Annotated in this window: 91 protein-coding genes and 1 riboswitch (1 of these 92 only partly in view); of the genes, 42 read left to right on the top strand and 49 right to left on the bottom strand. The window is 57.4% G+C overall.

Annotated features, from left to right (window positions below):
* Positions 1-985 carry the 3' portion of a glycoside-pentoside-hexuronide (GPH):cation symporter gene (locus tag CWM57_RS21185; protein WP_100676338.1) on the top strand. It extends 422 nt beyond the left edge of the window, so only the last 985 of its 1407 coding nucleotides appear in the window; its start codon lies off the left edge, out of view; the stop codon is at positions 983-985.
* Entirely contained in the window at positions 985-1935 is a 951-nt protein-coding gene (locus CWM57_RS21190) for a family 43 glycosylhydrolase (protein ID WP_022066122.1), read from the top strand. Before CWM57_RS21185 ends, CWM57_RS21190 begins: the two co-directional genes overlap by 1 nt.
* A 120-nt stretch (positions 1936-2055) precedes the next feature.
* On the opposite strand, the gene ampE is transcribed toward CWM57_RS21190, so the two are convergent.
* Both ampE and ampD read right to left on the bottom strand, forming a co-directional pair.
* A complete protein-coding gene (gene ampE / locus CWM57_RS21195) occupies positions 2056-2910 on the bottom strand; it encodes a beta-lactamase regulator AmpE (protein ID WP_061155750.1) in 855 nt (284 codons plus the stop codon).
* Entirely contained in the window at positions 2907-3470 is a 564-nt protein-coding gene (gene ampD / locus CWM57_RS21200) for a 1,6-anhydro-N-acetylmuramyl-L-alanine amidase AmpD (RefSeq protein ID WP_008807417.1), read from the bottom strand. The genes ampE and ampD overlap by 4 nt, the downstream gene beginning before the upstream one ends.
* A gap of 133 nt (positions 3471-3603) precedes the next feature.
* Here ampD and nadC point away from each other — a divergent pair, with 133 nt between their 5' ends.
* From nadC to hofC, 4 genes are all read left to right on the top strand, one after another.
* Positions 3604-4497: a carboxylating nicotinate-nucleotide diphosphorylase gene (nadC, locus tag CWM57_RS21205; RefSeq protein ID WP_100676339.1), complete on the top strand. Its 894-nt coding sequence runs from the start codon at positions 3604-3606 to the stop codon at positions 4495-4497.
* 181 nt (positions 4498-4678) lie between these two features.
* Positions 4679-5110: a prepilin peptidase-dependent pilin gene (gene ppdD, locus CWM57_RS21210; protein WP_008807418.1), complete on the top strand. Its 432-nt coding sequence runs from the start codon at positions 4679-4681 to the stop codon at positions 5108-5110.
* 10 nt (positions 5111-5120) lie between these two features.
* Positions 5121-6506: a type II secretion system protein GspE gene (gspE, locus tag CWM57_RS21215; RefSeq protein WP_100676340.1), complete on the top strand. Its 1386-nt coding sequence runs from the start codon at positions 5121-5123 to the stop codon at positions 6504-6506.
* Entirely contained in the window at positions 6496-7701 is a 1206-nt protein-coding gene (hofC, locus tag CWM57_RS21220) for a protein transport protein HofC (protein ID WP_100676341.1), read from the top strand. Before gspE ends, hofC begins: the two co-directional genes overlap by 11 nt.
* A 36-nt stretch (positions 7702-7737) precedes the next feature.
* On the opposite strand, the gene CWM57_RS21225 is transcribed toward hofC, so the two are convergent.
* Entirely contained in the window at positions 7738-8781 is a 1044-nt protein-coding gene (locus CWM57_RS21225; RefSeq protein ID WP_008807421.1) for a GMP reductase, read from the bottom strand.
* Positions 8782-9124: 343 nt separating this feature from the next.
* On the opposite strand from CWM57_RS21225, the gene coaE reads away from it, so the two are divergent.
* Genes coaE through yacG form a run of 3 tightly spaced genes read left to right on the top strand, consistent with a single transcriptional unit; the run spans position 9125 to position 10692 of the window.
* Complete coding sequence (gene coaE / locus CWM57_RS21230; protein WP_061155756.1) at positions 9125-9745, top strand: dephospho-CoA kinase; 621 nt, start codon at positions 9125-9127, stop codon at positions 9743-9745.
* Positions 9745-10488, top strand: a complete 744-nt coding sequence (zapD, locus tag CWM57_RS21235) for a cell division protein ZapD (protein WP_061155757.1) — start codon at positions 9745-9747, stop codon at positions 10486-10488. The genes coaE and zapD overlap by 1 nt, the downstream gene beginning before the upstream one ends.
* A 9-nt stretch (positions 10489-10497) precedes the next feature.
* Entirely contained in the window at positions 10498-10692 is a 195-nt protein-coding gene (gene yacG / locus CWM57_RS21240; RefSeq protein ID WP_061155758.1) for a DNA gyrase inhibitor YacG, read from the top strand.
* Between the two features lie 52 nt (positions 10693-10744).
* Here the strand turns inward: yacG and mutT are convergent, their stop codons facing one another.
* The 23 genes from mutT to leuO all read right to left on the bottom strand — a co-directional run bounded on the left by mutT (position 10745) and on the right by leuO (position 38063).
* Positions 10745-11137: an 8-oxo-dGTP diphosphatase MutT gene (mutT, locus tag CWM57_RS21245; protein WP_061155759.1), complete on the bottom strand. Its 393-nt coding sequence runs from the start codon at positions 11135-11137 to the stop codon at positions 10745-10747.
* Between the two features lie 57 nt (positions 11138-11194).
* Positions 11195-13900 carry a preprotein translocase subunit SecA gene (gene secA, locus CWM57_RS21250; RefSeq protein WP_074386864.1) on the bottom strand — a complete coding sequence of 902 codons (2706 nt, stop codon included), beginning with the start codon at positions 13898-13900 and terminating at the stop codon, positions 11195-11197.
* Positions 13901-13962: 62 nt separating this feature from the next.
* Positions 13963-14460: a secA translation cis-regulator SecM gene (gene secM / locus CWM57_RS21255; RefSeq protein WP_061155761.1), complete on the bottom strand. Its 498-nt coding sequence runs from the start codon at positions 14458-14460 to the stop codon at positions 13963-13965.
* A 323-nt stretch (positions 14461-14783) separates the two neighbouring features.
* Positions 14784-15701 carry a UDP-3-O-acyl-N-acetylglucosamine deacetylase gene (gene lpxC / locus CWM57_RS21260; protein WP_002888632.1) on the bottom strand — a complete coding sequence of 306 codons (918 nt, stop codon included), beginning with the start codon at positions 15699-15701 and terminating at the stop codon, positions 14784-14786.
* Positions 15702-15801: 100 nt separating this feature from the next.
* On the bottom strand, positions 15802-16953 hold the full coding sequence (gene ftsZ, locus CWM57_RS21265) for a cell division protein FtsZ (RefSeq protein WP_002888628.1): 1152 nt from the start codon (positions 16951-16953) through the stop codon (positions 15802-15804).
* Between the two features lie 62 nt (positions 16954-17015).
* Positions 17016-18278: a cell division protein FtsA gene (gene ftsA / locus CWM57_RS21270; RefSeq protein WP_004204343.1), complete on the bottom strand. Its 1263-nt coding sequence runs from the start codon at positions 18276-18278 to the stop codon at positions 17016-17018.
* Positions 18275-19105, bottom strand: coding sequence for a cell division protein FtsQ (gene ftsQ, locus CWM57_RS21275; protein ID WP_004204342.1), 831 nt, complete (start codon positions 19103-19105; stop codon positions 18275-18277). The genes ftsA and ftsQ overlap by 4 nt, the downstream gene beginning before the upstream one ends.
* Position 19106: 1 nt before the next feature.
* Positions 19107-20027, bottom strand: coding sequence for a D-alanine--D-alanine ligase (locus tag CWM57_RS21280; protein ID WP_100676342.1), 921 nt, complete (start codon positions 20025-20027; stop codon positions 19107-19109).
* Positions 20020-21495: a UDP-N-acetylmuramate--L-alanine ligase gene (gene murC, locus CWM57_RS21285; protein WP_008807431.1), complete on the bottom strand. Its 1476-nt coding sequence runs from the start codon at positions 21493-21495 to the stop codon at positions 20020-20022. The genes CWM57_RS21280 and murC overlap by 8 nt, the downstream gene beginning before the upstream one ends.
* Positions 21496-21543: 48 nt before the next feature.
* On the bottom strand, positions 21544-22614 hold the full coding sequence (gene murG, locus CWM57_RS21290) for an undecaprenyldiphospho-muramoylpentapeptide beta-N-acetylglucosaminyltransferase (RefSeq protein WP_008807432.1): 1071 nt from the start codon (positions 22612-22614) through the stop codon (positions 21544-21546).
* The gene (gene ftsW / locus CWM57_RS21295; RefSeq protein ID WP_061155763.1) at positions 22611-23885 is read right to left on the bottom strand and encodes a cell division protein FtsW; all 1275 of its coding nucleotides are present in this window, start codon (positions 23883-23885) and stop codon (positions 22611-22613) included. The genes murG and ftsW overlap by 4 nt, the downstream gene beginning before the upstream one ends.
* A complete protein-coding gene (murD, locus tag CWM57_RS21300) occupies positions 23885-25201 on the bottom strand; it encodes a UDP-N-acetylmuramoyl-L-alanine--D-glutamate ligase (RefSeq protein WP_061155764.1) in 1317 nt (438 codons plus the stop codon). Before murD ends, ftsW begins: the two co-directional genes overlap by 1 nt.
* A 2-nt stretch (positions 25202-25203) precedes the next feature.
* Positions 25204-26286: a phospho-N-acetylmuramoyl-pentapeptide-transferase gene (mraY, locus tag CWM57_RS21305; RefSeq protein ID WP_008807434.1), complete on the bottom strand. Its 1083-nt coding sequence runs from the start codon at positions 26284-26286 to the stop codon at positions 25204-25206.
* Positions 26280-27638, bottom strand: a complete 1359-nt coding sequence (gene murF / locus CWM57_RS21310) for a UDP-N-acetylmuramoyl-tripeptide--D-alanyl-D-alanine ligase (protein WP_100676343.1) — start codon at positions 27636-27638, stop codon at positions 26280-26282. Before murF ends, mraY begins: the two co-directional genes overlap by 7 nt.
* Positions 27635-29122 carry a UDP-N-acetylmuramoyl-L-alanyl-D-glutamate--2,6-diaminopimelate ligase gene (murE, locus tag CWM57_RS21315; protein ID WP_074386867.1) on the bottom strand — a complete coding sequence of 496 codons (1488 nt, stop codon included), beginning with the start codon at positions 29120-29122 and terminating at the stop codon, positions 27635-27637. The genes murF and murE overlap by 4 nt, the downstream gene beginning before the upstream one ends.
* Positions 29109-30875 carry a peptidoglycan glycosyltransferase FtsI gene (locus tag CWM57_RS21320; protein WP_061155767.1) on the bottom strand — a complete coding sequence of 589 codons (1767 nt, stop codon included), beginning with the start codon at positions 30873-30875 and terminating at the stop codon, positions 29109-29111. The genes murE and CWM57_RS21320 overlap by 14 nt, the downstream gene beginning before the upstream one ends.
* A gap of 15 nt (positions 30876-30890) precedes the next feature.
* Positions 30891-31256: a cell division protein FtsL gene (gene ftsL / locus CWM57_RS21325; protein WP_002888550.1), complete on the bottom strand. Its 366-nt coding sequence runs from the start codon at positions 31254-31256 to the stop codon at positions 30891-30893.
* Positions 31253-32194, bottom strand: a complete 942-nt coding sequence (gene rsmH, locus CWM57_RS21330) for a 16S rRNA (cytosine(1402)-N(4))-methyltransferase RsmH (protein ID WP_061155768.1) — start codon at positions 32192-32194, stop codon at positions 31253-31255. The genes ftsL and rsmH overlap by 4 nt, the downstream gene beginning before the upstream one ends.
* Before the next feature lie 2 nt (positions 32195-32196).
* Positions 32197-32655, bottom strand: a complete 459-nt coding sequence (mraZ, locus tag CWM57_RS21335) for a division/cell wall cluster transcriptional repressor MraZ (RefSeq protein WP_012542858.1) — start codon at positions 32653-32655, stop codon at positions 32197-32199.
* A 641-nt stretch (positions 32656-33296) separates the two neighbouring features.
* Positions 33297-34301: a catabolite repressor/activator gene (cra, locus tag CWM57_RS21345; protein ID WP_004145952.1), complete on the bottom strand. Its 1005-nt coding sequence runs from the start codon at positions 34299-34301 to the stop codon at positions 33297-33299.
* 180 nt (positions 34302-34481) lie between these two features.
* A complete protein-coding gene (gene ilvN, locus CWM57_RS21350) occupies positions 34482-34973 on the bottom strand; it encodes an acetolactate synthase small subunit (protein ID WP_002888536.1) in 492 nt (163 codons plus the stop codon).
* A gap of 2 nt (positions 34974-34975) precedes the next feature.
* Positions 34976-36700 carry an acetolactate synthase 3 large subunit gene (gene ilvI, locus CWM57_RS21355; protein WP_061155769.1) on the bottom strand — a complete coding sequence of 575 codons (1725 nt, stop codon included), beginning with the start codon at positions 36698-36700 and terminating at the stop codon, positions 34976-34978.
* 394 nt (positions 36701-37094) lie between these two features.
* Positions 37095-38063, bottom strand: coding sequence for a transcriptional regulator LeuO (leuO, locus tag CWM57_RS21365; RefSeq protein ID WP_074386869.1), 969 nt, complete (start codon positions 38061-38063; stop codon positions 37095-37097).
* A gap of 613 nt (positions 38064-38676) precedes the next feature.
* Here leuO and leuL point away from each other — a divergent pair.
* From leuL to aroD, 9 genes are all read left to right on the top strand, one after another.
* Entirely contained in the window at positions 38677-38763 is an 87-nt protein-coding gene (gene leuL / locus CWM57_RS21375) for a leu operon leader peptide (protein ID WP_004222662.1), read from the top strand.
* Positions 38764-38858: 95 nt separating this feature from the next.
* Positions 38859-40430 (top strand): 2-isopropylmalate synthase, encoded by a 1572-nt coding sequence (gene leuA, locus CWM57_RS21380; protein ID WP_100676344.1) that lies wholly within the window; start codon positions 38859-38861, stop codon positions 40428-40430.
* Positions 40430-41521 (top strand): 3-isopropylmalate dehydrogenase, encoded by a 1092-nt coding sequence (leuB, locus tag CWM57_RS21385; protein ID WP_100676345.1) that lies wholly within the window; start codon positions 40430-40432, stop codon positions 41519-41521. The genes leuA and leuB overlap by 1 nt, the downstream gene beginning before the upstream one ends.
* A gap of 2 nt (positions 41522-41523) precedes the next feature.
* Entirely contained in the window at positions 41524-42924 is a 1401-nt protein-coding gene (gene leuC / locus CWM57_RS21390; protein ID WP_061155772.1) for a 3-isopropylmalate dehydratase large subunit, read from the top strand.
* Positions 42925-42934: 10 nt separating this feature from the next.
* Positions 42935-43540: a 3-isopropylmalate dehydratase small subunit gene (gene leuD, locus CWM57_RS21395; RefSeq protein ID WP_008807446.1), complete on the top strand. Its 606-nt coding sequence runs from the start codon at positions 42935-42937 to the stop codon at positions 43538-43540.
* 397 nt (positions 43541-43937) lie between these two features.
* Complete coding sequence (locus CWM57_RS21400; protein ID WP_074386870.1) at positions 43938-45971, top strand: FAD-dependent oxidoreductase; 2034 nt, start codon at positions 43938-43940, stop codon at positions 45969-45971.
* A gap of 11 nt (positions 45972-45982) precedes the next feature.
* Positions 45983-46846, top strand: a complete 864-nt coding sequence (locus CWM57_RS21405; protein ID WP_008807448.1) for a shikimate dehydrogenase — start codon at positions 45983-45985, stop codon at positions 46844-46846.
* 10 nt (positions 46847-46856) lie between these two features.
* Positions 46857-48071, top strand: a complete 1215-nt coding sequence (locus CWM57_RS21410; RefSeq protein WP_074386871.1) for an MFS transporter — start codon at positions 46857-46859, stop codon at positions 48069-48071.
* Between the two features lie 30 nt (positions 48072-48101).
* Complete coding sequence (gene aroD, locus CWM57_RS21415; protein ID WP_100676346.1) at positions 48102-48857, top strand: type I 3-dehydroquinate dehydratase; 756 nt, start codon at positions 48102-48104, stop codon at positions 48855-48857.
* Between the two features lie 37 nt (positions 48858-48894).
* Here the strand turns inward: aroD and CWM57_RS21420 are convergent, their stop codons facing one another.
* The gene (locus CWM57_RS21420; protein WP_100631626.1) at positions 48895-49791 is read right to left on the bottom strand and encodes a LysR family transcriptional regulator; all 897 of its coding nucleotides are present in this window, start codon (positions 49789-49791) and stop codon (positions 48895-48897) included.
* Between the two features lie 231 nt (positions 49792-50022).
* Between CWM57_RS21420 and CWM57_RS21425 the strand changes: the two genes are divergently transcribed.
* Complete coding sequence (locus CWM57_RS21425) at positions 50023-51333, top strand: MFS transporter (protein ID WP_100676347.1); 1311 nt, start codon at positions 50023-50025, stop codon at positions 51331-51333.
* A 44-nt stretch (positions 51334-51377) separates the two neighbouring features.
* Here the strand turns inward: CWM57_RS21425 and CWM57_RS21430 are convergent, their stop codons facing one another.
* Both CWM57_RS21430 and sgrT read right to left on the bottom strand, forming a co-directional pair.
* Positions 51378-52562 carry a sugar efflux transporter gene (locus tag CWM57_RS21430; protein WP_100631628.1) on the bottom strand — a complete coding sequence of 395 codons (1185 nt, stop codon included), beginning with the start codon at positions 52560-52562 and terminating at the stop codon, positions 51378-51380.
* 271 nt (positions 52563-52833) lie between these two features.
* Positions 52834-52986 (bottom strand): glucose uptake inhibitor SgrT, encoded by a 153-nt coding sequence (sgrT, locus tag CWM57_RS21440; RefSeq protein ID WP_012542866.1) that lies wholly within the window; start codon positions 52984-52986, stop codon positions 52834-52836.
* Between the two features lie 87 nt (positions 52987-53073).
* Here sgrT and sgrR point away from each other — a divergent pair, with 87 nt between their 5' ends.
* The 4 genes from sgrR to thiQ all read left to right on the top strand — a co-directional run bounded on the left by sgrR (position 53074) and on the right by thiQ (position 58273).
* Complete coding sequence (gene sgrR, locus CWM57_RS21445; RefSeq protein WP_100631629.1) at positions 53074-54729, top strand: HTH-type transcriptional regulator SgrR; 1656 nt, start codon at positions 53074-53076, stop codon at positions 54727-54729.
* A gap of 37 nt (positions 54730-54766) precedes the next feature.
* Positions 54767-54986: riboswitch (TPP riboswitch) on the top strand.
* 32 nt (positions 54987-55018) lie between these two features.
* A complete protein-coding gene (gene thiB, locus CWM57_RS21450; protein ID WP_100676348.1) occupies positions 55019-56002 on the top strand; it encodes a thiamine ABC transporter substrate binding subunit in 984 nt (327 codons plus the stop codon).
* Complete coding sequence (thiP, locus tag CWM57_RS21455) at positions 55978-57588, top strand: thiamine/thiamine pyrophosphate ABC transporter permease ThiP (protein ID WP_100676349.1); 1611 nt, start codon at positions 55978-55980, stop codon at positions 57586-57588. The genes thiB and thiP overlap by 25 nt, the downstream gene beginning before the upstream one ends.
* A complete protein-coding gene (gene thiQ, locus CWM57_RS21460) occupies positions 57572-58273 on the top strand; it encodes a thiamine ABC transporter ATP-binding protein ThiQ (RefSeq protein WP_074386878.1) in 702 nt (233 codons plus the stop codon). The genes thiP and thiQ overlap by 17 nt, the downstream gene beginning before the upstream one ends.
* Here thiQ and CWM57_RS21465 read toward each other — a convergent pair.
* Both CWM57_RS21465 and araC read right to left on the bottom strand, forming a co-directional pair.
* Positions 58260-59027 carry a DedA family protein gene (locus tag CWM57_RS21465; RefSeq protein WP_008807458.1) on the bottom strand — a complete coding sequence of 256 codons (768 nt, stop codon included), beginning with the start codon at positions 59025-59027 and terminating at the stop codon, positions 58260-58262. The two genes, thiQ and CWM57_RS21465, sit on opposite strands and share 14 nt — an antisense overlap.
* A 128-nt stretch (positions 59028-59155) precedes the next feature.
* A complete protein-coding gene (gene araC, locus CWM57_RS21470) occupies positions 59156-60001 on the bottom strand; it encodes an arabinose operon transcriptional regulator AraC (RefSeq protein ID WP_004204301.1) in 846 nt (281 codons plus the stop codon).
* 337 nt (positions 60002-60338) lie between these two features.
* On the opposite strand from araC, the gene araB reads away from it, so the two are divergent.
* The 6 genes from araB to rluA all read left to right on the top strand — a co-directional run bounded on the left by araB (position 60339) and on the right by rluA (position 70664).
* Positions 60339-62048 (top strand): ribulokinase, encoded by a 1710-nt coding sequence (gene araB, locus CWM57_RS21475; protein WP_074386879.1) that lies wholly within the window; start codon positions 60339-60341, stop codon positions 62046-62048.
* Between the two features lie 10 nt (positions 62049-62058).
* The gene (gene araA, locus CWM57_RS21480; protein ID WP_074386880.1) at positions 62059-63561 is read left to right on the top strand and encodes an L-arabinose isomerase; all 1503 of its coding nucleotides are present in this window, start codon (positions 62059-62061) and stop codon (positions 63559-63561) included.
* Positions 63562-63698: 137 nt separating this feature from the next.
* On the top strand, positions 63699-64394 hold the full coding sequence (gene araD, locus CWM57_RS21485) for an L-ribulose-5-phosphate 4-epimerase (RefSeq protein ID WP_012968949.1): 696 nt from the start codon (positions 63699-63701) through the stop codon (positions 64392-64394).
* Between the two features lie 148 nt (positions 64395-64542).
* Complete coding sequence (gene polB, locus CWM57_RS21490) at positions 64543-66900, top strand: DNA polymerase II (RefSeq protein ID WP_100676350.1); 2358 nt, start codon at positions 64543-64545, stop codon at positions 66898-66900.
* A gap of 186 nt (positions 66901-67086) precedes the next feature.
* The gene (gene rapA / locus CWM57_RS21500; protein ID WP_061155787.1) at positions 67087-69993 is read left to right on the top strand and encodes an RNA polymerase-associated protein RapA; all 2907 of its coding nucleotides are present in this window, start codon (positions 67087-67089) and stop codon (positions 69991-69993) included.
* Positions 69994-70004: 11 nt separating this feature from the next.
* Positions 70005-70664 carry a bifunctional tRNA pseudouridine(32) synthase/23S rRNA pseudouridine(746) synthase RluA gene (gene rluA, locus CWM57_RS21505; RefSeq protein WP_074386882.1) on the top strand — a complete coding sequence of 220 codons (660 nt, stop codon included), beginning with the start codon at positions 70005-70007 and terminating at the stop codon, positions 70662-70664.
* Between the two features lie 42 nt (positions 70665-70706).
* Here the strand turns inward: rluA and citX are convergent, their stop codons facing one another.
* Complete coding sequence (gene citX, locus CWM57_RS21510; protein ID WP_008807466.1) at positions 70707-71246, bottom strand: citrate lyase holo-[acyl-carrier protein] synthase; 540 nt, start codon at positions 71244-71246, stop codon at positions 70707-70709.
* A gap of 179 nt (positions 71247-71425) precedes the next feature.
* Entirely contained in the window at positions 71426-72790 is a 1365-nt protein-coding gene (locus tag CWM57_RS21520) for a 2-hydroxycarboxylate transporter family protein (RefSeq protein ID WP_008807467.1), read from the bottom strand.
* 323 nt (positions 72791-73113) lie between these two features.
* Between CWM57_RS21520 and CWM57_RS21525 the strand changes: the two genes are divergently transcribed.
* Positions 73114-74739 (top strand): sensor histidine kinase, encoded by a 1626-nt coding sequence (locus tag CWM57_RS21525; RefSeq protein ID WP_061155789.1) that lies wholly within the window; start codon positions 73114-73116, stop codon positions 74737-74739.
* Entirely contained in the window at positions 74729-75427 is a 699-nt protein-coding gene (locus CWM57_RS21530; protein ID WP_074386884.1) for a response regulator, read from the top strand. The genes CWM57_RS21525 and CWM57_RS21530 overlap by 11 nt, the downstream gene beginning before the upstream one ends.
* Positions 75428-75459: 32 nt before the next feature.
* Here CWM57_RS21530 and djlA read toward each other — a convergent pair whose 3' ends face one another.
* Complete coding sequence (gene djlA / locus CWM57_RS21535) at positions 75460-76287, bottom strand: co-chaperone DjlA (protein WP_074386885.1); 828 nt, start codon at positions 76285-76287, stop codon at positions 75460-75462.
* 243 nt (positions 76288-76530) lie between these two features.
* Between djlA and lptD the strand changes: the two genes are divergently transcribed.
* From lptD to apaH, 6 genes are read left to right on the top strand one after another with little or no spacing between them, the layout of a single operon-like run.
* Positions 76531-78879, top strand: coding sequence for an LPS assembly protein LptD (lptD, locus tag CWM57_RS21540; protein WP_061155792.1), 2349 nt, complete (start codon positions 76531-76533; stop codon positions 78877-78879).
* 54 nt (positions 78880-78933) lie between these two features.
* Entirely contained in the window at positions 78934-80220 is a 1287-nt protein-coding gene (gene surA / locus CWM57_RS21545) for a peptidylprolyl isomerase SurA (RefSeq protein WP_061155793.1), read from the top strand.
* Between the two features lie 5 nt (positions 80221-80225).
* Complete coding sequence (gene pdxA, locus CWM57_RS21550; RefSeq protein WP_100676351.1) at positions 80226-81215, top strand: 4-hydroxythreonine-4-phosphate dehydrogenase PdxA; 990 nt, start codon at positions 80226-80228, stop codon at positions 81213-81215.
* Positions 81212-82033 (top strand): 16S rRNA (adenine(1518)-N(6)/adenine(1519)-N(6))-dimethyltransferase RsmA, encoded by an 822-nt coding sequence (rsmA, locus tag CWM57_RS21555; protein ID WP_061155795.1) that lies wholly within the window; start codon positions 81212-81214, stop codon positions 82031-82033. Before pdxA ends, rsmA begins: the two co-directional genes overlap by 4 nt.
* Positions 82034-82035: 2 nt before the next feature.
* On the top strand, positions 82036-82413 hold the full coding sequence (apaG, locus tag CWM57_RS21560) for a Co2+/Mg2+ efflux protein ApaG (protein ID WP_004204274.1): 378 nt from the start codon (positions 82036-82038) through the stop codon (positions 82411-82413).
* A 4-nt stretch (positions 82414-82417) separates the two neighbouring features.
* Complete coding sequence (gene apaH / locus CWM57_RS21565) at positions 82418-83266, top strand: bis(5'-nucleosyl)-tetraphosphatase (symmetrical) ApaH (protein WP_061155796.1); 849 nt, start codon at positions 82418-82420, stop codon at positions 83264-83266.
* Between the two features lie 203 nt (positions 83267-83469).
* Here apaH and folA read toward each other — a convergent pair whose 3' ends face one another.
* The 6 genes from folA to CWM57_RS21600 form a co-directional block, all read right to left on the bottom strand.
* Positions 83470-83949, bottom strand: a complete 480-nt coding sequence (gene folA, locus CWM57_RS21570; RefSeq protein ID WP_008807476.1) for a type 3 dihydrofolate reductase — start codon at positions 83947-83949, stop codon at positions 83470-83472.
* 174 nt (positions 83950-84123) lie between these two features.
* Entirely contained in the window at positions 84124-85989 is a 1866-nt protein-coding gene (kefC, locus tag CWM57_RS21580) for a glutathione-regulated potassium-efflux system protein KefC (RefSeq protein ID WP_074386893.1), read from the bottom strand.
* Positions 85982-86515: a glutathione-regulated potassium-efflux system oxidoreductase KefF gene (kefF, locus tag CWM57_RS21585; protein WP_008807478.1), complete on the bottom strand. Its 534-nt coding sequence runs from the start codon at positions 86513-86515 to the stop codon at positions 85982-85984. Before kefF ends, kefC begins: the two co-directional genes overlap by 8 nt.
* Positions 86516-86610: 95 nt before the next feature.
* A complete protein-coding gene (locus tag CWM57_RS21590; RefSeq protein ID WP_032756190.1) occupies positions 86611-87915 on the bottom strand; it encodes an MFS transporter in 1305 nt (434 codons plus the stop codon).
* Positions 87916-87985: 70 nt separating this feature from the next.
* Positions 87986-88936 carry a 2-hydroxyacid dehydrogenase gene (locus tag CWM57_RS21595; RefSeq protein ID WP_074386894.1) on the bottom strand — a complete coding sequence of 317 codons (951 nt, stop codon included), beginning with the start codon at positions 88934-88936 and terminating at the stop codon, positions 87986-87988.
* A 210-nt stretch (positions 88937-89146) separates the two neighbouring features.
* Positions 89147-90139, bottom strand: coding sequence for a LacI family DNA-binding transcriptional regulator (locus CWM57_RS21600; protein WP_008807481.1), 993 nt, complete (start codon positions 90137-90139; stop codon positions 89147-89149).
* Between the two features lie 236 nt (positions 90140-90375).
* Between CWM57_RS21600 and idnO the strand changes: the two genes are divergently transcribed.
* The 3 genes from idnO to CWM57_RS21615 are packed head-to-tail and all read left to right on the top strand — an operon-like array spanning position 90376 to position 92150.
* Entirely contained in the window at positions 90376-91140 is a 765-nt protein-coding gene (idnO, locus tag CWM57_RS21605; protein WP_025713774.1) for a gluconate 5-dehydrogenase, read from the top strand.
* Between the two features lie 15 nt (positions 91141-91155).
* The gene (locus CWM57_RS21610; RefSeq protein WP_008807483.1) at positions 91156-91686 is read left to right on the top strand and encodes a gluconokinase; all 531 of its coding nucleotides are present in this window, start codon (positions 91156-91158) and stop codon (positions 91684-91686) included.
* On the top strand, positions 91683-92150 hold the full coding sequence (locus tag CWM57_RS21615; RefSeq protein ID WP_074386895.1) for a YhcH/YjgK/YiaL family protein: 468 nt from the start codon (positions 91683-91685) through the stop codon (positions 92148-92150). The genes CWM57_RS21610 and CWM57_RS21615 overlap by 4 nt, the downstream gene beginning before the upstream one ends.
* A 48-nt stretch (positions 92151-92198) precedes the next feature.
* On the opposite strand, the gene CWM57_RS21620 is transcribed toward CWM57_RS21615, so the two are convergent.
* From CWM57_RS21620 to citC, 9 genes are all read right to left on the bottom strand, one after another.
* On the bottom strand, positions 92199-92432 hold the full coding sequence (locus CWM57_RS21620) for a YgdI/YgdR family lipoprotein (protein ID WP_002888059.1): 234 nt from the start codon (positions 92430-92432) through the stop codon (positions 92199-92201).
* Positions 92433-92600: 168 nt separating this feature from the next.
* Positions 92601-95825: a carbamoyl-phosphate synthase large subunit gene (gene carB, locus CWM57_RS21625; RefSeq protein WP_061155801.1), complete on the bottom strand. Its 3225-nt coding sequence runs from the start codon at positions 95823-95825 to the stop codon at positions 92601-92603.
* A gap of 17 nt (positions 95826-95842) precedes the next feature.
* A complete protein-coding gene (gene carA, locus CWM57_RS21630) occupies positions 95843-96991 on the bottom strand; it encodes a glutamine-hydrolyzing carbamoyl-phosphate synthase small subunit (protein ID WP_061155802.1) in 1149 nt (382 codons plus the stop codon).
* A 457-nt stretch (positions 96992-97448) separates the two neighbouring features.
* Positions 97449-98270 carry a 4-hydroxy-tetrahydrodipicolinate reductase gene (dapB, locus tag CWM57_RS21640; protein ID WP_061155803.1) on the bottom strand — a complete coding sequence of 274 codons (822 nt, stop codon included), beginning with the start codon at positions 98268-98270 and terminating at the stop codon, positions 97449-97451.
* A 238-nt stretch (positions 98271-98508) separates the two neighbouring features.
* Positions 98509-99417, bottom strand: a complete 909-nt coding sequence (citG, locus tag CWM57_RS21645) for a triphosphoribosyl-dephospho-CoA synthase CitG (protein WP_100631635.1) — start codon at positions 99415-99417, stop codon at positions 98509-98511.
* An 18-nt stretch (positions 99418-99435) separates the two neighbouring features.
* Positions 99436-100962 (bottom strand): citrate lyase subunit alpha, encoded by a 1527-nt coding sequence (gene citF / locus CWM57_RS21650; RefSeq protein WP_061155805.1) that lies wholly within the window; start codon positions 100960-100962, stop codon positions 99436-99438.
* A gap of 10 nt (positions 100963-100972) precedes the next feature.
* Entirely contained in the window at positions 100973-101842 is an 870-nt protein-coding gene (gene citE, locus CWM57_RS21655; protein ID WP_012968960.1) for a citrate (pro-3S)-lyase subunit beta, read from the bottom strand.
* The gene (gene citD / locus CWM57_RS21660; RefSeq protein WP_012542888.1) at positions 101839-102132 is read right to left on the bottom strand and encodes a citrate lyase acyl carrier protein; all 294 of its coding nucleotides are present in this window, start codon (positions 102130-102132) and stop codon (positions 101839-101841) included. The genes citE and citD overlap by 4 nt, the downstream gene beginning before the upstream one ends.
* A 30-nt stretch (positions 102133-102162) precedes the next feature.
* Positions 102163-103191, bottom strand: a complete 1029-nt coding sequence (gene citC / locus CWM57_RS21665; protein ID WP_040972889.1) for a [citrate (pro-3S)-lyase] ligase — start codon at positions 103189-103191, stop codon at positions 102163-102165.
* A gap of 256 nt (positions 103192-103447) precedes the next feature.
* Between citC and citS the strand changes: the two genes are divergently transcribed.
* On the top strand, positions 103448-104788 hold the full coding sequence (citS, locus tag CWM57_RS21670) for a citrate/sodium symporter CitS (protein WP_074386899.1): 1341 nt from the start codon (positions 103448-103450) through the stop codon (positions 104786-104788).
* Positions 104789-104944: 156 nt separating this feature from the next.
* Positions 104945-105071 (top strand): OadG family transporter subunit (locus tag CWM57_RS21675; RefSeq protein WP_206052725.1); only part of this gene is annotated, 127 nt, incomplete at its 3' end.

Genomic DNA, 105071 nt, shown 5'->3' on the forward strand with positions numbered 1-105071 from the left:
GAAAGAGCGCGTTGCCTGCCAGTCCTATCGTTTTGTGATGGTGGGTATCGCCACGCTGCTGCTGTCATTGACGCTGCTGCCAATGGCCGACTGGTTCGGCGGCGCCGATAAAGCGAAGGGCTACCAGATGGCGATGACCGTGCTGGCCTTTATCGGCATGTGTATGTTCCTGTTCTGCTTCGCTACCGTGCGTGAACGCATACACCCGGCGGTGCAGACGAATGATGAACTGAAAAAAGACCTCAAAGACGTGTGGAAAAATGACCAGTGGGTGCGCATCCTGCTGCTCACGCTGTGCAACGTCTGTCCGGGCTTTATCCGCATGGCCGCCACCATGTATTACGTCACCTGGGTGATGGGACAAAGCACCCATTTTGCTACCCTGTTTATCAGCCTCGGCGTGGTCGGGATGATGATTGGCAGCATGCTGGCGAAAGTCCTCACCGACCGCTGGTGCAAACTGCAGGTCTTCTTCTGGACCAACATCGCGCTGGCGATTTTCTCCTGCGCCTTCTACTTCTTTAATCCACACGCCACCACGCTGATTATGGCGCTCTACTTCTTGCTCAACATCCTGCACCAGATCCCCTCTCCGCTGCACTGGTCGCTGATGTCCGACGTTGACGACTATGGCGAGTGGAAAACCGGTAAGCGCATCACCGGCATTAGCTTCTCCGGCAATCTGTTCTTCCTCAAGGTCGGCCTGGCGGTCGCCGGGGCAATGGTCGGTTTCCTGCTGTCATGGTACGGCTACGACGCCGGCGCGAAAGCGCAAAGCGCCTCCGCCCTCAACGGCATCGTGCTCCTATTCTCGGTCATCCCCGGCGTCGGCTATCTGATCACCGCCGGCGTGGTGCGCCTGCTGAAGGTTGACCGCACCCTGATGCGCCAGATTCAAAGCGATTTAGAGAAGCGCCGCAGCAACTACAGCGAGCTGAACGAATACCAGGAACTGAAAACCAGTGAACACGTAAGGAAAGCCTGATGAACAACTGGCCAAACCCCTTTATTGAACAGCGCGCAGACCCCTTTATTCTGCGCCACCTTAATCACTACTACTTTATTGCCTCGGTACCGGAATATGACCGGCTGGAGATCCGGCGCGCGGCCACCCTTGAAGGATTGCGCGATGCTGAGCCGGTAGTGGTCTGGCGCGCGCCGCAAAGCGGGCCGATGAGCCAGCTGATTTGGGCGCCGGAGCTGCATGAAATAGACGGTAAGTGGTATATCTATTTTGCCGCCACCCATACTCACGATCTGGATGCGCTGGGGATGTTCCAGCATCGCATGTTCGTTCTCGAGTGCGCCGACAACGATCCGCTGACCGGTCGCTGGCAGGAAAAAGGCCAGGTGGTCACGCCTTTCGATACCTTCGCCCTCGATGCCACTACTTTTATCCATCAGGGCAAACGCTGGTATCTGTGGGCGCAAAAATCCCCGCATATCGAAGGCAACTCAAACCTGTATCTTGCTGAAATGGCCAACCCATGGACGCTAAAAGGCGAGCCGGTCATGCTGAGCAAGCCGGAGTTCGACTGGGAGTGCCGGGGATTTAAGGTCAACGAAGGTCCTGCGGTGCTGGTGCATGGCGATAAGCTGTTCATCAGCTATTCCGCCAGCGCCACCGATGAAAACTACTGCATGGGGTTACTCTGGATCGATCTGCAGGCCGATCCGCTGCAGCCGACGAACTGGCATAAAGCCCCGCAGCCGGTCTTTCGTACCAGCTATGAAAACCGCCAGTATGGCCCAGGCCATAATAGTTTTACCCAAACGCCGGAAGGAGAAGATGTGCTGGTGTATCACGCGCGGAATTACACCGAGATAGAAGGCGACCCGCTGTATGACCCCAATCGCCATACGCGGTTAAAACTCGTCAGCTGGAGGGAGGACGGGATGCCCGACTTCGGCATCCCGCCGGCGGATACGCTGTAGCGGTTCGCTATGACGCCCGCTGGCGCGGGTTCTGCAGGCCGGGTCAGGCGCAGCCGCCACCCGGCAACAAGCGTCCCGCTGGTGCGTGCATCGTGGCAGGCAGAGTGCGGACTCAGGTCGTTAAACCAGGGTGCCGTAAATCGTCAGCAGCGCCATGATCACCACCACCACCAGCGAGGTTTTCTTGGCCATCGATACCGCGGCTTTTGGCGTCGCCACTTTATCCACATGCGGTTCACGGGCCAGGGAATACTGCGCCAGGCGGGTCAATACCTGATACTGCGACGAATGGCGGTCGCCTAGCGAGGCAAACCACGCCGGAAGGGCTTTCTCACCATGCCCCACCAGGGCATAGACCACCCCCACCAGACGCACCGGCAGCCAGTCCACAATATGCAGGATTCCATCGATTCCGGACTGCAAACGGTGATGCGGCGTCTGGTAGCGCGCCAGCCACGTCTGCCAGGCCCGCAGTACGCTGTAAGCGATAAGCGTCAGAGGGCCCCACGCCCCCCCCACGACAAACCAGAAAAGCGGCGCCAAATAGTAGCGATAGTTAATCCACAGCAGCGCATTTTGCAGTTCGCTAAGGTATTCACGCTCATCACAGCCCGGCGGTACGCCGTGAATCAGCGTCAGCTCGCTGGCCATGGCATCGCAGGCTCGACTGTCATTGCGCGACGCCGCTTTCAGATAGGCATGATAATGCAGCCGAACCTTGCCAGCCCCGATGCACAGCAGGCCCAGCAAGATCCAGAACACCAGCAATGGTATGTTAAATAGCTGTCCCTGCAGCAGGCGCTGAATGAGATACACCACCACGACAGCCACCACCGTCATCAGCAGCGTGCCCAGCAGCGAAAAATGTTTTATCCGGCGGAACACCACCTCCAGCCGATGATCAAGCTGCCAGTGTTCGCCCAGCTTAAACAGCCGTTCGGCGATAAGCACCAGCAGCGTCGTAAACAGCGTCATGAGGTCTCCTTATCTGACGGCGCACTGAGTAGCGCCCGGAATTTTATCCAGTCAAAGGCCGGTCCTGGATCGGTTTTCCGCACGGGCGCGATATCGCTGTGGCCCGCGATATTTTCGGCGATAGCCGGGTAAATCGTGATAAGCAGTTCCGTCACCGCCGCCAGCTGCTGGTACTGCGCATCGGTATACGCCAGGGTATCCGTGCCTTCCAGCTCAATGCCGATGGAAAAGTCATTGCAGCGTTCGCGCCCCTGATAGCAGGAGACCCCCGCATGCCACGCACGCTTATCAAAAGGTACATACTGCACGATTTCGCCATCACGGCGAATCAGACAATGTGCCGAAACGCGCAGATGAGCAATCTCGGCAAAGAAAGGATGCGCATGCGGATCCAGGGTGCCAGTGAACAGCGCATCAATCCACGGACCACCAAATTCACCCGGTGGCAGGCTAATGTTATGCACCACCAGTAAGGAAGGGGCTTCTTCATCCGGACGGCAGTCATGGTGCGGCGAGGGAACCCGACGCGCGCCGACCAGCCATCCCTCGTTCAACTGCATGCGGGATCTCCTTTCGCGAACTCATGCTTCCGGGCCACACGCCGGCCCAAAGGATGAAGTGTGTATGGTACTGAAACGTCGTTCAGGTTAGCATGTTTCCCACTTCTGAATCTTATCTATCTGGAGCTTTATCATGTCGCCTCGTCGTTACAACCCCGACCGCCGCCGTGACGTGCTGCTGGAACGTATTAATCTCGATATTACCGATGCTGTCGCACACTCCCTGCGGGAAGATTTGGGCGGCGAAGTCGACGCCAACAACGATATTAGCGCGCAATTATTGCCGCAGGATGCACGCTCCCATGCGGTGGTCATTACCCGCGAAGATGGCGTCTTCTGTGGCAAACGTTGGGTGGAAGAGGTCTTTATTCAGCTCGCCGGTGACGACGTGAACATCACCTGGCACGTGGCCGACGGCGATGCGGTCAAAGCCGATCAGCCGCTGTTTGAACTCGAAGGTCCGTCGCGTATTCTGCTCACCGGCGAACGCACGGCGCTGAACTTTGTGCAAACCCTCTCCGGCGTCGCCAGCGTCGTCCGCCGCTACGTCGACCTGCTGGCAGGGACCAAAACCCAACTCCTGGATACGCGTAAAACGCTGCCAGGGCTGCGTACTGCGCTAAAATACGCGGTACTCTGCGGCGGTGGCGCCAATCATCGACTGGGCCTGTTCGACGCTTTCCTGATTAAAGAAAACCATATCATCGCCTCCGGCTCGATCCGTCAGGCGGTAGAAAAGGCGTTCTGGCTACATCCTGATGTGCCGGTGGAAGTGGAAGTAGAAACCCTGGATGAGCTGGAGCAGGCGTTAAAAGCCGGGGCCGATATCATTATGCTCGATAACTTCACCATCGATCTGATGCGCGAGGCGGTGAAAATCACCGCAGGCCAGGCGTCGCTGGAGGTCTCCGGTAACGTCACCTTTGACACCATCCGCGAATTTGCCGACACCGGCGTCGACTATATCTCTGTCGGTGCCCTGACCAAACATGTGCAGGCGCTCGACCTGTCGATGCGTTTTCGCTAAGCAATTGGCCTTCACGCCTCCGGGCGTGAGGGCCTGAATTTGCGAGCCGACTCGCAGCCGTTCATGCCCACCATGTAATCAAAGTAAAAACCCTGGAATCTGGTTTCCCGGATCGTTTTCGCCTCCTCGCCTGGTATCCCGAATCCCGTCACAGTGCTCCTGTCACAACAAGGAGCAACTTATGGATAAACAACGTGGTTTCACCCTGATTGAACTGATGGTGGTCATTGGGATCATCGCTATTCTCAGCGCCATTGGCATCCCGGCCTACCAGAACTACCTGCGTAAAGCCGCCCTCACCGACCTGCTGCAGACCTTTGTCCCCTATCGGACGGCCATCGAACTTTGCGCGCTCGATCATGGCGGCCTGACGGTATGTGACGGCGGCAGCAACGGCATTCCCTCGCCGACAACCACGCGCTACCTCTCCGCCATGAGCGTGGCCAAAGGGGTCGTCACCCTCACCGGCCAGGAAAGCCTGAACGGACTGGGCGTCACTCTGACGCCGACCTGGGATAACGCCGAGGGCGTCACTGGCTGGCAGCGCGTCTGCACCATCACCGGCAACAGCGCCCTTCAGCAGGCCTGCGAAGACGTCTTCCGGGTGAAGTAAGGGAAAACACATGAAAACAGAACAACTGATCCCTCTCTGCCGCCGCTATCACGCCATGCTGCTGCATAGCGACGAGCAGACAATAGCCATTGCGGTGGTCGATACCCCACCGGCGGAACTGATGGAGGCGCTGCGCTTCGCGACGCAAAAGCGAATCGATATTGAATGCTGGAACCAGGAACAGATGGACAAGCGTCTGCAGGCCCAGGAAAAGCAGGCGCAACTGGCGCAAAACGCGGGGCCAGAGAATATCGCCGAACGGGTCAACCAGATCCTCGAACAGGCTCTGCGTCAGCGGGCGTCCGATATTCATATCGAACCCACGGAAACGCATTTACGCATCCGCCTGCGGGTCGATGGCGTCCTTCACGCCCTGCCGTTGCTGGCCCCCGAGCTGGCCGCACCGGTTATCGCGCGACTCAAGGTGATGGCCAGTCTGGATATCGCCGAGCATCGTTTACCACAGGATGGTCAGTTCGCGCTGAACCTCGGCGGACGACCGCTCTCCTTTCGCATAGCCACTCTGCCCTGCCGCTATGGCGAAAAAATTGTCCTGCGTCTTCTGCATCAGGTTGACCAGGCCCTGGATCTGGAGGCCCTCGGGCTCTCCTCTTCCCAGCTGGCGGCCTTTCGCCAGGCGCTGAATCAGCCGCAGGGTCTACTGCTGGTCACCGGCCCGACCGGAAGCGGTAAAACGGTGACCCTCTACAGCGCCCTGCAGGCCAGAAACCGGGAGCAAGTGAACATCTGTAGCGTTGAGGATCCGCTGGAGATCCCCATCGCCGGGATGAATCAGACGCAAATTAATCCGCGTTCCGGACTCACCTTTCACAGCGTACTTCGTGCCCTGTTACGCCAGGATCCGGATATTGTCATGGTGGGCGAGATCCGCGATGCCGAGACCGCTGAAATCGCGCTCAAAGCCGCTCAGACCGGCCACCTGGTGCTTTCCACCCTGCACACCAACTCCACCAGCGAAACCCTTACTCGCCTGCAGCAAATGGGCATTGCCCGTTGGATGATATCTTCAGCGCTCTCGCTGGTTATCGCCCAGCGCCTGGTCCGCAAGCTGTGCCCCCACTGTCGGCGCAATGTCGGTAGCGCCGCCGACCTGCCGCACAGCCTGTGGCCGCGCCCGCTGCCGCGCTGGCAGGCGGCTGGCTGCGAACACTGTTATCACGGTTATCACGGCAGGCTGGCGCTGTTTGAGGTCATGCCTGTCACCCCCGGGTTACGCCAGGGAATAGTCCAGGGGCTGAATGCCATTGAGATTGAATCTCTGGCGCGAGCCGCGGGGATGATGACGCTTTTTGAAAGCGGCTGTCAGGCTATCGAACAAGGGCTGACCAGCCTTGAAGAGGTGGTGCGGGTGCTGGGGATCCCCCATGGCGACTAAACGTCTCTGGCGCTGGCGCGGTATCGATGCGCACGGCGCCCCGAGCCAGGGGATGCTATGGCAAACCAGTCGTCTGGAGGTGCTGCATCACCTGCAGCAGCAGCACGTCATGCCGCTGGCCGTGCGCCGCTGTGCAGTGAAGTTGAGCCTCTGGCACCCTCGCTACAGCAGCGAAACGATCCGTCAGCTCGCCACCTTGCTGCAGGCCGGCCTGCCGCTGGCGGACGGTTTATCGCTACTGGCGCAGCAGCAACCGCACGCCCAGTGGCAAGCCCTGCTTGAGGCTCTGGGCCGCGAGCTGGCTCAGGGTGTAGCTTTCTCTACCGCGCTGGCGCAGTGGCCGCAAGCCTTTCCGCCACTTTATCTGGCGATGATTAGCACCGGCGAACTGACAGGCAAGCTTGATATCTGCTGCCTGCAGCTGGCCAACCAACAGCAGGAGCAGCAGAGGCTCGCCGGCAAGGTCAAAAAAGCGCTGCGTTACCCGCTGATTGTGCTCGCCCTGGCGCTGCTGGTGGTGCTGGGAATGCTCTATTTTGTCCTGCCCGAGTTCACCGCCATCTACCAGACGTTCAGTACGCCGCTGCCGCTGTTGACGAGGATGGTCGTTGCGGCAGGCGACATGCTCAGTCGCGGCTGGCCGCTACTGCTGGCCCTTTTCCTGAGCCCGCTGCTGCTCAACCAGCTGGTCCGGCGGCGTAGCGACTGGTTGCTGCGTCGCCAGCGGCTGCTGAACGCGCTCCCTCTCATCGGCCCCCTGATCGGCGGCCAACAGCTGAGCCTGATCTTCACCGTCCTGGCGTTAACCCAAAGCGCCGGTATTAGCTTTCTGCAGGGGCTGCAAAGTGTGGAAGCAACCCTGTCGTGCCCGCTCTGGCGCCAGCGCCTGGCGCAAGCCCGTGCGCTGATAGCCCAGGGGGAACCGATTTGGCAGGCGTTAAGCCGGTGCGGCGGTTTTACTCCGCTGTGCCTGCAGCTCATCCGTACGGGTGAAAGCGCGGGGGCGCTGGATCAGATGCTGGAAAATCTGGCGCGCCATCATCGAGAGCAAACGCATCAGCGAGCCGACAGTCTGGCTGCGCATCTCGAACCCCTCATGCTGGTGATAACCGGCTCACTGGTCGGCATCCTGGTGGTGGCGATGTATTTGCCCGTTTTTCATCTGGGCGATGCCATTGGTGGGGCGGGAGGGTGAGAAACGCTGGCGCAGCACAGGCGCCAGCGAAGCCGATTACAGGCTATTGAATATCCGGTTCTCTTGTTCCTGAACGCGGATAAAGGTCGTCCGTTTGGTCAGCTCTTTCAGACGCGAAGCGCCAACATAGGTGCAGGCTGAACGCAGGCCGCCAAGGATATCGCGAGCAGTATTGTCCACCGGGCCACGCAGCGGCAGCTTAACGGTTTTCCCTTCCGCCGCGCGGTATTTCGCGACACCGCCCACATGGCGCGTCATTGCCGACTCGGAGCTCATGCCATAGAACAGCATGAATTTTTCCCCGTTCTCTTCAACGATAGTTCCGCCGCTCTCTTCATGGCCCGCCAGCATGCCGCCGAGCATCACGAAATCGGCGCCGCCGCCGAAAGCTTTCGCCACATCGCCCGGCATGGTGCATCCGCCGTCGCTAATGATCTGGCCGCCCAGGCCATGTGCCGCATCAGCGCACTCGATCACGGCGGAGAGCTGCGGATAGCCGACGCCAGTTTTGACGCGGGTAGTGCAGACGGAACCTGGGCCAATCCCGACTTTCACAATATCGGCGCCGGAGAGGATCAGCTCTTCGCACATTTCACCGGTGACCACGTTCCCGGCGATAATGGTTTTCTGCGGCCAGGCTTCACGGGCTTTCGCCACAAACTGCACAAAGTGCTCAGAGTAGCCGTTAGCCACATCGATGCACACAAAGTTCAGCTGCGGATTCTGAGAGAGGATCTGTTGGGTCTTTTCGAAATCGGCATCGGAAGTGCCGGTGGAAACCATCACATGCTTGAGGACGTCTGCGGATGCGCCCTGTACAAACGCCTGCCATTCCTCAACGGTGTAGTGCTTGTGTACCGCAGTCAGAATACCAAAAGTGGCCAGCGCTTTCGCCATACTGAAGGTGCCGACGGTATCCATGTTGGCCGCAATAATTGGCACACCGGACCAGGTCTGGCCTGAATGTTTAAAAGTGAATTCACGTTCCAGCTCAACATCAGAACGGCTTTTGAGAGTAGAGCGTTTCGGGCGGATAAGAACGTCTTTGAAACCAAGCTTCAGATCTTCTTCAATACGCATGTGCGAATTCCTGGGGTTAATTGCATTATTGTGAGAGCACAACTCCAGTGACGTTATCATACGCACGAATCAGGCCTGCGCAAGACTGCGATTTTCACTTTTTTTACGCTACAATCGTATAAATTTACCTGGTGAATGGAGAAAAAAGCACTTATGCCTTTCCCCGCCAGCGTATTATTTTTAACCATTTGATTTGCTTGATTAAAAGAAACAAAATAGCGGGCGGCGATCCCGGTTGACACGTGACTATCACGATATGATCACTATCACCTCTCCGACGTGCGGCCAGTCATCGCTGTCTGAATGCAAAAAATACGAGCAATCCGTTTCAGGGTCAGAAGATATGGGGTACACAGTCGCGTTAACAGGTGGGATCGGCAGCGGTAAAAGCACTGTCGCCGACGCCTTCGCGCAGCTCGGGGTTAACGTTGTTGATGCCGATGTTATCGCCCGCCAGGTAGTCGAACCTGGCACCCCAGCGCTCCAGGCCATCGCCAGCCACTTTGGGTCGCAGATGATTGCCCCCGACGGCACGCTGAACCGCCGCCTGTTGCGGGAAAAAATTTTTGCTCACGTGGAGGATAAAGCCTGGCTTAACGCGCTGTTACATCCGCTGATCCAGCAGGAAACGCGCCGCCAGATGCAGGCTGCTACCTCCCCTTATCTCCTCTGGGTCGTACCTTTGCTGGTCGAAAACCGCCTGTCCGGCCAGGCCGATCGCGTACTGGTCGTCGATGTGCCAAAAGAAACGCAGATCGAACGCACCATGCTGCGTGACAAGGTCAGCCGCGAACATGCTGAACATATTCTTGCCGCTCAGGCCACGCGCGAGCAGCGCCTGGCCGTCGCGGACGATGTTATTGAAAACACTGGCACGCCGGATGCAGTGGCATCGGATGTTGCCCGCCTGCACGAAAAGTATTTAACGCTGGCATCGCAGGCCGCCTCACAGGAAAACTCGTAATGCATACCCCCGTTCTGTTTGAACATCCTCTTAATGAGAAAATGCGTACCTGGCTGCGCATCGAATTTCTGATCCAGCAGATGGCTTTCCATCCGATGATTGCCACTCATGCCGATGCGCTCCATTTTTTCCGTAACGCCGGCGATCTCCTGGATGTGCTGGAGCGTGGCGAGGTGCGTACCGACCTGGTTAAAGAACTGGAGCGCCAGCAGCGCAAGCTCCAGTCCTGGGCAGAAGTGCCGGGCGTCGATCAGGAGCGTATTAACGAGCTGCGCCAGCAACTGAAACAGTCCTCCAGCACCCTGATGGCCGCGCCGCGTATTGGTCAGTTTCTGCGGGAAGATCGCCTGATTGCGCTGGTGCGTCAGCGCCTGAGTATTCCAGGTGGCTGCTGCAGCTTCGATTTACCGACCCTGCATATCTGGCTCCATATGCCACAGGCGCATCGAGACGAGCAGGTGGCCAGCTGGCTTACCAGCCTCGATCCGCTGGTACAGTCCCTGAACCTGATCCTCGACCTGATCCGTAACTCTGCGCCGTTTCGTAAACAGACCAGCCTCAATGGTTTTTACCAGGATAATGGCGATGATGCTGACCTGCTACGCCTGCGTCTCGATCTGGCTCACCAGCTGTATCCGCAGATCTCCGGCCATAAGAGCCGTTTCGCCATCCGCTTCATGCCGCTGGATAGTGAGTATGGGATCGTGCCGGAGCGCTTTGATTTTGAACTGGCCTGCTGCTAAGGAGATAACATGTCTGAAGAGACCATCGTCAACTGCCCGACCTGCGGCAAAAACGTGGTGTGGGGCGAGCAGAGTCCCTTTCGTCCATTCTGCAGCAAGCGCTGTCAGCTGATCGACCTGGGAGAATGGGCCGCAGAAGAGAAGCGTATCCCCAGCGCGGGCGATCTCTCCGACAGCGATGAATGGAGTGAACAGCAGCCCTGATTTACCGACATGCTAACCCGATAATTATCGGGTTAGCATCGTAGCCTGATGCTCAGCCCTGGGCGATGAGTTTGCTAATAACCGGTTCATTCGCCGGGGGGAACGCCTCTGGATCCAGTGTTTGTCCCGCCATCCACCGCCCCGGCTGCCCTTCTTTACCCCATGGCTCGCCTTGCCAACTTTCCACAAGGAAAAACCACAGCGTTATATGGCGGTCAGGGAACTGATACTCCAGCTTATCAAATAGCGTTGCAGACCTTACCGTAATTCCAACCTCTTCCTGCAGCTCGCGAATTAGCGCCTGCTCCGGCGTCTCATCAGATTCAATCTTCCCGCCCGGGAACTCCAGCTTATTCGCCATATGGGCATCAGCGGCGCGCTGGGTAATAAAGATTTCGCCTTGCGGATTGCGAATTATCCCGACGGCGATTTGCAGTTTTTTCATTGAATCAGCTCCATAAAAAAGGCGCAGAACTCTGCGCCTTTGTTTTTTTATCAGGCCTTAGCTCAGACGGCCGTGGCACTGTTTATATTTTTTACCGGAACCGCACGGACAGGGATCGTTACGCCCCACTTTACGCTCGCCGGTTTGTGCCGCCAGATCCTCGGCAGCGGCCTCATCATCGCTCTGATGGCTGAGCTGCTGCATCTGCGCCAGGCGCTCGGCCTCTTCACGACGCTGCTGCTCCATCGCTTCAACTTCTTCCGGCATCCGCACCTGAACTTTGCTCAGGGTGCTGATCACTTCATACTTCAGTGACTCCAGCATCGCAGCAAACATAGAGAACGATTCGCGCTTGTACTCCTGCTTCGGATCTTTCTGCGCATAGCCGCGCAGATGGATACCCTGGCGCAGGTAGTCCATCGCCGCCAGATGCTCTTTCCACAGGGAGTCCAGGGTCTGCAGCATCACACCTTTCTCGAAGTGGCGCATCATCTCGGCGCCGACCACTTCTTCTTTACGCTGGTAGGTTTCTACCGCGCTCTGCAGAATACGTTCACGCAGGGTCTCTTCATGCAGCTCCGGCTCTTTATCCAGCCACTCTTTGATCGGCAGATCGAGGTCGAAGTCGTTTTTCAGACGCTCCTGCAGGCCTTCAATATCCCACATCTCTTCCAGTGACTGCGGCGGAATATGCGCATCGATAGTCGCTTTAAAGACATCTTCGCGGATGCTGTTGATGGTTTCGCTGACATCAGACACGTCCAGCAGTTCGTTACGCTGAGTGTAGATCGCGCGGCGCTGGTCGTTGGCCACATCATCATATTCCAGCAGCTGCTTACGAATATCAAAGTTACGGCTTTCCACTTTACGCTGGGCGTTGGCGATAGCCTTAGTCACCCATGGGTGCTCGATGGCTTCACCCGGTTTCATCCCCAGTTTGCGCATCATGCCGGACACACGATCGGAGGCGAAGATACGCATCAGGGCATCTTCCATCGACAGGTAGAAGCGGGAAGAACCGGCATCACCCTGACGACCCGCACGGCCACGCAGCTGGTTATCGATACGGCGTGATTCATGGCGCTCGGTACCGATGATGTGCAGACCGCCTGCGGCCAGAACCGCATCATGGCGCACCTGCCAGTCCGCTTTGATTTTTTCAATCTGTTCCGGCGTCGGATTTTCCAGCGCGGCGACTTCCGCCTGCCAGCTACCGCCGAGCATAATATCGGTACCACGACCCGCCATGTTGGTGGCAATGGTCACCGCGGCAGGGTAACCCGCCTGAGCAACGATATCCGCTTCGCTGGCGTGGAACTTGGCGTTCAGGACGTTGTGCTTAATGCCGGCTTTGGTCAGCTCGCGTGAAACCACTTCTGATTTTTCGATCGAGATAGTACCGACCAGCACCGGCTGACCAGCAGCGGTACGATCTTTAATATCTTCGATTATCGCCTGAATTTTTTCCGCTTCGGTCATATAGACCAGATCCGCCATGTCCTTACGGATCATCGGACGGTTGGTCGGCACGACAACGGTATCCAGCTTATAGATAGAGCTGAATTCGAAGGCTTCAGTATCCGCTGTACCGGTCATCCCCGCCAGTTTCTCGTACAGGCGGAAGTAGTTCTGGAAGGTGATAGAGGCCAGCGTCTGGTTCTCGTTCTGGATCTCCACGCCTTCTTTGGCTTCAACCGCCTGGTGCAGACCATCGGACCAGCGGCGGCCTTGCATCGTACGGCCAGTGTGCTCATCGACGATGATAACTTCGCCATCTTTAACGATGTAGTCAACGTCGCGGGTGAACAACGCATGGGCACGCAGCGCGGCGGTCACGTGGTGCATCAGCATGATGTTGGTCGGGGAGTACAGCGACTCACCTTCTTCCATAATGCCTTCCTGCACCAGCAGCTCTTCGATCAGTACCAGACCGCGTTCGGTCAGGTTAACCTGGCGGGCTTTCTCATCAACGGAGAAGTGGCCTTCACCGGTGAAGGTATCCGAATCCTCTTTTTCCTGACGGTTCAGGTGCGGGATGATTTTGTTTACCTTGCGGTACATTTCAGAGCTGTCTTCCGCCGGGCCGGAGATGATCAGCGGGGTACGCGCTTCGTCGATCAGGATGGAGTCCACCTCATCCACCAGCGCATAGTGCAGTTTACGTTGAACGCGCTCTTCCGGGCTGAAGGCCATGTTGTCGCGCAGGTAGTCGAAGCCGTATTCGTTGTTGGTGCCGTAGGTAATATCGGCAGCGTAGGCTTCACGCTTCGCCGGCGCTGGCAGACCGGACATATTGATGCCCACGCTCATGCCAAGGAATTCGAACAGCGGACGGTTGTTTTCGGCGTCACGCTGCGCCAGGTAGTCGTTGACGGTGACCACGTGAACGCCTTTACCGGTCAACGCGTTGAGATACGCTGGCAGGGTCGCAGTCAGGGTTTTACCTTCACCGGTACGCATCTCGGCGATACAGCGATCGTTAAGCACCATACCGCCCAGCAGCTGGACGTCGAAGTGGCGCATGCCGAACACGCGCTTACTGGCTTCACGAACGACGGCAAAGGCTTCCGGGATCAGGTTTTCCAGCACTTCGCCTTTTTCCAGGCGCGCGCGGAATTCAGCAGTTTTCGCTTTCAGCTCGTCATCAGAAAGTTTTTCCATCGCCGGTTCCATACCGTTGATGATATTGACAACTTTGCGCATACGACGCAGCGTACGGTCGTTACGGCTGCCGAAAACCTTGGTTAACATTTTAATAAGCATAATAAAATCTCAAACGCCCCGCGGTGCGGAGTCACAAAAAATAGGATGGTCCGTGGTTATTTTCAGCTGAGACGTTGAGGCCCTGCGCGGATCCCCGCCACCTGGCTAATCCAGGCACTCACGCGGAACGCAGAATATGAGGAAGGGATGTAAGCCACCTGGCGGATCACCACCGGCGGCGTACTGTCCTGGGTCAGCAGCGCGCTGAGCGTATCGAGCAGCGCCAGATGCTGGGCCTGCAGCGGGGACGACTCTTCCGCCACCGGCAATGCCTGCGGCGCCATCGCGAAGGAGAGATGACGAATGACGGTGCGAATGGCGTGCTGATGCCAGTAGTCGACGGTAAAGTTTGGCCGACGATTGCTCTCCAGCAGCGCCAGCTGGGAGAAATTGACTTTGCTCGGATTGTGGTTGCTGGCCGTCGCCTTCGCCGGCGTCGCGGTTTCATGGCTGTTGCTAAGCGCGGGCAGGCCAAAGCTGGCCGCGACCATCCCCAACAGGAGATGCGGCCAAAAATACCGTCTGCCAAACTGTCGCCAGCGCGTCAGCAATCCACTCACTTTTATTACCTTTCGTTGGTATACCCGTTATCGTTCAGGCTGCCTCTTAATTAGCGTTTTTTGCAGGACACCCTGACATCCACGGGGTAAAGCAACCCGGAGAAATAATTTTGCGCTCAAATACTAACATTATTACCGCGCTGAGGCAGCATGAATGAAGGCGATTGCCCGGGGAAAACGCTTAATAAAACAGCGAACGCACGCTAATTATTGCCCGGCAATCACTGCGAAAAATAACTGGAAGGGGTTATAAAAGAAAAACGACTGGTTCCCTGGTCGGAGAGAGTACCAGGTTACCAGTCGAATTTACTGAATGGTCAGGCTTACGCCAGAACCATCGACGGTGCGCGGAACGCCATAGGCAGTTTTGCGTCGTCTTCGAAGGTCACATACTCCCAGGCTTCCTGTTTTGCCAGGACCGCCTGCAGCAGTTTGTTATTCAACGCGTGACCCGATTTGTACGCCGTGAATGCGCCGATAATGTTGTGACCACACATAAACAGGTCACCGATCGCATCCAGCATTTTGTGGCGAACAAATTCGTCTTCAAAGCGCAGACCGTCTTCGTTCAGTACGCGATAATCGTCAACAACGATGGCACAATCGAAGCTGCCGCCCAGGCACAGGCCGCGGGACTGCAGATATTCGATATCGCGCATGAAACCGAAGGTACGCGCACGGCTAATCTGACGCATGAACGCATCGGCCGAGAAGTTCAGCGTATAGCGCTGGGTGCTGGCATCAATCGCCGGATGGTTAAAATCGATGGTGAAATCCAGCGAAAAACCATTGTACGGTTTGAATTCAGCCCATTTGTCGCCATCTTCGACGCGAACAGTCTCTTTGATACGGACAAATTTCTTGGCGCAGTTCAGTTCATCGATGCCGGCGTCCAGCAACAGATAAACGAACGGAGCCGCACTACCGTCCATAATCGGGATTTCCGGTGCATCGACTTCAACAATAATGTTGTCGATACCCAGGCCAGCCAATGCGGCGTTCAGGTGTTCAACCGTAGAAATCCGCACGTCATGCTCATTAACCAGGCAAGTACAGAGCATGGTATCACGCACAGATTTGGCATCAGCCGGAAAATCTACCGGTGGATTCAAGTCGGTGCGACGATAGATGACCCCGGTATTTGCCGGCGCAGGGCGTAACGTCAGTGTGACTTTCTTGCCGGTATGCAAACCGACACCAGTCGCCTGAACGATACGTTTAAGAGTCCTTTGTTTGATCATCGTATAATCTCGCCAATTTACCTATCCAACCGAAGTGTACACCACTATCGGGAGGCCAGTTTAGCACAAAGAGCGCAGATGCCCAACTTCCAGTCGATTCTTAATCGGCTTGCTTACGCAGGAAGGCTGGGATATCCAGATAATCCGGCTCTTTCGCGGTTTGCGGCGTATTGTCGTTCACCACTTTTGCTGCCGGCTTCTGCTCTTGCGTCAGCGGCGACATGCCGTGCTGCTGGTAGCGATCCATCACCGGCTGCTGAACCTGTTTGTTGGTCACCAGGGTAATTTCCGGACGCTTGTCCATGCCGATACCGGTCGCCACCACGGTCACGCGCAGCTCGTCGTTCATATCCGGGTCCAGAGAGGTACCGATAACCACGGTCGCGTTATCCGACGCAAAGGCACGGATGGTGTTACCCACGGTTTCGAACTCATCCAGACGCAGGTCGAAGCCCGCAGTGATGTTAACCAGTACGCCGCGCGCGCCGGACAGGTCGATATCTTCCAGCAGCGGAGAAGAGATAGCCATTTCAGCCGCTTCTTCCGCACGGTCTTCACCACTCGCCACGCCGGAGCCCATCATCGCGTAGCCCATTTCTGACATCACGGTACGGACGTCCGCGAAGTCGACGTTCATCAGGCCCGGACGCGTAATCAGTTCGGCGATACCCTGCACCGCGCCTTTCAGTACATCGTTTGCCGCGCCGAACGCGTCGAGCAGAGAAATACCACGGCCGAGTACTTTCAGCAGCTTGTCGTTCGGGATGGTGATCAGTGAGTCAACGTGCTTGGACAGCTCGGTGATCCCCTGCTCAGCAAACGCCATGCGCTTCTTGCCTTCAAAATTAAACGGCTTCGTGACCACCGCAACGGTGAGGATACCCAGATCCTTCGCCACTTCCGCAACCACTGGCGCCGCACCGGTACCGGTACCGCCGCCCATGCCAGCCGCGATAAACACCATGTCTGCGCCATCAAGGGCCGCACGCAGCGCTTCGCGGTCTTCGTCCGCCGCATTACGGCCGACTTCCGGGTTCGCGCCAGCGCCCAGACCTTTGGTAATACCGCTACCGATCTGGATAGTCTGGCCAACAGCCGTTTTACGCAGCGCCTGCGCATCGGTGTTCACCGCGAAGAATTCAACACCCTCAATGCGCTCGCGCACCATGTGTTCAACGGCGTTACCGCCGCCACCACCGACGCCGATGACTTTAATCACCGCGTCGTTGGTCAGTTCCATAGGTTCAAACATAGTTTCTCTCCGTCTTGTGCCTGTCGCCTGAGAACGCTAATTGTCTGCGTTCTCTTAAAAAATTAAAACTCTTTTCGCAGCCAGCTGTTGAGTCGTTTAATCCACGAGCCCACTGACGCCGTCACGCGTTTTTCGACTTCCGCTTCACCACTCAAATGTGACTCTTTGCCGTAGTGCAGCAGCCCAACCGCCGTCGAATAATACGGCTCCTGGGCGTAATCCGTTAAACCGGTGATGTTCAGCGGCGCGCCAATACGCACCTGGGTATGGAAAACCCGCTGCGCACAGGCCGCCAGGCCTTCAATTTGCGCCGCGCCGCCGGTTAACACAATCCCTGCCGCCAGATGATGTTTGACACCCTGCTGGCGGAGCTGTTCCTGCAGCTGCAGGATCTCTTCGTTGACCAGATTAAGCAGCTCGGTATAGCGCGGTTCAATCACCTCTGCCAGCGTCTGACGCTGCAGGCTGCGCGGCGGACGTCCGCCTACGCTCGGGACTTCGACGTTTTCGTCTTTACCGACGATGGAACCTAATGCGCAACCGTGACGAACCTTAATTGCTTCGGCATCGCTCGGCGGCGTACCAAAGGCATAGGCGATATCGCTGGTCACCACGTTCCCGGCATACGGGATCACTTTGGTATGACGCAGCGCGCCGCCGGTATAGACGGCGATATCCATTGTACCACCACCGATGTCCACGACGCAGACGCCCAGCTCACGTTCGTCTTCTGTTAATACCGAATAACTGGCCGCTAACCCGGCGAAAATAAGTTGGTCAACTTTCAGACCGCAACGTTCCACCGCTTTAACAATGTTTTTCGCCATATCGTTATGGCAGGTAATCAGATGCACCTTCGCCTGCATACGCACACCAGACAGCCCTACCGGATTTTTAATCCCTTCCTGGTAGTCGATGGCATATTCCTGCGGAATGACGTGCAGGACGCGATGTTCATCGCGGACGCGAACCGACTTCGCGGTGTGGACCACGTTCTCAACGTCATCCAGCGTCACTTCTTCTTCCGAAATCGGTACCATCCCGATTTCATTCTGACAGCTTATATGTTTACCCGAAAGTGCCAAATAAACTGATGAAATCTGGCAATCCGCCATCAGTTCGGCCTGGTCGATGGCGCGCTGTACGCATTTCACCACCGACTCGAGGTCGTTCACACCGCCTTTATCCATACCACGTGATGGGCAACTGCCCACGCCGATGATATTAATCATGCCGTCGGGCAGAACTTCCCCTACTAAAGCGGCCACCTTAGCGGTGCCAATCTCCAGTCCAACTACCAGTTTTCTGTCCGTCGCCTTGATCATTGTTGTTCTGCCTGTGCCTGATTCTGTTGTTGATTAGTTTCCTCTGCGGGAGCAGGTACCCAGCCCACTGCCGCACCCGAGTCATAACGCAAATCAACGTAGCTAATCCGTTTGCCGTCGGTCTGCGCCTGCTGCTGAAGAACCGGGTAGAGTTCCATAAAGCGCTGAAGCCGTTTCATGGTATCGCCACGGCCAAGGTTGAGCTTAATGTCATTATTAAGCGTCAACTGCCAGGAGCGACGGGCGGTCATCGCCGCCACTTTCAACGTGAATTTATCCTTTGCCAGCACCTGCCCCATGTCACGATACCCTTGCAGCACTTCGTTCTCACTGCCTTCCGGGCCGTATAACATCGGTAAATTCTGTTTACTGGTGCGATCCGCCGGTACGCTGAAGGCATTTCCTTCTGCATCCACCATATGTTGATCATTCCAGCGCGCAATCGGCACATATTCAACCAGATGAATCTTCAATTCATCGGGCCACTGCTTACGGACGCTCGCCTGCTTAATCCACGGCAAGCGTTCAATTTGACTCTGAATGATGTTCACATCCTGAGTCATAAAAGTACCTGGTGAACCCAACGCCAGAATCGCCTGGCGGATGTCATCATTGCGCGTATAGTGACGCTCGCCGGTCACCACCATCTTCGACAGCGGCAAGCGCTGCGCATCTTCCATCCAGCCAAGAACCATCCACCCGCTGACCAGCACGGTAAACAGCACCGCCAGCAGGAAAACGATCCCTGCCAGCCGCGTTCCATTACTCCGACGCGAAGAAGAAACGTCCTCTTCATGGTTCCGCGTATTCAGCGCAGCCTGCGACATATCACCCCGCCAGGTCCAGAATTCGTACAACAAGCTGGGAGAAGCTCATTCCTGCCTGACGCGCCGCCATCGGTACAAGGCTATGGCTGGTCATGCCCGGGGAAGTATTTGCTTCCAGCAGATAAAACTGGCCATCGCTGTCCAGCATCACGTCAATACGGCCCCAGCCTTTACACCCCAGAACATTCCAGGCTTTAAGCACCAGGCTCTGGATGTCTGACTCACGCGCGGGATCTTCAAATCCAGGGCAGAAATATTGCGTCTCATCAGACAGATACTTCGCCTCATAATCATAGAAGGTTCCCGCGGCCTGGATACGTATTGACGGTAAAATTTCTTCACCGACGATGGCGACGGTAAATTCCGGCCCACTAAGCCATTTTTCGACCAAAACTTCATCATCATGCTGAAAAGCCAGCGCCAATGCACTCGGTAAATCACAGCTTTCGCTGACTTTTGACATCCCGACGCTGGAGCCTTCACGGCTCGGCTTGATGATGACCGGCAGGCCCAGCGCCGCAATCTGTTGTTCAACAGCAGCAGAAAGTCCTGCAGTAAACTGTGCGCGGGTCAGCGCGACCCACGGCGCGACCGGTAATCCCGCCCCCTGCCACAGCCATTTGCTGCGCAGTTTATCCATCGACAGCGCGGAGGCCATCACCCCGCTGCCGGTATAAGGCAACTGGATCAGATCCAGCAGCCCCTGCAGCGTGCCATCTTCCCCGCCGCGGCCATGTAGGGCAATAAACGCTTTCTTAAAGCCCAGATTTTTTAACTGGGTAATATCGACGTCGCGCGGGTCGATCGGATGAGCATCCACTCCGCCTTCGCGCAGCCCGGCCAGCACCGCGGCGCCTGAATTCAGCGACACTTCACGTTCAGCGGAGGTTCCACCGAAAAGCACCGCGATTTTATCAGCCATGGCGCTCTTCCTCCGTTTTTTGCGGAGCCAGTTTGATTTCAGCCAGGTGACGGGCAATTTTTCCGATATTGCCCGCGCCCTGCACCAGCACTAAATCGTTACCGGTCAGCACCGACGCCAGCATCTCCGCGGCCTGGGCCGGGTCAGAGACCAGGATCGGGTCAACTTTACCGCGACCGCGAATGGTACGGCACAGTGAGCGGCTATCGGCGCCCGGGATCGGCGCTTCACCCGCCGGATACACATCCAGCATCAGCAGCGCATCGACCTGGGTCAGCACGTTGGCGAAATCGTCATACAGATCGCGGGTACGGGTATAACGGTGCGGCTGGAACAGCATCACCAGATTTTTATCCGGCCAGCCAGCGCGCGCGGCTTTGATGGTGGCGTCCACTTCCGTCGGGTGATGTCCGTAGTCATCGATAAGCATCGCACTGCCCGGCTTGCCGTTGACTTCCGCCAGCGGAAACTCGCCAAGAAAATCAAAGCGGCGTCCGGTTCCCTGGAAACTTTCCAGCGCGCGCAGGATCGCCTGGTCGTCAATCCCCTCTTCCGTCGCTACGGCCACCGCCGCCGCCGCGTTCAATGCGTTATGGCGTCCCGGGGCATTGAGCGTGACCTGCAGGATCTCTTTATCCTGACGCACCAGGCGGAAATGACCTTGCGCCCCAAGCTGACGGTAATCCTCAACGCGAACGTCGGCGTCGTCGCTAAAACCGTAGGTGGTGATCTGCCGGCCGACGCGCGGCAGCAGTTCACGGATCACCGGATCGTCCACGCACATCACCGCGCGTCCGTAGAACGGCAGGTTGTGCAGGAAATTAATAAAGGTCTGCTTCAGATTCTCGAAGTCGCCATGGTAGGTATCCATATGGTCGGCTTCGATGTTGGTCACAATCGCGACCATCGGCTGCAGATGCAGGAACGACGCATCACTCTCATCCGCTTCCGCAATCAGGTAACGGCTATGGCCGAGACGGGCATGCACGCCCGCCGCTTTCACCAGCCCGCCGTTGACGAAGGTCGGGTCAAGTCCGGCTTCGGCGTAAATACTTGAAACCATTGCGGTGGTGGTGGTTTTGCCGTGGGTTCCGGCAATCGCGATCCCGTGACGGAAGCGCATCAGCTCCGCCAGCATTTCCGCACGGCGGATCACCGGGATGCGCGCTTCGTGCGCGGCAACGATTTCCGGGTTATCCGCGGAAATCGCGCTGGAAACGACCACAACGCTGGCATCGCGCACGTTTTCCGGGCGATGGTTGAAATAAATAGTGGCGCCAAGCTGCGACAGCTGCTGGGTCACCGGATTCGGCGCGAGATCGGAGCCGCTGATCTGGTAACCTTCATTAGCCAACACTTCGGCAATACCGCCCATACCGGCACCGCCGATGCCGACAAAGTGAATGTGCCGGACGCGACGCATCTCGGGCACTATGGAACGCAGTTTTGCCAAATCTTGTGTATTCATTCTTTACGCCATCAACTTCTGTCATTCGGGCGGTGAAAATCACCGCAATTAGCGCGCCAAAGCTACGGCGCTGACCTCTTCTGCTACTCGCTCGGTAGCGTCCGGAATCGAAGCGCCACGCGCTCGTTCCGCCATATCCAACAGCGTTTCCCGATCCCAGCTCGCCAGGGTAGAGGCAACCGCCTCTACCGTGAACTCAGGCTGTTCGAGAATTTTCGCCGCGCCGGCTTTCTCCAGCGGCAGCGCATTCCAGTACTGCTGACGATCTTTGTGCTGGAACGGTACAAACAGCGCCGGTAAACCGGCGGCAGCGATTTCGCTGACCGTCAGCGCGCCGGAACGGCAAACCACGACATCTGCCCAGGCATACGCCGCGGCCATGTCATCAATAAATTCCGTCACTTTATGCTGCGGCTGCCCCGCAGCGGCATAGGCCTGCTGCACGGTTTGCTGGCCGCCTTTACCGCTCTGGTGCCAGATGGTCACCGCATCGCCAAGCTTCGCCGCCACCTGCGGCATGGTCTGGTTCAGGACGCGCGCGCCCTGAGAGCCACCGACCACCAGCACGCGAATCGGTCCATGACGCCCCACCAGACGCTGACCCGGCAGCGGCAGCGCCAGTACGTCGGTGCGCACCGGGTTCCCGACAACGTCCGCATGCGGGAACGCACCGGGAAACGCCTGCATCACTTTCTTCGCAATCTTCGCCAGCCACTTGTTAGTCAGGCCGGCAATACCGTTTTGCTCGTGGAGGACCACCGGGATCCCCAGCGACCACGCCGCCAGACCGCCAGGCCCGGAGACATAGCCGCCCATGCCCAGCACCACATCCGGCTGGAAACGCTTCATGATCGCTCGCGCCTGACGCCAGGCGTTGAAGATACGCACCGGCGCCAACAGTTGCGCTTTTATCCCTTTGCCACGCAGGCCGGAGATACGGATAAAATCAATCTCGATGCCGTTTTTCGGCACTAAATCCGCTTCCATACGATCGGCGGTACCCAGCCAGCGAACCTGCCAGCCCTGGTCCATTAAATGGTGCGCGACCGCCAGCCCCGGGAACACATGCCCACCGGTTCCGCCCGCCATCACCATCAACCGCTTTTCCTGACCGCTCATCGAACACCCCGCGTAAACGCCTGGGCTTTTTCCAGACGCGTTTCATAATCAATTCGCAACAACAACATGATGGCTGTCGACATAATCAGCAGACTGGAACCACCATAACTGATCAGCGGCAGCGTCAGACCTTTGGTCGGCAGCATTCCCGCCGCCGCACCGACGTTAACCAACGCCTGGAAGCTAAACCAGATACCGATGGCACAGGCGAGGAAGCCGGAGAAGCGATGGTCGATCTCCAGCGCTTTACGGCCAATCGACATGGCGCGGAAAGCGACGAAGAATACCATTAAAAGCGCCAGTACCACACCGATATAACCGAGTTCTTCGCCGATAATGGCGAAGATAAAGTCAGTGTGCGCCTCCGGTAAATACTCCAGTTTTTGCACCGAGTTACCGAGGCCCTGCCCCCACATCTCGCCGCGGCCGAAGGCCATCAGCGACTGGGTCAGCTGGTAGCCGCTGCCGAAGGGGTCTTCCCACGGGTTCCAGAAGGAAGTCACGCGGCGAATACGGTACGGTTCGGCGAGGATCAACAGGACCACCGCTGAGATACCCATGCCGATAATGGCGATGAACTGCCACAGCTTCGCGCCGGCGAGGAACAGCATCGCCAGCGTGGTGACGAACAGCACCACCACCGTACCGAGGTCAGGCTGCGCCAGCAGCAAGATCGCCAGCACGAAAATCACACCCATCGGTTTTAAGAACCCGCGCAGGTTGTTACGCACTTCGTCGGCTTTACGCACCAGATAGTTGGCGATATAGCAGAACAGCGACAGCTTGGTGAACTCCGCCGGCTGAATACGCAGCGGGCCAAGGGCGATCCAGCGCGATGCCCCGTTTACCGAGCTACCCACCACCAGTACGATCAGCAGCATCACAATTGAGGCAATCAGCATCGCGGTACTGTGGCGTTGCCAGAAGTCCATCGGCAACCGCAGCGTCACCAGCGCCAGGACAAAAGCCAGCACGATGTACAGGCCATCACGCTTGGCAAAAAGGAAAGGATCGCTCGCCAGGCGCTGTCCCACCGGCATTGACGCAGAGGTGACCATGATAAAGCCGATCGCCGCCAGGCCGAAGGTCAGCCACAGCAGCATCCGGTCATACATCACCAGACTGTCGTTATCTTTCGGGCGCGAGCCCATCACCCAGCCTTTCAGCGCGGCGAACAGCCAGGCGAAGATAAACATCCCCGGCAGTCGCGGCAGTCTCAACCGAGGCAAGCTCAGCTGCGGCATTCTCAGGCGTGGGAGAGAGAAACGCATCAACCTAACTCCTTCGCCAGACGGGCAAAAATATCGCCCCGTTGTTCAAAGTTCTTAAACTGATCCAGGCTGGCGCAGGCTGGCGACAGGAGGACCATATCGCCCGCTTTCACCAGGGGAGCAATCTGACGCATCGCCTGTTCCATGGTCTCAGTTTGTACCGCCACGTCCGGACGCAGCTCAGCGAGTTCGGCACCGTCGCGACCAAAGCAGTACAGGCGAATACGATCGCCGCCAAGGTAGCGCTTCAGCGGAGTAAAATCAGCGGACTTGCCGTCGCCGCCCAGCAGCAGATACAGCGTGCCATCCAGCTGCAGGCCGTTCAGCGCCGCCTCGGTGCTGCCGACGTTGGTCGCCTTTGAATCGTTAATCCAGCGGACGCCGTTGTGATCCAGCACCAACTGGAAGCGATGCGCCAGGCCGGTGAAGGTAGTCAATGCCTTCAGGCTGCTGGCCCGAGGCAGGCCTGCGGCATCGGCCAGCGCCAGCGCCGCTAACGCATTGCTGTAGTTATGCTGCCCGGTGATGGACATCTCTTTCACGTTGAGCACTTTCTCACCTTTGACCCGCAGCCAGGTTTCGCCCTGCTGGCGGTTAAGGTGGTAGTCACCGACATCGACACCAAAGCTGATGCAGCGATCGTCCGCGCCGCGTACCGGCATCGTGAGCGCATCGTCCGCGTTCACCACGCAGGTTTTTGCATTCTCGTAAATTCGCAGCTTCGCCGCACGATACTGCTGCAGCCCAAGCGGATAGCGGTCCATATGATCCTCAGTCACGTTGAGGATGGTTGCCGCCACAGCCTGCAGGCTGGAAGTGGTTTCCAGCTGGAAGCTGGAGAGCTCCAGCACATACAGCTCACGATCGGTGTCCAGCAGCATCAGCGCCGGCAGGCCGATATTACCACCCACGCCGACGTTAACCCCGGCCGCTTTCGCCATCTCGCCCACCAGGGTAGTGACGGTGCTTTTACCGTTAGAGCCGGTAATGGCGATAATCGGCGCCTGCGCTTCGCGGCAGAACAGTTCGATATCGCCAACGATTTCTACGCCAGCATCGGCCGCCGCGTTCAGGGAAGGATGGGCCAGCGCGATCCCGGGACTGGCGACAATCAGATCCGCCGCCAGCAGCCAGGTATCATTGAGCCCGCCAATATGGCTCTCGACCGATTCGGGTAGTTTATCCAGCCCCGGAGGCGCGACGCGGGTGTCCATTACACGCGGCGTCACGCCGCGCGCCATGAAAAAGTCCACGCATGACAGGCCGGTCATACCCAGCCCAATAATGACGACTTTTTTACCCTGATAATCTGCCATGATTAACGTACCTTCAGCGTCGCCAGGCCAATCAGCACCAGCATCAGCGAAATAATCCAGAAGCGCACGATAACGCGCGGCTCCGGCCAGCCCTTCAGTTCATAGTGATGGTGAATCGGCGCCATACGGAAGATGCGCTGACCGCGCAGCTTAAAGGAGCCAACCTGCAGGATCACCGACAGAGTCTCCACGACGAAAACGCCGCCCATAATCACCAGCAGGAATTCCTGACGCAGCAGCACGGCGATAATGCCCAGCGCGCCGCCGAGCGCCAGCGAACCGACGTCGCCCATAAAGACCTGCGCCGGATAGGTGTTAAACCACAGAAAGCCCAGACCCGCGCCGACAATCGCCGTACAGACGATCACCAGCTCGCCGGCATGGCGCAGATAGGGAATGTGCAGGTAGTTGGCGAAGTTCATGTTGCCGGTGGCCCATGCCACCAGCGCGAAGCCGGCCGCAACGAAGACGGTCGGCATAATCGCCAGGCCGTCGAGGCCGTCGGTCAGGTTGACGGCGTTGCCGGTACCGACGATAACGAAGTAAGCCAGCAGGATATAGAGCAGGCCCAGCTGCGGCATCACATCTTTAAAGAATGGCACTACCAGCTCGGTCGCCGGGGTGTCTTTCCCCGCCAGATAGAGCGCGAACGCCACGCCCAGCGCAATCACCGACATCCAGAAATATTTCCAGCGGGCGATCAGGCCTTTGGTATCTTTGCGCACGACTTTACGGTAATCATCAACAAAGCCGATGATCCCGTAGCCGATTAATACCGTCAGTACGCACCAGACGTACGGGTTGGAGGGGTAAGCCCACAGCAGAACGGAGACGGTGATCGCAGTGAGGATCATGATCCCCCCCATGGTCGGCGTGCCGCGTTTGCTGAAGTGGGACTCCGGACCGTCGTTACGTACGACCTGGCCGAAGGAGAGTTTTTGCAGACGGGCGATCATGCGCGGGCCCATCCACAATGAGATGAACAGCGCGGTCAGCAGGCTGACAATGGCGCGAAACGTCAGATAAGAAAAGACGTTAAAGCCGGAATAATATTTGACCAAATGTTCGGCCAGCCATACTAACATGTCCCAGTCTCCTGTAATGCGCGTACTACCTCTTCCATGGCGGCACTACGTGAACCCTTCACTAAAATGGTCATTATCTTGTGCTCCGCCAGCAGCTCGCGCAGGCGAGCCACTACTGCGGCTTTATCATTAAAATGTTTGCCCACGCCGCTGGCGCGGCTGATATCCGCGCTCAAGGTGCCGACGCTGAGAACGCAATCCAGCCCTGCCGCTTTCGCTGCCTCGCCGACTTCGCGATGGCAGGCCGCGCTTTCCGCGCCAAGCTCCGCCATATCGCCGACCACCATCGCCCGGAAGCCGGGCATCTCTGAAAGTACCTGCACCGCCGCGGTCATCGAACCAACGTTGGCGTTGTAGGAGTCATCCAGCAGCAGCTGGCTCTCCGTCAGCCGGATCGGGAACAGACGCCCCGGAACGGCCTGCAACTGCGCCAGACCGGCTTTTACCGCCGCCAGATCGGCGCCTACCGCCATCGCCAGCGAGGTCGCCGCCAGCGCGTTAGCGATGTTATGGCGTCCCGGCAACGGCAGCAGTACGTCAACGTTGCCGGCTGGGGTCTGCAGCGTAAATTCGGTACCGTGGCTGGTGATCTGCACGTTGGTCGCCGTGAAGTCGCTGTTGGCCGCATTCGGTGAGAAGCGCCACACTTTGCGATCGCCAATCACCGTCTGCCAGTTCAGCCAGTCGTTATTGTCGGCATTGAGAATAGCGATGCCATTTTCCGGCAGACCGGTATAGATTTCGCCCTTCGCCTTCGCCACGCCTGCCAGCGAGCCGAAGCCTTCAAGGTGCGCCGCAGCGAGGTTGTTGACCAGCGCCGCTTCCGGACGCGTCAGGCTGACGGTCCAGGCGATTTCGCCCTGGTGGTTGGCGCCGAGTTCGATCACCGCGTACTGATGCTCTTTGGTCAGACGCAGCAGGGTCATCGGTACGCCGATATCGTTGTTCAGGTTGCCGGCGGTATACAGCGTGTTGCCGCACTGGCTAAGAATCGCCGCGGTCATCTCTTTGACCGAGGTTTTACCGGACGAGCCGGTCAGGGCGACGACCCGGGTCGGTACCTGCTGACGCACCCAGGCGGCTAACTCACCGAAAGCCTGGCGGGTATCTTTCACGATCACCTGCGGGAGATCGCAGGCCAGCGGACGACTCACCAGCAGTGCGCCAGCGCCAGCGGCTTTCGCCTGTTCGGCAAAATCATGAGCGTCGAAACGCTCGCCTTTCAGCGCCACAAACAGGCAGCCCGCCGTCACTTTACGGGTATCGGAGGTCACCTCGTCGATAGCGATGTCGCTACCCTGCCGTTCGCCATGGGTGATCGCGGCGAGCTGGCTTAACGTAAAGCGAATCATGCTACCGCTCCCAGCAGACGCGCGACGGTGACGCGGTCGGAATAATCCAGACGGCGATTGCCGACGATCTGGTAATCTTCATGGCCTTTACCCGCCACCAGCACCACGTCGTTCTCTTTCGCCTGCATCACAGCGTTAGTGACCGCTTCCGCGCGGCCTTCCATCACCTTCGCATGACCCGCATCGAGCATCCCGGCCAGAATATCGTTGATGATCGCCCGCGGCTCTTCAGTACGCGGGTTGTCATCAGTGACCACCACGATGTCGGCAAATTCTTCAGCGATAGCGCCCATCAGCGGACGCTTGCCTTTATCACGGTCGCCGCCACAGCCGAAAACGCACCACAGCTTGCCGCTGCAGTGCAGGCGCGCGGCCTGCAGCGCTTTTTCCAGCGCGTCAGGGGTATGGGCATAATCCACCACCACGGCCGGTTTACCCGGCGCGCTGAACACTTCCATACGGCCACATACTGGCTGTAAACGCGCTGCGGTTTTCAGCAAATCGGCCAGCGGATAGCCCAGCGCCAGCAGCGTGGCCAGCGCCAGCAGCAGGTTGCTGACGTTAAAGGCGCCCATCAGGCGGCTTTCGATTTCACCCTTACCCCAGCTGGAGTCAAACTGGATGGTCGCGCCGCTGTCGTGATAGTTAACCCCGGTGGCCTTCAGCCAGCGGCCGTGGCAGTTCGGATTGATATGATCTTCCATCGACACCGCCACCGCATCCGGCAGTTTCGCCAGCCAGCGACGCCCGACTTCATCGTCAGCATTGACGATGGCCTGACCGCAATGATGGGTCGAGTACAGCAGCCATTTCGCCGCTTCGTAGTGCTCCATGTCGCCATGGTAGTCGAGGTGGTCGCGGCTCAGATTGGTAAACACCGAGGCGGCAAACTGCAGCGCCGCCACGCGGTGTTGCACCAGACCGTGGGAAGAGACTTCCATCGCGCCGAAGGTTGCCCCCTGCTCGACCAGACTGGAGAGCACATGCTGAACGTCTACCGCAGAACCGGTGGTATTTTCGGTCGGCACGACTTTATCCAGCAGGCCGTTGCCAACGGTACCCATCACTGCGCTGGTTTCGCCGAGCAGTTTCGCCCACTGCGCCAGCAGTTGGGTGGTGGTCGTTTTACCGTTAGTACCGGTGACGCCCACCAGACGCAGCTGTTGCGATGGCTGGTGATAAAAACGCCCGGCCAGCGCCGATAGACGTTCGTTAAGCTGGCTCAGGTAGATAACCGGCACGCCGTGCATTTCACGGATCTCACCGTCTTCAGCCTCGCCCTGCGCTTCAGCAATAATGGCAGCCACACCTTGCGCTATCGCCTGCGGGATATAACGACGCCCGTCCGCCTGATGACCCTGTACCGCGATAAAGAGATCGCCGGAAGCAGCCACCCGGCTGTCCAGCGTCATCTCTCGCAGAATGCGCTCCGGTGCGTTTGGCACCCACGGAGCGAGTAGGTCGCGCAAATTACGATCTGCCACCTGTTCCCTCGCCTTGATTAATTACAAATTCACTTTTTTCGCCCGTTGCCAGCGCATCCGGCTCGATGTTCATGGTGCGCAATACGCCGCCCATGATGGCACCGAACACCGGCGCGGAAACGGCGCCACCGTAGTATTTACCTGCCTGCGGGTCGTTGATCACCACCACCAGCGCGAAGCGCGGATGGCTGGCGGGCGCAACGCCTGCGGTGTAAGCAATATATTTGTTGATATAGCGGCCATCCGGCCCCACTTTTTTCGCCGTACCGGTTTTAATCGCGATGCGATAGCCTTTGATCGCCGCTTTCACGCCGCCGCCGCCGGGCAGCGCCACGCTTTCCATCATATGAACGACGGTACGAACGAGTGAATCCGGGAAGACGCGCTCGCCCGGAACCGGTGGATCAACCTTGGTAATCGACAGCGGGCGATAGATGCCATAGCTGCCAATCGTTGCGTAGACTCGCGCTAACTGTAACGGGGTTACCATTAGCCCATAGCCGAAAGAAAAGGTGGCCCTCTCTATGTCAGACCACCGTTGTTTTTGAGGATATAAGCCACTGCGTTCTCCGACCAACCCCAAATTGGTCGCCTTTCCAAGCCCAAAACGTGAGTAAGTATCTACTAACGCTGAGGACGGCATCGCTAACGCCAGCTTAGAAACACCGACGTTACTCGACTTCTGTAGCACCCCGGTCAGGGTCAATTCGCTGTAGCGCGCCACGTCTTTGATTTCGTGGCCGTTAATTCGATAGGGAATGGTATTCAGCACCGTATTTTCGTTAACGATGCCGCGCTGAAGCGCCGTCATCACCACCATCGGTTTCACCGTTGAACCCGGTTCGAACACGTCGGTAATGGCGCGGTTACGCATGGTATCTTTGGAGGTGCCCGCGAAATTATTCGGGTTGTACGATGGGCTGTTGGCCATCGCCAGCACTTCGCCGGTGTTAACGTCTACCAGAACGGCAGTACCTGACTCCGCTTTGTTAAAGGCCACGGCGTTGTTCAGCTCGCGATAAACCAGCGCCTGCAGGCGCTCGTCGATACTCAGCGCCAGGTTGTGTGCCGCCTGGCTGTCGGTAGAAGAGATGTCTTCAATCACACGGCCATAGCGGTCTTTACGCACGATACGTTCGCCCGGCTGACCAGTGAGCCATTTATCAAAGCTTTTTTCGACCCCTTCAATCCCCTGGCTGTCGACGTTAGTGAAGCCAATGAGGTGAGCGGTTACTTCTCCGGAAGGATAGTAACGACGGGACTCTTCGCGCAGATGAATGCCTGGCAGCTTCAGCTTTTTGATGTAGTCGGCCATGTCAGGGTTAACCTGACGCGCCAGATAGATAAAACGCATCCGCGGATTGGTGTTGATGCGCGTTGCCAGCTGATCCAGCGGCATATTGAGGGCATCCGCCAGCGCCTTCCAGCGCGTATCCAGGGTGACCCCGCCGGCATCATGGAGTTCCTTCGGATCGGCCCAGATAGCCTTCACCGGCACGCTGACCGCCAGCGGCCGCCCGGAGCGGTCGGTAATCATCCCGCGCGCGGTAGACACTTCCTGTACGCGCAACGAGCGCATATCGCCCTGACGCACCAGCATATCGGGGCTGACCACCTGTAGCCAGGCGACACGCCCCAGCAGGAAAGTCAACGCCAGCAGAATACAGCCGCACAGCAACGCAAAACGCCAACTGATAAAGTTGGCCTGTTCTTCCTGACGCTTTGCTTTTGGCGTTTTTGGCGCTGCTTTCATCCGTCGCAATAATCCTTATTTCTGTACAACGATATTTTCTTGTGATGGATCGACGTGCTGCATCTGCAACTTCTCGGTCGCGATCCGCTCAACCCGACTGTGATCGCCGAGTGCGTTCTCTTCGAGGATCAGGTTGCGCCACTCAATATCCAGGGCGTCGCGTTCCAGAACCAGTTGTTCACGCTGCGCGGTCAACAGGCGCGTATGGTGCGCGGTGGTGACCACGGTAATCGCCGTAATAATGATGCAAATGAACAGGCAGAGTGGCAGTTTCCCAAACCGCAGAAGGTCGTCCCCGATCACGCCAGGCAAAGCATGGCGCTCGTTGCTTCCAATCGACCCTTTAACCTTGCTTAAGGCCTCTGTCACTCTGCCGATCATGCGTTCGTCCTCTCTGCGATACGCAGCACTGAACTACGGGCACGTGGATTCTCTGCCACCTCTTCTTCGCCCGGCATCAACTTGCCTAGTGCTCGTAACTCACGGCCGCCCAGTTTTTTGAGCTGCGCTTCGGTCATCGGTATTCCCGCCGGAACCTGCGGACCGCGGCTTTGTTCACGCATAAAGCGTTTCACAATGCGATCTTCCAGCGAATGAAAACTAATGATCGACAGCCGTCCACCCGGGGCCAGCACGCTGAGCGAGCTTTTTAGCGCCTGCTCTATCTCCTCCAGTTCACTGTTTACCCAAATGCGCACCGCCTGGAAGGTACGGGTCGCGGGATGTTTGTGCTTATCTTTTACCGGCATCGCGGCGGCGATGACCTCCGCCAGCTCTTTGGTGCGGGTCATCGGTTCAATACGATTACGCTCCACGATCGCGCGGGCGATACGTTTGCCAAACCGCTCTTCACCAAAGGTTTTAATCACCCAGGCAATATCCGCTTCCTCGGCGGTTTGTAGCCATTCGGCCGCAGACTGACCGCGCGTCGGATCCATGCGCATGTCCAGCGGACCGTCGCGCATAAAGGAAAAGCCGCGTTCCGCATCATCCAACTGCGGAGAGGAGACGCCAAGATCGAGCAGAATGCCGTCGATCTTACCGGTAAGATTGCGCTCGTCGACGTAGTCAGCGAGCTGTGAAAAAGGACCATGTACGATGGAAAAGCGGGGATCATCGATGGTTTTTGCGACAGCAATCGCCTGTGGATCGCGATCGATTGCCAGCAAACGTCCTTCCGCTCCCAGCTGGGAGAGGATCAGGCGCGAGTGACCGCCGCGGCCAAAGGTACCATCAATATAGATACCGTCTGGACGAATATTGAGGCCATTGACGGCTTCATCCAGAAGTACCGTAGTGTGTTTAAAATTTTCCATCATTTTTATAAGGACAAATCCTGCAGGCGCTCCGACAGTTCACCGGTCGCGGACTGCTCAGCGTCGATATCTTCCTTGACCCGTTGATACCAGGTCGTTTCATCCCACAGTTCAAACTTATTAAACTGCCCGACCAGCATCACTTCTTTTGTCAGCCCGGCATGCTGCCGTAACACCGGCGCGATGAGCAATCGTCCGGCATTATCCATCTGACATTCGCTGGCATGACCCAGAAGCAGACGCTGCACGCGCCGCTCAACGGGATTCATGCTCGATAAACGCGACAATTTCTGCTCGATGATTTCCCATTCAGGCAATGGATAAAGCAGCAGGCACGGGTGATGAATGTCAATGGTGCACACCAATTGACCGGCAGCGTCCTCGATCAGCCCATCGCGATAACGCGTTGGCACGGCCAGGCGGCCTTTGCTGTCGAGATTGACCAACGTTGCTCCACGGAACATGCCAGCCTCACCCCTTTTCGCCACTTTATCCCACAAATTCCCACCAGAAGGAGTTTACGGAGCGGAGGAAAAGCTTGTCAAGCCAGCACGGATGCCAACAGAGCTCAAAAACCCATTATTTACAGCCGACATTAGCCCTGATGAAAAATTCATCAACAGGCGAGGCAAATTAACGTTATGAATACGTGTAAGAAAATAACCAACAAACTCGTAACAGTTATAAACAACAAAATATCTTCGGCGGGAAAATATAAAGTGTCAGTTTGCGACGCGAGCGGCATTTTAGGCCATTATGCCGGCCGTTAACAGTACCTGTTGCTGTCTGAAGGGCGGACCAGGCGCGGGATAAGGCAGGAGAGAAAGGTCGGGGCGAACAAAATGGGTGTTAATTCAGCAATTAACCCGGTGAATGTAACAAAATAATACAATTAAAGCCCGCTTAATCATTTTTTGTGTCCCGTTTTGAGTAACAAAAATGACTGCCAGCGAATAAAACAAAATAACGCGTAAAGAAGTTTAGGGATTTGTCTGAAATATATTCAGTTTTGCATTTTTAACGTCAGTTGCCTGATTAATCGCCAAAGGCCTGCTTTCCGGCAGGCCCGCCAGGAATAATCCTGGACGCTGGCGATATAGCACCCTTAACGGCGATTCAGGCTACCGCGACGGTAAAGATTACGGCGAATACGGCTCAGGCCCGGCTTTGGCTTGCGCGGTTCATCGAGGCTGGCAAGGACGATCTCCAGCACCCGCTCAGCGACATCGCGATGGCGCTGAGCCACCGCCAGCACCGGGCACTGCAGAAAATCGAGCAGCTCATTATCGCCGAAGGTGGCGATCGCCAGCTCAGAGGGCAGTTTGCCCTCGCGGCGCAGCGTCACATCCATCACTCCCTGCAGCAACGGGAAAGAGGTGGTAAACAGCGCCTGGGGCATCGGATGGGTTTCAAGCCATTTCTCAAATAGCTGAGCCGCCGCTTCGCGCTCATAGCTGTTGGCATAGAGATAATGCACCTCACGCGGATCGTCCTGCCAGGCTTTGCGGAAGCCCTGCTCGCGCAGGAAGCTCACCGACAGTTCCGGCAGCGCACCGAGATAAAGTACCGTTTCGCCAGGGAAGGTCCGCAGCTCGGCAGCGAGCATTTCAGCGTCATCCTGATCAGCGCCGACCACACTGGTGAAATGCTCGCGGTCAAGGGCGCGGTCAAGCGCGACAATAGGAAAAGGATCGTTAGCCCAGCGTTGATAGAAAGGGTGCTCTGGTGGCAGCGAGGTGGAGACGATAATAGCGTCAACCTGGCGCTGCAGCAGATGCTCAATGCAGCGCATCTCGTTATCGGGTTGATCCTCAGAGCAGGCAATCAGCAGCTGATAGCCGCGCTGACGCGCCTGACGTTCCAGATAATTTGCAATGCGGGTATAGCTGGTATTTTCCAGATCCGGGATCACCAGACCGATAGATCGTGTGCGTCCTGCACGCAGGCCAGCAGCGACCGCATTCGGATGATAGTTGTGCTCTCGCACCACAGCCATCACCTTCTCGACCGTTTTGTCACTTACGCGGTACTGCTTCGCTTTGCCATTAATCACATAGCTCGCGGTGGTTCTTGAAACACCGGCCAGCCGGGCGATTTCATCCAGTTTCACAATTGCCCCTTGGGTAAGAAGTGCCAAACATAACCATTATTCAGGTATGGAACCCTTTTTATAACATCTAAGCGCAGAATAGTTAGCGCAGCAACCGCTTTCGCTTACAGTTCCTACTGATTTCGCAAAAAAAAAGCCCGACAGTCGCTGCCGGGCTATTTTTGCATCAGTTCCCGATCCTCAGCGCATGATTTTATCACCGCGAGACAGGCCGACCACACCGGAGCGAGCGACTTCCACGATCCGAGCGACATCACGCAGCGAGGCCAGGAAAGCATCAAGCTTATCGCTGGTCCCGGCGAGCTGAACGGTATAGATAGAAGGCGTCACATCGATAATCTGCCCACGAAAGATTTCGGTGTTGCGCTTCACTTCTTCACGGCCATAACCGCTGGCCTGTACCTTCACCAGCATGATTTCGCGTTCGACATGGGCCCCCTGCCCCAGCTCGCTGACCCGCAGCACATCCACCAGCTTGTGCAGCTGCTTTTCAATCTGCTCGATCGCTTTTTCATCGCCCACGGTCTGGATGGTCATTCTGGAGAGCGTAGGGTCGTCCGTCGGCGCCACAGTCAGGCTTTCTATATTATAGCCGCGCTGGGAAAAGAGGCCGATAACGCGGGACAATGCGCCCGATTCGTTTTCCAGTAATACCGATAATATCCGGCGCATAATCAGGTCCTCTCCGTTTTGCTCAACCACATCTCATCCATGCCGCCGCCGCGGATCTGCATGGGGTACACATGCTCACTGCCGTCGACGGTGACATCGACAAACACCAGCCGGCGCTGGCGCACCTGCTCCAGCGCTTCAGCAAGCTTTGACTCCAGCTCCTGCGGCTCGCTAATGCGGATCCCGACGTGACCATAGGCTTCCGCCAGACGCACAAAGTCCGGCAGCGACTCCATATAGGACTGCGAATGGCGTCCGGAATAGAGCATATCCTGCCACTGCTTCACCATCCCGAGATAGCGGTTGTTAAGGTTGAGCACCAGTACCGGCAACTCATACTGCAGCGCAGTAGAGAGTTCCTGAATGTTCATCTGGATACTGCCGTCACCGGTCACGCAGACCACCATTTCGTCCGGCAGAGCCATTTTGACCCCCAGCGCAGCCGGTAAGCCAAAGCCCATGGTGCCGAGGCCACCGGAGTTAATCCAGCGCCGCGGCTTGTCGAAGGGGTAATAAAGGGCGGCGAACATCTGGTGCTGGCCCACATCGGAAGTGACGTAGGCATCGCCCTGGGTCAGCCGCCAGATAGTTTCAATCACCGCCTGCGGTTTGATTTTATCGCTCTGGTCGTCGTAGCGCAGACAATGGCGGGCACGCCACTGCTCGATCTGTTGCCACCAGTCGCGAATGTCGTCCAGCGGCTGCTGCGTCTCTTCCTGGTCCAGTAGCTCCAGCATCTGCTCCAGTACCAGCCGGGCATCACCGACGATCGGCACATCTGCCGGCACGGTTTTCGAGATCGAGGTCGGATCGATATCAATATGCAGCACTGTCGCGTTCGGACAGTACTTGGCCAGATTGTTGGTGGTCCGATCGTCAAAGCGGACGCCGACGGCGAAAATGACGTCCGAATGGTGCATGGTCATGTTGGCTTCATAGGTGCCGTGCATACCCAGCATCCCCAGCGCCTGCGAGTGCGTCGCCGGGAAAGCGCCAAGCCCCATCAGGGAGGAAGCAACCGGCAGCTTCAGCTTTTCCACCAGCTCACGCAGCTGGGGTTCGCAATGCGCATTGATCGCCCCGCCGCCGACGTAAACAACCGGCTTACTCGCCGCCGCCAGGGTCTGCAAGGCGCGTTTAATCTGTCCCTTATGGCCGCTGGTAGTCGGGTTATACGAACGCATACTCACCGCGTCCGGCCAGGCGTACGGCAGCTTTTTCGCCGGATTGAGAATATCTTTCGGCAGATCGACCACCACCGGTCCGGGGCGACCGCTGGCCGCCAGCCAGAAGGCTTTCTTCAGGACACCGGGAATATCTTCCGTCTGCTTCACCAGGAAACTGTGCTTCACCACCGGACGGGAAATTCCCACCATGTCGCACTCCTGGAAGGCATCGTAACCGATCAGCGATGTTGCCACCTGCCCGGAGAGGATCACCAGCGGAATGGAATCCATATAGGCCGTCGCGATGCCGGTGATGGCGTTCGTGGCCCCTGGTCCTGAGGTGACCAGCACGACGCCAACCTCGCCGGTCGCCCGCGCCAGACCATCCGCCATATGCACTGCCGCCTGCTCGTGGCGAACCAGCACATGATCGATACCGCCAAGGGTATGTAACGCATCGTAGATATCGAGGACTGCGCCTCCGGGATAGCCGAATACTTGCTTGACGCCCTGATCGACAAGCGATTGGACGACCATCTCGGCTCCTGACAACATCTCCATGGTTTGCCTCCAGGCTTATTGTTTTACGACAGCGGAACTCAATTTCCGCGCGCTCGCACGATGCGGAGGAGAGACCCTCCGCACTGAGGTGAATGGACTGCATGCCACTACCATAACTGCTCGCCAGCAGGCAGGCAATTCGCCGCAGGGGATGTGTTCCCCCCGTAATAAGAAGAAAAGAAAGCGGAGAGGTGAAAATATGGTGGATTGCTTCAGAGATAAGAAAAGGGAATGGTAAATACTCGGAGAAAAGGCGTGATAGCAGGAATTGATCCATTTTTCACGAACCCGACGAGCGTCTCGCACAGGCCAAACAGAACAAAATTCTGCGTTATCGAATTTATATCATATAAAAAAAGGAGCCGAAGCTCCTTTCATCCTCGTTGCCATCGACTCAGCGCTTGCAAATATCCACCAGCAGCTCTTCCATCCACTGATGGCCTTTATCGCGGCCAGCCGCTTCATGCCACGAGAGATAGCAGGTCCGGCTGTTGACCTTCAACGGTAAGGGTAATATTTGCAGTGCTAATTTATCGGCAAACTCATTGGCCAACCAGCGTGGCGCAATGGCCACCATCTGGGTTTGCGATACCACGTTTAATACGCTGACCATCGCATTACCCTGATAGGCGATACGCGCCTGCTTATCGGCGGTGTCATACCACGGTAAACTGAATGAGGCATACCGATCGAGAGCCACCGTAGCATGCTCCTCACGATAAATATCCGCCTCCATCACCGGCCCGGAAATACGGGGGTGGTTGCGACTGGCCACCAAAACCATTTCGTCTTTGAATAACGGGACGCAGGCAAACTCAGGGCGACGGAACTCTTCATAACCGATCACAAATTCCGTTTCCTGGTAACGTAACTGATGTTCTGTATTTTGATTCAGCGCGGATTTAAAGACCAAATGAATATTGGGCGCGATCTCCGCAACTTTATTAAAAATAACCGACGTCAGGATGTTATCCAGCGGGCTGCAGACGCACAGATTGAAAACGCGCTCACTGCTTAGCGGTTCAAAACCAGAGCCCGGCAATTCGTTTTGTACCAGCTGTAGTGCCTGGCGCACAGAACCAAAAAGCTGATAGGCCCGCGCCGTCGGCTGAATACCGCGGCCATAGCGCACAAACAGCTCATCATTAAACATCACTTTCAGACGTGAAACCGCATTGCTCACCGCGGGTTGCGACATGCCGAGCGTATGGGCGGCACGGGTAATATTCTGCTCTTGCATCACCGCATCAAAAACGGTGAGCAGATTGAGATCAACCATCCGTAGTTGAGGTTTAACGACTTCCTGTCCGGGGGCTGTTTTATATTCTGGAGTTTCAATTAACATATCTAATTCCGCCGTCACGATGAATTCCCTTTACTAAACCACTATAATTAGCGTCGAAAATATCATTTATCATGCAAATGACATTTGCAAAATAGCAAAGGAGATTTTTAGGAATATATCAAGGCTATGAGTGGCAGTGAAAAAGCGGGATTACCAGGAAAATGAACCGCTCAAACCATACCAGTTACTTAATGATGATGAGTGTAACCATAATCCGTAAAAATAAAAACAACACCAATAGTTAACTGTAACTTAAGCAATAATAAAGTATTTTAGTTTTAACACCATATTATTAACAAATACTTATCATTGAAAAATAATCCGCTAATGAGCAAATACATTCACAAGGAAAATAAATATAATATTTTCATTCAGATAGCTTTTTTTTGCCGCCTCGTTCATGGCACATCGTGGGCGATGCGTTGAATGCAAAGCACTTTTTCAAATGAAACAAATGAGGACGCGCCTCCCTTTGTCCAAAATAGGATCTTCGGCAAAACAGGGCTTACATCAGCACAATTTGCTAATTCACATCGTGAGCCAATAACGCTTTTTCCGTGCCAGGGGTTGACTTTAAAACGGCTATCCAGTAACTCTAAAAGCATAACGATTTCATCTGGAGTTTGACGCAATGATTCGCACCGCTCGTATCACCAGCCTACTACTACTAAACGCATGCCATTTGCGCGGTAGGCTGTTGGGCGACGTTCAGCGTTAAGTCATCTTCCAGCAAGACTATAAAACCCGCGCCTTGGCGCGGGTTTTTTTATGCTCGTCAACAAGGCGCCAGGACACAGACTAAGGATCCAAACCATGAGCCAGCAAGTCATTATTTTCGATACGACCTTACGTGATGGCGAACAAGCGTTACAGGCAAGCCTGAGTGTCAAAGAGAAGCTGCAGATCGCTCTGGCCCTTGAGCGTATGGGGGTCGACGTAATGGAAGTCGGTTTCCCGGTCTCGTCCCCGGGCGATTTTGAATCGGTGCAAAGTATCGCGCGCACCATCAAAAACAGCCGTGTTTGCGCTCTGGCGCGCTGCGTTGAGAAAGATATTGATGTAGCAGCGGAATCCTTAAAGGTGGCTGAAGCTTTCCGCATCCATACCTTTATTGCGACCTCGCCGATGCATATCGCCACCAAACTGCGCAGCACGCTGGATGAAGTGATTGAGCGCGCGATCTATATGGTGAAGCGGGCGCGCAACTACACTGACGATGTCGAATTCTCCTGTGAAGACGCTGGCCGTACGCCGATTGCCGATCTGGCTCGCGTCGTCGAAGCGGCGATCAACGCTGGCGCCACCACCATTAATATCCCGGACACCGTCGGCTACACTATGCCGTTCGAATACGCCAACATTATCAGCGGCCTGTATGATCGCGTGCCGAATATCGACAAAGCGATTATTTCCGTCCACACCCATGATGATCTGGGCATCGCCGTCGGTAACGCCCTCGCCGCGGTCCACGCCGGTGCACGCCAGGTAGAAGGCGCGATGAACGGTATCGGCGAACGCGCCGGTAACTGCGCGCTGGAAGAGGTCATCATGGCGATCAAAGTGCGCAAAGACATCATGAACGTGCACACCAACATTAATCATCATGAAATCTGGCGCACCAGCCAGACCGTCAGCCAAATCTGCAATATGCCGATCCCGGCCAACAAAGCCATCGTCGGCACCGGCGCCTTCGCCCACTCCTCCGGCATCCACCAGGACGGCGTGCTGAAGAACCGCGAAAACTACGAAATCATGACCCCGGAATCCATCGGCCTGAACCAGGTACAGCTGAACCTGACCTCCCGCTCCGGCCGCGCGGCGGTGAAACACCGGATGGAAGAGATGGGTTACCAGGAGAGCGATTACAACCTGGATCATCTGTACGACGCCTTCCTGAAGCTGGCGGACAAAAAAGGCCAGGTCTTCGATTACGATCTGGAAGCGCTGGCGTTTATCAACAAGCAGCAGGAAGAGCCGGAGCATTTCCGCCTGGACTACTTCAACGTCCAGTCCGGCTCCAGCGATATCGCCACCGCTTCAATCAAGCTGGTCTGCGGGGATGAAATCAAAACCGAAGCCGCTAATGGCAACGGTCCGGTCGACGCCATCTACCAGGCTATTAACCGCGTGACAAACTACAACATTGATTTAGTGAAGTATGGCTTAAGTGCGAAAGGCCACGGCAAAGACGCCCTGGGCCAGGTGGATATCGTCGTTGACTACAACGGCCGCCGCTTCCACGGGGTGGGTCTGGCCACAGATATCGTTGAGTCGTCAGCAAAAGCCATGGTTCACGTGCTGAACAACATCTGGCGCGCCGCCGAAGTCGAAAAAGAATTGCAACGCAAAGCTCAGAATAAAGAGAACAATAAGGAAACCGTGTAATGTCGAAGAATTACCATATTGCCGTTTTGCCGGGTGATGGCATTGGCCCGGAAGTGATGAACCAGGCGATGAAAGTACTGGAAGCCGTGCGCCAACGTTTTGCCATGCACATTACCACCAGCCAGTATGACGTCGGTGGGGCGGCTATTGACCGTCAGGGGACTCCCCTGCCGCAGGCGACCGTCGCCGGATGCGAACAGGCGGATGCGATCCTGTTCGGCTCCGTTGGCGGCCCGAAATGGGAACACCTGCAGCCCGCCGAGCAGCCAGAGCGCGGTGCGCTGCTGCCGCTGCGTAAGCACTTCAAACTGTTCAGCAACCTGCGTCCGGCCAAACTGTATCAGGGGTTGGAGGAGTTCTGCCCGCTGCGCGCCGACATCGCTGCCAACGGCTTCGACATTCTCTGCGTTCGCGAACTGACCGGCGGCATCTACTTCGGCCAGCCAAAAGGCCGCGAAGGCAGCGGTCAGCATGAGAAAGCCTTTGATACCGAGGTGTATCACCGCTTTGAAATCGAACGTATCGCGCGCATCGCTTTTGAATCCGCTCGTAAGCGTCGTCACAAAGTGACCTCCATCGATAAGGCCAACGTCCTGCAGTCGTCCATTCTGTGGCGCGAAATCGTCACCGAGATCGGCAAGGAGTATCCGGACGTTGAGTTGGCGCATATGTATATCGATAACGCCACCATGCAACTGATTAAAGATCCGTCCCAGTTCGACGTGCTGCTGTGCTCCAACCTGTTTGGCGACATCCTCTCCGACGAGTGCGCGATGATCACCGGCTCGATGGGTATGCTGCCATCCGCCAGCCTCAACGAACAAGGTTTTGGCCTGTATGAGCCGGCGGGCGGTTCCGCACCGGATATCGCCGGCAAAAATATCGCTAACCCGATCGCGCAGATCCTCTCTCTGGCCCTGCTGCTGCGCTACAGCCTCGACGCTGACGAAGCGGCGACCGCCATTGAGAGCGCCATCAACCGTGCCTTAGAAGAAGGGGTTCGTACCGGCGACCTGGCGCGCGGTACGGCGGCGGTCAGTACTGATGAAATGGGCGATATTATTGCCCGCTATGTCGCAGAAGGGGTGTAATCATGGCGAAGACGTTATACGAAAAATTATTTGATGCGCACGTAGTGTATGAGGCGCAGAACGAAACCCCGCTGCTGTACATTGACCGCCATCTGGTGCACGAAGTGACCTCCCCGCAGGCGTTTGACGGCCTGCGCGCACATGGCCGCCAGGTGCGCCAGCCGGGTAAAACCTTCGCTACCATGGATCACAACGTCTCGACGCAGACCAAAGATATCAACGCGTCCGGCGAGATGGCCCGCATCCAGATGCAGGAGCTGATTAAGAACTGTAAAGAGTTTGGCGTTGAGCTGTATGACTTGAATCACCCATACCAGGGCATCGTCCACGTCATGGGCCCGGAACAGGGCGTCACCCTGCCAGGGATGACCATTGTTTGCGGTGACTCCCATACCGCCACCCACGGCGCGTTCGGGGCGCTGGCGTTCGGTATCGGCACCTCCGAAGTGGAGCATGTGCTGGCGACCCAGACCCTGAAACAGGGCCGCGCGAAGACCATGAAAATCGAAGTTCAAGGCAAAGCGGCGCCGGGCATTACCGCCAAAGATATCGTGCTGGCCATCATCGGTAAAACCGGTAGCGCCGGCGGCACCGGCCATGTGGTTGAGTTCTGCGGCGAAGCGATCCGAGATCTGAGCATGGAAGGGCGTATGACCCTGTGCAACATGGCGATCGAGATGGGTGCCAAAGCGGGCCTGGTCGCGCCAGACGAAACCACCTTCAATTATGTACGCGGCCGTCTGCACGCGCCGAAAGGCAAAGATTTTGACGATGCCGTCGCGTACTGGAAAACCCTGAAAACCGACGACGGCGCGACGTTTGATACCGTGGTGACGCTGCAGGCGGCAGAGATTGCCCCGCAGGTGACCTGGGGCACCAACCCGGGCCAGGTGATCTCAGTGACGGATAATATCCCCGATCCGGCGTCATTCAGCGATCCAGTGGAACGCGCCAGCGCCGAAAAAGCGCTGGCCTACATGGGCCTGAAATCCGGGATCCCGCTGACGGATGTGGCTATCGATAAAGTGTTTATCGGCTCCTGCACCAACTCGCGAATCGAAGATTTACGCGCCGCGGCGGAAATCGCTAAAGGGCGTAAAGTGGCGCCGGGTGTCCAGGCGCTGGTGGTGCCGGGTTCCGGTCCGGTGAAAGCGCAGGCGGAAGCGGAAGGCCTGGATAAGATTTTCATCGAAGCCGGCTTTGAGTGGCGCTTACCGGGTTGCTCGATGTGTCTGGCAATGAACAATGACCGCCTGAATCCGGGCGAGCGCTGTGCCTCCACCAGCAACCGTAATTTTGAAGGCCGTCAGGGCCGCGGCGGACGCACGCACCTGGTGAGCCCGGCAATGGCCGCAGCGGCAGCTGTTACCGGTCATTTCGCCGATATCCGTAATCTGAAGTAAGGAGACCATCATGGCAGAGAAATTTACCCAACATACCGGCCTGGTGGTTCCGCTGGATGCTGCAAACGTCGATACCGACGCGATTATTCCCAAGCAGTTTTTGCAGAAAGTGACCCGCACTGGCTTTGGCGCCCACCTGTTTAACGACTGGCGCTTTCTCGACGATAAAGGCCAGCAGCCGAACCCGGATTTTGTGCTGAATTTCCCGCAATACAAAGGGGCGTCAATCCTGCTGGCACGTGAAAACTTCGGCTGCGGCTCCTCGCGCGAGCACGCGCCGTGGGCGTTGACCGATTACGGCTTTAAGGTCGTTATTGCGCCAAGCTTTGCCGATATCTTTTACGGCAACAGCTTCAATAACCAGCTGCTGCCGGTAACCTTGAGCGACGAGCAGGTCGACGAGCTGTTCAAGCTGGTGCAGGCCAACCCGGGCATGACGTTTGAAGTGGATCTGGAAGCGCAGGTAGTTAAAGCTGGGGATAAAACCTACAGCTTTAAGATCGACGACTTCCGTCGCCACTGTATGCTCAACGGCCTGGATAGCATCGGCCTGACGCTGCAGCACGGAGAGGCGATTTCCGACTATGAACGCAAGCTGCCGGCGTTTATGAATTAACCTTCGGGCCCGGTCATTTGACCGGGCTTTTTATTTTATCGTGACGGGAAATTGAGATCCCGCGCACAAAAAACAATATTCTCGCGCTGGTCGCCAGACCATTACGCTGACCTGTACTGAGAGATAAAGGCGAATCATTCCGCTTTCCTCCCCTTTCTCTGCGCTGTTTATGTATTATCCCTTCACTGCAAGTAAAAATAAGGTACGAGTGTTTAATATAAAAATATAAGAATGTGAAGGAAGCGTTAATCTCATAGAGAACCCCTATAGCTCAGAACAAAAAAAAGCATTATTTTTCGATTTTTCCCCTCGCTATCTTTTACCACAGAGAAATATTAACTAAGGACACGCCCGGGCCCCCGCATATCGGCCTCCCGGCCTCCTGTGGAGAGAAGAGATGAGCCACTACCCGCACCTTTTCAGTCCGTTGACCATCAACGGCATGACGCTTAAAAACCGCATTATCATGCCCCCTATGGGCACAAATATGGCCACGCTCAACGGCGAGGTCTCGCAGGAACAGCTTGAATACTACGAACTGCGGGCTAAAGGTGGCACCGGACTTATCACCATCGAAAATATCTGTATTGATTTTCCCTTCGCTTCCAATGGCACCACACAGCTGCGCATCGATAACGATCAATATATTCCGCGACTGTTTAAATTAACCGAAACCCTGCATAAACATGGCGCCTGCGTATCCATTCAGTTAAATCATGCTGGCGCTTCCGCTTATGCCTACCGCCTCGACGGTCAGACGCCGCTCTCCTCCTCCTCGACGCCCTCGAAAAAGAACGGAAATATTCCGCGCCCGATGACGCATGAGGAAATTTATCATGCCGTTGAAAAATTTGGTGATGCCGCGGAGCGCGTTCGTCGTGCGGGTTTTGACAGCGTCGAAATTCATGCCGGTCATTCCTATTTAATTAGCCAGTTTTTATCGCCGTTATTTAACAAACGCACCGATGAATTTGGCGGCAGCGTCGAAAACCGTACCCGGATATTAAGTCTGATTATCGATAAAGTGCGCGCCTGCGTGGGGCCGCGTTTTCCGGTCAGCCTGCGCATCAGCGCCGATGACTTCCTCAAAGGTGGCAATACCCTCGAAGATTCCCTGCGGATCCTTGAACTCTGCCAGGATAAGGTCGATATCATCAACGTCTCTGCGGCGCAGAATGACAACCTGAATCTGCAAATCGACCAGATGTCGCTGGAGGATGGCTGGAAGCGCTATCTTTCCCGCGCGGTGCGCGATAAATTCCATAAGCCCACGGTCATCGCCGGCAATATTCGCTCACCACAGGTGGCCGAGGATATTCTCGCCAGCGGCGATGCCGACCTTATTGCCATTGGCCGCGGCCTGATTGCCGAGCCGGAGTGGGTGCAGAAGGTGCAAGGCGGTAAAGAGCGCCTGATGCGCAAATGCATCTCCTGCAATATCGGTTGCGCTGACCATCGCATCGCCCGCTCGCGCCCGCTGCGCTGTTCGATTAACCCAGACATCATCCACGGCGATGCCTACAAAATGCGCCGCGTCAGTCGCGAAACGAACGTAGTAGTCATCGGCGCCGGCACCGCCGGGATGGAAGCCGCCTGCACCGCGGCGGAAGTCGGTTGCCATACCTGGCTGCTGGAGGCGAAAAACCACGTCGGCGGTCTCGCCAGCGATATCTCCCGTCTGCCAGAGAAAAAGCGCATCGCCGATTTCCCGCAGTTTATGAAAAATCGCATCGCCTCGCTGGACAACCTGATGCTGCAGGTCGGCAAACGTGCCGACGTGGCCTCAGTTTCCGCCCTGCATCCGCATCTGATTGTCAACGCCACCGGCTCAACGCCGCTGCTGCCGCCCATTGAAGGCTTGCGGGAAAACATTGATACCGCGGACGGCAAAGTCTTTTCCATTACCGGCATGATCGACAACCTGGCGAAATTTACCAATATCGAGGGTAAACGTATCGCCGTCGTCGGCGCAGGCGCCGTTGGCCTCGACGTTATCGAATACTTTACGGCACGCGGCGCACAGGCGGTATTAATCGAGATGCAGGACGCCGCCGGTCGCGACCTCGACATCATTACCAAAAATGCCATGTTGACCATGCTCGACGAGCACCAGGTCGAACAGCACATGAATACCCAACTGATGGCGGTCGCTGCTGACCATTTCCGGGTGAAAAATACACAGCAAACCTTCGATATCCCCTTTGACTATGGCTTTGTCTGCCTGGGGATGCGCGCCAACCGGACGGGTCTCGACGAGATCGAGCGCTGGGCCAATGCCAATAACGTCAAAATCATGAATATCGGCGACAGCCTGATGGCGCGGCGCATTATCGACGGCATCCGCGAAGGCCGCAACGTGCTGGATACCCTGGAAGACATGGGTGCGCTGGGCAGCCGCGAAGCACAACGAATTCCCTTTCTAACTTATTGAGGATTTTTGTCATGGCAGAACGTATTACTGGACACACTGAGCTGATTGGCCTGATCGCCACCCCGATTCGCCACAGCATGTCACCCACCATGCATAACGAGGCTTTCGCCCATCTCGGGCTGGACTATGTTTATCTGGCTTTTGAAGTCGGTAATCAGGAGCTGAAAGACGTTGTGCAGGGCTTCCGGGCAATGAAGCTGCGCGGCTTTAATGTCTCTATGCCGAACAAAACCGAAATTTGCCAGTATCTCGATAAACTGTCGCCGGCGGCGCAGCTGGTCGGGGCGGTCAACACCGTGGTCAACGACGATGGCGTACTGACCGGGCATATCACCGACGGCACCGGCTATATGCGCGCCCTTAGCGAAGCGGGTATCGATATCATCGGCAAGAAGATGACCGTGCTCGGCGCCGGCGGTGCGGCGACCGCGCTCTGCGTCCAGGCGGCACTGGATGGCGTGAAAGCAATCTCCATCTTTAACCGCCGCGATAAATTCTTCGCCAACGCCGAAGAAACGGTAGCTAAGATCCGCAACAACACCAACTGCGAGATCCATTTGTTCGATCTCGACGATCATGACAAGCTGCGCGCCGAAATCGACAGCAGCGTGATCCTGACCAATGCCACCGGCGTTGGCATGAAGCCGTTCGAAGGCCAAATGCTGCTGCCGAACGACAGCTTCCTGCGCCCGGATCTGATCGTCTCTGACGTCGTCTACAACCCGCGTAAAACCCACCTGCTGGAAGTGGCGGAGAAAAAAGGCTGCCGCACCCTGAACGGTCTGGGGATGATGCTGTGGCAAGGCGCGCGCGCGTTCGAAATCTGGACGGGTAAACAGATGCCGGTTGATTACATCAAGAGCATTCTGTTCTAAGAGGCGAATGATGAAAAATAAATACATCCCTACTGCGGCAGGGCTGTATCTCAACTACCTGATCCACGGCATGGGGGTGCTTTTAATCACCCTCAACATGGCCCATCTTCAGGAACAGTGGGGAACAGATGCTGCTGGCGTATCCATCGTTATCTCCTCGTTAGGTATCGGCAAGCTGGCGACCATTGTGACCGGCTTTTTGTCGGATCGCTTTGGCCGTAAGCCTTTTATTTATCTGGGGATCCTCAGCTATCTAATCTTCTTTGTCGGCATCCTGCTGACTAAAAATATCTATCTGGCCTACGTCTTCGGCATTATGGCGGGCCTGGCGAATAGCTTCCTCGACTCCGGAACCTATCCGGCGCTGATGGAGTCTTTCCCGCACTCCGCCAGCCGGGCCAACGTGCTGATCAAAGCCTTCGTTTCCGCCGGGCAGTTCCTGCTGCCGTTCATTATCAGCTTCCTGATCTGGGCGAATCTGTGGTTCGGCTATTCGTTCGTGATTGCAGCGGGGCTGTTTGTCCTGAGCGGTATCTACCTGCTCAAAATGCCGTTCCCTGATAGCCAGTCGGCGAAAAAAGAGGAAACCTCCACGGCGCAGGCGGAAGCAACTGCCCGGCCGCAGGCCAATAAACTGGATATGGTGGTCTTCACCCTGTACGGCTACATTGGCATGGCAACCTTCTATCTGGTCAGCCAGTGGCTGGCGCAGTACGGTCAGTTTGTGGTCGGCCTGCCCTATGCCTCGGCGATTAAACTGCTTAGCATCTATACCGTCGGTTCGCTGGTTTGCGTCTTCGTGACCGCCGCCTTCGTCAAAGAGGTGTTCAGCTCAGCCATCGCCATGATCATCTATACTGGCCTGTCGATGATTTCGCTGCTGCTGGTGTGCCTGTTCCCGACGCCGATGATGGTCACCGGCTTCGCCTTTGTCATCGGCTTTGCCGCCGCCGGCGGGGTACTGCAGCTGGGAGCAACCATCATGGCGATGAGTTTCCCGAACGGAAAAGGCAAGGCAACCGGGATCTTCTACACCGCCGGCAGTATCGCCAGCTTCACGATCCCGCTGATCACCGCAAAGCTTTCGCAGATCAGTATCGCCAGCATTATGTGGTTTGATCTTCTGATCGCCGTAATCGGCTTTGTGATCGCCCTGTACATCGGCTATCGTCAACTGCAGGCTCGGGCGGCACAAAAAGTGTCCCGCACCGCAGTCACCGCCTGAGGTTCAACGCGAACAATAATGGATACCTACATGACAAATGCAGTAACCGTAAAGAACATAACCTTTCAGGAAGGGGAAACCCTCATTTGTGTACCGCTGATCGGCAAAACCCTGGATGAGATACTGGGTAACGCCCACGGCCTGGTTGACGCCGGGGCCGATATTATCGAGTGGCGCGTTGACCACTTTACCCAGGTCAGAGACATGACCCAGGTGATGACCGCGCTGGCGGAAATCCGTGGCGCGCTGAAAGCGCTCCCGCTGCTGTTCACCTTCCGCAGCAAAAAAGAAGGTGGCGAAACCGAGATCAGCGACGAAGCATATTTCACGCTCAATCGCGAAGCCGCGCGCAGCGGACTGGTTGATGTTATCGATATCGAGCTATTCAATGATGAAGCGCAGATCCGCGCGCTGGTTGACGATGCGCATGCCGCGGGCGTCAAGGTGATCATGAGTAACCATGATTTCCACAAGACCCCCGCTCAGGAAGATATTATCTATCGCCTGCGCCGCATGCAGGATCTGGGTGCCGACCTGCCGAAGATCGCGGTGATGCCGCAGTCGCCGCAGGACGTTCTGACCCTGCTCGCCGCCACGCTGACCATGAAAGAAAAATATGCGACTCGCCCGCTGATTACCATGTCGATGGGGAAATCCGGTGGCGTTAGCCGGGTGACCGGGCGCTTATTCGGCTCGGCGATGACCTTCGGCACCGTAGGACAGGCTTCTGCGCCAGGACAGATCGCCATCGCCAAACTACGTGAAGTGATGGATATTCTCTCCTGATGCCCGAATGGCCCGGAGGCGATCTCCGGGCCATCCGCTAACAGAGATTCTGGCTGTCGTGGATAACCACATTTTTAAATGACTGTAGCGCCGGGGAAAGTAGCCGATCTTTCATTGTCGCCAGATAGATGTAACGTGGGGGGATGGTGTTTTTAATCTTCAGGATGTGAACGTTGTAATAGGAGAGCGCAGAGATCCGCGGCATAATCGCGATCCCATAGTCAATACTGACCAGCCCGGCCATCGCGGTATCCTCTTCCACGTAGCAGGCGATCTCCGGTACCAGCTTTTGCTGCATAAACACATTATCGATAAACGGACGTAAACCGCTATTCTCTGAAAAATAGATATAGGGATAATGAATCGTCTCTACCAGATCGACCTCATGTTCATACAGGCGGGCCAACGGATGATCCTTCGCCGTGACCACCACCAGCTCCTGCTGAATAACAGGAATAAAATCGATATCCGGCTCATCCGCAATATAAGAGCAAATCGCCAGATCGACTTTGCCAGCTTTCAGCTCCTGCAATAGGGTCAGCGATGTCCCCTGAGTAAAAGAAAAAGTAACGTTGTGACATTCAGGTGAAAGAGAATATTGATTAATTAACTGCGGAACAACATATTCGCCCATCGTGTAAATAAAGGCGATGCGAATATTCTCTTTATTCTCGGCGCCATTTTTTTGTAATGTCATCCGGCCATTCTCCAGCGAGGCCAGCGCATCTTCGACATACGGCAAAAAACGCTTGCCGTTTTGCGTAATTTTAACGTTCCGTCCCTGTCTGGCGAACAGCGCGACCCCTAACTCCTTCTCCAGCTCCGATATCGCATGGCTTAGCGAGGGCTGGGTGATGCACAGACTGGAGGCGGCTTCGGTGTAATGTTCGGTTTCAGACAGACGTTTAAAATAATAAAGTTGCTTTAGGTTCATTATTTTTGCCCGTATAATATAAGAATAAATGCACTGACGCTAATATACCATGCAAGCCACCAATAATGTGCGGGAGCGGGTAAATATCGGCGTTACATCAAATATTCTTTTGTGAAGCGTATGAATGTGCAACAAAGCGTTGCCATTCATAGATACTATCTATAGTTCCTGGAGATGTTTTTGCATGTGCGAATATATGCAAAAATATTTTAAACTTTAAAGGAACTCGCTATGAGTATGTCAAACTCTCAGGAAGTCCTCACTTCCTCATCGGGGACGAAAAAAAGAAGCCGCGTTCGGATAGTTATTTTACTGCTGTTGTCCGTCGGAACGATGATCAATTATCTCGATCGCACCATCCTGGGTATTGTCGCCCCACAATTAACCCAGGAAATTCATATCGATCCAGCGATGATGGGCATCATTTTCTCCGCCTTTGCCTGGACCTATGCGCTGGCGCAGATCCCTGGCGGGGTATTTTTAGACCGTTTTGGTAACAAGCTCACTTATGCCCTGTCTATTTTCTTCTGGTCGCTGTTTACTCTGCTGCAAAGTTTTACCCTCGGGCTGAAAACCCTGCTCCTCCTGCGCCTGGGGCTTGGCGTCAGCGAAGCGCCCTGCTTTCCGGCCAACAGCCGCATCGTCAGCACCTGGTTTCCCCAGCATGAGCGCGCGCGGGCGACGGCAACATATACAGTTGGCGAATATATAGGGCTGGCCGCTTTCTCGCCGCTGTTATTTCTAATCCTCGAACACCATGGCTGGAGAACGCTGTTTTTTCTCACCGGCGGATTAGGTATTTTATTTACGTTGGTATGGTGGCGTTTTTATCACGAACCGCATGAATCACGCACGGCTAATAAAGCAGAGCTGGATTACATCGGCGCAAACAACATTAACAATAAAATCCAGAACATTCCATTTAACTGGCGTGACGCCAGGCGTCTGCTGGGCTGTCGTCAGATCGTAGGCGCCAGTCTGGGTCAGTTCGCCGGGAACACTACGCTGGTGTTTTTCCTGACGTGGTTTCCCAGCTATCTTGCCAATGAGCGCCATCTTCCCTGGCTTCACGTCGGATTCTTCGCCACCTGGCCCTTCCTCGCCGCCGCAATCGGCATCCTCTTCGGCGGCTGGCTCTCGGACCGGTTGCTGAAGCGAACCGGCTCCGTCAACATCAGTCGAAAGTTACCAATAATTTCCGGTTTATTGTTGTCCAGCTGTATTATTGCGGCGAACTGGGTAAGCGCTAACAGCACCGTTATCATTATTATGTCGGTGGCGTTTTTTGGCCAGGGAATGGTCGGTCTGGGCTGGACATTAATTTCTGATATTGCCCCGGAAAATATGGCAGGCCTCACCGGCGGCATATTTAATTTCTGTGCCAATATGGCATCCATTATTGCGCCACTGATAATTGGCGTGATTATTTCCGCAACGGGTAATTTCTTTTACGCACTGATCTACGTCGGCCTGACGGCGCTGATCGGCGTGATTGCCTACATTTTTATCATCGGCGATATCAAGCGTATCGTCCTGGAGTAGTCAGCTTGCCCCGGCGACGCTGTACGCCGGGGCAAGGCGGTTTGTCAGATATCCTTCACCTTGCTGGTCAAAAACAGCGTCACCAGCGAAATCGCGGCGATCGTCCAGTAGACGCTGGCGTGGCCATAACTTTGCGACAGCGCCCCCTGCATCACCCCGGCGAGGATCACGCCGGTGGAAATACTGTTGGTGAACAGGGTGGTCGCTGCCCCCGCCCGGCCCGGCATTAAATCCTGGAACCACAGCATCCCGATCCCGGCGATAATACCGATAAAGACCGCGTTAAACAGCTGCAGGGCCAGCAGCGCCGTACGCTCATGAAACAGAATCAACCCGGCATAAAACAGCACACCGGCCGCGACCGCCGCCACCATCATTTTCCGTTTGCCAAAGCGCTTCACGTAGTAACCGGCGAGGATCATCGCCGGTATCTCCAGTCCGGCGGCAGTGCCCATCAGGATCCCGGCCAGGCTATCGGGAAGGCCGAGATCGCTACTGATCCACAGCGGCATATCAATGATATACATCGTGTTGCAGGTCCACATCAGCGTGGAGGCGATAAACAGCATGCGTACGTTCTTATCCTGCCAGCCGCCGGCCTGCACCAGCGCCGCCGCCTCTTCCGAAGGCTGTTCCACCCGCGGGACCGAGGGCAGTTTGATGGCAATCAGCGCCAGACTAATCACAAAGATGCCCGCCGCAATGGAAAACATGGTGGTAAAGCCATAATTGAGGGCCAGCATAAAGGCCAGAGGCGGGCCAATCACCCACGCCAGCGACAGCTGGGCGCGCATGATCGAGCTGAACATCACCACTTCCCGCGCTGAGCTGTCGGCATACTCCCGCGCCAGGGCGAAGAGCTGCGGCATCGCGGCATTGGCGATGGACGCCAGCATCACGCCGCAGGTAATTAGCGTCAGGTAGTGACGATTGAAGGCAAACAGCAGCGCATTGCCCACCGCCATCAGGCAGCAGAGCATAATTAACCGCCGCCGATCGCCGCGGCTATCGGAGCGCTTAGCCAACGCCAGACTCACCAGAATCCCGACAATAGCATTCACGGTGTAGAACAGGCCCACCCAGAACGGCTGCGCCCCTACTTCGCGGCTGAGAAACAAACTCAACGTCGGCGCCTGCAACGCGCCCGCCACGCCCATCATAAAAGCAACCAGCATAAAGGCGGCATAGACGCCGTTTAGCCGTCGCCCCATCGTCATCAACCACAGCATGAAATGTCCTTAACACACGCGAAGTAAACGAAAAAAGCCAGCAGAGGATTTCTGCTGGCGGGTGATTCTATACTCTATGGGTTTCATGTTGCAGGACAAAACGGTTAACCGTTTTGCACAGCGCTTGCGCTGGCCCTGAAAGGGTGAGCGTGGCCAAAACGTTAGGCCCTGAGCGCATCGACAGCGAAACGATCGGTCGCGGCCAACGCCCCTGCAGCGTGAAAAACGACGAGTATAACACCAATACTCAGTCACACATGATGTCTGCAAGTCAATGATCAGAGGCCTTTGACGTCACTCCCCACTGCATCAGTTCTCCCAGGATTTCCTGTTGTCGTCCTGCCATCAGGCGGGCCAGCCAGGACGCATCCTGCGTCGCAGAAAAATAGCGCTGGTAGAACGATTTTGCGGTAGACCTCATCATATTCACCTCCTCGCTTCATCGGGATTCATTATTGGCTTAATATGGGGAGTAATAAATTGCTGAGTTTTGCGCAGGAGTTCCCCTTTTATGTCTTCCAGCCGTCTGCAACAACAGTTCATCCGCTTATGGCAGTGCTGCGACGGCAAGTCGCAGGAGACCACCCTCAACGAGCTGGCGGAAATGCTGAGCTGCTCGCGCCGTCATATGCGCACCTTGCTCAATATGATGGAGTCCCGCGGTTGGTTGGCCTGGGAGGCGGAGGCAGGCCGCGGCAAGCGTTCGCGGCTGACCTTTCTCTATACCGGTCTCGCCCTGCAGCAGCAGCGTGCCGAAGATCTCCTCGAGCAGGATCGCATCGATCAGTTGGTGCAGCTGGTCGGCGATAAGGCCGCCGTCCGCCAGATGCTGATCTCTCATCTTGGCCGCAGCTTTCGCCAGGGGCGGCATATCCTGCGCGTGCTTTACTACCGTCCGATGAAGAATTTACTGCCCGGCAGCGCGCTGCGGCGTTCGGAAACGCATATTGCCCGGCAAATATTCAGCGCCCTGACGCGGGTAAATGAGGAAAATGGGGAACTGGAAGCCGATATTGCCCACCACTGGCAGCAACTGACCCCCACCCACTGGCGCTTTTTCCTCCGCCCGGGCATCCATTTTCACCATGGCCGTGAGCTGGAGATGGAGGATGTAATCGCCTCTCTGCAGCGCAGCAATGCCCTGCCGCTCTATTCACATATCGAACGCATCGAATCGCCCACCGCCTGGACCCTGGATATTCATCTGCGCCAGCCCGACCGCTGGCTGCCCTGGCTGCTGGGTCAGGTGCCGGCGATGGTGCTGCCGCAGGAGTGGCAGACCATGAACCACTTTTCCTCCATGCCGGTCGGCACCGGCCCTTATGCCGTGGTGCGTAACAATCAGAACCAGCTCAAGATCCATGCCTTTGAAGACTATTTTGGCTACCGGGCGCTGATCGATGAGGTGAACGTCTGGGTGCTGCCGGAAATTAGTGAAGAGCCCAATGGGGGCCTGACGCTGCAGGGCAATACCGAAAGCGAAAAAGCGGTGGAGAGTCGCCTGGAAGAGGGCTGCTATTACCTGCTGTTCGACTCGCGAAGCCCGCTGGGGGCCAACGACGCGGTGCGTCGCTGGTTAAGCTATCTGTTTCAGCCCGCCAACCTGCTCTACCATGCGGGCGAACACTACCAGGGCAACTGGTTTCCCGCCTACGGCCTGCTGCCGCGCTGGCATCACGCCAGTAACCACGCCTGCGAGAAGCCTGCGGGGCTGGAGACCGTCACCCTCACCTATTACCGCGATCATGTCGAACACCGGGTGATCGGCGGGATTATGCGTGACCTGCTGGCAGCGCATCAGGTGAAGCTGGAGATCCAGGAGCTGGAGTACGATGCCTGGCATCGCGGCGAGGTGGTCAGCGATATCTGGCTCAACAGCGTTAACTTCACCTTGCCGATCGAATTCTCACTCTTCGCCTATCTGTACGAAGTCCCGCTCATTCAGCGCTGCATCCCCATTGACTGGCAGGCAGACGCTTGCAACTGGCGCGCGGGAGAGTTTAATCCGGCCACCTGGAGCCAGCGGCTGCTGGCCGGGCAACATATCGTGCCGCTGATCCACCACTGGCTGATGATTCAGGGGCAGCGCAGTATGCGCGGCGTACGGATGAACACCCTCGGCTGGTTCGACTTTAAATCCGCGTGGTTTGCGCCGCCGGAGCCGTAAGCGCTTTCCGTCATCTGACAAAATCATTACACTAAGGCCGTTCTCAACGGGGTGCTAATAAACATACGCAATATCATTCAAGTTGCATCAAGGCAGCAAGCGGGTGAATCCCCTGGAGCATAGATAACTATGTGACTTGGGTGAACGCGCGAAGCTAACGCAGATGCGGCTTGAAGGATGAAGCGTATGGGCTGAGAAAATACCCGTCGAACCTGATCCGGATAACGCCGGCGAAGGGATTTGAGGCTCACTCAAAATCCTTTGCCACCCCTTTTTTCTGAGGTGCAAAGTGTTGAAAAAATTACTCCCGCTGCTGGCGCTGGTCGCCATGCCCGCTCTGGCTAAGCCTGTCCTCACCGTCTATACCTATGACTCCTTCTCTGCCGACTGGGGCCCCGGCCCGGCGGTCAAAAAAGCCTTTGAAGCGGACTGCGGCTGCGAACTGAAGTTCGTCGCCCTGGAAGATGGCGTTTCGCTACTGAATCGCCTGCGCATGGAAGGCAAGAACAGCAAAGCCGACATCGTGCTTGGCCTGGATAACAACCTGCTGGAAGCCGCGGCGCAGAGTAAACTGTTCGCCAAAAGCCACGTACCTGCCAGCGCGGTCAGCGTGCCGGGCGGCTGGGATAATGACACCTTTGTCCCCTACGATTACGGCTACTTCGCCTTCGTCTATGACAAAAATAAACTGGCTAACCCGCCGAAGAGCCTGAAAGAGCTGGTTGAGAGCCCGCAGAAATGGCGCGTCATCTACGAAGATCCCCGCACCAGCACCCCGGGGCTGGGTCTGCTGCTGTGGATGCAAAAGGTCTATGGCGATAAAGCGCCCGAGGCCTGGCAGAAGCTGGCGGCGAAAACGGTCACCGTCACCAAGGGCTGGAGTGAAGCCTACGGTCTGTTTCTGAAAGGGGAAAGCGACCTGGTCTTAAGCTACACCACCTCGCCGGCTTACCACATAATTGAAGAGAAGAAAGACAACTATGCGGCGGCGAGCTTCGCTGAAGGCCATTATCTGCAGGTCGAAGTTGCCGCGCGTACCGCCGCCAGCAAGCAGCCGGAACTGGCGGAGAAGTTCCTCAAATTTATGGTCTCGCCTGGCTTCCAGAACGCCATCCCCACCGGGAACTGGATGTACCCGGTGACTCAGGTCGCGCTGCCGGCCGGGTTTGATACCCTGGTGAAGCCGCAGACCACCCTGTCGTTTACCCCGCAGCAGGTCGCCAGCGAGCGTCAGACCTGGATTAATGCATGGCAACGCGCCGTCAGCCGCTAAACCTTAGCGGGCTATTACCGGGCCTTTTTGCCGCCACCCTGCTCTGCGTCGTCGCGCTAGCGGCATTTATGGCGCTGTGGTTTAGCGCGCCCGGCGCGGGCTGGCAATCGGTCTTCAGCGATAGCTACCTGTGGCACGTGGTGCGCTTCTCCTTCTGGCAGGCGTCGCTGTCAGCGCTGTTCTCGGTGGGGCCGGCGATCTTTCTCGCCCGCGCGCTTTACCGGCGTCGCTTCCCGGGCCGCACGCTGCTGCTGCGCCTGTGCGCAATGACCCTGATCCTGCCGGTGCTGGTGGCGGTGTTTGGCATCCTCAGCGTCTATGGCCGCCAGGGGTGGATCGCCGCGCTGTTCCACGCGCTCGGCTGGCAGTGGGATTTCTCGCCCTACGGTCTGCAGGGCATCCTGCTGGCGCACGTCTTTTTCAATATGCCGATGGCCACCCGCCTGCTGCTGCAGGCGCTGGAGAGTATCCCTGGTGAACAGCGGCAAATTGCCGCCCAGCTTGGCATGCGCGGCTATGCCTTCTTCCGCTTCGTCGAATGGCCGTGGATGCGCCGGCACATTCCCGCCGTCGCTGCGCTGATTTTTATGCTCTGCTTTGCCAGCTTCGCCACCGTGCTCTCGCTGGGCGGCGGCCCGAAAGCCACCACGATTGAGCTGGCTATCTACCAGGCGCTGAGCTTTGACTACGATCCGGCGCGAGCGGCAATGCTGGCGCTGATCCAGATGCTTTGCTGCCTCGCGCTGGTGCTGCTCAGCCAGCGTCTGAGTAAAGCGGTGGCTATCGGCGTCAGCCATGTCCACGGCTGGCGCGACCCTGACGATCGCCTGCATAGCCGCCTGAGTGATGGACTCTTGATCGGCGCCGCCCTGCTGCTGCTGCTCCCGCCGCTGCTGGCGGTCATCGTCGACGGGATCAACCGCAACATGCTGAACGTGCTGGCGCAGCCGGCGCTCTGGCAGGCATTGAGTACCTCTCTGCGCATCGCCATCGCCGCCGGGCTGTTGAGCGTAACCCTGACGATGATGCTGCTGTGGAGCAGCCGGGAGCTGCGCGCCCGCCAGCGGCCGCTGGCCGGGCAGGCGATGGAGCTGAGTGGCATGTTAATCCTTGCGATGCCGGGGATTGTGCTCGCCACTGGCTTTTTTCTGCTGCTCAGTAACAGCGTCGGACTGCCGGAGTCAGCCGACGGCATCGTCATCTTCACCAATGCCCTGATGGCGATCCCCTACGCGCTTAAAGTGCTGGAAAACCCGATGCGCGACGTGACCGCCCGCTACAGTATGCTGTGCCAGTCGCTGGGGATTGAAGGCTTCACGCGGCTGCGGGTGGTTGAGCTTCGCGCCCTCCGGCGCCCGCTGGCCCAGGCGCTCGCCTTCGCCTGCGTGCTGTCGATTGGTGACTTTGGCGTGGTGGCCCTGTTCGGTAACGAGGCGTTCCGCACCCTGCCTTTCTATCTGTACCAGCAGATAGGCGCCTACCGCAGCCAGGACGGCGCCGTCACCGCCCTGCTCCTGCTGCTGCTCTGTTTCTTATTATTTACGCTGATTGAAAAACTTCCGGGGCGTGATGCTAAAACTCAATGATGTGACCTGGCTGTACCAGCATCTGCCGATGCGCTTTACCCTCGACGTCGCGCGCGGCGAGCGTATCGCGGTGCTCGGCCCCAGCGGCGCCGGAAAGAGCACGCTGCTGAATCTGATCGCCGGTTTTCTGCCGCCCGCCAGCGGCAGCCTGCAGATCAACGGCGAGACGCATAACGCGACGCCGCCGGCGCAGCGTCCGGTCTCAATGCTGTTCCAGGAGAATAACCTGTTTAACCATCTCACGGTTCGGCAGAATATCAGCCTCGGGATCCACCCGGGCCTGAAACTGAGCCGCGAGCAGCAGGCGCAGGTGGCGGCGATGGCCGGACAGATGGGAATTGATGCGCTGCTGGAACGCCTGCCGGGCGAGCTTTCCGGCGGTCAGCGGCAGCGCGCGGCGCTGGCCCGCTGTCTGGTGCGCCAGCAGCCAGTGCTGTTACTGGATGAACCCTTCTCAGCGCTTGACCCGGCGCTGCGTCAGGAGATGCTGTCCCTGGTCGCCGATGTCTGCGAGCAGCAGCAGCTCACGCTATTGATGGTCTCCCACAGCGTGGAAGATGCCGCGCGCATCGCGCCGCGCTCGATAGTGGTCGCCGAAGGGCGGATTGTCTGGGATGGCGCCACCGCCGAGCTGTTAAGCGGCAACAGCAGCGCCTCGCATCTGATGGGCATCAGCGCGCAATAACCTTGTGCAGGATCGCCAGATAGACCGGCATCAGCGGATGGCGGCAGACCAGAGTCAGCGCCGTCGCGGCGACCACCACCATCAGCGGTGACAGCCACAGCAGTCGGCCGCGCGGCAGCCAGCGGGTCAGGCGATCGCCTGAGGTTTTCGCGCTCCGCCACAGCCGCCAGCACAGCCACCCTGCCAGCCAGGCCAGCAGCGCCGCCCCTAACAGCAGCCATTTAAAGCTGGCGCTGTTTTCATCGGCCGGAATATCAATCGCCGCCCCGGCGAGAATGCCGGGCAGGAAATAGAGCGGGGGCCAGAGCAGGCAGCCGATAATATTCGGTAGCACAAACTTCGCCACCGGTAGATCGAGCATCCCGGCGACCATCGGCACCAGCGGTCGCGTCGGCCCAACAAAGCGGCCGATCAGAATGGTGATCATGCTGTGCTGATGCAACGCATGCTCGGTCTTCTCCAACAGGGCACGGTTTTTCTTCATAAACGACCAGCGGTGCAGCGGCTTTTTGAAACGCCAGCCGAGCCAGAATGAGATCCAGTCGCCCAGCAGGCAGCCTACGATCCCCGCCAGCCACGCCTGCCAGAAGTTAACCTCACCGCTGCCGATAAGCGCCCCAAGGCCGGCCATCATCACCGTTCCGGGTAAGATAAGCCCCACCAGCGCCAGCGACTCGAGAAAGGCCACCAGCATCACGGCTAACAACGAGTAGACCGTGGATTGGGTGATAAAGTGTTCCAGCAATGCTTGCATAATGTACCCGGTTAAAAAACGAAGCCCGGATTCTCCGGAGCCATCGCGCCCTCGTCAAGCCACCAATTGTCTTAATAGTTTACTGGCTGTGACATTTAAGCGGGTCATCATTTCACTTTCTTTACTTTTTATTCACATCCTGCACGGAATTCGCTCGGGCTGGCGCCGGTGCATTTTTTAAATACGCGCGAAAAATAGAGCTGATCTTCAAAACCGACGTTGCGCCCGACGGTGGCGATCGGCATCCGCGTCGTGCTCAGTAGCAGTTTGGCCTGGCTGATGCGCTGATCTTCCCGCCAGCCGAGCACGCTGATCCCCAGCTGCTGGCGGAACAGGTGCGACAGACGCGAGGGCGACAGGCAGACGTGCTGGGCGACGCTGGCAATATCAAAATGGCTGTCGGCCAGATGGTCGCTGATGTACTGGCAGGCGTCGCGCACCCGGTTATCCAGCGGCGGATGCAGCGATTCGTTGATCGCCTCCATGCGCCGCAGCAGCAGCTGTTCCAGCAGATTTATCGCCAGCAGTTCGGAATAGCGCCCCGCCCCCTGCCCGGCATCGACGATCTGGCCGAACAGTTCGCCAAAGCGCGCCTGCCACTGTTCATCCGGACGGAAAAAGCCGGTCTGGGCGAAGATCGTCGGCCAGTTGAGCCACTCGTGCCAGTAGGCGCGTGGCCGGAAGTAGACCCACTGGTGATACCACTCGCTGGCGTCGGGATGGCGGCCGTAGTGATGGATCTCCCCTGGCGGGAACAGCAGCATATCGCCCGGCCGGCAGACGAACTGCTCGCCGTGGTTATTGATAACACCCTCGCCGCGGATCGTCAGGTTGAGAATATAGCCTTTCATGCCCAGCGGGCGGTCGATAAAGAAATCCAGGTATCCCTGCGCCTCAATCGGCGTGAGGCCGGTGACCAGATGAGCGTTAAAAGAGTAGCCCGGCAGCAGCGGATCGTTTTGCGTTTCGGCCATACGCGTGGTTCTCCCCGAAGGTATTAGTGACACCAATTGTCCATATTCATCATTTTATCGCTCTCGGCCCTGTCGCGACTGCGACGGCGGTGGGAATTTCGCTAAAAAGCCGCACAGTAAGCGAAAAAAGCGCCAGCAGCGTGCATTCCACCGTGATATGCCGGGTAACAAAAGTGTCTATAAATACGGCAGGAAAGTCCACATCGAATATTTGCACGGCGTCACACTTTGCGAGGTGACAGCAAAATAATCCATAAGATTAGCGAATCCGGCCTGACGGATTTTGCCGGGGGTATCTACTGTTGCTGCATGAATGATTTCTGCATGGAGTAACAAGATGGCAATTGCGATTGGCCTCGACTTTGGTAGTGACTCAGTCCGCGCCCTGGCGGTGGAATGCGCGTCCGGCGCAGAGCTGGCGGCAAGCGTGGAGTGGTATCCGCGCTGGCGGGAAGGACAGTATTGCGATGGGGCTAACAACCGGTTCCGCCACCACCCGCGAGATTATATCGAGTCCATGGAAGCGGCGCTGAAAAGCGTGCTCGCTTCGCTGAGCGCCGAACAGCGCGCCGACGTCGTGGGCATTGGCGTCGACAGCACCGGCTCAACCCCGGCTCCCGTAGATGCCGAGGGCAAGGTGCTGGCGCTGCGCGAAGAATTCGCTGACAACCCTAACGCCATGTTTGTCCTGTGGAAGGATCACACGGCGGTCGAGGAAGCCGAGGCGATCACCCGCCTGTGCCACCAGCCGGGTAAAGAGGATTACTCGCGCTATATCGGCGGTATCTACTCCAGCGAATGGTTCTGGGCCAAAATCCTTCACGTCACCCGCGAAGATAGCGCCGTCGCCCAGGCAGCCGCCTCGTGGGTAGAACTTTGCGACTGGGTGCCTGCCCTGCTCTCCGGCACCACGCGCCCGCAGGATCTGCGCCGCGGCCGCTGCAGCGCCGGACATAAATCGCTGTGGCACGAAAGCTGGGGCGGTCTGCCGCCGGCCAGCTTCTTCGATGAGCTTGATCCCATCATTAACCAGCATCTGGCCTGGCCGCTGTTCACCGATACCTGGACGGCCGATGTGCCGGTCGGCACGCTGAGCGCAGAGTGGGCCGAGCGTCTGGGTCTGTCGCAGACTGTGGCCATCTCCGGCGGCGCCTTCGATTGCCATATGGGCGCCGTTGGCGCCGGGGCACAGCCTAACGCGCTGGTGAAAGTCATCGGCACCTCCACCTGCGACATCCTGATTGCCGATAAAGAGAGCGTCGGCGAGCGCACGGTAAAAGGCATCTGCGGGCAGGTCGACGGCAGCGTGGTTCCGCACTTTATCGGCATGGAGGCAGGCCAGTCCGCCTTCGGCGATATTTACGCCTGGTTTGGCCGCATTCTCGGCTGGCCGCTGGAACAGCTGGCTCAACAGCAACCGGCGTTGCGCGAGCAAATCAAAGCCAGCCAAAAACAGTTACTGCCGGCGCTCACCGAAGCCTGGGCCAGTAATCCCTCGCTCGATCACCTGCCGGTGGTGCTCGACTGGTTCAACGGCCGCCGCACGCCGAATGCCAACCAGCGTCTGAAAGGGGTGATCACCGACCTTAATCTGGCGACCGACGCCCCTGCGCTGTTCGGTGGCCTGATCGCCGCCACCGCCTTTGGCGCGCGCGCCATTATGGAGTGCTTCACCGAGCAGGGGATCCCGGTTAACAACGTGATGGCCCTCGGCGGTATCGCGCGGAAAAACCAGGTCATCATGCAGGCCTGCTGCGACGTGCTGAACCGCCCGCTGCAGATTGTCGCCTCCGATCAGTGCTGTGCGCTGGGGGCGGCTATCTTCGCCGCCGTCGCCGCCGGCGTCTACGACGATATTCCCGCCGCCCAGCAGCGAATGGCAAGCCAGGTGGAAACCACTCTGCAGCCGCGCCCGGCGCAGGCACAACGTTTCGAACAACTCTATCAGCGCTACCAGCAGTGGTCGGTCAGCGCTGAACAACACTATCTCCCTTCGGCTGCAAAGACGGAAAAAGCCCCGCAATCTCAGGCAGCGCTCACCCATTAAGGATACGAAAATGACGATTTTTGATAACTATGAAGTATGGTTCGTTATTGGCAGCCAACATCTGTACGGCCCGGAAGCCCTGCGCCAGGTGACGAAGCATGCCGAACATGTGGTGAACAGCCTGAATGCGGAAGCCAAACTGCCGTGCAAACTGGTCCTTAAGCCGCTGGGCACCACCCCGGACGAAATCACCCATATCTGCCGCGACGCCAACTACGATGACAAATGCGCCGGGTTAGTGGTCTGGTTGCATACCTTCTCGCCGGCAAAAATGTGGATCAACGGCCTGACCATCCTCAACAAGCCGCTGCTGCAGTTCCATACGCAATACAATGCCGCGCTGCCGTGGGACAGCATCGATATGGACTTTATGAACCTGAACCAGACCGCGCACGGCGGCCGCGAGTTCGGTTTCATCGGCGCCCGTATGCGCCAGCAACACAGCGTGGTCACCGGCCACTGGCAGGATAAAGAAGCCCACCAGCGCATCGGCGGCTGGATGCGCCAGGCGGTCTCCAAACAGGATACCCGCCATCTTAAAGTGTGCCGTTTCGGCGATAACATGCGCGAAGTGGCGGTGACCGACGGCGATAAAGTGGCGGCGCAGATCAAGTTTGGCTTCTCAGTGAACACCTGGGCGGTCGGCGATCTGGTGCAGGTGGTCAACAGCATCAGCGACGGCGATATCAGCGCGCTGGTCGATGAATATGAAAGCAGCTACCGTCTGACCCCGGCAGCGCAGGTTCACGGCGACAAGCGCCAGAACGTGCTGGACGCCGCGCGCATTGAGCTGGGGATGAAACGCTTCCTCGAGCAGGGTGGTTTCCACGCCTTTACCACCACCTTTGAAGATCTCCACGGCCTGAAACAGCTTCCTGGTCTCGCCGTACAGCGCCTGATGCAGCAGGGCTATGGCTTTGCCGGCGAAGGCGACTGGAAAACCGCCGCTCTGCTTCGCATCATGAAGGTGATGTCAACCGGTCTGCAGGGCGGCACCTCCTTTATGGAGGATTACACCTATCACTTCGACAACGGCAACGATCTGGTGCTCGGCTCGCATATGCTGGAAGTGTGCCCGACGATCGCTACCGCCGAGAAACCGATCCTCGACGTCCAGCCGCTGGGTATCGGCGGCAAAGCGGATCCGGCACGCCTGATCTTCAATACCCAGACCGGCCCGGCGATTGTCGCCAGCCTGATCGATCTGGGAGATCGCTTCCGTCTGCTGGTCAACACCATTGAAACCGTCCCGACGCCGCACGATCTGCCGAAGCTGCCGGTGGCCAACGCCCTGTGGAAAGCGCAGCCGGATCTGCGTACCGCTTCGGAAGCCTGGATCATCGCCGGTGGCGCGCACCATACCGTCTTCAGCCATGCGCTGAACCTCGACGATATGCGCCAGTTCGCCGAGCTGCACAATATCGAGCTGACGGTCATCGACAACGATACCCGTCTGCCGTCCTTCAAGGACGCGCTGCGCTGGAATGAAGTGTATTACGGTTCAAAACGCTAAGAGGCCGTCCCCTCACCCTTTCCCTCTCCCCGTTGGGGAGAGGATACCGACAGGGCGTCATGCCGCCTTTCTTCCTCTCCCGTTGGGAGAGGGCCGGGGTGAGGGATACCCGACTCGCCTGCTATTCGGAGCACATTATGTTAGAAGATCTTAAACGCCAGGTTCTGGAAGCCAACTTAGCGCTGCCGCAGCATAATCTGGTGACCTTAACCTGGGGCAACGTCAGCGCCGTCGACCGCGACCAGGGCGTTCTGGTTATCAAACCCTCCGGCGTGGATTACCGCGTGATGACCGCCGACGATATGGTGGTGGTCAGTCTGGAGACTGGCGAGGTGGTGGAAGGCAATAAGAAGCCCTCGTCGGATACCCCAACTCATCGCCTGCTGTATCAGGCCTTCCCGACGCTGGGTGGTATTGTGCATACCCATTCACGCCACGCCACCATCTGGGCGCAGGCCGGGCAATCCATTCCAGCGACCGGTACCACCCACGCTGACTATTTCTATGGCCCGGTCCCCTGCACCCGGTTGATGACCGATGCGGAGATCAACGGCGAATATGAGTGGGAAACCGGCAACGTAATTGTCGAAACTTTCCGTCAGCAGGGAATCGACCCGGCGCAGATGCCCGGCGTGCTGGTGCATTCCCACGGCCCGTTTGCGTGGGGTAAGAATGCCGAAGACGCAGTGCATAACGCCATCGTGCTGGAAGAGATCGCCTATATGGGCATCTTCTGCCGCCAGCTGGCGCCGCAGTTGCCGGATATGCAACAAACGCTGCTCGATAAGCACTATCTGCGTAAGCACGGGGCTAAAGCCTACTACGGCCAATAATCACCCTGCTCGCCACCGTCTGGTAGACCGGATAAGGCGCAAGCCGCAATCCGGGGCCACCTTAGCACCGAATAACTGTATAAAACCCCAGCACCTATTGAGAAACCAGGCTATAATCAGGCCTGGTTTTTTATCGGCGAGAATACCCGTGACCCAGCCACGAGCAGGTTTTTTACTCACCCGTCACTGGCGGGACACCCCGCAGGGCACCGAGCTCTCCTTCTGGCTGGCCACCGACGACGGCCCGCTGCAAGTCACACTCCCGCCGCAGGAGTCCGTTGCCTTTATCCCCGAAGCGCAGCGGGCGCAGGCTGAACGGCTGTTGCAGGGGGAGAAAGGCTTCCGCTTCGCGCCGCTGGCCCTGAAAGATTTCCACCGGCAACCGGTTGTCGGCCTCTACTGCCGCGCCCATCGTCAATTGATGCGTCTGGAGAAGATGCTCCGCGACAGCGGCGTCACCGTCTACGAGGGCGATATCCGCCCGCCGGAGCGCTACCTGATGGAGCGCTTTATTACCGCCCCGGTGTGGGTGGAAGGCGAAACGCGCGGCTCGCAGCTGGTCAACGCGCGCATGAAACCGAACCCTGACTATCGCCCGCCGCTGAGATGGGTGTCGCTGGATATCGAAACCAGCCGCCACGGCGAGCTGTACTGCATCGGGCTGGAAGGCTGCGGCCAGCGGGTGGTCTACATGCTGGGCCCCGAACCGGAAACGCCGCCAGACGTCAACTTCGAGCTGGTCTACATCGCCAGCCGCCCCCTGCTGCTGGAAAAGCTCAACGCCTGGTTTGCCGAACACGACCCCGACGTGCTGATCGGCTGGAACGTGGTGCAGTTCGATCTCCGCGTCCTGCAAAAGCACGCCGAGCGCTACCGCATCCCCCTGCGTCTTGGCCGCGGCAACAGTGAGCTGGAGTGGCGCGAGCACGGTTTTAAGAACGGCGTCTTTTTCGCCCAGGCCTGCGGGCGGCTGATTATCGACGGCATCGACGCGCTAAAATCGGCGTTCTGGAATTTCTCCTCCTTTTCACTGGAGGCCGTGGCCCGCGAACTGCTGGGTGAAGGTAAAGCCATTGACAACCCGTGGGATCGGATGGACGAGATCGATCGCCGCTTCCATGAAGACAAACCGGCGCTGGCAACCTATAACCTGCAGGATTGCGAGCTGGTCACGCGGATCTTCCATAAAACCGAGATCATGCCGTTTTTGCTCGAACGAGCGACGGTTAACGGCCTGCCCGCCGATCGCCACGGCGGTTCGGTCGCCGCCTTCAGCCATCTTTACTTCCCGCGCATGCACCGCCTGGGCTACGTGGCGCCGAATCTCGGCGACGTCCCCCCGCAGGCCAGCCCCGGTGGCTACGTGATGGACTCCCGCCCCGGTCTGTATGACTCGGTGCTGGTGCTGGACTACAAAAGCCTGTATCCGTCGATTATTCGTACCTTTCTAATCGATCCGGTCGGCCTGGTGGAAGGCCTGGCGCAACCCGATGACCAGCACAGTACCGAGGGCTTTCTCGGCGCCCGCTTCTCGCGCGACAAGCACTGCCTGCCGGGGATCGTCGGGCAGATCTGGCACGGCCGCGATGAAGCCAAACGCCAGCATAATAAGCCGCTCTCCCAGGCGCTGAAGATCATCATGAACGCCTTCTACGGCGTGCTGGGCACCAGCGCCTGCCGCTTCTTCGACCCGCGTCTCGCCTCGTCAATTACCATGCGCGGCCACGCGATCATGCGCCAGACCAAAGCGTTAATTGAAGCCAAAGGCTACGACGTTATCTACGGCGATACCGACTCCACCTTCGTCTGGCTGAAACGCCCGCACAGCGAAGCGCAGGCCGCAGAAATCGGCCGCGAGCTGGTCAGCGACGTCAATACCTGGTGGGCGCAGGAGCTTGGCAAAAGCCAACTGACCAGCACCCTGGAGCTGGAGTATGAAACCCACTTCTGCCGCTTTTTAATGCCGACGATCCGCGGCGCCGATACTGGCAGCAAGAAGCGCTATGCCGGGATGATTCAGGAGGGCGATGCCCAGCGCATGGTGTTTAAGGGTCTGGAGACGGTGCGTACCGACTGGACGCCGCTGGCCCAGCAGTTCCAACAGGAGTTATATCTGCGCATCTTCCGCAACCAGCCGTATCAGGACTATGTGCGGGAGACTATCGCCAGGCTGATGAACGGCGAGCTCGACGAACAGCTGATTTACCGCAAGCGCCTGCGCCGACCGCTGGCCGAGTATCAACGCAACGTACCGCCGCACGTACGCGCGGCCAGGCTTGCCGATGAGCACAACCTGAAGCGGGGACGTGCGCAGCAGTATCAGCAGCGCGGCACCATTAAATACGTCTGGACCACCAGCGGCCCGGAGCCGGTGGATTACCAGCTGTCGCCGCTCGATTATGATCACTATTTAACAAAGCAGTTGCAGCCAGTGGCGGAAGGGATCCTGCCCTTCGTCAACGATGACTTTGCTACAATAGTGACAGGGCAGCTGGGACTATTTTGATTTTTTCTCACCCCTTCCACAGGCACAAAAGCCGAAAAATGAAGGGTGCGGAGGAGGTGACGAACGTTCCTCCATCCAGTAATATAGCGCCCTTTCCATTCCTGGCCCCAATTTTGACGTATCTCCGATTATTCATGGAGATGATCAACTATTGCCTGCAATTAAAGAACAAAGAGCCGAACACATATGCCTTTTACACTTGGTCAACGCTGGATTAGCGACACAGAGAGCGAACTAGGATTAGGAACGGTGGTAGCGCTGGATGCGCGCATGGTCACTCTCCTTTTCCCCGCCATCGGCGAAAACCGTCTGTATTCTCGCAACGATTCCCCGATCACCCGCGTGATGTTTAACCCGGGAGACACCATCACCAGCCACGAAGGCTGGCAGCTCCACGTTGACGAAGTGAATGAAGAGAACGGGCTGCTGTCCTACACCGGTACCCGGCTGGACACCGAGGAAGCTAACGTGACTCTGCGTGAAGTGCTGCTCGACAGCAAACTGGTGTTCAGCAAGCCGCAGGACCGCTTGTTTGCCGGTCAAATTGACCGTATGGACCGCTTTGCCCTGCGCTACCGCGCGCGTAAGTTCCAGAGCGAACAGTACCGCATGCCGTGGAGCGGCCTGCGCGGCCAGCGCACCAGCCTGATCCCGCATCAGCTGAATATCGCCCACGATGTGGGCCGTCGTCACGCGCCGCGCGTCCTGCTGGCTGATGAAGTGGGCTTAGGTAAAACCATTGAAGCCGGGATGATCCTGCATCAGCAGCTGCTCTCCGGCGCCGCCGAGCGCGTGCTGATCGTGGTCCCGGAAACCCTCCAGCACCAGTGGCTGGTGGAAATGCTGCGCCGCTTCAACCTGCGCTTCTCGCTGTTCGACGACGAGCGCTATGCCGAAGCGCAGCACGATGCCTACAACCCGTTTGAAACCGAACAGCTGGTGATCTGCTCTTTAGACTTCGTGCGCCGCAGTAAGCAGCGTCTGGAGCACCTGTGCGACGCCGAGTGGGACCTGATGGTGGTCGATGAAGCGCACCATCTGGTGTGGAGCGAAGAGGCGCCGAGCCGTGAATATCAGGCGATCGAACAGCTGGCCGAACGCGTGCCGGGCATTCTGCTGCTGACCGCGACGCCGGAACAGCTGGGTATGGAGAGCCACTTTGCGCGTCTGCGTCTGCTGGATCCAAACCGCTTCCACGATTTCGAGCAGTTTGTTGAAGAACAGCAAAACTACCGCCCGGTCGCCGACGCCGTCGCCCTGCTGCTGGCAGGCAACACGCTGAGCGATAATGAACTCAATACCCTTGGCGATCTGATCGGCGAGCAGGATATCGAGCCACTGCTGCAGGCTGCTAACAGCGATCGCGAAGACGCTCAGGCGGCGCGCCAGGAGCTGGTCTCCATGCTGATGGACCGCCACGGCACCAGCCGCGTGCTGTTCCGTAACACCCGTAACGGCGTCAAAGGCTTCCCGAAACGCGAGCTGCACACCATTCGTCTGCCGCTGCCGACCCAGTACCAGACGGCCATCAAAGTCTCCGGTATTATGGGCGCCCGCAAAACCGCGGAAGAGCGCGCGCGCGACATGCTCTATCCGGAGCAGATCTATCAGGAATTTGAAGGCGATACCGGTACCTGGTGGAACTTCGACCCGCGTGTCGAGTGGCTGATGGGCTACCTGACCAGCCATCGCTCGCAGAAGGTACTGGTGATTTGCGCCAAAGCCGCCACCGCGCTACAGCTGGAGCAGGTGCTGCGCGAGCGCGAAGGCATCCGCGCCGCGGTGTTCCATGAAGGGATGTCGATTATCGAACGCGACCGCGCCGCGGCGTGGTTTGCCGAAGAAGACACCGGCGCCCAGGTGCTGCTGTGCTCCGAAATCGGCTCCGAAGGACGTAACTTCCAGTTCGCCAGCAACCTGGTGATGTTCGATCTGCCGTTTAACCCGGATCTGCTTGAGCAGCGTATCGGCCGTCTCGACCGTATCGGCCAGGCACACGATATCCAGATCCACGTTCCATACCTGGAAAAGACCGCGCAGTCGGTGCTGGTGCGCTGGTATCACGAAGGCCTCGACGCCTTCGAACATACCTGCCCGACCGGTCGGACCGTCTACGACAGCGTCCATGATGAACTGATCAACTACCTTGCAGCACCGGAATCCACCGACGGCTTTGACGATCTGATCAAATCCTGCCGCCAGCAGCATGACGCCCTGAAGGCGCAGCTGGAGCAGGGCCGTGACCGCCTGCTGGAGATCCATTCTAACGGTGGCGAGAAGGCCCAGGCCCTGGCGGAGAGCATCGAAGAGCAGGATGACGACACCAGCCTGATCGCCTTCTCGATGAACCTGTTCGATATCGTCGGCATCAACCAGGATGACCGCGGTGAAAACCTGATCGTCCTGACCCCTTCCGACCATATGCTGGTCCCGGACTTCCCGGGCCTGCCGGAAGACGGTTGCACCATCACCTTCGAGCGTGACGTGGCGCTGTCGCGTGAAGATGCGCAGTTTATCACCTGGGAACACCCGCTGATCCGCAACGGTCTGGATCTGATCCTTTCCGGCGATACCGGCAGCAGCACCATTTCCCTGCTGAAGAATAAGGCGCTGCCGGTCGGCACCCTGCTGCTGGAGCTGATCTACGTGGTCGAAGCGCAGGCGCCGAAACAGCTGCAGCTTAACCGCTTCCTGCCAGCGACGCCGGTCCGCATGTTGCTGGATAAAAACGGCAACAACCTCGCCGGCCAGGTGGAGTTTGAAAGCTTCAACCGCCAGCTGAGCGCGGTTAACCGCCACACCGGCAGCAAACTGGTCAACGCGGTGCAGCAGGACGTTCACGCGATTCTGCAGCAGGGCGAAGCGCAGATCGCCAAAGCGGCGCAGACGCTGATCGACGCGGCGCGTCGCGAAGCCGATGATAAACTGACAGCGGAACTGTCGCGCCTGGAAGCGCTGAAGGCGGTGAACCCGAACATCCGTGACGACGAACTGGCGGCGATCGAAAGCAACCGTCAGCAGGTGCTGGAGGCGCTGGGACAGGCCGGGTGGCGTCTGGACGCCCTGCGTCTGATCGTCGTCACCCACCAGTAACGGAACGCGAAATGGCGATGGAAAACTACAATCCGCCGCAGGATCCCTGGCTGGTGATCCTGTATCAGGATGAGCACATCATGGTGGTCAACAAGCCAAGCGGCTTGTTGTCCGTACCCGGTCGTCTTGATGAGCATAAAGACAGCGTGATGACGCGCATTCAGCGCGACTTCCCGCAGGCCGAATCGGTGCATCGCCTTGATATGGCCACCAGCGGTGTGATTGTGGTGGCACTGAATAAGGCCGCGGAGCGTGAACTGAAACGTCAGTTCCGCGAGCGCGAGCCGAAAAAGCAGTACGTCGCCCGCGTCTGGGGACATCCGCAGCCGGCGGAAGGTCTGGTGGATTTACCGCTGATTTGCGACTGGCCGAACCGGCCAAAGCAGAAGGTGTGCTATGAAACCGGCAAAGCGGCGCAAACCGAATATGAGGTGCTGGAGTACGCAGAGGATAATACCGCCCGCGTGCGCCTGAAGCCGATTACCGGACGTTCGCACCAGCTGCGCGTGCATATGCTGGCGCTGGGGCATCCGATTCTCGGCGACCGCTTTTACGCCACGCCGGAGGCGCTGGCGATGGCCCCGCGTCTGCTGCTGCACGCCGAGACGCTCACCATCACCCACCCTGCCTACGGCAACGCGATGACCTTTCGCGCGCCGGTCGACTTTTAGGACGTCCCCGGTGCCGCCTTGCCGCCGGGGAATACTGACCCGTTAGTCGCGGGCAAACCACGCATCAATCATCTGCTCAACGCGCGCCACGACGAGATCGGTGTCGTGTCGACGGCTGCGCGCGCAGGCGTGCGCAGGCTCATCACACAGCAGACAGCGGCGCTGCGACTCACCCAGCGACTGACGACCTACCTGCCCGTTCTGTGGACAGATCACATCGATATCCCACAGGCGTCCCAGCGGATGGCTCTGCTCCAGCGTACTGCACATCGCTTTGATTTCGCTGGCCGGGTGCGCCACGCACCACAGCGCTTCGGGCCCGGTCGGCAACCACAGCACCTGACGATCCAGCGCTTGCCAGCGGTGCTTCCACAGCAGTTGGTCGCAGGCCTGGAGGGCAACGCCCATCATGTTGCGATAGCGAATGCTGTCTTTCACCGCCCCCGGGGTCACCAGGGTCAGGGAAATAACAGGCTGCTGATAATGGGCCAGCCAGTCAGCCTGGCGGGCTGCACGCTGCTCTTTCGCCGCCAGCAATGCATCGATGCTGACGCCCGCCTGGGCGGGAGTATCCACTGACATTAATTCCTCTCCTACATATGATAAATGCGACAGCGCCTGGGCTGTCATGATGATGGATGCGATAGCCGATCGCGCGCTGATTGTAACGCTAAATGAGGAGCATTTAGGATACAGAACGCAGATATTTTCTGCGTTCTGTAGCGGAAAATGGCAGATTTATCGCTTAGCGCAGCGTTTAATCACGCCAGATAGTGGCTGAGGAACAGCAGTCCCAGCGAGACATTTATCGCCCCGCCGATCCGGGTAGCGATCTGCGCGAACGGCATCAGGCTCATGCGGTTACCGGCGGTCAGGATCGCCACATCGCCGGTGCCGCCCTGCCCGCTCTGGCAACAGGAGACAATCGCCACATCGATCGGGTGCATCCCTATTTTTTTACCCACAAAGAACCCCGTCGCCACCAGCGCCGAGACGGTACTGACGATCACCAGCAGGTTGGTCAGCGTGAAGGCGTTTACCAGCTCCTGCCACGGGGTGATCGCCACGCCGACGGCAAAGAGGATCGGGTAAGTCACCGCGGTGCGGAAGAATTTATACACCATCTGCGATCCCTCCTGCAGGCGCGGCGACACCACGTTAGCCAGCTTTAACAGCACCGCGAGGAACAGCATGCCCACCGGCGCCGGCAGGCCAATCAGCTTGTGGCCAAGCATCCCCATCATATACAGCAGCACCGCCAGCAACGCGCCGGAGGCCAGGGTCCCGACGTCGGTTTTGCCGCTCACGCCTTCGCTCTCGCCGAGGCTACGGGTTTCATTACTGCGGTTCGGCATGAGTTGTCCTTCACCGGTGAGATGCGGGGAACGCTTGCCGAGCTGGTTGAGGCAGCCGGAGATAACGATCGCCGTCAGACTGCCGAGCATCACCATCGGCAATATCCGGCCCAGTGCCACGCCCTGCTCCATATGCATCAGCGCGGCGTAACCCATCGACAACGGGATCGCCCCTTCCCCCACGCCACCGGCCATGATCGGCAGCACGATAAAGAAGAACACCTGGAACGGCTCCATGCCCAGCAGCGTGCCGACGCCGATGCCCACCAGCATGCCAACCACTTCGCCGCACAGCATCGGGAAGAAGATCTTCAGAAAGCCCTGAATCAGCGTGGTACGGTTCATACTCATGATGCTGCCGACGATGATGCAGCAGATGTAGAGATAGAGGATGTTGGTGGATTTATAGAATTTAGTCGTGGATTCCACGACCACGTCCGGCAGCAGACCGTAGTGGACCAGCGCGGAAGGGATAAAAGTGGCGCAGATCGCCGCCGCGCCGAGTTTCCCCAGCACCGGCAGGCGCTTACCAAACTCGCCGCAGGCGAAGCCAAAGAAAGCCAGGGTGGCCACCATCACCACGATATCGCTCGGCAGTTTACCGCCAAGGCAGTCGAGGGCAATCAGCCCCCCGGCCAGCAAAAACAGCGGCAGCGGGACGATCCCTACCTTCCAGTTATCCATGATGTGCCACCAGCGCTGCTTCAGCGTGGTTTTCGGCGTATTGATCGGTTCAAGGGTTGCAGAGAATGCATTGTCTGTGGTGCTCATAAATTCAGCCCTGTCGTTATTATTCATTTTCAGCGTAAAGGGACAGCGGCGTCGTTAATGTGAAGCTCCCCAGATTAAAAAAGAAGTTTTAATGGTCACTATGGTTTTTATGGTTTCTATTCGCGGAACCGCGCAGGGGTGATATATCTCTGATTTATTGTCGTGGTTTTTATGGTGTTTATTCTCTCTGACGCGTTATTTCCGTCGAGCCCCCCGCCGACAGTCAGCGCCTGCGCAGGCGATCACAACTTTTCCTTAACATTTACGTCACGTGACAGAAAAATGATAGAGTGCCGGTATGGTGAATACGCTGTCCGGGACCTATGAAAGTATCTTTTCAATATAAGCTGTTTATTTCGCTGGTCGCCTTTTTCTCGGTCCTCTTTATTGCGCTGGGCATTTATTATTATTTTGATGCCAGCCGCCAGCTGTATCAGGAAATGAGTGGCCGGGCCAAAATTCAGGCCGAAGAGATAGCCCTGATGCCTAATTTACGCCAGCAGGTCAGCCAGCACGACCCGCAGGCGATTCGGGCGTTTATGCAGCAAATCGCCGCCCATAGCGATGCCAGTTTTATCGTCATCGGCGACCGCCAGGGCGTGCATCTGTTTCACTCCGTCCATCCGGAGTGGGTTGGCACGCGGCTGGTCGGCGGCGACAACCAGGCGGTACTGGAGGGGCACACCATCACCACCATTCGCAAAGGCGGCCTGGGCGTCTCGCTGCGCAGCAAAACGCCCATCGTCGATGACGAGGGGCGGGTGATCGGTATTGTCTCCGTTGGCTACCTCACCAGCTATCTCGACAGCATCACGCTGACCAAAGTGATCAATATTTTTATAGCCGCCGTCCTGCTGCTCATCGCCCTGTTTATCTTCTCCTGGTATTTTACCCGCAGTATCAAGAAGCAGATTTTTTCGCTCGAGCCGCGAGAGATAGGCCTGTTGGTACGTCAGCAAAAGGCAATGATGGAGTCTATCTTTGAAGGGGTGATTGTCATCGATCACCAGCGGCGCATTGAGGTGATTAACCATGCCGCCCGCAGCCTGCTGGAGCTCAGCCAGCCTGCCCGCCAGCTGCGCGGCCAGTCGATCGACAGCGTCATTTCGCCGCAGCCGTTTTTCGCCAGCGACGACATGCTCGAGCGTGACACCCATGACGAACTGTGCCGCTTCAACCAGCTGACCGTGCTCGCCAGCCGGGTGCGCATTATGCTGGAGAATACGCTGCAGGGCTGGGTGATCACCTTCCGCGACCGCAACGAAATCAATGCCCTCACCGCCCAGCTCAGCCAGGTGAAGCGCTATGTCGACAACCTGCGCATCATGCGCCACGAGCAGCTCAACCGGATGACCACCCTCTCCGGCCTGCTGCATATGGGCCACTATGACGAAGCGATCCGCTATATTCAGGCCCAGTCGGAGCATGCCCAGGAGCTGCTGGACTTCATCTCCTCGCACTTCCACTCGCCGACGTTGTGCGGCCTGCTGTTGGGCAAGGCCACCCGTGCTCGCGAAAAAGGGGTTGAACTGAGCTTCGACCCGGCCTGCCGTATCGATCGTCCGCTGCCGTCGTTGAAGGAATCCGAACTGATCTCCATTATCGGCAACCTGCTGGATAACGCCATCGAAGCCACGCAGCGCGCCGAGCTTCCGCACGAGCCCGTGGAAGTACTGATTCAGCTCAACGCCCGGGAGCTGATCATCGAAGTGGCCGACCGCGGCGTCGGCATCCGTCCTGATATTCGCGACCGCATTTTTGAGCGTGGCGTGACCACCAAAACCCGTGGCGATCACGGCATTGGTCTGTATCTTATTGAACATTATGTCACTCAGGCGGGCGGCACCATCGAAGTCGCTGACAACGCGCCGCGGGGAGCCATCTTTACCCTGTTTATCCCGGCCGATGCGCCCGCCTGTCCGCAAACGGAGGCCCACGATGCATCATGACCTGGTCGATGTGCTGATCATTGAAGATGAGAGCGAGCTGGCGCGCCTGCACGCCGAGCTTGTGCAAAAACACCCGCGACTGCGGCTGGCAGGCATGGCGGCCTCCCTCGCTCAGGCGCGGCAACTGCTCCACGCCAGTCCGCCGCAGCTGGTGCTGCTGGATAATTATTTACCGGACGGCAAAGGCGTCACGCTGATGACTGACCCGGTGCTGGCGACCACCCATTGCTCGGTGATCTTTATCACCGCCGCCAGCGATATGGAAACCTGCAGCCTGGCGATCCGTAACGGCGCCTTCGACTATATCCTCAAGCCCGTTTCGTGGAAGCGGCTGAGCCAGTCGCTTGAGCGCTTTATCCAGTTTTACGATCAGCAGCGGGAATGGAAAATCGTTGATCAGCAGAACGTCGATTCGCTCTATCAACTGCAGGCTAAGAACTATCGCGTGGATAATGGCAGTAAGGGCATTGAAGAGAAGACGCTGGCGCTGGTGCAGGGGCTGTTTAGCGGTCGGGAAGCGCACTGTTTTTCCGTCGATGAGGTGGTCAGCGCCGCCGGGCTCAGCAAAACCACCGCCCGGCGCTATCTGGAACACGGCGTTGAGACCGGCTTTCTGGAAGTGGAGATGCTGTACGGAAAAATCGGCCATCCGCGGCGGCTGTACCGACGCGCGCAGCCTAAAAGCTAAAGCCCCTCGCCGGACGGGAGGGGCAGGAAAACTCAGAAGCCGCGCTGCTCTTTGATCAGCTCCCAGGCCTTCTGGATCTCCTGGGCTTTCTGTTTGGCCATCTCCATCATTTCCGGCGGCAGCCCTTTTGCCACCAGCTTGTCCGGGTGATGTTCGTTCATCAGCTTACGATAGGCGCGCTTCACCGTCGCCGCGTCATCGGTCGGTTTCACCCCCAGCACATTGCAGGCATCTTCGAGGGTTGGCCCACGCTGCGCCTGCTGCCAGCCGGCATTGCCGCCGTGCTGACCATACGATTGCTGCTGCGCACCACCGCCGAACTGGGCGCCGCCCTGCATCATCCGCAGGAACTGATCGAACTGGGCGCGGGAGATGCCAAGCTCGTCAGCGATGACGAACAGCACTTCACGTTCGTTAGGGTGCAATTCGCCATCAGCAAACGCGGCCTGCAGCTGAATTTCCAGAAACATCCGAATCAGATCGAAGCGGCCAAAGCAGACGCTGCGTAGCTGACGCATCTTCTCGCGCAGCGGATAGTTGTCGGCTTTACCGTCGCGAAACGCCTGCTGTGCCGCCGTACGCGATGCGCCGTGCAGGTTCATGCGATCCATCAGCACATTGGCGACATGAATATCGGCTTCGGTGACGCGGCCCTTGGATTTGGTCAGATGCCCCATCACTTCAAAAGTGGTGGAAAAGAAGAGCGACTGGCGTTCCTGTTGATTAGCGAAGAGATTCAACCGGCGGCTGCGCGCCCGGTCAAACATATGGCCCACCAGGAAGCCGAGCACGACGCCCCAAAACCCACCGCCCATCAGCAAAGCCACCGCCACGCCAATCACTTTACCCAAATACTGCATAGACTCCCCAACTGTTTATCGCCGTTAAGCTCGAATATGACCGCACGTTACCCGGCACTCGCGCCTCGGTCAATTGTGGGACATAGCCTATAATTTGCTTTATCATACTCGTCATTCAACAGGGTGCCTAACGCTCGGGCTCGAAACGGGCAGGATTAACACTAGCGTGATAAAGTTGAGTAAGTTAGGCTCTGACCGTTTGCAAGCCGCTGCCACAAGATGATGGAACAATAAATACAACGTATGAAAAAACGTATTCCCAGCCTCCTGGCTACGATGATTGCCAGCGCCTTGTATAGCCAACAAGGCCTCGCTGCCGATCTCGCAACGCAATGTATGCTTGGCGTGCCAAGCTTTGATCGTCCACTCGTGGAAGGGAGACCCGGCGAGTTGCCGGTGACGATTAATGCCGATCATGCGAAGGGCAACTACCCTGATAATGCCGTCTTCACCGGTAACGTCGACATTAATCAAGGGAACAGCCGCCTCCGTGCCGACGAAGTTCAGCTGCATCAGCAGCAGGCAGCAGGCCAGGCGCAACCGGTGCGAACGGTGGATGCGCTGGGCAACGTCCATTACGACGATAACCAGGTGATCCTCAAAGGGCCTAAAGCCTGGTCAAACCTGAACACCAAAGACACCAACGTCTGGCAGGGCGATTATCAAATGGTCGGACGCCAGGGGCGTGGCACCGCCGATCTGATGAAACAGCGCGGCGAAAACCGCTATACCATTCTGGAAAACGGCAGCTTTACCTCCTGTTTGCCGGGCTCAGACACCTGGAGCGTCGTGGGCAGCGAAGTCATCCACGACCGTGAAGAGCAGGTTGCCGAGATCTGGAACGCCCGCTTTAAGCTGGGCTCGGTACCGATTTTCTACAGCCCTTACCTGCAGTTGCCAGTGGGCGATAAACGTCGTTCCGGTTTCCTGATCCCGAACGCTAAATACAGTACCAAAAACGGTGTGGAATTCTCCCTGCCGTACTACTGGAATATCGCGCCGAACTTCGATGCCACCATCACCCCGCACTATATGAACAAACGCGGCGGCGTGATGTGGGAAAACGAATTCCGCTATCTGACCCAGCTCGGCAGCGGCTTAACCGAATTCGACTACCTGCCATCGGATAAAGTCTACGAAGACGACCACTCCAAAGACAGCAACAGCCGCCGCTGGCTGTTCTACTGGAACCACTCCGGGGTTATCGATCAGGTGTGGCGTCTGAACGCTGACTACACCAAGGTGAGCGATCCAGACTATTTCAGCGATTTCAGCTCGAAATATGGTTCCAGTACCGATGGCTATGCGACGCAGAAATTCAGCGCAGGTTACGTCAACCAGAACTTTGACGCGACGGTATCGACCAAGCAGTTCCAGGTCTTTAACCGGGAATCGAGCAACTCCTACTCGGCTGAGCCGCAGCTGGACATCAACTACTACCAGAACGATGTCGGTCCGTTCGATACCCATCTGTACAGCCAGGTCGCTCACTTTGTTAACTCGAATAACAACATGCCGGAAGCGACCCGTGTTCACTTCGAACCGACGATCAACCTGCCGCTGTCCAACGGCTGGGGTAGTCTGAATACTGAAGCCAAGCTGCTGGCGACCCACTACCAGCAGAGCAACCTCGATGATTACAACGCCGCCAACGGTACCAACTACAAAGAGTCCGTCAGCCGCGTAATGCCGCAGTTTAAAGTCGACGGTAAAATGGTCTTTGAGCGCGACCTGCAGGAGGGATTCACTCAGACGCTGGAACCGCGCATGCAGTATCTGTACGTGCCGTACCGCGATCAGAGTGAAATCGGCAGCTACGACTCCACGCTACTGCAGTCAGACTACAGCGGCCTGTTCCGCGACCGTACCTACAGCGGTCTGGACCGCATCGCGTCAGCCAACCAGGTCACCACCGGCATCACCTCTCGCGTGTATGATGCCGCCGCCGTGGAACGTTTTAATATTTCCGTTGGTCAAATCTACTATTTCACCGAGTCACGCACCGGTGATGACAACATCAACTGGGAGAACAACGACACCACGGGTTCACTGGTATGGGCCGGAGATACCTACTGGCGCATCGCCGATGACTGGGGCTTACGCGGGGGGATCCAGTACGACACCCGTCTGGATAACGTCGCCACCGGTAACGGCACCATTGAATACCGTCGTGATGAAAACCGCTTAGTTCAGCTTAACTATCGTTACGCCAGCCCGGAATATATTCAGGCTACACTGCCGTCATATTCCACGGCGGCACAATATAAACAGGGTATTTCGCAAGTGGGGATGACCGCCAGCTGGCCGATCGTCGATCGCTGGTCCGTGGTCGGGGCATACTACTTCGATACCAATACCCGGAAAGCAGCAAACCAGATGTTGGGTGTTCAGTATAACTCCTGCTGCTACGCCATCCGTCTTGGCTACGAACGTAAAGTCAACGGCTGGGATAGCAACAACAACGGCGGCGAGAGCAAATACGACAACACCTTCGGAATCAATATTGAATTGCGCGGTCTGAGCTCTAACTACGGCCTCGGCACCCAGCAGATGCTGCGTTCGAACATTTTACCGTACCAGAGCTCCCTGTGATGCGGCTGGTTTACAACATCGTCCGCATTTGCGGTTAATTGAAATGGAAAAAGTATGAAGAACTGGAAAACGCTGCTTCTCGGTATCGCCATGATCGCGAATACCAGTTTCGCTGCCCCTCAGGTGGTCGATAAAGTAGCGGCCGTCGTCAATAATGGCGTCGTGCTGGAAAGCGACGTCGATGGTTTGATGCAATCAGTTAAGCTCAATGCGGGTCAGGCTGGCCAACAGCTGCCGGATGACGCGACCCTGCGCCATCAAATCCTCGAAAGACTGATCATGGACCAGATCGTATTGCAGTTGGGGCAGAAGATGGGCGTGAAGGTCTCTGACGACCAGCTCGATCAGGCCATCGCCAACATCGCTAAACAAAACAATATGACCATGGATCAGATGCGCAGCCGTCTGGCCTATGAAGGCATCAACTACAACACCTACCGTAGCCAGATCCGCAAAGAGATGCTGATTTCGGAAGTGCGTAACAATGAAGTGCGTCGTCGTATCACCGTGCTGCCGCAGGAAGTCGAAGCGCTGGCAAAACAGATTGGCGACCAGAACGATGCCAGCACCGAGCTAAACCTGAGCCACATCCTGATCCCGCTGGCGGAAAACCCGACCGCGGATGAGGTTGCCGCAGCCCAGGAGCAAGCGAATTCCATCGTTGAGCAAGCGCGTAACGGCGCCAACTTCGGTAAACTGGCCATCACCTACTCCGCTGACCAACAGGCGCTGAAGGGAGGCCAGATGGGCTGGGGTCGTATCCAGGAGCTGCCAGGTATTTTCGCCCAGGCGTTAAGCACCGCCAAAAAAGGGGATATCGTCGGCCCGATTCGCTCTGGCGTCGGCTTCCACATTCTGAAAGTCAACGACCTGCGCGGCGGGACTCAGAACATCTCCGTCACCGAAGTCCATGCCCGTCATATTCTGCTTAAGCCGTCGCCGATCATGAACGATGCCCAGGCCCAGGCCAAGCTGGAACAGATCGCGGCTGACATTAAGAGCGGGAAAACCACCTTCGCCAAAGCGGCGAAAGCGTTCTCTGAAGATCCGGGCTCGGCGAACCAGGGCGGTGATTTAGGTTGGGCGACACCGGATATCTTCGATCCGGCATTCCGCGATGCGCTGATGCGTCTGAACAAAGGGCAGACCAGCGGACCGGTGCACTCTTCCTTCGGCTGGCATCTGATCGAACTGCTGGATAGCCGTCAGGTCGACAGAACCGATGCCGCGCAGAAAGATCGTGCATACCGCATGCTGATGAACCGCAAATTCTCTGAAGAAGCGGCAACCTGGATGCAGGAACAGCGCGCCAGTGCGTATGTTAAAATTCTGAGCAACTAATATCGATGCCTGAAATCCGTAAAGTTGTCATCACTCCCGGCGAACCCGCCGGGATTGGCCCTGACCTGGTCGTGCAGCTTGCCCAGCGCGACTGGCCAGTTGAGCTGGTGATCTGCGCCGACGGCGCCCTGTTAACTGACCGAGCCCAGCGGCTCGGTCTTCCTTTATCTCTCCGCCCATACGATCCTGCGCAACCGTCCGTTCCGCAACGCGCTGGTACGCTAACGCTGCTTAACGTACCGCTGAACGTTCCGGCGGAACCCGGCGTGCTGAGCGTGCAAAACGGCGCCTATGTCGTGGAAACGCTGGCGCGCGCTTGCGACGGCTGCCTTAGCGGCGAATTTGCGGCGTTAGTGACCGGCCCGGTGCACAAAGGCAACATCAACGACGCCGGCATCGCCTTCACCGGTCATACCGAGTTCTTCGAAGAGCGCGCGAAGGCCAGCAAAGTGGTGATGATGCTGGCGACCGAGGAGCTGCGGGTGGCGCTGGTGACGACCCATCTGCCGTTGAAGGCCATCAGCGAAGCGATAACGCCCGAGCTGCTGCGCGAGATCATCACCATTCTCGATCACGATCTGCGCACGAAATTTGGCATTGCCCAGCCGCATGTGCTGGTTTGCGGGCTTAACCCGCACGCTGGCGAAGGCGGCCATATGGGCACGGAAGAGATAGATACCATCATTCCGGTGCTGGAAGAGATGCGCGCGAAGGGGATGAACCTCAGCGGTCCGCTGCCGGCAGATACCCTCTTTCAGCCCAAATACCTTGACCATGCCGATGCGGTACTCGCGATGTACCACGATCAAGGCCTGCCCGTGCTAAAATACCAGGGCTTTGGCCGTGGCGTGAACATTACGCTCGGTTTACCTTTTATTCGTACCTCCGTCGACCACGGCACCGCACTGGAATTAGCGGGTCAGGGAAAAGCGGACGTCGGCAGTTTTATCACGGCGCTTAATCTCGCCATCAAAATGATTGTTAATACCCAATGAATAATCGAGTCCATCAGGGCCATTTAGCCCGTAAACGCTTCGGGCAGAACTTCCTCAACGATCAGTTTGTGATCGACAGCATCGTCTCGGCGATTAATCCCCAGAAAGGCCAGGCGATGGTTGAAATCGGCCCAGGTCTCGCCGCGCTGACCGAGCCGGTCGGCGAACGTCTTGACCAGCTGACCGTTATCGAACTGGACCGCGATCTGGCAGCTCGCCTGCAGACGCACCCGTTCCTCGGACCGAAGCTGACCATCTATCAGCAGGATGCGATGACCATGAACTTCGCCGAACTGGCGGAGAAAATGGGCCAGCCGCTGCGCGTCTTCGGTAACCTGCCGTACAATATCTCGACGCCGCTAATGTTCCATCTGTTCAGCTATACTGATGCCATTGCCGATATGCACTTTATGCTGCAGAAGGAAGTGGTCAATCGTCTGGTTGCCGGGCCGAACAGTAAGGCGTATGGTCGGTTAAGCGTGATGGCGCAATATTATTGCCAGGTGATCCCGGTACTCGAAGTGCCGCCGAGCGCGTTTACCCCGCCGCCTAAAGTCGACTCCGCGGTGGTTCGCCTGGTGCCGCACCGCACCATGCCGTATCCGGTAAAAGAGATCCGGGTACTGAGCCGCATCACCACCGAAGCCTTCAACCAGCGCCGTAAGACCATCCGCAATAGTCTCGGCAATCTGTTTAGCGTTGAAGTGCTGACCGAGCTGGGCGTCGACCCGGCAGTGCGTGCGGAAAATATTTCTGTAGAGCAGTACTGTAAGATGGCCAACTGGTTATCCAACAATCTGCCTTCGAAGGAGAGCTAACCATGATTAATTCGCCTCGTGTTTGCGTTCAGGTGCAAAGCGTCTATATCGAATCGCAGTCTTCTCCGGAAGAAGAGCGTTACGTCTTCGCTTATACGGTCACCATTCGCAATCTGGGGCGGAGTCAGGTTCAGCTGCTTGGCCGCTACTGGCTCATCACTAACGGCCACGGTCGTGAGACTGAAGTGCAGGGTGAAGGGGTGGTCGGCGAGCAACCGCATATTCCCGCTGGCGGTGAATATCAATATACCAGCGGCGCGGTCATCGAAACGCCGCTGGGAACCATGCAGGGTCATTATGAGATGATCGATATCGACGGCGCGCCGTTCCGTATCGAGATCCCTGTGTTCCGTCTCGCAGTTCCAACGCTCATTCATTAAAACAATGTCAACATACCTTATTGGCGACGTTCACGGTTGCTACGATGAACTGATCGCATTATTAGCGCAGGTTGAATTCGACCCGAGCACCGATACGCTATGGCTGACCGGCGATCTGGTGGCCCGTGGCCCGGGGTCGCTGGAGGTCCTGCGCTATGTCAAATCTCTGGGCGACTGTGTGCGACTGGTGCTGGGCAACCATGACCTCCACCTGCTGGCCGTCTTCGCCGGTATCAGCCGTAACAAGCCGAAGGATCGTCTGAAATCCTTGCTGGAAGCCCCGGATGCCGATGAGTTGCTCAACTGGCTGCGTCGCCAGCCGCTGCTGCAGGTGGATGAAGAGAAAAAGCTGGTGATGGCCCACGCGGGCATCACGCCGCAGTGGGATCTGGAGACCGCCCAGCAGTGCGCGCGCGATGTAGAAGCGGTGCTCTCCAGCGACTCCTACCCTTTCTTCCTCGATGCCATGTATGGCGACATGCCGAATCACTGGAGCAACGAGCTGAGTGGTCTGGCGCGCCTGCGCTTTATCTCTAATGCCTTTACCCGCATGCGCTACTGCTTCCCGAACGGCCAGCTGGATATGTATTCGAAAGAGGCGCCCGAGGACGCCCCGGCGCCGCTGAAGCCGTGGTTTGCCATTCCTGGCCCGGTCAGCAATGCCTACAGCATTGCCTTTGGCCACTGGGCTTCACTGGAGGGACGCGGTACGCCGGAGGGGATTTACGCCCTGGATACGGGCTGCTGCTGGGGCGGTGAACTCACCTGCCTGCGCTGGGAAGATAAGCAGTACTTCACCCAGCCGTCGAACCGCCAGAAAAGCCTCGACGAAGGCGAAGCCGTCGCTTCCTGAGTCTTCCCGGATGGCGGCGCGTTGCGCCTTATCCGGGCTACATTTCCTTGCGATTTGTCGCCCGGGCAGCGCTCCCGAAAGACGAAGCCCGCGACGGGAAATATGACGAGATACTGAGTGCGCAATCGTCGCGGAATTCACGCAAAAGAAAACCCCGGTCACGCCAGGCGCGACCGGGGTTTTTTCATTGCTATCCTTCCCGCTTAACGGCGTTCGAGGATCTCAAAGCAGTAGCTGTGGGAGTTCTGCGCGTCAGCGTCATGAAACTCGCTGAACACCGACTCCCACTCGTCCGGATCGTAATCCGGGAAATGGGTATCGCCTTCCACTTCCGCATCAATGTGGGTCAGATAGAGCTTATGCGCTTTCGGCAGGAACTGCTCATAAACGCGGCCGCCGCCGATCACCATAATCTCTTCCACATCACCGCAGGCAGCAATCGCTTCCTCCACTGAGGAGACCCACTGCACGCGATCGTCGCTGCCGGGTTTGCTGCTGATCACGATATTTTTACGCCCCGGCAACGGGCGCCCAATGGATTCCCAGGTCAGACGCCCCATCACCACCGGCTTATTTAACGTGTTGCGTTTGAACCAGGCGAGATCGGCAGGCAGGTTCCATGGCATGGCGTTTTCCATACCAATGACGCGATCTACCGCTAACGCCGCAATCAGACTGATCATTCATTCATTCCCGAGTGCAAAAAATTGTCGCCACTATACGGAAAGCGTACTACTTCGTCGACTGGCCGGAAGGTAAAGAATAAGAAAATTTTCTGATTTGCTGGCAAGCCCACGTTCACACCGTGGGCCGCCAGAACCGGTTCTAAACGGAAAACAAAATGTTACTGGCGAGCGTCAGGCTGAGGGCTTATTTTCCGGCTCATCGGCAATATCCCCGGTGTGCCTGCCCTCTTCCGTCCCCTGCCAGCCGTGACGCTGCACCAGCGACAGATGATGACGATCTTCGTTAATGATGCCGGTGAGCATATCGCTGGTCCGCTTGAAGACCGCCACCCGCGACGCCGCGTCGTTTTCCGCCATCGCCACCATCTCTTCAACCATCTGCAGGTTGAAACGACGGAACAGATCGGCCCGCTCGCGGGCTTCATACGCGCCGAGCCCCAGCGCCTCCAGCGTCATCCGGCCGGACTTCAGCGCCGCCTCAAAGGTTTCACGCTCCGGGGCCTCGACGCCAGCCTGGCGCAGCTTGATGTAATGATCGACATCGCGGGCGCGGGAGATAATCTGCAGATGCGGAAAATGCTCTTTCACCCTCTCCACCAGCTCAAGGCTGACGTGCGGATCGTCGATGGCATTGATCAGCACTTCCGCCTTTTCAGCGCCAGCCGACTCCAGCAGGTCGACCCGGGTGGCATCACCGTAGAAAACCTTCATATCAAATTTGCGCAGGGTATCAACATGATCCGGGTCGTGATCGAGGATCACCATTTTCACTCCGCTGGAGAGCAGCACACGACCGGCTATTTGCCCGTAGCGACCAAAGCCGGCGACAATCACCCGCGGCTGCTCTTCATCAATCTCGTCAGCATCGCGCGCCTGGCCGCTGGCCGATTTCTCCAGGCGAGTCAGCAGGACCAGCAGGACTGGCGTTGCCGCCATCGACAGCGCTACCGCCAGGGTCAGCGCCTTTGCCCATTCACCGTCCAGCACATCCGCCATCCGCGCGGCGCCAAAGACCACAAACGCGAACTCGCTTCCCTGCCCCAGTAGCACCGCAAACCAGCGGCGCTGGGCGCGTGGCACGCCCAGCGGCCTGGCGATAAGCCACAGCATCAGCATTTTTATCGCCAGGAAACCGAGCAGCAAAATAACGATCCGCAGCGGATGGGTCACGAGAGTGCCGAAATCAATCGACATGCCGACGCCAATAAAGAACAGCCCCAGCAGCAGCCCTTTAAACGGCTCGATATCGCTCTCCAGCGCATGGCGATACTCGGAGCTGGCCAGCAGCACCCCGGCGAGAAACGCCCCCATCGCCATTGACAGCCCGACTTCCTCCAGCAGCAATCCAAAGCCGAAGACCAGGAACAGCGCCACGGCGCTGAACACTTCGCGCAGGCCGGAACGGGCGACAAAGCGCAGCAGCGGACGGGTCAGATAGCGCCCCAGGGCCACCACCAGCGCCAGCGCCGCGGCCACCTTCAGCGCAGAGATAGCAAACGCCACCAGCGAAGTAGCGCCGCCGCTGGCCGCCAGCAGCGGGATCATCGCCACCAACGGGATCGCCGCGATATCCTGGAACAGCAGCACCGCGAAGGCGCTCCGCCCCATCTGCGACACCGTCAGATTGCGCTCATTCATCGCTTGCATCGCAATGGCAGTGGAAGAGAGCGCCAGGGTCATGCCTATCAGCTCGGCCACCTGCCAGCGCAGGCCCAGCAGCATACAGAACAGGCCAATCAATACCCCGCAGGCCACCATCTGCAGCGCGCCGCCGCCGAACACCGAGGCGCGTAGCTTCCACAGTCGCTGCGGATCCAGCTCCAGACCAATCACGAACAGCATCAGTACCACGCCGATCTCGGCAAAGTGCAGAATCGACTCGGCATCGGTCACCAGCCGCAGCCCCCACGGGCCGATAATACAGCCAGCGATCAGATAGCCCAGCACCGACCCCAGCCCCAGGCGGACGGCGATGGGCACAATCAGCGCCGCGGCGCCCAGGTAAATCAGCGCTTGTATCAGGGTATGGCTATCCATTCTGGTGTGCCTCCTGCCAGTCGATTAAGCGTTGACGATAGTGGCGGGCCTGCGCCTGCAGCGTTTCGTCATCGCAGATAAAGGTGCAGTGCATGGCGAACGGCGGCAGCCATTTCATTCCGCAATAAAGCGCGGTTGCCTGCAACGGCTGCGCCAGCACCGGAAAACCAGGGAATGAGCCGATGTCAAAGTGGCTTTCACCGCCGCCGGTGGTCACCGCCCACATCAGCGATTTACCGCGCAGGGCAATACCGTTGTGACCATAGGCCCAGCCGTGCGCCAGCACTTTATCCATCCACAGCTTCAGCAGCGGCGGCACGCTATACCACTGCATGGGATGCTGCCAGATAACCAGATCGGCACGGGCCAGCGCCGCCTGCTCGGCGGCGACATCGATATTAAAGTCGGGATAGAGTTGATAGAGGGAGCGTATCTCTACGCCTTCAAGCGTCCCTGCCTGTTCAAGCATTCGCTTATTCGCATGAGAATGCTGCGGATAAGGATGCGCATAAATTATCAGAATCATTGATTGGCCTGTGTTTGCTCTTGTCATAATCAGCAAGAGTGTAGACAGTTAAGCCAACGGCTTACAATGATAACTGTGATTTATGTCGCAGTGGGTTACGCATTTCGGGGTTGATTCTTGATCGCCACATCAGAATCGCTGTCGACCAGATCGCATTGCTTCGGTAGCAGAAAGGTCATTGTGCCGGCGATAATCAACGAACCGGCCAGGGCGCAGACCGCCACATTCTGGCCGTAGAGATACATCATCACGCCCACCAGATAGGGGCCACAGAATCCGCCGAGATTGCCCAGGCCATTGATCACCCCGCGTGCGCTGCCCGCCACCTCCGGCGAAGCGATACGCCCCGGCATCGACCAGAACGGACTGGTAGCCGATTTGAGAAAGAAGCCGCAGATCACCAGCGCGATATAGGCCGCCACCATATGGTCGCGCAGCACCACCGACGCCACCAGCGCTGCCGCAAAACTGTAGAGCGAGAAGCGAACCCACAGACGACGCTTACCGCTGTGGTCGCTGAACAACGAAATCACATAGATCCCGGCCAGCGTGGCGACAAACGGCAGCACCGCCAGGAAGCCAACGCTGGCCATGTTGCCGCCGGTTAACCCCTTCAGAATGGTCGGCAGCCACAGCGTGTAGCCATAATCCCCGGTCTGGTAGAAAAAATTGAGGATCACCAGCTTCATCAGTCCGGCATTACCAAACACATCCTTCACCGGCGCCTTGCTGACTGGGGCTTCGGCCTGCTTCGCCGCACGCTCGGCGGCCAGGGTGGTCACCAGATAGTCACGCTCGCGGGCGGGCAACCAGTGGGCCTCTTGCGGACGGTCGCTGATCATAAACCACCACACAACCAGCACCACCAGCGACAACAGCCCTTCGATGATAAACAGCCAGCGCCAGTCAAGCGCCGCAATAATGGCGCCGGAGACCGGCGCGGTGAGCATACCGCCGAGCGGGGCAAACATCATCACAAACGCGTTCGCGCGACCCAGCTCTTTTTCCGGAAACCAGTTGCTGACCATGGTCAGCACTACCGGCAGCATTCCCCCTTCCGATACCCCGAGAATAAATCGCAGCACCAGCAGCTGATATTGATGAGTCACAAACCCTGTCGCCACGGAAACGATAGCCCAGGCTACCAGCGACCAGGCAATAAATTTTTTACCGCTGCCGTTAACCGCAATTCGCCCACCGGGAATTTGCAAAAATAAATAACCAATAAAAAAAATACCGCTGGCCACGCCGGCCATTTGGCTGGTAATGCCTAAATCGGCCTCCATGCCGCCCGGCAGGGCAAAGCTAATATTAACCCGATCCATAAATGACATAATGCAGGCAATTAACACCGGCACAATGATACGCAGCCAACGGGTGCTGGGAATTTTCTCGTTCATATATTTGCACTCTCTATGCAGAGGTTATTGTTTTGATTGAGATCGCGCGGGTACAGAAATAAAAAGCTAATTAATCGATAGCGTTTGGCAGCGCTGCGCCGGCAAACCAGGCGGCGACGTTAGCAAAAACCACTTCGCTCATTTTCTGTCGTGTTTCCTGCGTGGCGCTGGCGACATGCGGCTGCAGCACCACGTTATCGAGGGCGATCAGCGCCGCCGGGACCTGGGGTTCCTGTTCGAAAACATCGAGCCCGGCCCCGGCGATAACGCCGTTTTGTAACGCGTGGATCAACGCCTTTTCATCCACCAGCGAACCGCGGGCAATATTGATAAGCCAGGCATGCGCCGGCATCACGTTAAACACCGAGGCGTCGATGATGCCGCGGTTCGCCTCGCCGCCGGATGCGGCAATCACCAAAAAATCGCTCTCATGCGCCAGGGTATGCAGGTCGGCACACCACTGATAATCGAGGCCCGCAATCTTTTTACGGTCGGTATACAGCACCTGCATATCAAAACCCCGCGCCCGGCGGGCGATCGCCTGGCCAATATTCCCCATACCCAGCAGGCCGATACGCTTCCCGCTCACCTGAGTCGCCAACGGCATACCACCGCTCAGCCAGCGTCCCTCGCGGACAAAGCGATCGCCCTGACAGAGCTGACGGGAACCGGCCAGCAGCAGCCCCATCGCCAGGTCAGCGACATCATTCGTCAACACCCCGGAGGTGATGGTGACGGCAATTTGCCGCGAGCGGGTATACGTCAGATCCACCGCATCGGTACCGACGCCGAAGATGGCAATCAGCCCAGCCTGAGGCAGCAACTCAAGGACGCTGTTTGCTACGCCGACGTCGCCGCGAGTGACCACGACGGCAATGTTCTCACCTTGCTCACGCAGAAAGGCGATCGGGTCGTCCTGCTCGTAGAGACGCAGCAGCGGGAAATGCTCCGCCAGCTGCAGCTGCAGGGTTTCAATTACGGGGGCCACTAAAAGGACGGCGCGGGGAATAACACTCTTCATCAGATCACCTGTTTGACGTTTGGTTACGACGGTAGCCACTATCAAACGGGTTTTTACCGGGGGATTTTGCGATCTGTATCACGCTGAATCGTGTTAAAAATGCGTGTTACCGGACGCGTGATCGTGAAGACAAAACGGCGACCAGACAGGCGATGGACCGCGCGCGCATTAACCTTTCGCTAACACGCGGCAGGCGCTGGCTGATGGACGTTAAATCGTTTCGCCCATCGACAGGCGGTAGTGGAGGTCCACTTTTTCAATGGTGGGCAGTCCTTTGATTTTCTTTATTAAAATCTCTGTCGCCACCTTACCCATCTCGAAGCGCGGCGTCAGGACGCTGGCCAGCCGGGGAGAGACGATCTGGCCGATCTCCAGGCCATGAAAGCCCGCGATAGCCAGCTCCTGGGGCACGCTGATACCGGATGCCAGGCACTCCTGTAACACGCCCACCGCCAGGTCGTCATTAGTGCACAGAATACCGTCCATATCGGCGTACATTTGCCGCGCCAGGGTCATCATGCCGGTGCCAATGGAAACCGACGAGACTTTATTCGGCGCAATGCGCCCCACCGCCAGCCCGGCATTCTCCATCGCCCGACAGTAGCCCAGATAACGCTGCTCGTCGCGGACGTCGGACATCGAGCCGAAGTAGATGATCCGTCGTTTACCGCTGGCCAGCAGCATGGTGGTCATATCGAAACCGGCCTGGAAGTTATCGAATCCGACGTTGATGCGTCCCGGATTCTCCGCCAGCCCCATCACTTCAGCGATCGGGATCTTCGCGGCATTCAGATACTTGTCCGCCCGCAGGGAGTGCACCGACTCGGTCAGCAGCAGCCCTTTCACGTTAAATGCCAGCACGGCGGCAATCTGCTCCTCTTCACGCTGGCGATCGTAGTCGTAATTCACCACCAGCGTCTGGTAGCCATGCCCGGCGGCGACAGATTCGATGCCGGCCAGCAGATCGGCAAAAATTTGATTATGAAAGGAGGGAATGAGTACGCCAATCCGCGGCACGGCGACGCTGGTCATCGCCGGATTATCCGGGTCGGGCTGATAGCCGATCTCCGCTATCACGCTGGCAATGCGCTCCGCCGTCTCCGGTTTCACCTTTTCCGGGGTGCGTAAATAGCGGCTAACGGTCATCTTGGTTACGCCAGCCAGCTCGGCAATATCATGGAGCGTAATGCGTTGTGCTTTCATCTGTGTGTCCGCCAAATACCTGACTGCTTCAGGCCATTATGCCTGTCGGGGGGTAAAAAGAGAATGCCAGTCCGTAGCCGTTAACCCGTTGAGTCAGCGAGATTTACCGGCAGCGTCACGATTAAGGTAACCCCTTTTTGTAACACGGTTTCGAGTGATCTTCATCACAGTTTCCCCCGGTAAAAATCCGTGAGATAGGGCACAGGTTTTCTTCAGCCGCTAATCAGGATATCGAGATGAACGATCTTTTCAGCTTACAAGGTAAACGCATTTTAATTACGGGTGCAGGACAGGGGATCGGTTTTGTCATGGCCCAGGGTCTGGCGCAATATGGCGCAGAAATCATTATTAATGACCTTTCTGCCCCGCGAGCGGACGATGCAGTGATGAAGCTCCGCGATGAAGGCGCCATCGCCCATGCTGCGGTATTTAACGTGACCGATGCCGAGGCCGTTGAAGAGGCCATTGCCGATATCGAAGCGCATATTGGCCCAATCGACGTGTTATTCAATAACGCCGGGATCCAGCGTCGACACCCGTTTACCGAATTCCCGGTGCAGGAGTGGAATGATGTGATTTCGGTTAACCAGACGGCGGTTTTTCTCGTCTCTCAGGCCGTCGCGAAGCGCATGGTTGACCGCCAGCAGGGAAAAATCATCAATATCTGCTCCATGCAGAGCGAGCTGGGGCGCGACACCATCACCCCCTACGCCGCCGCCAAAGGCGCGGTGAAGATGCTAACCCGCGGGATGTGCGTTGAGCTGGCGCGGCACAACATTCAGGTCAACGGCATTGCCCCGGGCTACTTTAATACGGCGATGACCCGGACGCTGGTTGAGGATAAGGCGTTTACCGACTGGTTATGCAAACGCACCCCTGCCGCCCGCTGGGGCGATCCGCAGGAGCTGGTCGGCGCTGCCGTCTTTTTATCGTCAAACGCGTCGAATTTCGTCAACGGCCATCTGCTGTTCGTTGATGGCGGCATGCTGGTCGCGGTCTGAGTGAGGGAGCGCATGATGGCAGGACAATGCATTATTTTGATGGGCGTCTCCGGGACCGGCAAATCCACCGTCGGTCAGGCATTGGCCCACGCGCTGGGGGCGAAATTTATCGACGGCGACGACCTTCATCCACGTAACAATATCGTCAAAATGGCCACCAGCCAGCCGCTGAATGATGAGGATCGTCAACCGTGGCTGACGCGTATCGCCGACGTTATTTTCAGCCTTGAGCAGAAAAACGAGTCTGGTGTATTGGTCTGTTCCGCATTGAAAAAGCGCTATCGCGACCGCCTGCGTGAGGGGAACGCGAAGCTACGCTTCCTGTGGTTGACCGGGGATTATGACTGCATTTTGCAGCGTATGCGCCAGCGTAAAGGCCACTTTATGCCAGAGGCGCTACTGCGTAGCCAGTTCGCCGCCCTGGAGACGCCAGACGCCAGTGAAAGCGATGTTCTGGCCGTCGATATTACCCCCGACGTCGCCAGTATTGTCGCTCACTCATTAACGTTACTTCATTCGCAACAACCGCAGAGGATCCCGGCATGATTATCGATACCTTAACCGCCGCCGCCGAAAATGAGCTCTATCCGCCGGTGATTCGCCAGGCGCTGCAGGCCGTATTACAGCAACAACCGCACGCGCTGCCGCCGGGGAAATATACCGTCGAGAGTGATAATGTGTTTTTTACCGTCGTCGAAGGTCACACCCGGCCGCTGAGCGAGCAACGCCCGGAATATCATCGTCAATATCTCGACATTCACATTGTGCTGAAAGGCGAAGAGATCATCGGTGCCGGGAATAAAGGGCTGCCGCTCGTTGAAGATGGCCCCTTCAACACGGCGCAGGATATCGGTTTCTGCCAGGCTATCGACAGCGAAACGCTGATTCATCTCCACCCGGAAGAGCTGGCGATCCTCTTCCCCGGTGAATTACACCGCCCGATGGCCTGCCTCGAGCAAGGCGCAGCGTTGCGCAAAATCGTGGTCAAAATCGATCGCGCGCTGCTGTAACGCGATCGTTCGGCCCCGCACGCTCCCCGCGGGGCCTGGGATAACCACTTAGTTATCCAGCTCATCCATGGATTTTACCTGGTCGCGGTTAATCTGCTCCACGCGGCCGGTTTCGGCATTTTTGTATGAGACGAGGCCAGTGTCATCATCCACCTGCGGTTTGCCGCTGGTGACAATGGTCTTGCCATCGGTGGTTTTGATCGACTGATTCGATGAGCAGCCGGCCACGAACATGATTGCCGTCGCTGCCAGTGCGGATGCCACCAGAATATTGTTCCGCATTGTATCCTCCTGTCTTTTCATCAATAGGTATCGTTATGGTGCTAACTATAGTTAGCCTGACCCGACAGGTGGTTAAAAGCAGAACTCTCCGAAGATGACCGTAACCAAAAAAAAGGGCTGACGATGTCGTCAGCCCAGGCTTGTTGTTATCCGGCCAGGCCGGTGCGCTTATTTGGTGATTTGCGCGTGCATTTCCTGAACCGAAATCACCTTCTCGGTGGCATCGGCATTCAGCGCCATCGCAGTGGCAAAGCCGCCGTTCAGGGTGGTGTCGTAATGCACCTTGTACTGCAGCGCGCTGCGGCGAATCAGCTTGGAGTCTTCAATCGCCTGGCGACCTGCGGTGGTGTTGATGATGTAGGTGTATTCGCCATTCTTGATACGGTCCTGAATGTGCGGACGACCTTCATGCACCTTGTTCACCAGACGCGGGTTGATACCCGCTTCGCCCAGTACAATCGCCGTACCGTGGGTCGCATCCAGCTCAAAGCCAAACTTCAGCAGCTTCGCCGCCAGGTCGACCACGCGCTCTTTGTCGCCTTCGCGAACGGAGAGCAGTGCACGACCCTTTTTCTTCATGGTCGAGTTGCTGCCCAGCTGCGCTTTGGCGAACGCTTCGGCAAAGGTGCGACCCACGCCCATCACTTCCCCGGTAGAGCGCATTTCTGGCCCTAACAGCGGGTCAACGCCCGGGAATTTGTTGAACGGCAGGACCACTTCTTTCACCGAGTAGTACGGCGGGATGATCTCTTTGGTCACGCCCTGCTGCGCCAGCGTTTTACCGGCCATTACGCGCGCCGCGACTTTCGCCAGCGGGACGCCGGTGGCTTTGGAGACGAACGGTACGGTACGCGCCGCACGCGGGTTCACTTCAATCAGATAAACTTCGTTATCTTTCACCGCGAACTGGACGTTCATCAGACCACGAACCTGCAGCTCGAAAGCCAGCTTCTGCACCTGCTCGCGCATCACATCCTGAATTTCCTGGCTCAGCGTATACGCTGGCAGGGAACAGGCTGAGTCGCCGGAGTGTACGCCCGCCTGCTCGATATGCTCCATGATGCCGCCAATCAGCACCATCTCGCCGTCGCAGATAGCATCGACATCCACTTCAATCGCGTCGTCGAGGAAGCGATCCAGCAGTACCGGTGCATCGTTGGAGACGCTAACCGCGGTCTGGAAGTAGCGGCGCAGATCCTGCTCGTCGTAAACAATTTCCATCGCCCGGCCGCCAAGCACGTAAGACGGACGAACCACCAGCGGGTAGCCAATCTCTTTCGCTCTCTCTACCGCCTGCTCAATGGCGGTGACGGTGGCGTTCGCCGGCTGCTTCAGCTTCAGACGGTCAACCGCGTGCTGGAAACGCTCACGGTCTTCCGCGCGGTCGATAGCGTCCGGGCTGGTGCCGATAACCGGTACGCCTGCGGCTTCCAGGGCGCGCGCCAGCTTCAGCGGCGTCTGGCCGCCGTACTGGACGATAACGCCCTTCGGCTTCTCGATGCGTACGATTTCCAGCACGTCTTCCAGGGTCACCGGCTCGAAGTACAGACGGTCGGAGGTGTCATAGTCGGTAGACACGGTTTCCGGGTTACAGTTGACCATGATGGTCTCGTAACCGTCTTCGCGCAGCGCCAGAGAGGCGTGTACGCAGCAGTAGTCAAATTCGATACCCTGGCCGATACGGTTCGGGCCGCCGCCGAGGACCATGATTTTATCGCGGTCAACGGACGGGTTGGACTCACACTCTTCTTCATACGTGGAGTACATGTAGGCGGTATCGGTGGCGAATTCGGCGGCGCAGGTGTCCACGCGCTTGTAGACCGGGTGCAGGTCATACTGGTCGCGCAGCTTGCGAATTTCCGCTTCACGCACGCCAGCCAGTTTCGCCAGACGCGCATCGGCAAAGCCTTTACGCTTCAGGGTGCGCAGGAAGTCGGCGTCGAGGCCGTTGATGCCCACTTCCACCACTTTCTCTTCCAGACGCACCAGCTCTTCAATCTGCACCAGGAACCAGCGGTCGATATTGGTCAGGTTGAAAACGCCGTCTACCGAGAGACCGGCGCGGAAAGCATCCGCGATGTACCAGATACGCTCGGCGCCAGCGTCTTTCAGCTCGCGGCGGATTTTGGTCAGCGCTTCCGGGTCGTCGAGGCTCACTTTCGGGTCGAAGCCGGTAGCGCCCACTTCCAGGCCGCGCAGCGCTTTCTGCAGCGATTCCTGCTGGGTGCGGCCAATCGCCATCACTTCGCCGACGGATTTCATCTGGGTGGTCAGACGGTCGTTAGCGCCGGCGAATTTTTCGAAGTTAAAGCGTGGAATTTTGGTGACCACGTAGTCGATGGACGGCTCGAAGGAAGCCGGAGTGCGGCCGCCGGTGATGTCGTTCATCAGCTCGTCGAGGGTGTAGCCCACCGCCAGCTTGGCCGCCACTTTAGCAATCGGGAAGCCGGTGGCTTTCGAGGCCAGCGCCGAAGAGCGGGAGACGCGCGGGTTCATTTCGATAACGATCAGGCGACCGTCTTTCGGGTTCACCGAGAACTGCACGTTAGAGCCGCCGGTTTCCACACCGATTTCACGCAGGACCGCCATCGAGGCGTTACGCATGATTTGGTATTCTTTGTCGGTCAGGGTCTGCGCCGGGGCAACGGTGATGGAGTCGCCGGTATGGATCCCCATGGCATCGAAGTTTTCAATCGAGCAGACGATGATGCAGTTGTCGTTCTTATCGCGCACCACTTCCATCTCGTACTCTTTCCAGCCGATCAGCGATTCATCGATCAGCAGTTCGTTGGTCGGAGAGAGATCCAGGCCGCGTTCGCAGATTTCTTCGAACTCTTCGCGGTTATAGGCGATACCGCCGCCGGTGCCGCCCATCGTAAAGGACGGACGGATAATGCACGGGAAGCCAACGTCGGCGGCAACCGCCAGCGCTTCTTCCATGGTGTGGGCGATGCCGGAGCGCGCGGTGTCGAGGCCGATTTTCTTCATCGCCACGTCGAAGCGACGACGGTCTTCCGCTTTATCAATCGCGTCGGCAGTGGCGCCGATCATGGTCACGCCGAACTCTGCCAGCACGCCCTGACGTTCCAGCTCCAGTGCACAGTTCAGCGCCGTCTGGCCGCCCATGGTCGGCAGCACCGCATCCGGGCGCTCTTTTTCGATAATTTTACGTACTACTTCCCAGTGAATCGGCTCGATGTAGGTCGCATCGGCCATTTCCGGGTCGGTCATGATGGTCGCCGGGTTGGAGTTCACCAGGATAACGCGGTAGCCCTCTTCACGCAGGGCTTTACAGGCCTGCGCGCCGGAGTAGTCAAACTCACACGCCTGACCGATAACAATCGGGCCCGCGCCCAGAATCAGGATACTTTTTATGTCTGTACGTTTTGGCATTGCTCTTTTACTCCTGATTATTTCGCGGACTGACGGTAGAGCTCAATTAACTCGATAAAATGGTCGAACAGCGGCGCGGCATCGTGCGGCCCCGGGCTCGCTTCAGGGTGCCCCTGGAAGCTAAACGCCGGTTTGTCGGTACGATGAATGCCCTGCAGGGTGCCGTCGAACAGTGACTTGTGAGTCACGCGCAGGTTGGCTGGCAGCGTGGCTTCATCAACCGCAAAACCATGGTTCTGAGCGGTAATCATCACCACGTCGTTATCAATATCTTTAACCGGGTGGTTGCCGCCGTGGTGGCCGAACTTCATCTTAATGGTCTTCGCACCGCTCGCCAGCGCCAGCAGCTGATGGCCAAGGCAGATGCCGAATACCGGAATATCGGTCTCAAGGAATTTTTCAATCGCGTCGATAGCGTAATCGCACGGCGCCGGGTCGCCAGGGCCGTTAGAGAGGAAAATACCGTCCGGATTCAGCGCCAGGACATCCGCCGCCGAGGTCTTCGCCGGTACCACCGTCAGGCGGCAGCCGCGATCAACCAGCATGCGCAGGATGTTGCGTTTTGCGCCGAAGTCATACGCCACGACGTGGAAGGGCAGCTCGCTCTCCGCTTTCGCTTCCGGCAGGTCGCCCGCCAGGGTCCAGCTGCCTTGCGTCCAGCTGTAGGTTTCTGCGGTGGTCACTTCCTTCGCCAGATCCATGCCGTTCAGGCCCGGGAACGCTTTCGCTTTTTCCAGCGCCAGTTGAGCATCCGGGTTGTCGCCCGCGATGATGCAACCGTTTTGCGCCCCTTTCTCACGCAGCAGACGCGTCAGCTTGCGGGTATCGATATCGGCAATCGCCACAATGTTATGGCGCTTCAGATAAGAAGAAAGATCTTCAGTATTGCGGTAGTTGCTGGCAATCAGCGGCAGGTCGCGAATAACCAGACCCTGCGCGTGTACCTGAGAAGATTCTTCATCGGCGGCGTTGGTGCCGACATTACCAATATGAGGATAAGTAAGAGTGACGATTTGGCGGGAATAGGAAGGATCAGTGAGGATTTCTTGATAACCGGTCATTGAAGTATTGAAAACGACTTCCCCAACCGCCGTGCCGGTTGCCCCGATGGCCCGACCGTGAAACTGGGTTCCGTCTTCCAGAACCAATAGCGCTGACTTAATCAAAACACCCTCCAGAGAATATCCACTCACTTTATTTGCATATTAATTCATAAACACGATCTGAATCAATGCAAATCTGTTGCCCGCAGAATTTTGGCAAACGGCGGCATTCTGGAGAGATGTCGGATAAAAGTCAACTTAAAGCGGAGATTTTTAATGTCATTTTACGCCACTGGCGCATAACACGTGATTTTTACGCCAAAAAGATCAACAAACCTGGCTGAGAAAACGCTTGCGGAAGGAAAAGAGTGTAAAACCTGGCGACGGAGAGCTCAAAAGTGGACCAAATGGTCAAAATTTACATTTCATTCACCCAAAACAGCAGAAAAATGATACTTTATAGCCAACTAATGCAAAAATACAAACCAAACCCATAAAAATAAAAAAGGGCAACAATATATTGCCCCTTGCATCAATGACTTATTGATTGCAATAACCACATCACGATGGGTAATAATCGTTATAAACTGTTCAAATCCAGCACATCACGCATGTCAAAAAGACCACTTTTCTTATCTTTAAGCCATAATGCCGAACGAACTGCACCATTAGCAAAGGTCATGCGGCTGGACGCTTTATGGGTGATTTCAATACGCTCGCCAATATCGGCAAACATTGCCGTATGTTCGCCGACGATATCGCCCGCACGGACGGTCGCGAAGCCAATGGTGCCCGGAACGCGTTCGCCGGTATGACCTTCACGACTGTAGACGGCGCAGTCCTTCAGATCTTTGTTCAATGCTCCGGCGATCGCTTCGCCCATCGCCAGCGCGGTGCCTGACGGTGCATCCACTTTATGCCGGTGGTGCGCTTCGATAATTTCGATGTCGGTGTAGTCGCCCATCACCTTTGCCGCCTTCTCCAGCAGCTTTAACAGGACGTTGACGCCGACGCTAAAGTTAGCGGCGAAGACAATGGCAATCTCCTGCGCGGCGTCGCGAATCGCCTGTTTGCCGGCGTCGTCAAAACCGGTGGTGCCGATGACCATCCCTTTGCCATGCTCGCGGCAAAACGCCAGATGGTTCAGCGTGCCTTCCGGGCGGGTAAAATCGATCAACACGTCGAAATCATCTTTTACCGCCGTGAGGCTGCTCTGCACCGCGACGCCCGCTTTGCCGGCGCCCGCCAGCTCCCCGGCGTCGCTGCCCACCAGGCTTGACCCTTCGCGCTCCAGCGCCGCGCCCAACGCCACGCCTTCCATCTGCAATGCAGCCTGAATTAACTGGCGTCCCATCCGGCCGCCCGCGCCGGCGATGGCCACGCGGATTTGTGCATCATGCATAGCTATTCTCTTTTGTTAACATTACGTAAATTGTTTTCAGAGTAACCAGCCCGTCAGCGGGCCGCTACTCAAAAACGCCGATAATTAGAAATTTATGACAAACGGCGGACGATATCAGTAAAAACTATACGATTGTGCCGCAATTCCATGTTTACGTAGTGACAACCGGGAAGGCTAATGATGGCGCCTTCGCCCGCACAATGCGGGCGAAAGCGGTGTTGTAGTGGGTTATAGCGGGTTATAGCGGGAAAAGTGCGCCGGCGGGAAACGCGGATAAAAACCAGGTCACCGCCAGCAGATCGGCGCTGCCGCCGGGGCTGAGATGGCGGGCAATCAGCTCGTCGTCAAACTGGCGCAGCGCCTCCAGCCCGCCGTCAGCCAGCACACCGCCCTGCCACAGCAGTCGCTGCGCCTCCTGCTGGACAAAGTTCAGCCCGGCAAGCCCGCCACGCGAGACCAGGTTAGTGTCATCATTCCACGCCATCAGATGCAGCAAGGTTTGCAGCAGTGCCAGATTGCTGTCGCCGGTCTCTTCCATCATGCGGGTAAAGACCGGTAATGCCTGGGTACGCACCGTCAGGAAACCGCTCTCCGCCTCGCCACGGGCCCCGGAGAGGCCATAACGCAGAAAATGGGCCTCACCTTTACTGAGCCGTTCCCCACTCGCGGCGGACAATTCCTGCATAACCATGCCGCGACAGAAGCGCGCCACCTGGTCACAAAGCCGGTGTTGTTCAATCGGCTCACCTTTCGACACCAGCCTTCCCGCCGCCGCGCTCAGCAAACCGAAAGCGAAGATCGCCCCGCGATGGGTATTCACCCCGCCGGTGGCCTCCAGCATATCGTTCTCACAGGCCATCCCTACCGGGCGCAGCATCATCAATACCTGCTCCGGCGCGACCGCCGCAGTATCGTGACCCATGATAAAAAACTTCTCCATCCACGGCGCCACCACCGCGGTGCTGGCCTCAAACGAGGCCAGATCCATATCCCGGTGCGCGCCAGCGTTACGAATATCCACCAGCCCGGGCTTGGGGGTCAGGCGAACTTCGGTCAACAGCGCGCGCTCTACCGCGCTGACCACCTCTTCGGCGCTCAGTGGCTTCACGCGTCGCACACGCGCAGGATTCATTAACACGTCGCTCATGGCCTTTCCCCTCTACGTTTAGTCGCTGTTTTTCACCTGACGAATCACATCGATGACTGAACCGTCGCGATAGCGCACGACCGCCACCACCCGATCGGTAAATTCGATCGGCTGCGGCTTGCCGGTCAACAGCTCTGCACGCTGCTGCAGCTCCTCAATGGTCATCAGCGGAATACCCGCATTGCGTAAATTGTCGATCAGGTCCTGGCGCGCCGGGTTTACCGCAATGCCGTGGTCGGTGACCAGTACATCCACGCTGGCTCCGGGCGTCACACGGGTCAGCACTTTTTCCACGACGCAGGGAATACGGCCGCGAACTAACGGCGCGGTAATGATGGTCAGATCCGCGCCGGCGGCGGTATCGCTATGTCCGCCGGATGCACCGCGCAGCACGCCGTTGGAGCCGGTCATCACGTTGACGTTAAAGTCGGTATCGATTTCCAGCGCGCTGAGCATCACCACGTTCAACCGCTCGCAGGAGGCGCCCTTGGAACCTGGACTGGCATACTGGTTGGTGGAGATCTCGACGTGGTTTGGGTTCTGCGCCAGCGAGCGCGCGGCGTCGCCATCGAACGACTGGGTATCAAGCAGCGTTTTGATCAGCCCCTTTTCGTGCAGATCGACCATCGTGCCGGTGATGCCGCCGAGGCCGAAGCTGGCGGTGATGCCGTTACGGCGCATTTTGTCTTCGAGGAAGCGGCTGACAGCCAGCGAGGCGCCGCCGGTGCCGGTCTGCAGCGAGAAGCCATCTTTAAAGTAACCGGAATGCTCGACCACCTTCGCCGCCTGGCGGGCAATCAGCAGTTCGCGCGGGTTGCTGGTCAGACGGATCGCCCCAGCGGTAATTTTTTCCGGATCGCCGACTTCGTCCACCTGGACGATCAGATCCACCTGATCCTGGGCAATGCTGGCCGGATAGTTTGGGTAATCCACCCACGCTTCGGTCAATAGCACCACGCATTTGGCATGTTCCGCATCAACGCGCGCATAGCCCAGCGAACCACAACGTGATTTACCGCTAAAGCCATTGGCATTACCAAACTCATCACAGCAGGGGACGCCGAGAAACGCGACATCAATCGACAGTTCGCCGCTTTGAATCAGCTGTACGCGACCGCCGTGAGAGTGGATCTGCACCGGGTTTTCCATCAGGCCGGCGGAGATCTCCTCGCCCAGCTTGCCGCGCAGACCGGAGGTGTAGATCTGGCGGATCACGCCATTTTTAATATGCTCGATCAGCGGCCAGTGGGCGTCGATCAGCGAACTGGATGCCAGGGTCAGATCGCGAAAGCCCATCTCCGCCAGCTTCGCCACCACCATATTGACCACTTTGTCACCGCCGCGAAACGCGTGGTGGAACGAGATAGTCATACCATTTTGCAGGCCGGAGCGACGGATTGCCGTTTCCAGCGAGTCGCAGATTTTACGCTGGCGCTTTTCTGTTTCACTGGCCAGCCATGGGCTTTTCGCCGTCACGCCGCTATAAGGGGTCAGTCCTTCCGGCATCACGTACTGCTGATTAAGCATTGCTACAGTTTCTTTCATCTTGTTCCCCTTAATCACGAATACCGGAAGCCGAGAGCGCCACCACTTTGCGAGCGTGGTCGATAATCGGTCCGTCGATCATCTTGCCGTTCAGCGACACCACGCCCAGACCGCGCGACTCTGCCTCTTCCGCCGCGGCAATCACCTCCAGCGCATGGTCGACCTCTTTGCGCGTCGGGGCATAGACCTGATGCAGGAGTTCAATTTGTCGTGGGTTGACCAGCGATTTGCCGTTGAAGCCGAGGTTTTTCGCCAGATTCGCTTCCGCGAGGAAGCCCTCTTCGTTGTTGATATCCGACCACACCACGTCATAGGCGGCGATGCCGGCAACGCGCGCGGCATGCAGCACGGCGCAGCGGGCATAGAACAGTTCAGTACCGTCACCACGGGAGGTGCCCATATCCATGACGTAGTCGAAAGCCGCCAGCGCGATCGCCGCCAGACGCGGGCTGGCGCGGGCAATCTCTACCGCATTCACCACGCCCAGCGCCGACTCGATGGCCGCCATGAGTTTGGTGCTGCCCACTTCCCGGCCGCATTCGCGCTCAATCCGCTCAACATGCGCTTCCAGCTCATGGATATCTTCTTTGCTGTCGGTTTTCGGCAGACGCACCATGTCCACGCCCGCGCGTACCACCGCTTCAAGATCGGCCAGACCAAACGGGGTGTTCAGCGGGTTAATGCGCACCACGGTTTCGATATCCTGATACAGCGGATGCTGCAGCGCCTGATACACCAGCAGACGGGCGGTATCTTTCTCCCGTAACGAGACGGCATCTTCCAGGTCGAACATCACCGCATCAGCACCGTAGACGAATGACGTGCTTAACATGGCGGCGTTGGCGCCAGGGATAAACAGCATACTGCGACGTGGTTTCATAGCTGGCTCCATTGCAATTGAGACTGTTGCGCCGCGCGCAGCGCCGCGGCCTGTACGCGGGCTCGCAAAACACACTCCAGGGCGCCTTTATCATCGACCACCACGTTGGCCTGCTTCACGCCAAGCTGCGCCAGCGTTTCTCTGACCACCTGCTCGATCGCGGCGCCAAACTGTTGTTTCACAATGCTGTCGATTTCCAGCTGAATGCCCGGCTGCGCCGCCGGTCCAATCCTGACCATCACATCGCTGGACTCCAGCGTGCCGGCCAGGGCGTCAATCTTCATTTCCATAGGGGAAAATCCTTAGTTAGGGCGTATAAATCAGGCGGTTTGATGTTCGCTCTCCGCCAGTTGCATCAGAAAAGAGAGGGTTCCCGGCGGCACCAGCGCCGCGACGGCTTGCCAGTTGCGCTGTCGGTACAGCTCGCGCACGCGAGAAGCGGATATCGGCCCACCGTTTTTTTCGATACGCGCCAGCTCAACCACTTCAACAGGCGGCGCATCACCGGGCGCTTCCAGCAACGCTTTCATGCGCTGGTTGTAGCTGCGGGTCAGCGAACACAGCGGCTCGGTGCCAACAAAGCGATGGGTGATCTGCAGCGCCGGGGCCAGGCGTTCGCGGAAGATCTGCAGGTCGATCTGGCTGTGGCAGTCATCGACCACGCCCTGCTCTTTGAGGAAGTAGCCGGGGAACGTCGCCCGTGAGATGAGGTACGCCGAACCGGGATGCAGCGTCACCTTGTCGATGCCGGCAATACCTTTTTCGATAAGCGTAAAGCGATCGTGATAGGAAAAGCAGGAGGCATCTTCCTTCACGACAAACAGATGCAACCAGTCGCACTGGCGTGCCGCCTGCTCCACCAGCCAACGGTGGCCGAGGGTAAACGGGTTGGCATTCATCACGATGGCGCCGATTTTGCGCCCCGGCTGACGGTACATCGCCAGCTGTCGGCAGTAGCGGGTCAGCCGTTCGCGGCTATTTTCCATTAATACGGCGCGATCGCCCGCCTGGGCAATTGGCCAGAAGCCTGCCCCGGAAAAGAGCGCAGCGTTACTGGGTTTAGTGAATAAAAACAGCTCGCTGCGCCCCAGCTCATAGGCCAGCGTCAGGAGCTCGGTCAGTAATTTAAGGCTCAGCCCCTCCCCCTGCAGCGAGGGATCGATGGCGATGCATTTCAGCACATTGCCGGCGATAGCACCGCAGCCGACCAGCCGCTGCTGATACTCGGCGATAATCGCCATTTCGCAGTCGGCCTCTAACGACAGTTGATGCTGGCGGAGAAACCGATCGATCGCCTCTCGCCGCGGTTTATCTTTTAATAGCTGAACGCGTTTTAATATCAGTGTCATTTTTTAGCGCTTCGTCATTTCAAAACGACCTGTATTTCGCCAGCGTTCGGCTATGGATTCTTGTATTTAAGTCACAGTTTTTCTCGTGGCTTAATTGGCTTTATGGTTTTTATGTTGTTAATTAATTCAGAATAATAAAAACAATTAAATTAATAAAAAACACGAGTATTCAGTGAAGGTAATCACACCTTACCACTGGGTCTATTTATTACTATGCGCCGGTCTTAATACTCCATCGATAAACAGGATAACGTTTATGACTAACATGAGTCAGGCTCCGGCAACGGAGAAGAAGGGCGTTAGCGACCTGCTGGGATTTAAAATCTTCGGCATGCCGCTACCTCTTTACGCGTTTGCGTTAATTACACTATTACTTTCACATTTCTATAACGCTTTACCCACCGACATTGTCGGCGGTTTCGCCATCATGTTTATTATCGGCGCCTTGTTCGGCGAAATTGGTAAACGCCTGCCAATATTCAATAAATATATCGGTGGCGCACCGGTGATGATTTTCCTGGTGGCGGCTTATTTCGTCTATGCCGGTATTTTCACGCAGAAAGAGATCGATGCCATCAGCAACGTGATGGATAAGAGTAACTTCCTTAACTTATTCATCGCGGTATTAATTACCGGTGCGATTCTGTCGGTGAACCGCCGCCTGCTGCTGAAATCGCTGCTCGGCTACATCCCAACCATCCTGATGGGCATTATCGGCGCGTCGATTTTCGGTATCGCTATCGGTCTGGTGTTCGGGATTCCGGTTGATCGTATCATGATGCTCTACGTTCTGCCGATCATGGGCGGCGGCAACGGCGCGGGCGCGGTACCGCTATCGGAGATTTATCACTCCGTCACCGGCCGCTCACGTGAAGAGTATTACTCTACTGCCATCGCTATCCTGACCATCGCCAACATCTTCGCCATCGTCTTTGCCGCGATACTCGATATCATCGGTAAAAAGCACACCTGGCTGAGCGGTGAAGGCGAACTGGTGCGTAAAGCCTCATTCAAAGTGGAAGACGATGAAAAAGCGGGACAAATCACCCATCGTGAAACCGCCGTCGGCCTGGTGCTGTCCACTACCTGCTTCCTGCTGGCGTACGTCGTCGCCAAGAAAATCCTGCCCAGCATTGGCGGCGTTTCGATTCACTACTTCGCGTGGATGGTGCTGATCGTTGCGGCGCTAAACGCCTCCGGCCTGTGCTCACCAGAAATCAAAGCCGGCGCCAAGCGTCTGTCTGATTTCTTCTCTAAACAGCTGCTGTGGGTACTGATGGTCGGCGTCGGCGTCTGCTACACCGACCTGCAGGAAATCATCAACGCCATCACCTTCGCTAACGTCGTTATCGCCGCCATTATCGTTATCGGTGCGGTGATCGGCGCGGCGATCGGCGGCTGGATGATGGGCTTCTTCCCAATTGAATCGGCGATCACCGCAGGCCTGTGTATGGCTAACCGCGGCGGTTCCGGAGACCTGGAAGTCCTTTCCGCCTGTAACCGTATGAGCCTCATCTCTTATGCACAAATCTCCTCCCGTTTGGGCGGCGGTATTGTGCTGGTCATCGCCAGTATCGTGTTCGGCATGATGATTTAACCCATTTGCACGGTGGCGCGTTGGACTGACGAGGTAAATGGCTTATCAGGGTCCAATGCCGGGAGCGGCAGAGGGAAATCCACCCTACTCCTTAGCCGGAAACGCCAGAAACGTCGCCAGGCAGCGCGCCATCGTGCCTCTATTTGAGATGTACCAATGACTGACAATGCCGTCCTCCTGGGCGAAGGCTTCACCCTGATGTTTCTCGGCATGGGCTTTGTGCTGGTGTTCCTGCTGCTGCTCATCTTTGCCATTCAGGGAATGTCCCTCGCCGTGAACCGTC

The sequence above is a fragment of the Klebsiella sp. G-Nf4 genome, assembly GCF_002810615.1.
Lineage (GTDB): Bacteria > Pseudomonadota > Gammaproteobacteria > Enterobacterales > Enterobacteriaceae > Klebsiella > Klebsiella variicola.

What these genes read in the sequence shown, in the direction of transcription:
- sgrT (WP_012542866.1), bottom strand. Translation starts at nt 52,986, where the DNA reads ATGATGAGGTCTACCGCAAAATCGTTCTACCAGCGCTATTTTTCTGCG.
- secA (WP_074386864.1), bottom strand. Translation starts at nt 13,900, where the DNA reads ATGCTTATTAAAATGTTAACCAAGGTTTTCGGCAGCCGTAACGACCGT.
- leuB (WP_100676345.1), top strand. Translation starts at nt 40,430, where the DNA reads ATGTCGAAGAATTACCATATTGCCGTTTTGCCGGGTGATGGCATTGGC.
- mraZ (WP_012542858.1), bottom strand. Translation starts at nt 32,655, where the DNA reads ATGTTCCGTGGAGCAACGTTGGTCAATCTCGACAGCAAAGGCCGCCTG.
- citS (WP_074386899.1), top strand. Translation starts at nt 103,448, where the DNA reads ATGACTAACATGAGTCAGGCTCCGGCAACGGAGAAGAAGGGCGTTAGC.
- rluA (WP_074386882.1), top strand. Translation starts at nt 70,005, where the DNA reads ATGGCGATGGAAAACTACAATCCGCCGCAGGATCCCTGGCTGGTGATC.
- thiQ (WP_074386878.1), top strand. Translation starts at nt 57,572, where the DNA reads ATGCTAAAACTCAATGATGTGACCTGGCTGTACCAGCATCTGCCGATG.
- leuC (WP_061155772.1), top strand. Translation starts at nt 41,524, where the DNA reads ATGGCGAAGACGTTATACGAAAAATTATTTGATGCGCACGTAGTGTAT.
- djlA (WP_074386885.1), bottom strand. Translation starts at nt 76,287, where the DNA reads ATGCAGTATTTGGGTAAAGTGATTGGCGTGGCGGTGGCTTTGCTGATG.
- apaG (WP_004204274.1), top strand. Translation starts at nt 82,036, where the DNA reads ATGATTAATTCGCCTCGTGTTTGCGTTCAGGTGCAAAGCGTCTATATC.
- ilvI (WP_061155769.1), bottom strand. Translation starts at nt 36,700, where the DNA reads ATGGAGATGTTGTCAGGAGCCGAGATGGTCGTCCAATCGCTTGTCGAT.
- CWM57_RS21430 (WP_100631628.1), bottom strand. Translation starts at nt 52,562, where the DNA reads ATGCTGTGGTTGATGACGATGGGGCGACGGCTAAACGGCGTCTATGCC.
- rsmH (WP_061155768.1), bottom strand. Translation starts at nt 32,194, where the DNA reads ATGATGGAAAATTTTAAACACACTACGGTACTTCTGGATGAAGCCGTC.
- leuL (WP_004222662.1), top strand. Translation starts at nt 38,677, where the DNA reads ATGATTCGCACCGCTCGTATCACCAGCCTACTACTACTAAACGCATGC.
- araB (WP_074386879.1), top strand. Translation starts at nt 60,339, where the DNA reads ATGGCAATTGCGATTGGCCTCGACTTTGGTAGTGACTCAGTCCGCGCC.
- ppdD (WP_008807418.1), top strand. Translation starts at nt 4,679, where the DNA reads ATGGATAAACAACGTGGTTTCACCCTGATTGAACTGATGGTGGTCATT.
- gspE (WP_100676340.1), top strand. Translation starts at nt 5,121, where the DNA reads ATGAAAACAGAACAACTGATCCCTCTCTGCCGCCGCTATCACGCCATG.
- murD (WP_061155764.1), bottom strand. Translation starts at nt 25,201, where the DNA reads ATGGCAGATTATCAGGGTAAAAAAGTCGTCATTATTGGGCTGGGTATG.
- CWM57_RS21600 (WP_008807481.1), bottom strand. Translation starts at nt 90,139, where the DNA reads ATGAAAGCACAACGCATTACGCTCCATGATATTGCCGAGCTGGCTGGC.
- CWM57_RS21400 (WP_074386870.1), top strand. Translation starts at nt 43,938, where the DNA reads ATGAGCCACTACCCGCACCTTTTCAGTCCGTTGACCATCAACGGCATG.
- murC (WP_008807431.1), bottom strand. Translation starts at nt 21,495, where the DNA reads ATGAATACACAAGATTTGGCAAAACTGCGTTCCATAGTGCCCGAGATG.
- rapA (WP_061155787.1), top strand. Translation starts at nt 67,087, where the DNA reads ATGCCTTTTACACTTGGTCAACGCTGGATTAGCGACACAGAGAGCGAA.
- carB (WP_061155801.1), bottom strand. Translation starts at nt 95,825, where the DNA reads ATGCCAAAACGTACAGACATAAAAAGTATCCTGATTCTGGGCGCGGGC.
- ftsL (WP_002888550.1), bottom strand. Translation starts at nt 31,256, where the DNA reads ATGATCGGCAGAGTGACAGAGGCCTTAAGCAAGGTTAAAGGGTCGATT.
- citD (WP_012542888.1), bottom strand. Translation starts at nt 102,132, where the DNA reads ATGGAAATGAAGATTGACGCCCTGGCCGGCACGCTGGAGTCCAGCGAT.
- thiP (WP_100676349.1), top strand. Translation starts at nt 55,978, where the DNA reads ATGGCAACGCGCCGTCAGCCGCTAAACCTTAGCGGGCTATTACCGGGC.
- CWM57_RS21520 (WP_008807467.1), bottom strand. Translation starts at nt 72,790, where the DNA reads ATGAGCACCACAGACAATGCATTCTCTGCAACCCTTGAACCGATCAAT.
- CWM57_RS21595 (WP_074386894.1), bottom strand. Translation starts at nt 88,936, where the DNA reads ATGAAGAGTGTTATTCCCCGCGCCGTCCTTTTAGTGGCCCCCGTAATT.
- araD (WP_012968949.1), top strand. Translation starts at nt 63,699, where the DNA reads ATGTTAGAAGATCTTAAACGCCAGGTTCTGGAAGCCAACTTAGCGCTG.
- apaH (WP_061155796.1), top strand. Translation starts at nt 82,418, where the DNA reads ATGTCAACATACCTTATTGGCGACGTTCACGGTTGCTACGATGAACTG.
- dapB (WP_061155803.1), bottom strand. Translation starts at nt 98,270, where the DNA reads ATGCATGATGCACAAATCCGCGTGGCCATCGCCGGCGCGGGCGGCCGG.
- CWM57_RS21610 (WP_008807483.1), top strand. Translation starts at nt 91,156, where the DNA reads ATGGCAGGACAATGCATTATTTTGATGGGCGTCTCCGGGACCGGCAAA.
- ftsA (WP_004204343.1), bottom strand. Translation starts at nt 18,278, where the DNA reads ATGATCAAGGCGACGGACAGAAAACTGGTAGTTGGACTGGAGATTGGC.
- aroD (WP_100676346.1), top strand. Translation starts at nt 48,102, where the DNA reads ATGACAAATGCAGTAACCGTAAAGAACATAACCTTTCAGGAAGGGGAA.
- yacG (WP_061155758.1), top strand. Translation starts at nt 10,498, where the DNA reads ATGTCTGAAGAGACCATCGTCAACTGCCCGACCTGCGGCAAAAACGTG.
- rsmA (WP_061155795.1), top strand. Translation starts at nt 81,212, where the DNA reads ATGAATAATCGAGTCCATCAGGGCCATTTAGCCCGTAAACGCTTCGGG.
- hofC (WP_100676341.1), top strand. Translation starts at nt 6,496, where the DNA reads ATGGCGACTAAACGTCTCTGGCGCTGGCGCGGTATCGATGCGCACGGC.
- CWM57_RS21615 (WP_074386895.1), top strand. Translation starts at nt 91,683, where the DNA reads ATGATTATCGATACCTTAACCGCCGCCGCCGAAAATGAGCTCTATCCG.
- leuA (WP_100676344.1), top strand. Translation starts at nt 38,859, where the DNA reads ATGAGCCAGCAAGTCATTATTTTCGATACGACCTTACGTGATGGCGAA.
- araA (WP_074386880.1), top strand. Translation starts at nt 62,059, where the DNA reads ATGACGATTTTTGATAACTATGAAGTATGGTTCGTTATTGGCAGCCAA.
- CWM57_RS21320 (WP_061155767.1), bottom strand. Translation starts at nt 30,875, where the DNA reads ATGAAAGCAGCGCCAAAAACGCCAAAAGCAAAGCGTCAGGAAGAACAG.
- CWM57_RS21525 (WP_061155789.1), top strand. Translation starts at nt 73,114, where the DNA reads ATGAAAGTATCTTTTCAATATAAGCTGTTTATTTCGCTGGTCGCCTTT.
- lptD (WP_061155792.1), top strand. Translation starts at nt 76,531, where the DNA reads ATGAAAAAACGTATTCCCAGCCTCCTGGCTACGATGATTGCCAGCGCC.
- ampD (WP_008807417.1), bottom strand. Translation starts at nt 3,470, where the DNA reads ATGCAGTTGAACGAGGGATGGCTGGTCGGCGCGCGTCGGGTTCCCTCG.
- coaE (WP_061155756.1), top strand. Translation starts at nt 9,125, where the DNA reads ATGGGGTACACAGTCGCGTTAACAGGTGGGATCGGCAGCGGTAAAAGC.
- ftsZ (WP_002888628.1), bottom strand. Translation starts at nt 16,953, where the DNA reads ATGTTTGAACCTATGGAACTGACCAACGACGCGGTGATTAAAGTCATC.
- idnO (WP_025713774.1), top strand. Translation starts at nt 90,376, where the DNA reads ATGAACGATCTTTTCAGCTTACAAGGTAAACGCATTTTAATTACGGGT.
- pdxA (WP_100676351.1), top strand. Translation starts at nt 80,226, where the DNA reads ATGCCTGAAATCCGTAAAGTTGTCATCACTCCCGGCGAACCCGCCGGG.
- kefF (WP_008807478.1), bottom strand. Translation starts at nt 86,515, where the DNA reads ATGATTCTGATAATTTATGCGCATCCTTATCCGCAGCATTCTCATGCG.
- ilvN (WP_002888536.1), bottom strand. Translation starts at nt 34,973, where the DNA reads ATGCGCCGGATATTATCGGTATTACTGGAAAACGAATCGGGCGCATTG.
- CWM57_RS21620 (WP_002888059.1), bottom strand. Translation starts at nt 92,432, where the DNA reads ATGCGGAACAATATTCTGGTGGCATCCGCACTGGCAGCGACGGCAATC.
- folA (WP_008807476.1), bottom strand. Translation starts at nt 83,949, where the DNA reads ATGATCAGTCTGATTGCGGCGTTAGCGGTAGATCGCGTCATTGGTATG.
- citG (WP_100631635.1), bottom strand. Translation starts at nt 99,417, where the DNA reads ATGAGCGACGTGTTAATGAATCCTGCGCGTGTGCGACGCGTGAAGCCA.
- kefC (WP_074386893.1), bottom strand. Translation starts at nt 85,989, where the DNA reads ATGGATAGCCATACCCTGATACAAGCGCTGATTTACCTGGGCGCCGCG.
- ampE (WP_061155750.1), bottom strand. Translation starts at nt 2,910, where the DNA reads ATGACGCTGTTTACGACGCTGCTGGTGCTTATCGCCGAACGGCTGTTT.
- lpxC (WP_002888632.1), bottom strand. Translation starts at nt 15,701, where the DNA reads ATGATCAAACAAAGGACTCTTAAACGTATCGTTCAGGCGACTGGTGTC.
- murG (WP_008807432.1), bottom strand. Translation starts at nt 22,614, where the DNA reads ATGAGCGGTCAGGAAAAGCGGTTGATGGTGATGGCGGGCGGAACCGGT.
- CWM57_RS21405 (WP_008807448.1), top strand. Translation starts at nt 45,983, where the DNA reads ATGGCAGAACGTATTACTGGACACACTGAGCTGATTGGCCTGATCGCC.
- araC (WP_004204301.1), bottom strand. Translation starts at nt 60,001, where the DNA reads ATGGCCGAAACGCAAAACGATCCGCTGCTGCCGGGCTACTCTTTTAAC.
- CWM57_RS21425 (WP_100676347.1), top strand. Translation starts at nt 50,023, where the DNA reads ATGAGTATGTCAAACTCTCAGGAAGTCCTCACTTCCTCATCGGGGACG.
- citF (WP_061155805.1), bottom strand. Translation starts at nt 100,962, where the DNA reads ATGAAAGAAACTGTAGCAATGCTTAATCAGCAGTACGTGATGCCGGAA.
- CWM57_RS21420 (WP_100631626.1), bottom strand. Translation starts at nt 49,791, where the DNA reads ATGAACCTAAAGCAACTTTATTATTTTAAACGTCTGTCTGAAACCGAA.
- CWM57_RS21590 (WP_032756190.1), bottom strand. Translation starts at nt 87,915, where the DNA reads ATGAACGAGAAAATTCCCAGCACCCGTTGGCTGCGTATCATTGTGCCG.
- sgrR (WP_100631629.1), top strand. Translation starts at nt 53,074, where the DNA reads ATGTCTTCCAGCCGTCTGCAACAACAGTTCATCCGCTTATGGCAGTGC.
- citE (WP_012968960.1), bottom strand. Translation starts at nt 101,842, where the DNA reads ATGAAACCACGTCGCAGTATGCTGTTTATCCCTGGCGCCAACGCCGCC.
- CWM57_RS21410 (WP_074386871.1), top strand. Translation starts at nt 46,857, where the DNA reads ATGAAAAATAAATACATCCCTACTGCGGCAGGGCTGTATCTCAACTAC.
- zapD (WP_061155757.1), top strand. Translation starts at nt 9,745, where the DNA reads ATGCATACCCCCGTTCTGTTTGAACATCCTCTTAATGAGAAAATGCGT.
- mraY (WP_008807434.1), bottom strand. Translation starts at nt 26,286, where the DNA reads ATGTTAGTATGGCTGGCCGAACATTTGGTCAAATATTATTCCGGCTTT.
- nadC (WP_100676339.1), top strand. Translation starts at nt 3,604, where the DNA reads ATGTCGCCTCGTCGTTACAACCCCGACCGCCGCCGTGACGTGCTGCTG.
- CWM57_RS21465 (WP_008807458.1), bottom strand. Translation starts at nt 59,027, where the DNA reads ATGCAAGCATTGCTGGAACACTTTATCACCCAATCCACGGTCTACTCG.
- citX (WP_008807466.1), bottom strand. Translation starts at nt 71,246, where the DNA reads ATGTCAGTGGATACTCCCGCCCAGGCGGGCGTCAGCATCGATGCATTG.
- ftsW (WP_061155763.1), bottom strand. Translation starts at nt 23,885, where the DNA reads ATGCGTTTCTCTCTCCCACGCCTGAGAATGCCGCAGCTGAGCTTGCCT.
- CWM57_RS21280 (WP_100676342.1), bottom strand. Translation starts at nt 20,027, where the DNA reads ATGGCTGATAAAATCGCGGTGCTTTTCGGTGGAACCTCCGCTGAACGT.
- CWM57_RS21530 (WP_074386884.1), top strand. Translation starts at nt 74,729, where the DNA reads ATGCATCATGACCTGGTCGATGTGCTGATCATTGAAGATGAGAGCGAG.
- ftsQ (WP_004204342.1), bottom strand. Translation starts at nt 19,105, where the DNA reads ATGTCGCAGGCTGCGCTGAATACGCGGAACCATGAAGAGGACGTTTCT.
- surA (WP_061155793.1), top strand. Translation starts at nt 78,934, where the DNA reads ATGAAGAACTGGAAAACGCTGCTTCTCGGTATCGCCATGATCGCGAAT.
- CWM57_RS21225 (WP_008807421.1), bottom strand. Translation starts at nt 8,781, where the DNA reads ATGCGTATTGAAGAAGATCTGAAGCTTGGTTTCAAAGACGTTCTTATC.
- leuD (WP_008807446.1), top strand. Translation starts at nt 42,935, where the DNA reads ATGGCAGAGAAATTTACCCAACATACCGGCCTGGTGGTTCCGCTGGAT.
- murF (WP_100676343.1), bottom strand. Translation starts at nt 27,638, where the DNA reads ATGATTCGCTTTACGTTAAGCCAGCTCGCCGCGATCACCCATGGCGAA.
- mutT (WP_061155759.1), bottom strand. Translation starts at nt 11,137, where the DNA reads ATGAAAAAACTGCAAATCGCCGTCGGGATAATTCGCAATCCGCAAGGC.
- CWM57_RS21190 (WP_022066122.1), top strand. Translation starts at nt 985, where the DNA reads ATGAACAACTGGCCAAACCCCTTTATTGAACAGCGCGCAGACCCCTTT.
- citC (WP_040972889.1), bottom strand. Translation starts at nt 103,191, where the DNA reads ATGACACTGATATTAAAACGCGTTCAGCTATTAAAAGATAAACCGCGG.